At 40.8% G+C, this 115,343-nt stretch carries 101 protein-coding genes, 1 tRNA gene, 2 pseudogenes and 1 other annotated feature (1 of these 105 running past the window's edge); of the genes and pseudogenes, 34 read left to right on the top strand and 70 right to left on the bottom strand.

What is annotated here, in order from left to right:
• Window positions 1–466, bottom strand: the 5' portion of a protein-coding gene (gene dnaQ, locus P20311_RS15475; RefSeq protein ID WP_008114597.1) for a DNA polymerase III subunit epsilon. The gene continues 248 nt to the left of window position 1, outside the view; the window shows 466 of its 714 coding nt (coding positions 1–466); it begins with the start codon at window positions 464–466; its stop codon lies off the left edge, out of view.
• Between the two features lie 68 nt (window positions 467–534).
• On the opposite strand from dnaQ, the gene rnhA reads away from it, so the two are divergent.
• On the top strand, window positions 535–999 hold the full coding sequence (gene rnhA / locus P20311_RS15470) for a ribonuclease HI (RefSeq protein ID WP_008114594.1): 465 nt from the start codon (window positions 535–537) through the stop codon (window positions 997–999).
• A 14-nt stretch (window positions 1,000–1,013) separates the two neighbouring features.
• On the opposite strand, the gene P20311_RS15465 is transcribed toward rnhA, so the two are convergent.
• Entirely contained in the window at window positions 1,014–1,775 is a 762-nt protein-coding gene (locus P20311_RS15465; protein WP_008114592.1) for a class I SAM-dependent methyltransferase, read from the bottom strand.
• Between the two features lie 53 nt (window positions 1,776–1,828).
• Here P20311_RS15465 and gloB point away from each other — a divergent pair, with 53 nt between their 5' ends.
• The gene (gene gloB, locus P20311_RS15460) at window positions 1,829–2,602 is read left to right on the top strand and encodes a hydroxyacylglutathione hydrolase (protein ID WP_008114590.1); all 774 of its coding nucleotides are present in this window, start codon (window positions 1,829–1,831) and stop codon (window positions 2,600–2,602) included.
• A gap of 189 nt (window positions 2,603–2,791) precedes the next feature.
• Complete coding sequence (locus P20311_RS15455; RefSeq protein ID WP_008114588.1) at window positions 2,792–4,369, top strand: LysM peptidoglycan-binding domain-containing protein; 1,578 nt, start codon at window positions 2,792–2,794, stop codon at window positions 4,367–4,369.
• 68 nt (window positions 4,370–4,437) lie between these two features.
• On the opposite strand, the pseudogene P20311_RS15450 reads toward P20311_RS15455, so the two are convergent.
• A pseudogene (locus P20311_RS15450) lies at window positions 4,438–5,808 on the bottom strand (Gfo/Idh/MocA family protein).
• Between the two features lie 161 nt (window positions 5,809–5,969).
• On the opposite strand from P20311_RS15450, the gene P20311_RS15445 reads away from it, so the two are divergent.
• Complete coding sequence (locus P20311_RS15445; protein WP_008114581.1) at window positions 5,970–7,580, top strand: M28 family metallopeptidase; 1,611 nt, start codon at window positions 5,970–5,972, stop codon at window positions 7,578–7,580.
• A gap of 66 nt (window positions 7,581–7,646) precedes the next feature.
• Here the strand turns inward: P20311_RS15445 and P20311_RS15440 are convergent, their stop codons facing one another.
• The 24 genes from P20311_RS15440 to P20311_RS15325 form a co-directional block, all read right to left on the bottom strand.
• Window positions 7,647–7,862: an EF-hand domain-containing protein gene (locus tag P20311_RS15440; protein WP_008114579.1), complete on the bottom strand. Its 216-nt coding sequence runs from the start codon at window positions 7,860–7,862 to the stop codon at window positions 7,647–7,649.
• Between the two features lie 69 nt (window positions 7,863–7,931).
• Window positions 7,932–8,144, bottom strand: a complete 213-nt coding sequence (locus P20311_RS15435) for a calmodulin (protein ID WP_008114577.1) — start codon at window positions 8,142–8,144, stop codon at window positions 7,932–7,934.
• A gap of 155 nt (window positions 8,145–8,299) precedes the next feature.
• On the bottom strand, window positions 8,300–8,512 hold the full coding sequence (locus P20311_RS15430) for a calmodulin (RefSeq protein WP_008114574.1): 213 nt from the start codon (window positions 8,510–8,512) through the stop codon (window positions 8,300–8,302).
• Between the two features lie 537 nt (window positions 8,513–9,049).
• Window positions 9,050–9,265: a TIGR02450 family Trp-rich protein gene (locus P20311_RS15425; protein WP_008114572.1), complete on the bottom strand. Its 216-nt coding sequence runs from the start codon at window positions 9,263–9,265 to the stop codon at window positions 9,050–9,052.
• 57 nt (window positions 9,266–9,322) lie between these two features.
• Window positions 9,323–9,676: a cupredoxin domain-containing protein gene (locus P20311_RS15420; RefSeq protein WP_008114570.1), complete on the bottom strand. Its 354-nt coding sequence runs from the start codon at window positions 9,674–9,676 to the stop codon at window positions 9,323–9,325.
• 21 nt (window positions 9,677–9,697) lie between these two features.
• Window positions 9,698–11,938: a heavy metal translocating P-type ATPase gene (locus P20311_RS15415; protein ID WP_008114569.1), complete on the bottom strand. Its 2,241-nt coding sequence runs from the start codon at window positions 11,936–11,938 to the stop codon at window positions 9,698–9,700.
• Entirely contained in the window at window positions 11,935–12,372 is a 438-nt protein-coding gene (locus P20311_RS15410) for a MerR family transcriptional regulator (protein ID WP_008114568.1), read from the bottom strand. Before P20311_RS15410 ends, P20311_RS15415 begins: the two co-directional genes overlap by 4 nt.
• Before the next feature lie 151 nt (window positions 12,373–12,523).
• A complete protein-coding gene (locus P20311_RS15405; protein ID WP_008114567.1) occupies window positions 12,524–13,021 on the bottom strand; it encodes a DUF2059 domain-containing protein in 498 nt (165 codons plus the stop codon).
• Window positions 13,022–13,152: 131 nt separating this feature from the next.
• Window positions 13,153–13,485 carry a Na+/H+ antiporter subunit G gene (locus tag P20311_RS15400; protein ID WP_008114566.1) on the bottom strand — a complete coding sequence of 111 codons (333 nt, stop codon included), beginning with the start codon at window positions 13,483–13,485 and terminating at the stop codon, window positions 13,153–13,155.
• A gap of 9 nt (window positions 13,486–13,494) precedes the next feature.
• Window positions 13,495–13,764, bottom strand: a complete 270-nt coding sequence (locus P20311_RS15395) for a K+/H+ antiporter subunit F (RefSeq protein ID WP_008114565.1) — start codon at window positions 13,762–13,764, stop codon at window positions 13,495–13,497.
• The gene (locus P20311_RS15390) at window positions 13,758–14,294 is read right to left on the bottom strand and encodes a Na+/H+ antiporter subunit E (RefSeq protein WP_008114564.1); all 537 of its coding nucleotides are present in this window, start codon (window positions 14,292–14,294) and stop codon (window positions 13,758–13,760) included. Before P20311_RS15390 ends, P20311_RS15395 begins: the two co-directional genes overlap by 7 nt.
• Window positions 14,294–15,811, bottom strand: coding sequence for a monovalent cation/H+ antiporter subunit D (locus P20311_RS15385; protein WP_008114562.1), 1,518 nt, complete (start codon window positions 15,809–15,811; stop codon window positions 14,294–14,296). The genes P20311_RS15390 and P20311_RS15385 overlap by 1 nt, the downstream gene beginning before the upstream one ends.
• The gene (locus P20311_RS15380) at window positions 15,808–16,155 is read right to left on the bottom strand and encodes a Na+/H+ antiporter subunit C (protein WP_008114561.1); all 348 of its coding nucleotides are present in this window, start codon (window positions 16,153–16,155) and stop codon (window positions 15,808–15,810) included. Before P20311_RS15380 ends, P20311_RS15385 begins: the two co-directional genes overlap by 4 nt.
• A complete protein-coding gene (locus P20311_RS15375) occupies window positions 16,155–18,947 on the bottom strand; it encodes a monovalent cation/H+ antiporter subunit A (protein ID WP_008114559.1) in 2,793 nt (930 codons plus the stop codon). Before P20311_RS15375 ends, P20311_RS15380 begins: the two co-directional genes overlap by 1 nt.
• Before the next feature lie 254 nt (window positions 18,948–19,201).
• Window positions 19,202–20,341 (bottom strand): hypothetical protein, encoded by a 1,140-nt coding sequence (locus tag P20311_RS15370; protein ID WP_008114556.1) that lies wholly within the window; start codon window positions 20,339–20,341, stop codon window positions 19,202–19,204.
• A complete protein-coding gene (gene nlpI, locus P20311_RS15365) occupies window positions 20,325–21,197 on the bottom strand; it encodes a lipoprotein NlpI (RefSeq protein WP_008114554.1) in 873 nt (290 codons plus the stop codon). The genes P20311_RS15370 and nlpI overlap by 17 nt, the downstream gene beginning before the upstream one ends.
• A 182-nt stretch (window positions 21,198–21,379) precedes the next feature.
• Window positions 21,380–23,506 (bottom strand): polyribonucleotide nucleotidyltransferase, encoded by a 2,127-nt coding sequence (gene pnp, locus P20311_RS15360; protein ID WP_008114552.1) that lies wholly within the window; start codon window positions 23,504–23,506, stop codon window positions 21,380–21,382.
• A gap of 343 nt (window positions 23,507–23,849) precedes the next feature.
• Window positions 23,850–24,119, bottom strand: a complete 270-nt coding sequence (rpsO, locus tag P20311_RS15355) for a 30S ribosomal protein S15 (protein WP_006793376.1) — start codon at window positions 24,117–24,119, stop codon at window positions 23,850–23,852.
• Between the two features lie 109 nt (window positions 24,120–24,228).
• On the bottom strand, window positions 24,229–25,173 hold the full coding sequence (gene truB / locus P20311_RS15350; RefSeq protein ID WP_008114547.1) for a tRNA pseudouridine(55) synthase TruB: 945 nt from the start codon (window positions 25,171–25,173) through the stop codon (window positions 24,229–24,231).
• Window positions 25,173–25,580, bottom strand: coding sequence for a 30S ribosome-binding factor RbfA (gene rbfA, locus P20311_RS15345; protein WP_008114546.1), 408 nt, complete (start codon window positions 25,578–25,580; stop codon window positions 25,173–25,175). The genes truB and rbfA overlap by 1 nt, the downstream gene beginning before the upstream one ends.
• 157 nt (window positions 25,581–25,737) lie before the next feature.
• Window positions 25,738–28,395 carry a translation initiation factor IF-2 gene (gene infB, locus P20311_RS15340; protein ID WP_008114545.1) on the bottom strand — a complete coding sequence of 886 codons (2,658 nt, stop codon included), beginning with the start codon at window positions 28,393–28,395 and terminating at the stop codon, window positions 25,738–25,740.
• Window positions 28,396–28,420: 25 nt separating this feature from the next.
• Window positions 28,421–29,920 carry a transcription termination factor NusA gene (nusA, locus tag P20311_RS15335; protein ID WP_008114544.1) on the bottom strand — a complete coding sequence of 500 codons (1,500 nt, stop codon included), beginning with the start codon at window positions 29,918–29,920 and terminating at the stop codon, window positions 28,421–28,423.
• A gap of 38 nt (window positions 29,921–29,958) precedes the next feature.
• Complete coding sequence (gene rimP / locus P20311_RS15330) at window positions 29,959–30,414, bottom strand: ribosome maturation factor RimP (RefSeq protein ID WP_008114543.1); 456 nt, start codon at window positions 30,412–30,414, stop codon at window positions 29,959–29,961.
• Between the two features lie 280 nt (window positions 30,415–30,694).
• A tRNA-Met gene (locus P20311_RS15325) sits at window positions 30,695–30,771 on the bottom strand.
• Between the two features lie 225 nt (window positions 30,772–30,996).
• Between P20311_RS15325 and P20311_RS15320 the strand changes: the two genes are divergently transcribed.
• The gene (locus P20311_RS15320; protein ID WP_008114539.1) at window positions 30,997–32,550 is read left to right on the top strand and encodes a cryptochrome/photolyase family protein; all 1,554 of its coding nucleotides are present in this window, start codon (window positions 30,997–30,999) and stop codon (window positions 32,548–32,550) included.
• 57 nt (window positions 32,551–32,607) lie between these two features.
• On the opposite strand, the gene P20311_RS15315 is transcribed toward P20311_RS15320, so the two are convergent.
• Window positions 32,608–33,054: an Hsp20 family protein gene (locus P20311_RS15315; RefSeq protein ID WP_008114537.1), complete on the bottom strand. Its 447-nt coding sequence runs from the start codon at window positions 33,052–33,054 to the stop codon at window positions 32,608–32,610.
• Between the two features lie 290 nt (window positions 33,055–33,344).
• Between P20311_RS15315 and P20311_RS15310 the strand changes: the two genes are divergently transcribed.
• Window positions 33,345–33,608, top strand: coding sequence for a GrxA family glutaredoxin (locus tag P20311_RS15310; RefSeq protein WP_008114535.1), 264 nt, complete (start codon window positions 33,345–33,347; stop codon window positions 33,606–33,608).
• A 160-nt stretch (window positions 33,609–33,768) separates the two neighbouring features.
• Window positions 33,769–35,610: a DEAD/DEAH box helicase gene (locus P20311_RS15305; RefSeq protein ID WP_008114534.1), complete on the top strand. Its 1,842-nt coding sequence runs from the start codon at window positions 33,769–33,771 to the stop codon at window positions 35,608–35,610.
• 311 nt (window positions 35,611–35,921) lie between these two features.
• On the opposite strand, the pseudogene P20311_RS15300 reads toward P20311_RS15305, so the two are convergent.
• The 5 genes and pseudogenes from P20311_RS15300 to P20311_RS15275 all read right to left on the bottom strand — a co-directional run bounded on the left by P20311_RS15300 (window position 35,922) and on the right by P20311_RS15275 (window position 42,955).
• Window positions 35,922–37,480, bottom strand: a pseudogene (locus tag P20311_RS15300) (AbgT family transporter).
• A gap of 143 nt (window positions 37,481–37,623) precedes the next feature.
• Complete coding sequence (locus tag P20311_RS15290) at window positions 37,624–37,899, bottom strand: YfcL family protein (RefSeq protein WP_008114527.1); 276 nt, start codon at window positions 37,897–37,899, stop codon at window positions 37,624–37,626.
• A 3-nt stretch (window positions 37,900–37,902) separates the two neighbouring features.
• Window positions 37,903–39,045 carry an ATP-NAD kinase family protein gene (locus P20311_RS15285; RefSeq protein WP_008114526.1) on the bottom strand — a complete coding sequence of 381 codons (1,143 nt, stop codon included), beginning with the start codon at window positions 39,043–39,045 and terminating at the stop codon, window positions 37,903–37,905.
• Window positions 39,035–39,589: an elongation factor P hydroxylase gene (locus P20311_RS15280; protein ID WP_008114523.1), complete on the bottom strand. Its 555-nt coding sequence runs from the start codon at window positions 39,587–39,589 to the stop codon at window positions 39,035–39,037. The genes P20311_RS15285 and P20311_RS15280 overlap by 11 nt, the downstream gene beginning before the upstream one ends.
• Before the next feature lie 180 nt (window positions 39,590–39,769).
• A complete protein-coding gene (locus tag P20311_RS15275) occupies window positions 39,770–42,955 on the bottom strand; it encodes an HD domain-containing phosphohydrolase (protein ID WP_008114522.1) in 3,186 nt (1,061 codons plus the stop codon).
• A 196-nt stretch (window positions 42,956–43,151) separates the two neighbouring features.
• Between P20311_RS15275 and P20311_RS15270 the strand changes: the two genes are divergently transcribed.
• The gene (locus P20311_RS15270; protein WP_008114521.1) at window positions 43,152–43,850 is read left to right on the top strand and encodes a 2'-5' RNA ligase family protein; all 699 of its coding nucleotides are present in this window, start codon (window positions 43,152–43,154) and stop codon (window positions 43,848–43,850) included.
• 54 nt (window positions 43,851–43,904) lie between these two features.
• On the opposite strand, the gene P20311_RS15265 is transcribed toward P20311_RS15270, so the two are convergent.
• The 3 genes from P20311_RS15265 to prmB all read right to left on the bottom strand — a co-directional run bounded on the left by P20311_RS15265 (window position 43,905) and on the right by prmB (window position 46,542).
• Window positions 43,905–44,291: a DUF4112 domain-containing protein gene (locus P20311_RS15265; RefSeq protein WP_036985267.1), complete on the bottom strand. Its 387-nt coding sequence runs from the start codon at window positions 44,289–44,291 to the stop codon at window positions 43,905–43,907.
• Between the two features lie 126 nt (window positions 44,292–44,417).
• The gene (aroC, locus tag P20311_RS15260; RefSeq protein ID WP_008114519.1) at window positions 44,418–45,515 is read right to left on the bottom strand and encodes a chorismate synthase; all 1,098 of its coding nucleotides are present in this window, start codon (window positions 45,513–45,515) and stop codon (window positions 44,418–44,420) included.
• Window positions 45,516–45,606: 91 nt separating this feature from the next.
• Window positions 45,607–46,542: a 50S ribosomal protein L3 N(5)-glutamine methyltransferase gene (gene prmB, locus P20311_RS15255; RefSeq protein ID WP_008114518.1), complete on the bottom strand. Its 936-nt coding sequence runs from the start codon at window positions 46,540–46,542 to the stop codon at window positions 45,607–45,609.
• Between the two features lie 297 nt (window positions 46,543–46,839).
• Between prmB and smrB the strand changes: the two genes are divergently transcribed.
• Window positions 46,840–47,397 carry an endonuclease SmrB gene (gene smrB / locus P20311_RS15250; protein ID WP_008114517.1) on the top strand — a complete coding sequence of 186 codons (558 nt, stop codon included), beginning with the start codon at window positions 46,840–46,842 and terminating at the stop codon, window positions 47,395–47,397.
• A 17-nt stretch (window positions 47,398–47,414) separates the two neighbouring features.
• Window positions 47,415–48,338: an AEC family transporter gene (locus P20311_RS15245; protein ID WP_008114516.1), complete on the top strand. Its 924-nt coding sequence runs from the start codon at window positions 47,415–47,417 to the stop codon at window positions 48,336–48,338.
• A gap of 54 nt (window positions 48,339–48,392) precedes the next feature.
• Here the strand turns inward: P20311_RS15245 and sixA are convergent, their stop codons facing one another.
• The gene (gene sixA / locus P20311_RS15240; protein ID WP_008466677.1) at window positions 48,393–48,869 is read right to left on the bottom strand and encodes a phosphohistidine phosphatase SixA; all 477 of its coding nucleotides are present in this window, start codon (window positions 48,867–48,869) and stop codon (window positions 48,393–48,395) included.
• A gap of 184 nt (window positions 48,870–49,053) precedes the next feature.
• Here sixA and P20311_RS15235 point away from each other — a divergent pair, with 184 nt between their 5' ends.
• On the top strand, window positions 49,054–51,777 hold the full coding sequence (locus P20311_RS15235) for an insulinase family protein (protein ID WP_008114513.1): 2,724 nt from the start codon (window positions 49,054–49,056) through the stop codon (window positions 51,775–51,777).
• 51 nt (window positions 51,778–51,828) lie between these two features.
• Window positions 51,829–54,069 (top strand): EAL domain-containing protein, encoded by a 2,241-nt coding sequence (locus tag P20311_RS15230; protein ID WP_008114510.1) that lies wholly within the window; start codon window positions 51,829–51,831, stop codon window positions 54,067–54,069.
• Between the two features lie 334 nt (window positions 54,070–54,403).
• On the opposite strand, the gene yeiP is transcribed toward P20311_RS15230, so the two are convergent.
• Window positions 54,404–54,976: an elongation factor P-like protein YeiP gene (yeiP, locus tag P20311_RS15220; RefSeq protein ID WP_008114504.1), complete on the bottom strand. Its 573-nt coding sequence runs from the start codon at window positions 54,974–54,976 to the stop codon at window positions 54,404–54,406.
• A 194-nt stretch (window positions 54,977–55,170) separates the two neighbouring features.
• On the opposite strand from yeiP, the gene P20311_RS15215 reads away from it, so the two are divergent.
• A complete protein-coding gene (locus P20311_RS15215) occupies window positions 55,171–55,557 on the top strand; it encodes an MmcQ/YjbR family DNA-binding protein (protein WP_008114503.1) in 387 nt (128 codons plus the stop codon).
• A gap of 59 nt (window positions 55,558–55,616) precedes the next feature.
• Here the strand turns inward: P20311_RS15215 and fadJ are convergent, their stop codons facing one another.
• Together fadJ and fadI are read right to left on the bottom strand one after the other, a co-directional pair.
• Window positions 55,617–57,740, bottom strand: coding sequence for a fatty acid oxidation complex subunit alpha FadJ (gene fadJ, locus P20311_RS15210; RefSeq protein ID WP_008114502.1), 2,124 nt, complete (start codon window positions 57,738–57,740; stop codon window positions 55,617–55,619).
• On the bottom strand, window positions 57,740–59,050 hold the full coding sequence (gene fadI, locus P20311_RS15205; RefSeq protein WP_008114501.1) for an acetyl-CoA C-acyltransferase FadI: 1,311 nt from the start codon (window positions 59,048–59,050) through the stop codon (window positions 57,740–57,742). The genes fadJ and fadI overlap by 1 nt, the downstream gene beginning before the upstream one ends.
• A 329-nt stretch (window positions 59,051–59,379) precedes the next feature.
• Between fadI and P20311_RS15200 the strand changes: the two genes are divergently transcribed.
• From P20311_RS15200 to P20311_RS15165, 8 genes are read left to right on the top strand one after another with little or no spacing between them, the layout of a single operon-like run.
• Window positions 59,380–60,336 carry a MoxR family ATPase gene (locus P20311_RS15200; protein WP_008114500.1) on the top strand — a complete coding sequence of 319 codons (957 nt, stop codon included), beginning with the start codon at window positions 59,380–59,382 and terminating at the stop codon, window positions 60,334–60,336.
• 3 nt (window positions 60,337–60,339) lie between these two features.
• On the top strand, window positions 60,340–61,284 hold the full coding sequence (locus tag P20311_RS15195) for a DUF58 domain-containing protein (RefSeq protein WP_008114499.1): 945 nt from the start codon (window positions 60,340–60,342) through the stop codon (window positions 61,282–61,284).
• A 3-nt stretch (window positions 61,285–61,287) separates the two neighbouring features.
• Complete coding sequence (locus P20311_RS15190) at window positions 61,288–61,722, top strand: DUF4381 domain-containing protein (protein ID WP_008114498.1); 435 nt, start codon at window positions 61,288–61,290, stop codon at window positions 61,720–61,722.
• Window positions 61,715–62,698: a VWA domain-containing protein gene (locus P20311_RS15185; protein ID WP_008114497.1), complete on the top strand. Its 984-nt coding sequence runs from the start codon at window positions 61,715–61,717 to the stop codon at window positions 62,696–62,698. Before P20311_RS15190 ends, P20311_RS15185 begins: the two co-directional genes overlap by 8 nt.
• Window positions 62,698–64,608, top strand: a complete 1,911-nt coding sequence (locus P20311_RS15180; protein WP_008114496.1) for a VWA domain-containing protein — start codon at window positions 62,698–62,700, stop codon at window positions 64,606–64,608. Before P20311_RS15185 ends, P20311_RS15180 begins: the two co-directional genes overlap by 1 nt.
• Entirely contained in the window at window positions 64,602–66,245 is a 1,644-nt protein-coding gene (locus tag P20311_RS15175) for a BatD family protein (RefSeq protein WP_008114495.1), read from the top strand. The genes P20311_RS15180 and P20311_RS15175 overlap by 7 nt, the downstream gene beginning before the upstream one ends.
• 53 nt (window positions 66,246–66,298) lie before the next feature.
• Window positions 66,299–66,856, top strand: coding sequence for a sigma-70 family RNA polymerase sigma factor (locus P20311_RS15170; RefSeq protein ID WP_008114493.1), 558 nt, complete (start codon window positions 66,299–66,301; stop codon window positions 66,854–66,856).
• Window positions 66,856–67,608, top strand: coding sequence for a DUF3379 family protein (locus P20311_RS15165; protein WP_008114491.1), 753 nt, complete (start codon window positions 66,856–66,858; stop codon window positions 67,606–67,608). Before P20311_RS15170 ends, P20311_RS15165 begins: the two co-directional genes overlap by 1 nt.
• 75 nt (window positions 67,609–67,683) lie before the next feature.
• Here the strand turns inward: P20311_RS15165 and P20311_RS15160 are convergent, their stop codons facing one another.
• Both P20311_RS15160 and P20311_RS15155 read right to left on the bottom strand, forming a co-directional pair.
• Window positions 67,684–68,874 carry an amino acid aminotransferase gene (locus P20311_RS15160; RefSeq protein WP_008114487.1) on the bottom strand — a complete coding sequence of 397 codons (1,191 nt, stop codon included), beginning with the start codon at window positions 68,872–68,874 and terminating at the stop codon, window positions 67,684–67,686.
• Between the two features lie 78 nt (window positions 68,875–68,952).
• Complete coding sequence (locus P20311_RS15155) at window positions 68,953–69,612, bottom strand: GAF domain-containing protein (RefSeq protein ID WP_008114486.1); 660 nt, start codon at window positions 69,610–69,612, stop codon at window positions 68,953–68,955.
• A 235-nt stretch (window positions 69,613–69,847) separates the two neighbouring features.
• Here P20311_RS15155 and P20311_RS15150 point away from each other — a divergent pair, with 235 nt between their 5' ends.
• Complete coding sequence (locus tag P20311_RS15150; protein ID WP_008114484.1) at window positions 69,848–70,177, top strand: translation initiation factor; 330 nt, start codon at window positions 69,848–69,850, stop codon at window positions 70,175–70,177.
• A 15-nt stretch (window positions 70,178–70,192) separates the two neighbouring features.
• Here P20311_RS15150 and P20311_RS15145 read toward each other — a convergent pair whose 3' ends face one another.
• Window positions 70,193–73,087, bottom strand: coding sequence for an EAL domain-containing protein (locus P20311_RS15145; protein WP_008114481.1), 2,895 nt, complete (start codon window positions 73,085–73,087; stop codon window positions 70,193–70,195).
• 304 nt (window positions 73,088–73,391) lie between these two features.
• Window positions 73,392–73,507: a sequence feature (Phe leader region), on the top strand.
• A 44-nt stretch (window positions 73,508–73,551) separates the two neighbouring features.
• On the opposite strand from P20311_RS15145, the gene P20311_RS15140 reads away from it, so the two are divergent.
• The gene (locus P20311_RS15140; RefSeq protein WP_008114478.1) at window positions 73,552–74,709 is read left to right on the top strand and encodes a chorismate mutase; all 1,158 of its coding nucleotides are present in this window, start codon (window positions 73,552–73,554) and stop codon (window positions 74,707–74,709) included.
• Window positions 74,710–74,751: 42 nt separating this feature from the next.
• Here the strand turns inward: P20311_RS15140 and tyrA are convergent, their stop codons facing one another.
• The 7 genes from tyrA to ffh form a co-directional block, all read right to left on the bottom strand.
• Window positions 74,752–75,885: a bifunctional chorismate mutase/prephenate dehydrogenase gene (gene tyrA / locus P20311_RS15135; protein ID WP_008114476.1), complete on the bottom strand. Its 1,134-nt coding sequence runs from the start codon at window positions 75,883–75,885 to the stop codon at window positions 74,752–74,754.
• Window positions 75,886–76,208: 323 nt separating this feature from the next.
• Window positions 76,209–77,078, bottom strand: coding sequence for an MYG1 family protein (locus P20311_RS15130; RefSeq protein WP_008114475.1), 870 nt, complete (start codon window positions 77,076–77,078; stop codon window positions 76,209–76,211).
• A 192-nt stretch (window positions 77,079–77,270) separates the two neighbouring features.
• Window positions 77,271–77,630 (bottom strand): 50S ribosomal protein L19, encoded by a 360-nt coding sequence (rplS, locus tag P20311_RS15125; RefSeq protein ID WP_008114473.1) that lies wholly within the window; start codon window positions 77,628–77,630, stop codon window positions 77,271–77,273.
• A 33-nt stretch (window positions 77,631–77,663) separates the two neighbouring features.
• Window positions 77,664–78,431 carry a tRNA (guanosine(37)-N1)-methyltransferase TrmD gene (gene trmD / locus P20311_RS15120; protein ID WP_008114471.1) on the bottom strand — a complete coding sequence of 256 codons (768 nt, stop codon included), beginning with the start codon at window positions 78,429–78,431 and terminating at the stop codon, window positions 77,664–77,666.
• Window positions 78,431–78,967, bottom strand: coding sequence for a ribosome maturation factor RimM (gene rimM / locus P20311_RS15115; protein WP_008114470.1), 537 nt, complete (start codon window positions 78,965–78,967; stop codon window positions 78,431–78,433). Before rimM ends, trmD begins: the two co-directional genes overlap by 1 nt.
• Window positions 78,968–78,984: 17 nt before the next feature.
• Window positions 78,985–79,233: a 30S ribosomal protein S16 gene (gene rpsP / locus P20311_RS15110; protein ID WP_008114468.1), complete on the bottom strand. Its 249-nt coding sequence runs from the start codon at window positions 79,231–79,233 to the stop codon at window positions 78,985–78,987.
• A 260-nt stretch (window positions 79,234–79,493) separates the two neighbouring features.
• On the bottom strand, window positions 79,494–80,873 hold the full coding sequence (gene ffh, locus P20311_RS15105) for a signal recognition particle protein (protein WP_008114466.1): 1,380 nt from the start codon (window positions 80,871–80,873) through the stop codon (window positions 79,494–79,496).
• Window positions 80,874–81,096: 223 nt separating this feature from the next.
• Here ffh and P20311_RS15100 point away from each other — a divergent pair, with 223 nt between their 5' ends.
• Both P20311_RS15100 and P20311_RS15095 read left to right on the top strand, forming a co-directional pair.
• Window positions 81,097–81,903 (top strand): inner membrane protein YpjD, encoded by an 807-nt coding sequence (locus tag P20311_RS15100; protein WP_008114464.1) that lies wholly within the window; start codon window positions 81,097–81,099, stop codon window positions 81,901–81,903.
• A gap of 61 nt (window positions 81,904–81,964) precedes the next feature.
• Entirely contained in the window at window positions 81,965–83,233 is a 1,269-nt protein-coding gene (locus P20311_RS15095) for an HlyC/CorC family transporter (RefSeq protein WP_013464491.1), read from the top strand.
• A gap of 56 nt (window positions 83,234–83,289) precedes the next feature.
• Here the strand turns inward: P20311_RS15095 and P20311_RS15090 are convergent, their stop codons facing one another.
• A complete protein-coding gene (locus tag P20311_RS15090; RefSeq protein WP_008114460.1) occupies window positions 83,290–83,898 on the bottom strand; it encodes a hypothetical protein in 609 nt (202 codons plus the stop codon).
• A 437-nt stretch (window positions 83,899–84,335) separates the two neighbouring features.
• The gene (gshA, locus tag P20311_RS15085; protein ID WP_008114456.1) at window positions 84,336–85,913 is read right to left on the bottom strand and encodes a glutamate--cysteine ligase; all 1,578 of its coding nucleotides are present in this window, start codon (window positions 85,911–85,913) and stop codon (window positions 84,336–84,338) included.
• Between the two features lie 427 nt (window positions 85,914–86,340).
• On the opposite strand from gshA, the gene P20311_RS15080 reads away from it, so the two are divergent.
• A complete protein-coding gene (locus tag P20311_RS15080; RefSeq protein WP_008114454.1) occupies window positions 86,341–87,888 on the top strand; it encodes a PAS domain-containing methyl-accepting chemotaxis protein in 1,548 nt (515 codons plus the stop codon).
• 57 nt (window positions 87,889–87,945) lie between these two features.
• On the opposite strand, the gene clpB is transcribed toward P20311_RS15080, so the two are convergent.
• The 3 genes from clpB to rluD all read right to left on the bottom strand — a co-directional run bounded on the left by clpB (window position 87,946) and on the right by rluD (window position 92,330).
• Window positions 87,946–90,522, bottom strand: a complete 2,577-nt coding sequence (clpB, locus tag P20311_RS15075) for an ATP-dependent chaperone ClpB (protein WP_008114452.1) — start codon at window positions 90,520–90,522, stop codon at window positions 87,946–87,948.
• A gap of 96 nt (window positions 90,523–90,618) precedes the next feature.
• On the bottom strand, window positions 90,619–91,350 hold the full coding sequence (gene pgeF, locus P20311_RS15070) for a peptidoglycan editing factor PgeF (RefSeq protein ID WP_008114450.1): 732 nt from the start codon (window positions 91,348–91,350) through the stop codon (window positions 90,619–90,621).
• Window positions 91,351–91,352: 2 nt separating this feature from the next.
• Complete coding sequence (rluD, locus tag P20311_RS15065) at window positions 91,353–92,330, bottom strand: 23S rRNA pseudouridine(1911/1915/1917) synthase RluD (protein WP_008114448.1); 978 nt, start codon at window positions 92,328–92,330, stop codon at window positions 91,353–91,355.
• 141 nt (window positions 92,331–92,471) lie between these two features.
• Here rluD and P20311_RS15060 point away from each other — a divergent pair, with 141 nt between their 5' ends.
• Window positions 92,472–93,236 (top strand): outer membrane protein assembly factor BamD, encoded by a 765-nt coding sequence (locus P20311_RS15060; protein ID WP_008114446.1) that lies wholly within the window; start codon window positions 92,472–92,474, stop codon window positions 93,234–93,236.
• Window positions 93,237–93,296: 60 nt separating this feature from the next.
• Here P20311_RS15060 and P20311_RS15055 read toward each other — a convergent pair whose 3' ends face one another.
• Entirely contained in the window at window positions 93,297–93,635 is a 339-nt protein-coding gene (locus P20311_RS15055; RefSeq protein ID WP_008114445.1) for a P-II family nitrogen regulator, read from the bottom strand.
• 156 nt (window positions 93,636–93,791) lie between these two features.
• Here P20311_RS15055 and P20311_RS15050 point away from each other — a divergent pair, with 156 nt between their 5' ends.
• Window positions 93,792–94,334, top strand: a complete 543-nt coding sequence (locus P20311_RS15050; RefSeq protein WP_036985266.1) for a GspH/FimT family pseudopilin — start codon at window positions 93,792–93,794, stop codon at window positions 94,332–94,334.
• Window positions 94,335–94,403: 69 nt separating this feature from the next.
• Entirely contained in the window at window positions 94,404–94,937 is a 534-nt protein-coding gene (locus P20311_RS15045; protein WP_008114442.1) for a GspH/FimT family protein, read from the top strand.
• Between the two features lie 9 nt (window positions 94,938–94,946).
• On the opposite strand, the gene P20311_RS15040 is transcribed toward P20311_RS15045, so the two are convergent.
• The 11 genes from P20311_RS15040 to murJ form a co-directional block, all read right to left on the bottom strand.
• Complete coding sequence (locus tag P20311_RS15040; RefSeq protein WP_008114440.1) at window positions 94,947–95,366, bottom strand: type IV pilin protein; 420 nt, start codon at window positions 95,364–95,366, stop codon at window positions 94,947–94,949.
• A gap of 9 nt (window positions 95,367–95,375) precedes the next feature.
• Window positions 95,376–98,483, bottom strand: a complete 3,108-nt coding sequence (locus P20311_RS15035; protein WP_008114438.1) for a PilC/PilY family type IV pilus protein — start codon at window positions 98,481–98,483, stop codon at window positions 95,376–95,378.
• Between the two features lies 1 nt (window position 98,484).
• On the bottom strand, window positions 98,485–98,970 hold the full coding sequence (locus tag P20311_RS15030; protein ID WP_008114436.1) for a hypothetical protein: 486 nt from the start codon (window positions 98,968–98,970) through the stop codon (window positions 98,485–98,487).
• Window positions 98,958–99,953, bottom strand: coding sequence for a PilW family protein (locus P20311_RS15025; RefSeq protein WP_008114434.1), 996 nt, complete (start codon window positions 99,951–99,953; stop codon window positions 98,958–98,960). Before P20311_RS15025 ends, P20311_RS15030 begins: the two co-directional genes overlap by 13 nt.
• Window position 99,954: 1 nt before the next feature.
• On the bottom strand, window positions 99,955–100,515 hold the full coding sequence (gene pilV / locus P20311_RS15020; RefSeq protein WP_008114431.1) for a type IV pilus modification protein PilV: 561 nt from the start codon (window positions 100,513–100,515) through the stop codon (window positions 99,955–99,957).
• Between the two features lie 444 nt (window positions 100,516–100,959).
• Window positions 100,960–101,889, bottom strand: coding sequence for a 4-hydroxy-3-methylbut-2-enyl diphosphate reductase (ispH, locus tag P20311_RS15015; protein WP_008114427.1), 930 nt, complete (start codon window positions 101,887–101,889; stop codon window positions 100,960–100,962).
• Window positions 101,889–102,329 carry an FKBP-type peptidyl-prolyl cis-trans isomerase gene (fkpB, locus tag P20311_RS15010; RefSeq protein WP_008114425.1) on the bottom strand — a complete coding sequence of 147 codons (441 nt, stop codon included), beginning with the start codon at window positions 102,327–102,329 and terminating at the stop codon, window positions 101,889–101,891. Before fkpB ends, ispH begins: the two co-directional genes overlap by 1 nt.
• A complete protein-coding gene (gene lspA, locus P20311_RS15005) occupies window positions 102,326–102,826 on the bottom strand; it encodes a signal peptidase II (protein ID WP_008114424.1) in 501 nt (166 codons plus the stop codon). The genes fkpB and lspA overlap by 4 nt, the downstream gene beginning before the upstream one ends.
• Window positions 102,827–102,838: 12 nt before the next feature.
• Complete coding sequence (ileS, locus tag P20311_RS15000; RefSeq protein ID WP_036932842.1) at window positions 102,839–105,667, bottom strand: isoleucine--tRNA ligase; 2,829 nt, start codon at window positions 105,665–105,667, stop codon at window positions 102,839–102,841.
• Window positions 105,668–105,696: 29 nt separating this feature from the next.
• Window positions 105,697–106,623, bottom strand: a complete 927-nt coding sequence (gene ribF / locus P20311_RS14995) for a bifunctional riboflavin kinase/FAD synthetase (RefSeq protein WP_008114422.1) — start codon at window positions 106,621–106,623, stop codon at window positions 105,697–105,699.
• A 74-nt stretch (window positions 106,624–106,697) separates the two neighbouring features.
• Window positions 106,698–108,236: a murein biosynthesis integral membrane protein MurJ gene (murJ, locus tag P20311_RS14990; protein ID WP_036932848.1), complete on the bottom strand. Its 1,539-nt coding sequence runs from the start codon at window positions 108,234–108,236 to the stop codon at window positions 106,698–106,700.
• A 295-nt stretch (window positions 108,237–108,531) separates the two neighbouring features.
• Between murJ and rpsT the strand changes: the two genes are divergently transcribed.
• Complete coding sequence (gene rpsT, locus P20311_RS14985) at window positions 108,532–108,792, top strand: 30S ribosomal protein S20 (protein WP_008114420.1); 261 nt, start codon at window positions 108,532–108,534, stop codon at window positions 108,790–108,792.
• Window positions 108,793–108,859: 67 nt separating this feature from the next.
• On the opposite strand, the gene P20311_RS14980 is transcribed toward rpsT, so the two are convergent.
• Window positions 108,860–109,243, bottom strand: coding sequence for a response regulator (locus P20311_RS14980; protein ID WP_008114419.1), 384 nt, complete (start codon window positions 109,241–109,243; stop codon window positions 108,860–108,862).
• Between the two features lie 101 nt (window positions 109,244–109,344).
• Between P20311_RS14980 and P20311_RS14975 the strand changes: the two genes are divergently transcribed.
• The 3 genes from P20311_RS14975 to smrA all read left to right on the top strand — a co-directional run bounded on the left by P20311_RS14975 (window position 109,345) and on the right by smrA (window position 110,835).
• Window positions 109,345–109,770: a hypothetical protein gene (locus P20311_RS14975; protein WP_008114418.1), complete on the top strand. Its 426-nt coding sequence runs from the start codon at window positions 109,345–109,347 to the stop codon at window positions 109,768–109,770.
• A gap of 106 nt (window positions 109,771–109,876) precedes the next feature.
• A complete protein-coding gene (locus tag P20311_RS14970) occupies window positions 109,877–110,122 on the top strand; it encodes a hypothetical protein (RefSeq protein WP_008114416.1) in 246 nt (81 codons plus the stop codon).
• A 131-nt stretch (window positions 110,123–110,253) separates the two neighbouring features.
• Complete coding sequence (smrA, locus tag P20311_RS14965) at window positions 110,254–110,835, top strand: DNA endonuclease SmrA (RefSeq protein WP_036932839.1); 582 nt, start codon at window positions 110,254–110,256, stop codon at window positions 110,833–110,835.
• Between the two features lie 236 nt (window positions 110,836–111,071).
• On the opposite strand, the gene P20311_RS14955 is transcribed toward smrA, so the two are convergent.
• A complete protein-coding gene (locus P20311_RS14955; protein WP_008114410.1) occupies window positions 111,072–111,992 on the bottom strand; it encodes a glyoxylate/hydroxypyruvate reductase A in 921 nt (306 codons plus the stop codon).
• A gap of 159 nt (window positions 111,993–112,151) precedes the next feature.
• On the opposite strand from P20311_RS14955, the gene P20311_RS14950 reads away from it, so the two are divergent.
• On the top strand, window positions 112,152–113,882 hold the full coding sequence (locus P20311_RS14950; protein WP_008114408.1) for a lysophospholipid acyltransferase family protein: 1,731 nt from the start codon (window positions 112,152–112,154) through the stop codon (window positions 113,880–113,882).
• A gap of 67 nt (window positions 113,883–113,949) precedes the next feature.
• On the opposite strand, the gene dapE is transcribed toward P20311_RS14950, so the two are convergent.
• Window positions 113,950–115,140, bottom strand: coding sequence for a succinyl-diaminopimelate desuccinylase (dapE, locus tag P20311_RS14945; protein WP_008114406.1), 1,191 nt, complete (start codon window positions 115,138–115,140; stop codon window positions 113,950–113,952).
• Between the last annotated feature and the right edge of the window lie 203 nt (window positions 115,141–115,343).

The raw sequence follows: 115,343 nt of genomic DNA, 5'->3' as shown, positions 1-115,343 counted from the left end.
CGTGTAACGTCCGCTTAGTGTTATCAACATCGTAGCGGCGACAAAGTGCATCTAGGTTGTTCTTTTGCCCTGGATGCAAGTCACGCGCCATTTTAAGGGTATCAAGCACGCCACAAAAACTATGGGTGTTTTGATAGCCTTGGTTTAATAACGCAAATTCATTATCCATATGGCCAATATCGAACGGCGCATTATGAATAACTAACTCAGCCCCTTTAATATAGTCAAAAAACTCTTGAGCAATATCACGATAAAGCGGTTTATCGCGTAAAAATTCATTAGTAATACCGTGAACATCGATTGCTTCTTCTTCAATGCTGCGCTGCGGATTAATGTAAACGTGAAAATTATTGCCGGTTAACCGACGATTCATAAGCTCCACACAGCCGATCTCAATGATACGGTGCCCTTGTTTAGGGTCGATGCCGGTGGTTTCTGTATCTAAAACTATTTGTCTGCGTGCCATATCGAATTAAGCCTGACTCTGGTATCTTTCTATAATCACTTTATTGTACATAATATCAAGGTAAAACAGTGCAAAAAACCGTAGAGATTTACACCGATGGTTCGTGTTTAGGTAATCCAGGCCCCGGTGGTTATGGTATTTTTATGATTTATGAAGCCCATGAAAAAAAATTAAGCCAAGGCTACAAGCTTACAACCAACAACCGTATGGAAATGCTGGCAGCCATTGTGGCGCTGGAATCCCTTAACCGTTCTTGCCCTGTAACCCTAACTACCGATAGCCAATATGTTAAGCAGGGTATTGAGTCATGGATCACCAATTGGAAAAAACGCGGTTGGCAAACCTCGGCCAAAAAGCCGGTTAAGAATGTCGATTTATGGAAACGTCTCGACAAAGCCTGTGCCGAGCACGACGTTACCTGGAAATGGGTAAAAGGCCACAGTGGCCATAAATATAACGAAATTGTTGACGACCTTGCTCGTGATGCAGCCAGCGGCAGCGACTTACTCGATGATGAAGGTTATCAACCGTAACCAATAGGTTCTAATTACTTTTTGTTTTGCTGATAATGCTGTTTTGAGGTCTGCCTAAGCCCTACCCCTTTTATTGGCGCAAATTGTGGACGAGCATGCCACTTAGGTTTTATTGGCGTAAGTGGCGCAACACGCTTTCGAGCCACCAGCAAATACACACTGCCCATAGGTTTTAAATATTGCTTGGTAAAGCTGCGCCAAAATGCAAACCGCGATAAGCGATTACCCCGTGCCAACGACGAATATATAAAACGCTCATCGGCCACAATTTCAAATCCAAGTAAATTTAGCCAATCTTTAACTCGTGCCGGGGTGAAAAAGCGCCCTGTCCACGGTAATTTTTGACGGCTAAATGGCAACAATTGCGCTAACCCACAAAAGCTAAACGGATTAAAACCCGTAATGGCAATATAACCGCCTGGAATAAGGGTTCGATGCGCCTCACGTAATATATGATGCGGATCTGAGTGATACTCTAAACAATGGCTCATAATACAGGCATCTATACTGTGCTCATAAAAAGGCAGTTCGTCTATATCGGCCACTACTCCAGTGTATGGGCCAGGCTCTGCAACGCATACTTGATGCTTAATAGAGCTTTTGCTGGTATCGAGTTCAGCACTTAAGTTACCCAATTTAAGCATATGATAGCCAAACATACGCGGTAACCACGGCGATAATTTGCGTTCTATATCACAACGTAAATAATCACCATGCGGAAACTGCTGCCATGACAACGGTTTGGGGCCTTCTTGAAAACTAAGGGCTGGTTTCATTATATAAGCTCGTTATAATATTAATTAAATACCACTTTATAGAGCAACGATACATGGTGCAAGTCAAAGCAATTAAAGCCTTTTCTGATAACTACATTTGGTGCTTAACCACCGAGCAGAATAACCAAGCGTGGGTGATTGACCCAGGACAATCAGCGCCAGTTTTAGAGCATTTAGCACAGCATAACTTAACCCTTGGCGGTATTTTAATTACCCATCATCATTATGATCATACCGATGGTGTAGCTCAATTAGTAAAGCAGTACCCAAACATTGCAGTTTATGGCCCTAGTAATAGCCCATTTGAGGGAATAACAACGCCTTTAAATGAAGGTGACACAATTAGCGTATTAAGTATTCCATTTGAGATTATAGCAACACCAGGGCACACTCTAGACCATATTTGCTATATTAATGATGAACTGGCCTTTACTGGCGACACCCTGTTTAGTGGCGGTTGTGGGCGCTTATTTGAAGGCAGTCCAGAGCAAATGTGGCACTCATTTAATAAGTTGCGTGCGCTGCCAAGTGATTGCAAAGTATATTGCACCCACGAGTACACCCAAGCAAACTTGGCCTTTGCAAAAGCGGTTGAGCCACGAAACCCTGAATTACTCGCTTACAGCGAGCAAGTAGAAAAGTTGCGTAAAGACGATGAAATAAGCTTGCCAAGCACCATAGGCCAAGAGCTGAAAATAAACCCATTTATGCGTAGCAATTTACCCAATATTACAGAGTCATTACCAAAAGAATATTGTTTAGTTACAAAAAACAATGAACCTTGGGAAAACTTTGCTAGTCTGAGAAAGTTCAAAGACAATTTTTAAATTAAGGTCTGTTCGACCTTTTAAGGCTAAACAGGCTCTAGCAACAACAATAATAAAACGATTAGTTAATAAACAATAAGTTAACATTTTCTAATCATATTTGTTTGGAACTTTTAACGCTCATAAGTGGCAATGTTTACTCATTATGGGTAGTATTCGCCGAGTTTTTTACCCTATGTATTGGTATTTATGAATAAATCTCCTCTTTTATTGGTCTTAGCGATGACGCTAAGCGGTTGTCAAACACTGACAACGTTAAACACAGATTCACAAGATCAAGCCCAAAACCAGCTTGAAGGCGCTAGCCCAAATGATATTAGCACTGCATTAATGATGAATGCGCAATATCAACAAGTAAACGACATCGAAGAAGAAGCCCCCGTGTTTGACGATGTTTGGGAGCGTATTCGTTACCAATTATCTATAGATATTCCACAAAACCGCCCTGTGGTCGCTGAACGAAATTATTATGCACGTCATCAGGCTTACCTAGATCGTATTTCTAAACGTGCTGAGCCGTATTTACATTTTATTGTTGAAGAAATTGAAAAGCGTGAAATGCCTATCGAAATTGCACTTTTACCCATTGTAGAAAGTGCGTTCGACCCTTATGGCTATTCGCACCGAACTGCATCGGGTATTTGGCAATTTATGCCTGCAACTGGTGAGCGTTTCGATTTAAAACAAAACTGGTGGTATGACGGTCGTCGCGATATTGTTCAATCTACTCGCGCAGCGCTTGATTATCTTTCGTACTTGCACAAAACCCTTGAAGGTGATTGGCTAAACGCAATTGCCGCCTATAACTCAGGTGAAGGCCGCTTGCTGCGAGCGATTAAAAAGAATCGTAAAAAGCATTTACCTACCGATTTTTGGTCGCTAGATTTGCCTCGTGAAACCACCGCCTACGTGCCTAAATTATTGGCCTTGGCTGATTTGCTCAAACGTGCAGATGATTTTAATGTGTCGTGGAAGCCTATTATTAACGCGCAAGTGGTTGAAGTGGTTAATATTGAGTCACAAATAGATTTAGCATTGGCTGCGGATATGGCCGACATGACCCTCACCGAGCTATATCGATTAAACCCAGGATTTAACCGCTGGGCAACCGATCCTGATGGCCCACACTTTTTATTACTTCCTACCGATAAAGTAGAGCAATTCACTGAAAAGCTCACCGCCACAGCGGTTAAAAACCGTCTTCGCTGGCAGCAATATAAGGTAAAACGTGGCGATAGCTTGTCGGTGATTGCAGATAAATTTACCACTAGTATCAGCGCGATTAAGTCATTAAATAAGCTTAACTCAAACGTAATTCGTGTGGGTCAACAAATTTTAGTACCACTCACTGATGGTAAAATTAACAGTGAACATTTGCCTCAGCAAGTACGTGCGGCCGCTAATAAAAGTTTACGCACTAAACTTTCTCATACAGTAAAAAGTGGCGATACCCTTTGGGATATTAGCCGCGAATACGATGTAACTATGAGTGAATTAGCTAAGTGGAATAAGCTGAAGAAAAATGCAGTACTGCGCTTAAATCAAAAGTTGGTTGTTTATAAGTCAGCGAACCAGCCTAAAGAATCGGCGAATAACACTAATCGTACTATTACCTACAAAGTACGCCGAGGTGATTCTTTAGCGCGTATTGCGTCTAAGTTTAATTTAACAGTGAGCGATATTATTAAATGGAATAACCTTGCTGGGCAAAAATACTTACAGCCAGGACAAAAGCTTAAATTAAAAGTAGATGTAAGAAGTAGCTGATCCCTATTGTAATAAGCTGTTAAATAAAAAAGAGCGCATGCGCTCTTTTTTTGTGCCTGCTATAAACCTTAGCTTACAATGCCTAAAGGCTGTGCTGTTTGCCATGCACCGCGAGTAAAGTCGGGAATATCAATTGAGCGGCTACGCTCACTCACAGACAGTGCTGATAACGGTGAAATAACCGACCATGCTGCGCCATCGTAAACGTCCTGATCCAGCGGCTCGCCATTTCTTAGGCAATAAATCATTCGCCAAAACATTAAAAAATCCATGCCACCGTGGCCGCCATTACGCTGCGCTTCTTCACCCATTTTAATCCATAGGGGATGGTCGTACTGCTCATACCATGCGCTCATATCATAATCCCATTCATGAAAACTTGTTGATCCGCCATTTTCAAGTGCAATACGATTAGGGAAACCGGCAAACACACCATTCGTGCCTTGGATTAAGTTATGTCGAGAGTATGGCCGAGGGGTTGTTGTATCGTGCTGTACCATAATACTGCGCCCCTTGAGAGTTTTAATCAGTGTCGTGTTCATATCACCGGCAATATAATTAAGCTGATTACGGGAATGATCCGCTGCAAATTCGCGTTGTGCATACGCGCTTCTACCCAGCGAAGGAGAGCTCATTGAGGTTAAAAAATCAAACCTATCGCCACGATTTATATTCATATATTGCGATACCGGCCCTAATCCATGCGTAGGATATAAGTTACCATCACGTTTTGCATGCCATTGCGTTCGCCATGAGCCTGTTTTGTGCTCAAGCTCTTTCATTTGCCAACGAAGCTCATGAATATAGGCCGCTTCGCCATGTAACAGCTCCCCAAATACACCTTGGCGCACCATGTTTAATACCATTAACTCGTCGCGACCGTAATTCACATTTTCCATCATCATGCAATTTTTTTGAGTACGTTCGGCGGTATCTACAATCTGCCACATTTCGTCAACAGTCAGTGCCAGGGGCACTTCAACAAAAGCATGTTTTGCGCTGTTCATAGTATCGATAGCCATAGGTGCATGCCATGCCCAAGGAGTAGAAATAATGACTATATCTATGTCTTGTCGTTCAAGCATTTGTTGATAGGCGTGCTCACTGCCAGTATATAACGCCGGCTTAGCTACCCCTTTATCAACTAAATAATTAGCAGCTCGCTCTAGCACCTCAGTGTGCGTGTCACAAATAGCGACTATTTGCGTACCTTCTATATGACTCATACGCTTTACATGTCCATAACCGCGCTGACCCACACCAATAAAGCCCACTCTAACCACATCCATTTTGGGCGCGACTAAACCAATAACGCTGCGCCCTTGCTATTTTGGTGCGCTTGCATTAGCACTGCGACTTGATGCACAACCACTCACTACACCTGCAGCTGCGGCAACACTGGCTGCTTTTAAAAAGTCTCGACGATTAAATTGCTTCATTGCTTTATCCCTTTTGTTATTGTTTTAACTTACCTAAAGGCGATGAACGGGTAAATAGGTGAAGAGGTAAGCGACATAAAAATAAGGTTAAAAGAGATAAAAATTCGCATTTACCGGTTACTTGGGGTTATAGTCGAAAAAAATTATTATTTTAAGTAGTTATGTCTTATATAAAAATCACTGCACTTTTTTTAGCTATTGCACTAACGGGTTGCTCTGAGCCTACAACGCCAGCTTCATCTCTTGAAAACACCCCTGGTGTTAGTTTAAATAATCTTAAACAGCATATTAAAACCTTAGCGTCAGATGACTTTGAAGGACGCGGCCCGCTTACCTTAGGTGAAGTTAAAACCGTTGGCTATTTAAGTGAGCAATACCAAGCAATGGGGTTGTCTGGCGCGTATCAAGGGAAGTATTTACAGCCAGTTAAAATGGCCATGCTAACTGCAGATCAAAACATGCAATTAACTATGGGGAAGCTTAGCTTTATTGCAGGTAAAGACTTCACCGCCCGTACAAAGCAGTTACAGCCGATTATTGATGTCCGCAATAGCGATATTGTATTTGTTGGTTATGGGATTAACGCGCCAGAATATAACTGGAACGACTATGCCAATGTTGATGTAACCGATAAAACCGTTATTGTGCTGGTGAACGATCCGGGCTTTGCCACCCAAGACGATACACTATTTACAGGTAATGCCATGACCTACTATGGCCGCTGGACTTATAAATATGAAGAAGCCGCGCGCCAAGGTGCAAAAGCGGTATTTATTGTTCATGAAACAGCCCCAGCCGCATACCCTTGGGGCGTGGTTGAAAGCTCAAACACGGGCACCAAGTATAGCTTGATGGACAACAACCTTAATGCATCTGAACTGCCGGTTATGGGCTGGTTAACACTTAATGCGGCTGAACAAGTATTCGCATCGGCAAACTTAAATTATCAACAATTAAAGCAACACGCATTAAGTCAGCAATTTCAAGCCAAAGAATTGAACTTAAAGGCGAACCTTGCATTTAAAAATGAAGTGTCACACGCTAAATCACATAATGTGATTGCACAAATTACAGGCAGTGAAACCCCTGACGAATACGTTATTATTAGTGCTCATTGGGATCATTTTGGTACTAAACAAACCGACAACGGGCCTAAAATTTATAATGGCGCGGTCGATAATGCTTCGGGCACCGCAGCAACGCTTGAAATAGCTCGCATTATGAGCAAAATGCATCAGCAAAAGCCGTTTAAGCGCTCAATCCTGTTTGCTAACTTTACTGCCGAAGAAACAGGTCTAATTGGCTCAGAAGAATTTGCCAATGGGAATATAATTGCCACCAAAAAAATGGTCGGATTATTAAATATCGATGGTATGAACGTACTCGATGAAACCGATTATATTTTGCAATATGGTAGCAACCTATCCGAAATGGAGTATTACTTAGCAAACGTGGCTAAAGCACAAGGACGCGTGGTAAAAATGGATCCTCGCCCACAAAATGGATTGTTTTTTAGATCAGATCATTTTTCACTCGCTAAACAAGGCGTGCCAAGTTTACTGTTTATGAGCTTAGGCGATACCGACCCTGACTACATCAGTCATAAATACCATAAGGAAGCCGACGACTATTCAGATACATGGTCATTAGCTGGTGCAAAACAGGATATCGAGCTGGTTATAGATATAGCTAGTCAACTTGCCAATAATCGCGATTGGCCTAAGTGGATAAATGAATCTGACTTTAAAGCCAAACGTTTAGAAGATAAGTAAATAAAAAAGCAGCCGAGAAATTATTCGGCTGCTTTTATCTGTATCGTTAAAGATTGTGCATGTTTGTTACTGAACTTTAGCAAATTCTTGCTTAGATAATTCACCATTACCGTCAGTATCTAAGTCATCAAATAATTTAGCTAATTGTGAATTAGCTTGTACTTCAGACTGGCTGATCACGCCATCACCATCTGTATCGAATGAATCAAAATCAACCGCAGCAAAAGCGGCAGAAGACGAAGCAAGTGCAATTAAAGCAAGCGTTTTAGTAAATGTTTTCATAATAAATCCTTAGCTTAATAAAAAAGTGGGTAAGAAATCCTTTTCAAAGATCCTTAGGGAATTATAAAGTTAGTATGCTGAAAATTCGTCTTTAGAAAGTTCACCATTGCCATCACCATCCAGCTCTGCAAACTGCTCCATAAGTTCGGCTGCAACCGATGCTTCCGCTTGGCTAATTGTGCCACTGCCATCTACATCAAGGGTTTCAAAGTCTGTGCTGGCAAATACTGCAGATGAAGAAGCAAGTGCCATAAGTACAAGAGTCGACTGTAATTTTTTCATAATATTAATCCTTCAAAGTATGCAATGTTTGGGTATAAATTAATTGACTCAACGCTATAACCGTACGTCCTAGCAATTCTCTTTCATAGGCTCCCTTGCCTATTTAGGTTGTCTTTGGCAACTCAGAATAAGTAATAGCGTTGAGTATTGGCCTTTTAAGCCTTAGAAAATTCTGCTTTAGAAAGCTCGCCGTTTTTATCCGTATCAAGCTCTGTAAACTTGCTCATAAGTGAGGCATCTACTGATGCTTCAGCTTGGCTTATTGCGCCATTACCATCTACATCCAGTGTGTCAAAATCTGTTGCAGCAAACGCCGCAGATGAAGAAGCAATAGCCATTAATACCAGTGTTGATTTAAATGTTGTCATAACGTAATTCCTTCATTGGGTTGTAAAGTTAAGCGTTAAGCTTAAGCACTTTTTGCTAAATACAGCTTAGGTATAACAACTTCAATGCCATGTTTATTTTTTAATTTATAAACAACAAGTTAAAAATAAAAATGTGATTTTTACTTAAAAACGCCTCGCATTTTGTTGCTCTTTTGCAACAGCTACTTTTAACTAAAAAGATACCCTTTAAAATTCAATAAGTTAAATAATCTAAAAAAGACACATCTATCATTAATAAAGCACAAAACAACCAGACTGAGCCGCTACAGGGATAAATCGCAACTGAACAAATTAAAAACGCGTAATTAAACAGGTTAAGTTAAATAGGTAACAAATTGAAAATAAACAACTTAAATGAATTTTTAGAAACATATAAATTTATTTTTTAACGGGGAAGGAAAAAATAAGGATTTGTCGCCGTATGGCGAATAAAGACTAAAAACAGGGAATAAACTGCGCGCGGGATACTAATTTGATATCACTCATGCCCATTTATTTGGGCATGAGTATAAGGGGTCACTTCCAGCCTTGACGCCATCTTTGTTCATCTTTTAAATCGCGCCACTGAATAGGATATTGATTTTTTGACATCACCGCCTCAGTGATACATTCAATCACATTACCGTCTTCATCAAATTCGACCTCAACAATAATAAAGTGCTTTTCTTTATTAATGGCTGGAATGGCAGTCCACTTGCTATTGAGCAGTTTTTTAGGATTTAATTTATTCATACTACACCTTTTATATTTTCTGCTTGAGCATACGCATCAGAGACACGTTTAGTTTTATCACGAAACCAATAACTTACCTTTATACATTTGCATTTGGCAATGAAAGGCATATTCGCCGGCATCAAGCGCAGGTATCTCAATAGGTGCATTTTCACCCATGCTTAGCGTTTCACTGAGTTCAAGGGTGGGGAAAATCACTGTTTCAGCGCAAGGAGAACTGTCTTGTCGATTAAAGCTCAGAGTCAGAGGCGTATTCGCTGCCACCTTAATATACGCTGGTGAATACACGCCGTTACTCACCGTAATGGTTATTTGATTGCTATCACTGTTTACTTTATTTGGCTCATACCACCAAAACCAATAAATAATAGCGACAATAAGTAAAACGCCTAATAAATTAATTAATAACATAATGAAGACCCCCAAAGAAAATTACGATTTACTCGGTTTAAAATAACGTAATCGGTTGGCATTAGTAACCACCGTTAGCGATGACAAAGCCATTGCCGCCCCTGCTACGACTGGGTTTAGTAGTAAACCAAAAAACGGATACAACAGCCCTGCAGCAACCGGAATACCTGCAATGTTATAAATAAACGCACCAAACAAATTTTGCTTTATATTAGTTATGGTTGCACCACTTACAGCTATCGCATCTGCAAGGCCATGAAGCGAGCCTCGCATCAGCGTTATATCCGCACTTTCAATAGCTACATCTGTACCAGTGCCAATCGCAAATCCAACATCGGCTTGTGCCAACGCTGGCGCATCATTTATACCATCGCCAGTCATGCCCACAATTTCACCTTGAGATTGGCGCTTAGTCACTTCACCGGCTTTATCATCTGGCATTACTTGCGCTATAAAGTCTGTAATACCGACTTTGCTGGCAACGGCTTTAGCGGTCGCTTGGTTATCGCCTGTCAGCATAACCACATGAATACCATTATTTTGTAAGCGTTTAATAGCTTCAGCTGAGTCTTCTTTTATTGGGTCAGCAACTGCGATTATGGCATGTAATTGATTGCCAATAGCAAAGTACATCGGCGTTTTAGCAGCGTTAGCAAGCTGCTCGGCTTGAGGTATTGCCTCTGCAATATCTATATTGTGGCTTTTCATCAGTGCCTGATTGCCAAACAATAGGCTTTGCTCATTAATGGTACCGGTCACACCTTGCCCAGTGATAGCATTAAAACCACTGACTTTTTCAAGGGTGATATTTTGGTTTTTAGCATAATTAACAATAGCTTCGGCTAATGGATGCTCAGAACTACTTTCAAGACTAGCTGCTAACTTTAGCACCTCGGTACTGTCGCTTTGGTTGAACGTAACCACATCGGTCACGGTTGGCTTACCAGCGGTTATAGTGCCTGTTTTATCTAAGATCATGGTGGTGATTTTAGCTGTTGTTTGTAGCGCTTCACCGTTACGAATAAGTATACCCGACTGAGCAGCTTTACCTATGCCTACCATAATTGACATCGGTGTAGCTAAGCCAAGTGCACACGGGCAAGCAATAATTAAAACTGTGGTTATTGCAACAACCGCATAAGCAATACTCGGCTGTGGGCCAAAGTTAAGCCATGCTAAACCTGCTAGCACCGCAATAATCATCACTGTAGGTACAAATATACCTGAAATAACATCGGCTAAGCGCCCAATTGAAGGCTTAGAGTTTTGTGCACGTTTAACCATATTAATAATGTTCGCTAAGGTGGTTTCACTGCCAATATGGGTTGCTTTAAACAACAAAGTACCACTTTTATTTATACTACCAGCAACAACCTTATCGCCCTCACCTTTATTAACTGGCATAGGTTCACCCGTGAGCATTGATTCATCTAGTGTACTACTGCCTTCGATGACATCTCCATCGACTGAAATTTTCTCACCAGGGCGCACACGAACCACATCGCCTTTTACAACTTGGCTTATAGCGATATCTTGCTCTTGGTTATCACGGATCACTCGTGCAGTTTTAGGTTGTAAACCAATTAAGCGTTTAATCGCCTCAGAGGTGCGCCCTCGTGCCTTTACTTCAAAAGCTAAGCCAAGACTAATTAAGCCTATGATCATCGCTGAGGCTTCAAAATAAACGTGTCTAGCCACCTCAGGTAATATACTTGGCATGATCACCACCACCATTGAATATAGCCAGGCTGTACCCGTACCAAGCGCAATCAAAGTATCCATATTCGCTGTATGATTTTTAAATGACTGCCACGCGCCAGTATAAAACTGCTTACCCGACACAGCCATTACCACCAACGTCATCACTCCAACAATAAACCAGCCAATGCGCTGAGTTTGGGTGGTGACACTCATATCAAAAATTAAACCATAAAGCATTAATGGCGCACCCAAACCTAATGCCAATACCATATTGCGCATGAGCTTTTTGTAGTGCGCGTTATCAGCTTCGGCTTTTTCATCTAGGGCGTCTTGCTGAGAGTCACTATTCATAGGTTTAGCTTGATAGCCTATTTCGGCGACAGCCTGCATTAGCTGCTTAGCCTTTGCACAACCTTCTACTTGCACAGTTCGATCGGCAAAGTTCATTTCAACGCGCTGTGCACCCTTTACATTTTTCAGCGCTTTCTCTATTTTAGCTACGCAACTACCGCAATTTGCGCCTTCAATCATAAAGTTTTGCGTGGTGGATTCATTACTCATAACGCTTCCTTAGTATTTTTAACTTCAGAGATCGGATCAACAAAGGTCTCTATTAAGCTACATATATCGGCACTTACAGCCCCATCAGGCGATTTATCCCACTGTTTAACCGCCGCTTGCATTCGCGTGCGTAATTTAAGTGTTTCTTGAAAGTGCTGCTCTGTTTCCTCTAGTCGCTTTGCTATTAATTGTCGTGTTAGCGGACAAGGACACTGCCCTTGCTCTGACTGTGCAATAATTTGTTGAATATCTTTTATTGAAAAACCAAGTTGACGGGCACTAATAATAAACTTTAAACGTTGCTGATCCGCTGCGGTATACACTTGATAACCATTGTGCTGACTACGAATAGGATTAAGCAGTTTTATTCGCGTGTAATGGCGCACCGTGTCTTGGGTTACACCCAGTGTTTTAGCTAATTGCTTTACGTACATCATTAAACCTCTGGTTATTTAATGACAACATAATAAACCTATGTGTGACACATAGGTCAACAATTAATTAAACACACGACTGGGGTGGGGGAAGAAAGTAAAGATAAGCGCAGCCACCATAGAATGACTGCTAAATTTGAGGGTTACTTGCTTAGTTTACTTCGCTTCGCGATTGTTTAAGTGCTTCACCAAGCTCACCAGCAATAGCTTGAATTTCAGGCATTGCGTCTTGCACTAAAGCCTGCGACATTTGCATTGATTCTTGCATTACCTGTGGCATTTTTTTTAAAATGGCCTGCCCTGATTCAGTCTTATAAAAAGCCAGCATGTCGCTAATTTCTTGTTCAGTAAACTGTTTATCGTAGAGGTTAATCATCATCGGCTGCATTTTTTGCCAGCTCATTTTTGTTTTTAATACCTCGGTCATATCAGCATAATACTTGTCGAAAATTGCTTTCTCATCTGGCTTTACGCCCATTTGCACCGACATATTTTGCATCATGCCCTCAACTTGCGCATACATAGAGTCAACCATGGCGTCCATGTTCATCACCTCTACCAGCTCGTCAATTTTTTGCTGTTTGGCAGTTTGCGCTGCATATAAGTTAGTTGAAAAAATTAAAAGTGAAAGCAGTATTACCTTACCCATATTAATATCCTTTTGTATTTGAATTAGCGTCATACTTACATGTTCAACAAGTGTTGTAAATGGGGACAACCAAAAAACAAAAAAGCCGAATAACACACGTTTATTCGGCTTTTAATCGTTTGTGCTCAAAGCTAATCTTTTTCGATATTATCGAGTCCTTTTGTTCCCTCTTTGGCTTTAAGCTTATGATGAATTGCGGTTTTAATCAGCATGTAGCCACTGATAGGTGCAGTAATTAACAAAAATATAGTGATTAAAATTTCTTTTACGCTTAAGCCACTGACTGAATTGGCAAAAAATACCATGGCAGCGGTAAGTATACTCGCCATACCTAAAGTCGTCGCTTTCGTTGGCCCATGTAAACGCATGAAAAAATCAGGCAATTTGATTAAGCCAATTGAGCCAATTAAAATAAATAACCCGCCTAACAGCAGTAATATTGATACGATCCATTCACTTATCATTTTAATACCTTACTCAATTATGTCGCCACGAAGTAAATACTTACATACTGCTACCGTACTTATAAACCCAAGCATGGCAATAAGTAAGGCTGCTTCAAAGTACAACCCCGTACCCATACTAATACTGTATAAAATAATCAGTGCAATCACGTTAATGTACATAGTATCTAGCGCTAAAATACGATCTGGAACAGATGGGCCAATAATAAGTCGCCATAGATTAAGTAATAACGACAATCCAACCATTGAAAAAACAATCAGTAATACTGTATCTAACATTGAAATATCTCCTTTAGGGGAGCTTCATAACGTGCCTTAATTTGTTTAATAAGCGCTTGCTCATCACCTAAATCTAACACGTGAATTAATAAATAACGCTGTATCGGTTCATCGTCTTCATTAAGCGATTTAATCAGCGGGTAAACCTCGGCACTTACCGTACCCGGCGTTAAAGACACACAGCTGGCTAAAATAGTAATTGGCATTTCATGCATTAAATCTATAGGCACTTTAACAAAGCCTGGACGCAGATTTTTTGAAGGGCCTAGAATTAATAATGCTACTTGCAAATTAGCCACAATAATATCGTAAAGTACGATCAGTAACTGCTTAAATGCCAGCCCAGGCTTTAGTATCAGCGGTTGCGGATCTCTAAATGACATACTAAATAACGGTATTAACAATGCTAATATCGCTCCTAATATAATATGCCCTACCGACACACTGTTATTTAATAATAGCCATACTATAAATAAAAACAGACTACGAAACGGCGTAGGTAACCAACGAAAACGAGCTTGTAAGCGCATTACATACCTCCCTTAAGTACCGCATTAATACCACCACTAATATCGTGAAGCTGTGTTGCCGCCTCGAGGGCGTACTGTGTTGCCACGTCACCAAAAATAACCAGTAGTATTGAACTTGCCAATAAACCAACTAACACGGTCACTTGTAGCGGGTGGGCATTGGCAGCATCGCTAGCATCACCTGTTTTGTCTTTACGTTCCCAAAACAAACTAGTACCCGCACGTGATATAGCCACAATTAGCGCTAAGCTCATAATTAAGTAAACAGGCCAAAATACCAGTGCTTGTTCGCTATTTAATGTGGTTTTTAAAATCCAAATTTTGCCAACAAAGCCCGAGAAAGGTGGCATCCCAATAACGGTTAAACCGGCAATAATAAAACACGCCCCTAATAAAAATGGTTGTTTTACTGCACGACCTCCAACTAATCGATCACCAGCTTTACCTCGTTGTGTTGCAATTAAATCAGCAAGTAAAAATAGCGCCGCAGTCACTAACGTTGAATGCACTAAATAGTAAAGCAATGCAGCGGTGGCATTTATGTTTTGTAGTGCCACTAATGCCACCAACGTCCCTACAGAAACCAGTACTAAATTAGCGGTAAGCTTACGCAAATCTTGTGCGGCTAACACCCCTATTGCACCAATCACTATAGTGGCAATAGCCAGCGCCCATAACCAAGACTGCGCCATATGCTCAAGTTCGCCAGCTTGTTCACCAAAAATAACAGTGTATACACGTAAGGTTGCGTAAACGCCTACTTTGGTCATAATCGCAAATAATGCAGCAACCACAGGTGTCGCACTTGAATAGGCGTTTGGTAACCATAAATGCAATGGTAATAACGCACTTTTAAGTGCAAATACAACGAGTAATAGTAACCCGCCTGCTTTTGCTAAATAAACATCATCACCGGTTAGCAGTGGTACTTTATTAGCCATATCAGCAATATTTAAAGTGCCTAATACTCCGTATAAAATACCTAAACCAATTAAAAACACGCTTGAACCAACTAAATTTAAAATAACATAATGCAGCGCTGCGCGCGTTTTGGGCTTGCCGCCACCGTGCATTAATAGCGCATAAGAGGCAATTAATAACACTTCAAAAAATACAAAGACGTTAAATAAATCGCCTGTTAAAAATGCACCATTTACCCCTAATATCAAAAAATGGATTAAAGGATGGAAAAAGCTACCTTGTTCATCATCACCAGCACAGCCATATAAAGCCACGCCAACACCCAAAAAGGCGGTTAAGGTAACTAACAAGGTCGAGAGCATATCTGCAACCAGGACAATACCAAATGGTGCAGACCAGTTACCTATTGCATAAACAATAATACCGTTATCTTTAACCTGAACCAGCAGTAATACCGTGACTGCAAAGGTTAAAATAGCCATTAAACTAGACGTTAATCGACGTGCAAATAAGCTTTTGCCACACGGTGGAAGCAACAAAATAATTGCTGCTAACATTGGCAGTAAAATAGGCAAAGATGCTAAATGCTGAATCATTTTCTCTCCTTGCGTTTACTTCTGGTTAGGCTGCCATCAACGTGATCGTTACCTAAATCTGCTCGGCCACGAATAGATAAAATAACCACAAACGCAGTCATAGCAAAGCCAATTACAATGGCTGTTAACACTAAGGCTTGTGGCAGCGGATCGGCATAATCAGCGCCCGTTCCTAGTACCACGGCTTTATTAATTGTTAAGCGCCCTGATGAGAATAAAAACAAATTAACCGCGTAAGAAATCATTGTCAGCCCCAATACCACAGGGAATGTTCGCGCTCTTAATAATAAGAACACGCCACAGGTGACTAGCACGCCAACGCAAGATGCGTATAACAGTTCCATTAAATATTTACCTCTTCTTTCTCTGCGTTCGCTGTCATATTACCTAAGCTCGCAAGGATCATCAGCGTAGCGCCAACAACGGTTAAGTACACGCCCAAATCAAATACAATGGCGCTGGCAAGCTCTGTTTTACCAACAAACGGAATATCAAAGTAATCAAACCAGGTAGTTAAAAATGGCTTGTCAAAGAACCAACTTCCCACACCTGTAAACATGGCGATAGCAATGCCTGATGCAATAATTTTGCGATAGTTAACATCAAAGCGTTCATTTATCCACGCAGTACCATGTGCCATATATTGTAAAATAAAGGCTATAGAGGTTACGAGACCAGCTATAAACCCACCACCAGGTAAGTTGTGACCACGTAAGAATATATAAGCTGACACTAATAACGCTAATGGCAGTAAGCTTTGTGAAATACAAGCCAATAAAATAGGATGACGATCTTTAGACCATGGACGCCCTTCACTATCGCTTGCAGGCATATAAAGTGGAATTCTTGATAGCAGTTTAAATATACCCAGTGCAGCAATACCTAACACGGTAATTTCACCTAAGGTGTCAAAGCCCCTAAAATCAACCAAAATAACGTTAACCACGTTAGTACCACCACCGCCTATTTTGGCGTTAGCAATAAAGAACTCAGAAATTGAATCAAGCGGTCGAGTCAGTAAAGCGTAACAAATACTAGCAATAATCACCCCTACGGTAGAGGAGATAACCACATCACGTAAAATGCGCAACGAGCTAGATTCTCTCGGCGTGCTTTGTGGTAAGAAAAACAGTGCCAACATTAATAGTATAATAGTGGCTACTTCAACTGTAAGTTGCGTTAAAGCCAAGTCAGGCGCTGAAAAACGGGTAAACGCCACCGACACCATTAAACCCACAATCGACAGCATTAATAACGACACCATTCGAATTCGATGCCAAATAACGGTAGCAATTGCGCCTATTATGAGTAGCCCTGCACCAATTGCGTTTTGAATGTCAACCGGAGTATTAGGCACACTGCCAGCTAGCTGTTTCATTTCAAATAATGGCCAACCAGAGGCAAGTAATACAACACCTAACATAATAAATACATAGCGTTGTAATGAGCCATTTTCTGTTGATTGGATTTTGTTTTGACACCAATTAACCACTACCGCTAAAAAACGCTCGAAGATTTTTTTAGCATTAAAAGGAGGTAACGACGCCTGGAACTGGAACAAGTACTTACGATTAACGTAAATAAATAAACCACCAATCACCGCCATACCACTCATAAGTAGAGGTAAGTTGAAACCATGCCAAATCGTCAACTTGTACTCCGGCATTGCTTGACCCAGTACGGCCAGTGATGCAGCCGACAAGATACCGTCGACGGCAAAGTGCGGGAAAATACCCACTAAAATACATAGCACCACTAAAATTTCGATAGGCACACGCATATAACGCGGCGCCTCATGAGGGGTACGCGGTAAATCAATTGGCTCACCATTAAAGAACACGTCATGAATAAAGCGTGATGAGTACGCCACCGACAACGCGCCCGCAACAGTCGCTAGCACCGGAATTAACCAAGACATAGAGCCAAGCACCTGCTGATGCAGTGTCTCAGCAAAGAACATTTCTTTTGATAAGAAACCATTTAATAACGGTACACCGGCCATAGCGGCAGCAGCGACCATCGCCAGGGTGGCTGTATACGGTAAGTAGCGCCACATGCCATTGAGTTTGCGCATATCACGGGTACCGGTTTCATGGTCAATAATACCGGTTGCCATAAATAACGACGCTTTAAACGTCGCATGGTTAATAATATGAAAAATAGCGGCAACGGTTGCAAGCTGTGTATCTAGACCAAGTAATAACGTAATTAAGCCCAAATGACTAATCGTTGAATAGGCTAATAAGCCTTTTAAATCATGTTTGAATAACGCGATATAAGCGCCAAATAATAACGTGGTTAAACCGGTCAAACCGACCAATAAAAACCAGGTATCGGTACCCGCCAATGCGGGATAAAAACGCGCAAGTAAAAAGATACCCGCTTTTACCATAGTCGCAGAGTGTAAATACGCACTAACCGGCGTAGGTGCAGCCATGGCGTGCGGTAACCAAAAATGAAACGGGAATTGTGCAGATTTAGTAAAAGCACCTAGTAAAACTAATACCAATGCCAATTCATATAAGTCGTGAGATTGAATAATCGCTTTACTGGCTAAAATGGTGTCTAAATCGTAACTGCCAACAATGTCGCCTAACAACATTAAACCACCCAGTAAAGCTAAACCACCGGCACCTGTTACCGCCAGTGCCATACGCGCCCCCTTGCGCGCCTCTGATTTATGCCACCAGTAACTGATCAGCAAGAACGAGCTAATACTGGTTAGCTCCCAAAATACCCATAACTGAATCACATTGTTTGACATAACAATGCCCAGCATGGCGGTCATAAATAACATTAAGTAACTAAATAGCTTTGGCAGTGAATCGTTTTGACTTAGGTAATAACGGGCATACAAAATAACCAGCAGCCCTATTCCTAAAATCATAAATAAAAACAGTAAACTCAAACCATCTAAGCGTAAGGAAATATCCAGCCCTAAAGCAGGTATCCACTGCGCGCTAAAACGAATGGTTTCTCCCGCGAGAACCGCAGGCGCATGATAAAGTGTAATTGCAAGCGCGGCTAATGGCGCAATAGCCGTTAGGCTCGTTGCCTGATTTCGAGAAAGTTTGCCGGTGCATGCAGAAATAACACTGCCTAATAAGGATAACAGGGGTATCCAGAGCAAAGTCATAATGAAGGGCCTTTTTGAATCATAAAGTTTATCAATTCGCTACTTGTTATTATTAAATACCAAAGTGACTTGGGTATACGTTTTATGTCTGTTTTTTAACAACATTAATACGTACAGTTATACTGATAAACGCAGTTTTTGTCTATAGAAAGCGCCACTAGCGGGATAATAATCAAACAAAAATGCCTATAAATTAATGAACTGAGGCAAAACAAGCTCAGCTTTTGAACAGTTTACAGCCGAGTATTTAATCACTAAAAGCGAATAAATAAATGAGCATTGAGTGCTATGTGGGTTTGCCACAACATGCGGTATTGCGCAGATAGCCCTAACTGCTGATATTGCATAATCGACCACTTTGCGCTGGGCTTATAGGCTGTACCACCTTGTTGGCAACTCTGGCTTTTGTGCCACCCTTTGGGAGCATCTGACTTTTTTGCAATAAATAAGTTGGGGGCAACCAACCCCTCAAGCTGACATAGCCACGCTTGCTTTTTTACCGGTAAAACATATTCATCTTCAAAGCCATTAAAGTGCATTAATTCATGTAAAAACACCGCGTAGCTAGCCTGTGAATTAATATGCATTAAACCATTTTTTACATTCGCAGTACCTTGTTTGGGCATCATAACTGCAAAATCAAACTCCGCGGGAAGCTGCTTTTTAAGCGATGATTGCTGCCAATCGCACTTAGCACGTTTGGATTCAGTACTATTACAGCTAATTGCATTACCCACATAAACTGGTTTTGAAAAACAAAAGGTATTGGGGCTAGGCTCTGGGTTTTCTAAGTACGCGTTACGAAATTGATTGAGCCTGTATAATCCATCACGGTGATCGCTCAGCATTAACACATTAAATGTACACTGCTTTTGTATCGCAATTTGCTCGCTTGCAACCAAAAACCCTAACTTATTCATAAATGATTTACTTAACGTTTCTATGGGTGCTTGTTGCTGTAATTGCAGGTGATAAAAGGTATCGCCTTTAGGAAGCTTATTTTGATTTTTTAATAGCGCTAAATCCTGCCAGCGTTTTTGAGAGAATAACAAGTCGGCGAGCTTTGCTTGTTGTGCAAGTGTTATTTTATCTAAGCTTGCTTGCCAGAATAGCTTAGCCGTTTCAGTTTGATTATTGCTTAATAATGACAACCCATAGCCATATTGAGCATGTGCTATTTTATTGCGGGCTAAGGTTGCTAAGGCTGTGGTAGGTAATTGCAAAATGTGGTTTGCAAAGTAACGAGGAAATTGCCAGTAACTGTCAATTACATTGGCTTTGGCATGTAATACTTGCCAAAAGCCAATGCTATTTTGTTTATTACTCGAGCTGCTAATAAAGCTAGTGCACAGTAATAAAACGCTTAATTTAAAAAAGTTAGCCAGCGCTTTCACTGGCCATCAACTCAAGCTCTAAACGTGCGTACTTATATTCAATAAATTCATGCACATTCGTGGCCAACGCCAACCTAAAGTAGTCAGTCGCAATACCCAGCTCACCTGCGGCTTGGTGCTGTTTAGCTAAGTAAAAATAAGCCTCACATAAACGCTGAGCATATTCTTGTTGTGAGCTGACACCATCGGCTATGCCTGAAAAAAAGGCTTGTTCACTCATATCACCCACATACAAAGCAATAAGCTGATACGCCCATTCATTTTCATCAAGAGCTGCTGAATTGGCTTTTAACGCAGCAAGTGCCGCAGTTTTATCTTGTGCCGCTTGGGCTAAATAAAGCCACAACACACGATAAGGGTCGTTAGGAGAGCGCTCCAAGAATGTTTTAAAGTCATCTTTTGCAAGCGTCGCTCTATCACCATAGTACAAGGCAATACCACGATTTAAATACGCATATTCATGCTCTTGGTCTAGCTCAATGGCTGAGTCAAAGTACTCGTATGCTTTTTCGTATTGCTGCATCAAAGTATGCTGAATACCTAAAAAGTTATAAACTTCAGCCAAATCGGGCTTGAGCTTAACCGCTCGATTAAAATCAATTCGCGATAAAGTCGTCATACCTAAGCTATCAAACAGTACTCCACGGTCATAATAGAGCTTTGCTTGTTGCTCTGTACTCAAGTCTGCTCTGTTTAATAGCTCTGAAAAACGTGCAATGGCAATTTCATTTCTAAAATCTGATGCAAGCGGTGCAGTAAATGGCACATTAATAATTGCAGTGGGTTTAGTAGTAGCCTGACAAGCGCTTAAAGACAAAATAGCAAAAGATGCCAAGGCTAAATGTTTAAGTCTCATTAAAATCCTTAATACCGAGGTAAGTAGCAAATAGATAAGACATAAGCTGTCTTGTAAGGTTCATTCCTGTTATGTGTTGAGTATGATGAACACAATTAATTGCTAACATTAAAGCATAAAAAAAGGGGCTAAACAGCCCCTTTTTATACTATCCAGTAATTATCTGGATGAAAGATTAGCAATTACGCGTCTTTAGACTCGTCAGCTGCAGGTGCTGCTGATTCCATTGCTTCTTTAATACTTAGACGTACACGGCCTTGACGGTCTACTTCTAGTACTTTAACTTTAACTTCTTGACCTTCACTAAGGTGATCAGCAACGTTGTTAACACGCTCAGTGCTAATTTGTGAGATATGCACTAGGCCATCTTTACCAGGAAGAATGTTTACAAACGCACCGAAATCAACGATACGTACCACTTTACCTTCGTAGATAGTACCTACTTCAAGCTCAGCAGTTAATTGCTCAATACGGCTAATTGCATTTGCTGCACTTTCACCGTCTGTGGCAGCAATCTTGATTGTGCCATCATCACCGATTTCAATCGTAGTGCCAGTTTCTTCAGTAAGCTGACGGATAGTCGCGCCACCTTTACCGATAACTTCAGCGATTTTCTTCTGTGGGATTTGCATCGTGTAAATACGCGGAGCAAACATAGACAGTTCTTCAGAAGGTGCAGAAATCGCTTCGTCCATCACACCTAGGATGTGTAAACGTGCAGCTTTCGCTTGTTTAAGCGCGATTTGCATGATTTCTTGTGTGATACCTTCAATTTTGATATCCATTTGTAGAGCAGTGATACCGTTAGTTGTACCCGCTACTTTAAAGTCCATGTCACCTAAGTGATCTTCATCACCTAAGATATCTGAAAGAACAACAAAGTTTTCTTCTTCTTTAACTAAGCCCATCGCGATACCCGCAACAGAGGCTTTAATTGGAACACCCGCGTTCATAAGCGCTAGAGACGTACCACAAACCGATGCCATTGAAGATGAACCATTTGATTCAGTAATTTCAGATACAACACGGATTGAATATGGGAACTCAGTCAATGTTGGCATTACTGCTTGGATACCACGCTTAGCTAGGTTACCGTGGCCGATTTCACGACGCTTAGGAGAACCAACAAAACCCGTTTCACCTACACAGAATGGAGGGAAGTTGTAGTTAAGCATAAAGTGGTTTTTGTGCGTGCCAGTTAAATCGTCGATTAACTGTGAATCACGTTCTGTACCAAGTGTTGCTGTTACTAATGCTTGTGTTTCACCACGTGTGAAGATTGCAGAGCCGTGAGTACGTGGAAGTACACCCGTCATTACATCTAGAGCACGGATCATATCTGGTTCACGACCATCGATACGTTTTTCGCCAGCAGCGATACGGCCACGAACGATTTTCTTCTCAAGTGAACCGAATACTTTACCTACTTCTTGCTTATCAAGCGTTTCGCCTTCAGCAAGTTCGCTTGTTAGTGCTTCAACAACCGCATCTTTTGCAGCAGTTAATGCTTCTTTACGCGCTACTTTATCAGTAATACGGTAAGCTTCGCCTACTTTATCAGCAGCAAGAGTTGCTACTTTCTCTTCTAATGCAACGTTTTTCTCAGGTGCAGTCCAATCCCAAGTAGGCTTGCCTGCTTCTGCTTTAAATTCGTTAATTGCATTGATGATAGACTGTGATTGCTCATGGCCGTATACAACCGCGCCTAGCATTACGTCTTCAGCAAGTACGTCTGCTTCTGATTCAACCATAAGTACTGCGTTATCAGTACCAGCAACAACTAAGTCAAGTTGGCTCTCTTCAAGCTCTTTTAGTGTCGGGTTAAGTACGTATTCACCGTTAATGTAACCAACACGTGATGCACCAATTGGACCGCTGAACGGGATACCAGAGATAGCAAGTGCTGCTGATGTACCAATCATCGCAACCATATCAGGTTGGATTTCAGGGTTTACAGAAACAACAGTCGCGATAACTTGTACTTCGTTTACGAAACCATTTGGGAAAAGTGGACGAATTGGACGGTCAATAAGACGTGCAATAAGTGTTTCGCCATCGTTAGGACGACCTTCACGCTTAAGGAAACCACCTGGGATACGACCAGCAGCGTACATACGCTCTTGGTAGTTAACTGTTAGCGGGAAGAAATCTTGACCTGGTTGAGCTTCACGCTTACCAACAACCGTTACTAGTACTGACGTATCGCCAATGCTTGCTAGTACTGCGCCGTCAGCTTGACGAGCGATAGCACCTGTTTCTAGTGTCACTGTGTGTTGACCTAGTTGAAATTCTTTTATAATTGCTTGCACTTAAAATATTCCTTAAATGTATTTTTAGTATTAATTAAGTTTTCATCAAAGTACCAATTACAGTACATAATTGTATTCAGTTGGAAATCAATTAAGTACTACAATTGGCAATGATGTAAATAACCGTAAATAAACCTTTTTATCTACGCGCCATAGTATATAACAAAGTCAGGTAAAATTGCGAGCTTAGTCCAGAGATAAACGCGTTGCTAAATTATGTACTTTGCTGTTACTTACAATGTGGCTTTTAGCTGATATTTCAAGGGGATTAATCGATGTGGGTATGGGGAAATTTAGACACAAAAAAAGGAGCTAAAAAGCTCCCCTTTTGATAATCAAGTTCTTAGCGACGTAGGCCAAGCTCTTTGATTAACGCAGTGTAACGCGAGATATCTTTACCTTTAAGGTAATCAAGCAGTTTACGGCGAGTGCTTACTTTACGAAGCAGACCACGACGTGAGTGGAAGTCATGCTTGTGATCAGCAAAGTGACCTTGAAGCTTGTTGATATCAAAAGTAAGTAATGCTACTTGTACTTCAGGTGAACCAGTGTCGCCTTCAGCGCGTGCGAATTTAGCAATGATATCGATTTTTTCTTGATTGCTTAGTGACATAATAACTCCAAAAGTTAAATTTAATAGGTGCTTTAGCCGATCACTAATTCAGCCAAAACGATTAAGCGGGCGTATTCTACCAATTATCAGCATAACTACAAGTTAAACTTTACTCTGGTTGTTGATTAGACAAGCCGCGCTTTGATTTTAAATGGCCATCAGGATTACGTTCGCCCGTACCAATAAATATTCCGTCAGCCAGTACCTTTATTGCACCTTCAGGCAGGGCTTTACCCAACACCACAGCTTGACCATGGCTAAATGCCATTCCCTGCTCTTTAGTAATTTCCACAACGGGTAAATCAACTAACGCGGTATCCATTGGCAATAATAGTTCGTCAAGGTAAGTGGAAGGCGCAACGTCTTGTTCTTTCGCTTGATTTAATAACGTTTCTAACTGCTCAAGTGTGACCATTTTATCTGCGGGGTAATGCCCTACAGCACTACGATGCAGCATAATCACATGCGCGCCGCAGCCAAGGTTTTCACCTAAGTCATCAACGATAGTACGAATATATGTGCCTTTAGATACATGGGCAGTCATTTGTATTTCGTTAGCTTGCTCATCAAACTCATCAAGCGTTAAGCTAAATACGTTAATTTTTCGACATTTGCGAGGAACTTCAATGCCTTCACGCGCATATTTATATAAAGGCTTGCCTTCATATTTAAGCGCTGAATACATTGATGGATATTGGTCTGACTCACCTAAAAACTTAGCAATTTCTTCGCTTAGTAATTGGGAAGTGACATTCACATCGCGAGTTTCGACCACTTCGCCATCAGAGTCTGATGTGGTCGTACGTTCACCTAGCTTAGCTCGAACAACATAGGTTTTATCTGTATCGAGTAAAAACTGGGTAAACTTAGTCGCTTCACCAAAACAAATTGGCAGCATGCCGGTCGCTAGCGGATCAAGCGCACCTGTGTGCCCCGCTTTTTGCGCAAAATAAATACCTTTAGCCTGCTGTAATGCCTTGTTTGATGAAATGCCTTCTGGTTTGTTTAACAACAAAATACCATCAACTGGACGGCCTTTACTGCGTCTTGCCATTAGTCTTTAGTGCCTTCTTCGCTGTCATTTTCATCATCAACATGCTTAGCGTTATCTTCACGAATGATAGAGTCCACTAAGTTAGAGATACGCATCCCTTCCATTAATGAGTTATCAACCACAAATTTAAGCTCTGGCATAATACGTGCGCGAATACGTTTACCTAGTAACGAACGGATATAGCCCGTTGCTTCGTTCAGTACTTTTGCACTTTGTTTTGCTGCATTTTCGTCTTCAGTGTTAAAGACGGTGATAAAAACTTTGGCATAAGATAAATCGCGCGATACTTCTACCGCAGACACTGTCACCATGCCTAAGCGCGGATCTTTAATTTCGCGTTGTAGAATCACAGCAATTTCTTTTTGAATTTGCTGAGCAACACGATCAGTGCGAGAAAATTCTCTCATTTCACTTCCCTAAAATTATAACTTATTGAAAAACAATAATAAGTTAACTAAATAATGGATACACAAATGGGGGCTGAGCCCCCATTTAAAATCTTAGCATAGGTTATGTTGGGCTATCGAGGTACAACCTTGAATGTCCAACACCACCTAATAACAATTAAAGAGTACGTTGTACTTCAACTGTTTCAAATACTTCGATTTGGTCACCAACGCGAACGTCATTGTAGTTCTTAACGCCGATACCACATTCCATGCCGTTACGAACATCTTGTACGTCATCTTTAAAGCGACGTAATGACTCAAGTTCGCCTTCGTAAATAACCACGTTATCACGAAGTACACGAATTGGTGCGCTACGCTTGATAGTACCTTCAGTAACCATACAACCAGCAATTGCGCCAATTTTTGGAGACTTAAATACATCACGCACTTCAGCAAGACCAATGATCTCTTGTTTAAACTCAGGAGCAAGCATACCAGACATGGCTTGCTTAACTTCTTCGATAAGCGCATAAATAACGCTGTAGTAACGAAGGTCTAAGTTTTCAGAGTCAATCACTTTTCGCGCTGATGCATCGGCACGAACGTTAAAGCCAACTACAATTGCGTTAGACGCTGCAGCAAGGGTTGCATCAGTTTCTGTGATACCACCTACACCAGAACCAACAATCTTCACTTTTACTTCGTCAGTAGAAAGTTTAGTTAGTGAGTCTGAAATTGCTTCGATTGAACCTTGAACGTCTGCTTTAAGTACCACGTTAACTTCAGATACATCGCCTTCAGTCATGTTAGTAAACATGTTTTCAAGCTTCGCTTTTTGCTGACGCGCTAATTTAACATCGCGGAATTTACCTTGACGGTAAAGTGCAACTTCACGTGCTTTACGCTCGTCTTTAACTACTGTCGCTTCATCACCCGCTGCTGGAATACCAGAAAGACCTAAAATCTCAACAGGAATAGAAGGACCCGCAGATTTAATGTCTTTACCGTTTTCATCGCGCATTGCACGAACACGGCCATACTCAAGACCACATAATACAATGTCACCTTGGTTAAGCGTACCTGATTGAACAAGGATAGACGCTACTGGTCCACGGCCTTTATCAAGACGTGATTCAATAACAACACCCGCAGCCATACCTTCGGTTGGTGCATTTAGTTCTAACAGCTCAGATTGCATTAATACAGCTTCTAAAAGATCATCAATACCAAGACCTGTTTTAGCTGAGATGTGAACGTATTGCGTATCACCGCCCCAATCTTCTGGAATAACGTCTAGCTGAGCTAGTTCGTTTTTAACGCGGTCTGGATCTGCGCCTTCTTTATCCATTTTGTTAACAGCAATGATTAAAGGAACGCCAGCTGCACGAGCATGCTGTACCGCTTCTTTAGTTTGTGGCATTACACCATCATCGGCTGCAACCACTAGGATTACGATATCAGTCGCTTTAGCACCACGAGCACGCATAGATGTAAATGCGGCGTGACCCGGAGTATCTAGGAAAGTGATCATGTTGCCGTTAGTTTCAACGTGGTATGCACCAATGTGCTGTGTAATACCACCGGCTTCGCCTGAAGCAACTTTAGCTGAACGAATATAATCAAGCGTTGATGTTTTACCGTGGTCAACGTGACCCATTACAGTTACTACTGGCGCACGTGGCTCAGATTTACCATCTTCATGACGGTCATTTAGTACTGTTTGCTCTAATTCGTTTTCTTTAACGATGATAACTTTATGGCCCATTTCTTCTGCTACAAGTTGTGCAGTTTCTTGGTCAATAACTTGGTTAATCGTAACCATGTCACCCATTTTCATCATTGTTTTTACAACTTCAGCGCCTTTAACTGCCATTCGTGATGCAAGCTCAGCAACTGTAATTGTTTCACTAATACGCACTTCGTTTTTAACATCAGCCGTTGGTTTTTGGAAACCGTGCTGTAATGACGCTGGCGCTTTTAGCTTACCTTTTTTACCTTTAGACGCTGCAAATTTATCTTTTGCTGGCGCTTTTTTCTTTTTCTTCGCACGGCGTGAGCCTTGCTCTTCGCGAGCATCAGCTACATCTTCTGCTTCACGTGCGTAAGTTGAAGTCGTAAGGTGGTGATCCGCGGTTTCTTCGCGTTTCTTACGTTCTTCTTCTTCTTTCTTCCAGCGTGCTGAATTCTCTTCAGCTAGCTTTCTTGCCTCTTCTGCTTGACGTTTCGCTTCTTCTTCAGCTTTCTTCAATGCGGCCTCTTCTGCTTCTTTTTGCAGACGCTCAGCTTCGATGCGATCTTTCTCAGACTTAGCACTTTGCTCAGGGGTCATCTGCTGTTGTTTCGCTTTACGCTCTGCATCTGCTTTGCGTTTAGCTTCTTCTTTGGCTTTACGATCAGCGTCTTCTTTCGCTTTACGTTCTGCCTCTTGTTTCGCTTTCAATTCTGCGGCTTCTTGTGCAGCTTTTTGCTGCTCTTCAAGACGCGCTTTTTCTTCAGCGGCTAGACGTTGCTGTTCTTGTTCTTGCTCAACAGCACTCTTTTTCACGTAAGTGCGGGTTTTGCGAACTTCAACTTGCACTGCCTTTGCTTTACCCGTAGAGCCAGTCACACTTAATGTGCTTTTGCTCTTACGTTGCAATGTCATGCGTGCTGGACCTTCAGACCCAGTACCGCCATGTTGCTTGCTTAGGTGATCAAGTAACGTTGCTTTTTCAGCTTCTGTTACATTCTCACCTGCTTGTTTGGTAATACCGGCTTGTGAAAACTGCTGTAGTAATTTATCAACAGTTGTACCTATATCACCGGCTAGTTTTTCAACATTTACTTCTGCCATAGTCTCTAATACCTCCGTTAATAAATTACTCGTCTGCAAACCAACAAATATTACGTGCAGCCATAATTAGCTCGCCCGCTTTCTCTGAAGATAGCTCTGTAATATCTACAAGCTCATCAATGCCTTGCTCAGCTAAGTCTTCAAGTGTTACTACACCCTTGCTTGCCATAACAAATGCTAAATGACGCTCTAAGCCTTCAAGCGCAAGTAAGTCTTCAGCAGGCTCAGCGCCTTCTAAGCTTTCTTCCGTTTTAAGGGCTTTCGTTGTTAATGCATCTTTTGCACGTGAACGTAATACGTCCACTGTTTCTTCATCTAAGCCGTCGATTTCTAAAAACTCAGAAGCAGGTACATAAGCAACTTCTTCAAGTGTTGAGAAACCTTCGTTGATAAGTAATGACGCAAACTCGTCATCAATATCTAAGTTTTCAGTAAATAAGTTAATTAACTTATCTGACTCAGCTTCGTTCTTAGCGCGCATTTCATCAACGGTCATTACGTTTAATTCCCAGCCAGTTAACTGGCTTGCTAAACGTACGTTTTGACCATTACGACCAATAGCTTGTGCTAAGTTATCAGCTTCAACAGCAATATCCATTGAGTGAGTGTCTTCATCCATTACGATTGAAGCCACTTCTGCTGGTGCCATTGCGTTAATAACAAACTGCGCTGGGTTGTCATCGTAAAGAACGATATCAACACGCTCGCCGCCAAGTTCTGACGATACAGCTTGAACACGTGCGCCACGCATACCAACACACGCACCTACAGGGTCTATACGCTTATCATTAGACTTAACTGCGATTTTAGCGCGTGAACCTGGATCGCGAGCTGCGGCACGTAGTTCAATCATTTCTTCGCCAATTTCTGGCACCTCAATGCGGAATAATTCCATCAGCATTTCTGGTTTAGAACGGGTTACAAATAACTGTGCACCACGTGCTTCTGGTTTAACTTCATATAGAAGACCACGAATACGATCGCCTGGACGGAAGTTTTCACGTGGCAGCATGTCGTCACGGTAAATAACCGCTTCTGCGTTGTTACCTAAATCAAGAACGATTGCATCACGCGTTGCTTTTTTAACAACACCTGTTACTAGCTCGCCTTGCTGATCTTTGTACGCTTCAACCACTAAGGCACGCTCTGCTTCACGTACTTTTTGTACGATTACTTGCTTAGCCATTTGTGTTGTTATGCGGTCAAATTTAATTGATTCAATCTGCTCTTCTACGTAGTCGCCCATTTTCAAGTCTGGTTCTTCAACTTGAGCAGCTTCTAACGTGATTTCGCTGTATGGATTCTCTAAAGAACCATCTTCTAATACAGCAGCAATTTGCCAGCGGCGGAATGTATCGTAATCGCCAGTTTTACGGTCAATTGCAACACGTACATCAATTTCACCATCATGCTTTTTCTTTGTCGCTGTCGCTAATGCGAACTCTAGAGCTTCAAAAATCTTTTCTTTTGGAACCGCTTTCTCATTGGAAACGGCTTCAGCAACCAATAATATCTCTTTTGCCATGGGTAATGCCTCGCTTGCCCTATTCCTTCGCACTCGAATTAAAACTTTGCGATTATGTTCGCACGTTCAATGTTACTAAGCATGATTAAATGCTCTGCACCATCGCTAGATAGTGTGATCATATCGCTGCTAACTGCTATTAAGTCGCCTTTAAAATTACGGCGACCGTCTTGTGGAAGCTTAGTACGCACGCGTACTTCCTCTCCTTGCGCCTGCTCGTAGTGATCTTGTTTGAATAATGGACGATCAACACCAGGAGACGACACTTCCAAATCATATTCGTTTGTAATCGGGTCTTCGACGTCTAAAATCGCACTAATTTGACGACTTGCATCGGCGCAGTTGTCAACTGAAATTCCATCCTCATGAGCAATGTATACTCTTAAGGTAGAATGGCGACCCGCTTGTACAAACTCAAGACCATGTAATTCAAAGCCTAGCATTTCTACCGCAGGCGTTAACATGGTTACTAAATCTTGTTCAAGTTTTGTCACGAAAATCCTCCATACAAACAAAAAAAGGGCTTATAGCCCTAAAATACTGAGTTTAAATTTTGATTTAATCGATAAACATTAAATCAAACGGTGCAGATACAACAACGCCCCGAACCAAGCGGGGCGTCACACCAAAAAACGCAAAAACTGTGTGGCCTAGGGCCAAGCTTGGTTGCGAGTCAGTACCCTGACCAAATTAAACTTCATTAGCTTAAACGCAAAACGCGCATTACTTAGAATGCGCGATATAAAGTAGTAAGTTTAAACCTACTATTAAGATTGGTTGCGGGAGCCGGATTTGAACCAACGACCTTCGGGTTATGAGCCCGACGAGCTACCAGACTGCTCCATCCCGCGCCAATAGATAAAAAGTTAATAACTTAATATCGCTGTTAGTAAATTTTATAACCTACTAAACAATGGCCGCTATTATAAGGATGTGCCACTAAATTAGCAACCATAATAAGTAATAAGTTGATAAAAAAAGCAATGCTGTTTATTGCTTTGCTCTATGATTAAAACGACATGTAGAAATCGATCGCTTTTTCAAATACAGCGTATAAAAATAAATTTTGGCTAATTATGAAAAAATACAACACTCTAAAATTGATTTTAGGTGATCAGCTCAACCCTGCTCATTCGTGGTTTAAAGACAAATCAGACGACACCGTATTTGTAATTGCTGAGCTTATGCAAGAAGCACAGTATGTTAAACACCATGTGCAAAAAATATCAGCCTTTTTTAAATGCATGGAAAACTTCGCTAATGCACTAGAAGATGCTGGCTTCAATGTATTACATCTCACGCTAGATGACACCAAAGACGATGATGACTTACCCGCTCTTTTAACGCGTTTAGCCAAGCAGCATGAATGTACCTCTTTAGAATATCAATACCCAGATGAGTACCGTTTAAAAACACAACTTCACGAATTCGCGACTAATAGTGAGTTAACGGTGAATGCCTGTGACAGCGAGCACTTTTTATTGGCATTTAACGACATAGACAAACGCTTTAAAAAAGATAAACACGTCACCATGGAGCATTTTTATCGGGCAATGCGTAAGCAGTTCGATATTTTAATGGAGGATGACAAACCTCACGGCGGTCAATGGAACTTTGATGCAAATAACCGTAATAAGTTCTCAAAAAACGACTTAGCCGATATCCCCAAACCAAAATTATTTAAAAATGATGTTAGCGCCATTATTGAACGTTTAGATAAACATAAAATAAATTACTTTGGACAAATAGAAACTCAGTTAAGCTGGCCAACAACCCGTAAACAAGCTATCAGTGCGCTTGATCATTTTTGTGCGCATTTACTGCCTCGATTTGGTCAGTTTCAAGATGCAATGACAGATCAATGTCCTGATAAAGATACCTTTTATCACAGCCGGTTATCGTTTGCGTTAAATGCCAAAATTTTACCCCCTCGCTATGTTATCGACCGTGTTGTTAAAGAGTTCCACCAACGCCAAGATGAAATATCGATTTCTCAGGTTGAAGGCTTTATTCGCCAAGTACTGGGTTGGCGCGAATATGTGCGTGGCGTGTATTGGAAAAACATGCCCGATTACGCCAACAAAAACCAGCTTAATGCAACTCGTGTACTGCCGAGTTATTTTTGGAATGGTAAAACAAAAATGAATTGCTTAAGCCACTCATTAACACAAAGCTTAGACAGCGCGTATGCCCATCATATTCAGCGCTTAATGGTAATAGGCAATTTTTGTTTATTAACCGCCATTAATCCTGATGAAGTGGATGAATGGTATTTAGGTGTTTATATCGATGCAATTGAATGGGTAGAAATGCCTAACGCCCGAGGGATGAGCCAATTTGCTGACGATGGCATCATTGCCACTAAACCTTATGCGGCCAGCGGCAACTATATAAATAAAATGAGTGACTACTGCAAAAGCTGCCAATACAAAGTGAAAGAAAAAGTGGGTAAAGATGCATGTCCGCTAAACAGCCTTTACTGGCAGTTTATGCACAAACACCGAGAGCGACTTGAGAAAAACCCACGAATAGGCATGGTTTATCGTAATTGGGATAAACAAGATGAATCATTACGCCAACAAACTTTAGATCAAGCCCAGCACTACATTAAACATATTGAAACTCTATAAACGCAAAAAGCCGCCAAATGGCGGCTTTTCACAGGGAAAATACGTGTGCTAGCTTAGCTATTTGCTTTCTAGCATATTGCCTGAGCCAATTTCAATTTTACGTGGTTTAAGCGCTTCTGGGATTTCGCGTTCAAGGTCGATGCTTAATAAGCCATTGGCTAAATCTGCGCCAAGTACTTTAACGTGGTCGCCTAACTGGAACTTACGCTCAAAGTTACGCTCGGCAATCCCTTGATGAATAAATTTACGCTCATCATTTTGCTCTTTACCTGCTTTAGTGCCTGATACAACCAAAGTGTTGTTTTCAGATTGTAAGGTTAACTCGTCTTCACTAAATCCAGCAACTGCCATAGTGATACGGTATTTGTCTTTATCAAGTGCTTCGATGTTGTATGGAGGAAAACTTGGCTGCTTGTCAGTTCGTGCAGCGGCATCCATTAATGATGCTAAATGATCGAAACCAATGAATGAACGGTATAGAGGTGATAAATCTACTGTACGCATAATAATATCCTCATATTTAAGCGATATTTTGCTGATACTTTTCGTTTGAACAAGTAACGGCAAAGTTTAATAAATAATATAATTTTCAAATAGTTCTGTTTAGATGAAGACCCATCAGGCGTCTTCAAATAACTATTTATGGGCGGACAATTTTATTTCAAGATTTTTTTATAAAATATTTTTTATTTTTATTTAATCCCTAAAAAAAGCGAACGCAATAATCGCTTTTTTGCACTGTAATAAATAATGAAATTAGTTACACTAGGGTTAATTAATTTGAGGAGAGCGTTATGTTAACAGTAATTTTTGGCCGTGAAGGCTGCCCTTTTTGTGTTCGCGCTAAAGATGTTGCAGAGCAACTTGCTAATGACCGCGATGATTTTAAATACCGCTACATCGACATCATCAAAGAAGGTATCAGTAAAGAAGATTTAGAAAAGTCTGCAGGCAAGCCATGCCCGACTGTGCCACAAATTTTTGTAGACCAAACACACATTGGTGGTTTTACAGAATTTGAAGCCTACGCCAAAGAAAACCTAGGCCTTTACCAGTAATTTTGTAGGTATATTGTTAACCAGCTCAATTAACGCACAATTGAGGCTGGTTAAATTTCGACCAACATCAAACACATATAAATTAGTTGTAATTTATACAAGCATTTGCCTCGCATTTCCTATACAATGCGCGCCTCTTTAAATTCGTTGAGGCGTATTAATGTCAGAACCAGTCACGTTTGAATCTCTAAATCTTTCTCCTGCAATTTTAAAGGCAGTTGAAGAGTTGGGTTACAAGACACCATCTGAAATCCAAGCTCAATGTATACCGTTATTGCTAGAAAGAAAGGACGTACTGGGACTAGCACAAACGGGTACAGGTAAAACAGCAGCATTTGCACTGCCATTACTAAATAATATTGACCCGTCTGTGAAACAGCCACAGATCCTTGTACTCACACCTACCCGTGAGCTTGCGATCCAAGTAGCTGAGGCATTTGAACAATATGCAAAACACACTCGTGGTGTTGAAGTATTGGCACTTTATGGTGGCCAGAGCTACAGCATCCAGTTGAGCGCACTTCGTCGTGGCGCGCAAATTATCGTTGCTACACCGGGTCGCTTAATCGATCACATAAACCGTGGCACTATCAAGTTTGATGCTCTTCAAGCACTTGTACTTGATGAAGCCGATGAAATGCTACGTATGGGCTTTATCGATGATGTTGAAAGCATCATGGAAAAAACGCCGCGTGAAAAGCAAACATGTCTTTTCTCTGCGACTATGCCTAAGCAAATTCAAAACATCAGCAGCAAATATATGAATAACCCTGAACAGGTTCATATTTCTGCGCGCAACTCGACTGTATCATCAGTTGAGCAAGTGTTTTGGAATGCCCATGTTCATAAAAATAAAGCGATTGTTCGTTTCTTAGAAGCTGAACAATATGAAGGTGCTATTGTTTTCGTACGTACGCGTAACGACACAGTGCAACTTGCTGAGTTATTAGAGCGCGAAGGTTTCTCTGCGGCGCCACTTAACGGTGACATGAACCAGCAAGCGCGTGAGCGCACGGTTGATCGTTTAAAAAGCGGCATGCTAAACGTTGTTATTGCAACAGACGTAGCGGCACGTGGTCTTGATGTAGACCGTTTAAGCTTAGTTATCAACTACGACATTCCACAAGATTCTGAAGCCTACGTTCACCGTATCGGCCGTACAGGTCGTGCTGGTCGTACTGGTAAAGCGATTCTTTTCGTTAAGCATAACGAGCGTTATTTACTTAAAAATATCATTCGTCATACTAAATCTGAAATCGCACAAGTTGAATTACCTACAGCTAAAGTTGTTGAAGAAAAACGTATCAATGCCTTACAAGAAAAGCTTACGCTTGCTCTTGAAAACAAAGATATTACTTTCTTCAATGAAGTGGCTGCCAGCATGGCACAAAAACTTGAGCTTGCTCCTGAAGACTTAGCGGGTGCGTTACTGTGTTTAGCACAGCAACAATCACCAATTAAAGTTGAAGAAGTTAAGATTCAACCGCGTGAGCGTAACGAACGTAATGATCGTAATCCTCGTAGCAATGACCGTGGAGACCGTGGTCGTCGTAACGAACGCCCTGAACGTGGCGGTGAGCGCGCTGAGCGTAAACCTCGCGAGCGTAACAGTCGTGATGCAGGCCCTATGGATACATACCGTATCGAAGTAGGTCGTGAGCATGGTGTTCAGGTTAAGAACATTGTTGGCGCAATCGCTAACGAAGCAGACATTTCAAGCAAGTTTATTGGTGACATTCGTCTTCACGACAGTCACAGTACGGTACAATTGCCGCAAAATATGCCTAAAGATGTACTTGATCACTTCCAAAAAGTGTTTATTTGTAAACGCCCAATGGGTATGACATTAACACAAGATCAAGGTCCTTCTGAGCCACGCGGCGAGCGTTCTGAACGCCCTGCTGGTGACAAGAAGCGTAGCTTTAACAAAGAAGGCCAACGCCCTGATAAGCGTAGCGGTCCTCGTAAAGAACGTCGCCCAGTTAGCTTCACCGCTAAGTAAGCAACGATTCTTTAGTAAAAAAACCTTGCCACGAAAGTGCCAAGGTTTTTTTGTGCCTGGAATTCAGGTATCAGGTATCAGATTAGCTTAATCTTCGTAACGCACAGCCAACTTTTATCAGCTTTAAAGTGCAGTGTACCTACACCTCTTTGTAAATAATTTACTTAGCCCGCTCCCCACAACTCGTACCTCGAAGCCCGTACCCACTAGCCTTTGATATCTCAAGCTTCTTTGTAGAATAGTTCACTTAACACAAAAAAGCCCCACCAGTTCATGGTAGGGCTTTTACTTTGTTATAGCGAATATATTTGTTAAGGCGCTACTGCTGGGTACACGTAGCTGGCATCAAGTCCTAATGGGATACCGAGTGCCCAGTAGCCTAGCAAAAAGATACTCCAGCCAATCATAAAGGCGATTGAATACGGTAGCATCATCGCGATAAGCGTACCTATGCCTGTGCCTTTAACGTATTTTTGACAGTACACCACCACCAGCGGGAAGTATGGCATTAGCGGGGTGATAATATTAGAGCTAGAATCTCCCACACGGTACGCTGCTTGCGTTAAGTCTGGCGAAATACCGAGCTGCATTAGCATAGGTACAAATACCGGACCTAATAGTGCCCACTTAGCCGAGCTTGAACCAACAAACAAGTTTACAAAACCAGTTAGGAAAATAATCCCTACCACCGTTACAGAGCTCGGTAACTCCATTGCTTTTAATACCTGAGCCCCTTCAATTGCCAGTAAGGCACCTAGGTTTGATTTACTAAATGCAGCAATAAATAATGAACAAAAGAATGCCATAACAATGTAATACGCCATACCATTCATGGCCTTGCTCATCGCATCTATCATGTCTTTAGAGCTTTTAAAGGTGCCTACGGTAAAACCATATACTGCGCCTGGGATCCAAAATAACAAAAATATCAGTGGCACTATTGATTGCATTAGTGGTGAACTAAAGTTTGTTAACGAGCCATCGCTGCTGCGCATCGCTGAATCAGCTGGTGCAGATACATAGGCTAATAATGCAATACCTGCAATCATTACGGTACTGGCAATAAGAAATGCACGTTTTTCGTCACTACGAGCATCTTCAAATGCTGGTAGGTCTTGAGTTTCACCATCTACTGGTGAATTTTTTAAACGTGGTTCAATAATTTTATCGGTGATATACCAACCTAGCATCACAATAAATAAGCTTGATGCTGAAGCAAAGCCCCAGTTATTAAGCGGGTTAATGCTCATTGTTGGATTAATAATTTGTGCTGCACTTTGGGTAAAGCTTTGCAGTAATGGGTCAATCCCAGATGGGATAAAGTTAGCGCCAAAGCCACCACTTACCCCGGCAAATGCGGCTGCAATACCGGCAAGCGGATGACGACCAGCTGCAAAAAATATTACCCCAGCAAGAGGAATAACTAGCACATATCCTGCATCGGTAGCCGTATGGCTCACAATAGCCACTAAAATAATTGAGGGTGTTAGTAATTTTTTAGGCGTTACTTTGAGCATTAATTTAAGGCCGGTATTAATAAAGCCCGAATGCTCTGCAACGCCCACACCCAGCATAGCAACCAGTACGACACCCAGTGGCGCAAAACCGGTGAATGTTTTTACCATAGAAGATAAAAAAGTAGCCAACGAATCGCTGGCAAGCATGTCATTGATGATAATGGCTTCGCCAGTACAGGGTCTATTGCATCAAACGTGACGCTTGAAAACCACCAAGACAAAAACCAAATTAATAACATGGCAAACAAAAAGATAATTGCTGGATCAGGAAGCTTATTACCTACCCGCTCAACAAAATTTAAAAATCGCGCAACTATGCCCGTTGGCATTGTCGCATCATTATTGTTATTCATTTCACTTGTTCCCTAGAATTTAGACTACGCTACTTTAGCGTATCTAAGGAATGAGGTAAATTTTAACTGAATAAACAAGTTCTTTTTTAGGCACAAAAAAACGCGGCTCAGTGGCCGCGCTATTATTAATGAATAAAAAAAGCTTATGCGAGTGCTTTTACTTCATCCCATATTCTTACTACGAGTGCTTTATCGTCTTCATTAAGTTCGCCGTTGCGATAAGCTTTTACTAAGCTTTTTTCAACCGTGTCGTTTAGTTCTGCAACGTCTAGATTTAATTCTTCAACTTGTGCATAACCTACGGCTAAATCAAAGTGGCCGCGTAAATAACCGCCGGCAAATAACTCGTCATCGGTGGCTTTTATCACTAAATCATCAAAATATTGCTGCGCAGCATCTATGTAATTTACTAAACTCATGTGTTACTTCTCCTCTGGGTGCAGCCCATCTTGATGACCTACTGCATACATAATATGGTCGTTAAACCCACTGGTTACACGGATATAACCGCTTAATTCATCATCTAATTTGCTATCACCGGTATCACAAATCAGCGGTCGGCCATTTAAAGCCTGTAATTTTGTTTTTGTAGCCACAACAATAATATTATCGCGGCCTATCGCTTTAATTAACGCAGGACTGAGTTGTTGATTGCCTCGACCAAAAATATGCCCTTGGCCGCCAATTAGAGTGATCACTAACTTTGTTTCACGTTCTTTGGTAAGTTCAAGAAGTTGCTGGGCTGTTAGGTCTTGGCCTACTAAAGCTTGATCTTTAACTAAATCAACACCGAGCAGCGTATTCTCAAGCCCCATTTCTTCCATCACCGCGCCAACGGTAGAGCCACTACCCATGACATAGAGGGTATCGGCATCCATTTCACTGACCACATAAGCGGCAATATCAGCAAGTACCAATTCATCGGTTTCTTTACCGCCATTTTTAACCGCTTGTACATAGCGCACTTCACTGGGTACTTGCATTTCGCCATAACGTTTTGCTTTTACTGTTCCTTGGCGAAAGGCGACTTCATCAATGTCCATGACATCGGCATCGCTTAGCGTTACCAACTCACCTTTAACTAACATTTCAACTACGCGGCCTGCAGCTTTTGGCGTTATGGCATATACTCCAGAGTGAATTTTACACCCTGCAGGAATGCCCAACACAGGTACAGAGTCTTCGACCGCATGGCAAATATTACGTGCAGTGCCATCACCACCAGCAAATAAAATTAAATCTACACCTTGCTGCTGTAATAAACGTGCTGCCGCTTCAGTATCGTCACTGGTTGTGGGTGAGCTACTTTGATAAACCACTTGGGTATTAAAGCCGAGTGATTTTGCTGTTTGCTCCCCCATTTCATCATTAACAGTATAAATAGTAATATTTGACTGATGAGGTACAAGCACTTCAAGTGCAGCTTTAGTGCGGCTATTTGATTTAGGCTCAGCGCCTAATGCAATGGCTTTAGCGGCGGTGTCTTCGCCGTCACTGCCTTTTAACGCCACGCTACCGCCCAATCCTGCAACCGGGTTTACAATCAGCCCTAACTTAAACTGCATCTTTTAGCTCCTCGGGAGAATGCCATGAAAACTGCGCAGCATTTAAAGGCCACGTTGTGTTATAAAATTTACACAGTGCTTTTAGTAACCTTGTAGTACGTGGGTTAAATCCGTCTTGCAGCAGCTGTAATAACTTTGCATGTACACGCGATTGAAACGCAAATCGACAGGTTTGTTCACCATTTAAATTATCTACCGATACGTTAAAATCAAACCCCGCGGCCACACTGAGCGCCCACTCTATTGCTTGGGGTTTTACCTCTACAGATTCAAACTCTGCTTGCTGTGAAGCATCGCGCCCGTCGGGGCAATACCAATAACCATAATCTTCAACTAAGCGGCGCTGAGAACCTGCCACTAACCAATGGGCTATTTCGTGCAGCGCACTGGCGTAAAAACCATGGGCAAATACAATTTGATGATAAGGCGTTGTATCATTTGCGGGAATGTAGATAGGCTCGTGCTCACCTTTTACCAAACGCGTATTATAGCTTTGGAAAAAAGTGTGTTCGAAAATAGAAATTAAATCCGCTATTTGATGCATAAATATTTCGTATACTCGTTTGAACCCGATGCTTTATAGCCATATAAAACTAATATAAAGCGCACTAAAAACGAGGCGAATTGTACGTACTTTTCTGCACAAAGTAAAAAGCTAGCGATTTAAAGAGATGTTCACATAAATCTCTTTAAGTTTACACACGCTAAGTCATGCTCATTGTTGTTATGACAAGTATTGAGAGATATCTACCTCATCTATTTGTTCAGCACTGAGGTAGCGTTTAGCGTAATCAAGATAAATACCTGAACTTAAAAACAGTTCAAACACGGCTTTATCAACATGATGATCGGCCACCATTTTGGCTAATATACTCATCGACTCGCTGAGTGTTTTTGCCTTTTTATAGGGCCTGTCGGCCGCCGTTAGGGCTTCAAAAATATCAGCTAGCACCAATACTCGTTCTGGTATTGATAAGTCATCCGCATTGAGTTTACGCGGATAGCCTGTGCCGATTAATGTTTCGTGATGGGTAGAGGCATAACGCGGTACGCGCTCAAGTTCTTTAGGGAACGGCAGTGTATCGAGCATACGTATCGTACTTATCATGTGCTCATTAATTTTAAACCTATCCTCTTTAGTAAGAGTGCCTCTTGAAACTGTTAAATTATAAAGCTCCCCTAGGTTATATTTATATTTACATGGGGCAATTTTAATCCCTAAACGCTCATCATATTCAATCGGCTTATCATGAGGAATTAAGTGCCAAGGTTTATCGCTGAGTAGCTTTTCAGTAGCAGGCAGCGTGTCACTCGTTTGTGCATAGCGATACATTTCGACAGGTGAAAGCCCTAGCTTATCGTCAAAGTGCCGCACCCAAGTAACATTGCTTAGCAAGGTTAAACGCTCAAGCGAGGCTGCTGTGATTTTTTCGCCGCCAATATTACACTGTGCAATAAAGGCAAAATCGTCCAACAACTGTTGATGTTTAGCCGCCAACTGCTTAGCTAGCTCACTCTGATTTTTTGGGGTTTGTTGCAATGACTTGTAGTAATCAAGCTCGGCATCTCGCCAAAGGACTTCAAACCGTGTTCTTACTTCATGAATACGATTATAAATCACTTCCAACTTAGTGCCTTTATCGACAATGTGCTCTGGAGTAGTTATTTTACCGCAATCATGTAACCAAGCAGCTAAGCTAAACTCTTCAATCTCCTCATCACTTTTAAATTTAAACGTTTGAAAGGCAGGTAACTCTGATTCTGAAGCGGCTTTAGCAAGCTTAATACCGAGCTCAGGAACACGTTCGCAGTGTCCCGCAGTGTAGGGAGACTTATCATCAATTGCTTGAGCTATAAGCTCAACAAACGAAGCCATGAGTGCTTTTTGGCTTTCTTCGTGTTGTTGTATCGACTTGCTCATTTCGACCATAGAGCTGGCTAAAGTATTAATTTCTTTAATATGACTTTTTAAGGTTGAGACTTGCTTAAACTGACGATTTTTAATTTTATTGTTTTCACCCACCAGCGTTTTAATAGGACCGACAATGGGGGATGCAAAAAACCACGACACTGGTAACATCATAATTAAGCAGGCAACCGTAATTATTATTGAAAGCTTTATTTTTTCTCTTGTGGAGCTCAATACATCTTCTTTAGAAACCATAATGGCTAAATAGCCCGTACTAGCTAGCGCTAAATAATCAGATAGTGGCTTAATAAAAACATACTGTTCTTTACCATCAATGTTCACTAACTGTAGCTTAGAGAAGTTACTATCATCATCCAATAAAGTGATTAATTGCTCATCAGGAACAGTGCCCACAACTTTTGATTTTTTCTCTGGATTAGTATTAAGCCATTTATCACTAAGTTGTTGTTTAAATTGCATAGGCAGTTGCGTGGCTGCATAGTCAAACAAGGCTTTTAATTGAGCGTCTTGGTTATGAAATAATAAGTGATAGTCATTTGAAAAAAGCGCGGCACTGTCTTCATCAAGCGGATTGTACTGGATCCCCTCAATAAAAAATTGTTGTTGGATATATTGTAATACCGCCTTGCTGTCTATTCCCGCATAGGTATCACCATTGGCTACATGCGTTAACAACGTTTTTGTATTGGGAACCTCTACTAAGTTAATTTCTGGAAATTGCGCTTGCAATGTTTTTACAATTGACCAGCCCTCACCCACTGCAACTGACTTACCAGCAAGTTGCTGTATGTGGGTGATTGGTGGGTTGTTTTGTTGATTAACGATACTCAAAGGCAAATTTACCATGGGTGTACTAAGCATACCTAAGGTATTATTCGTTGTGGTATTAACTACAGGATGAAGTACATCTATCTGATTATTTTTAAATAAATTAAGTAATTCTTGCCAACTAAGTCCATTAACATAATTTATCTTAATACCCAGTAGCTGCACAATCGCATTGATATATTCAATACTGTAGCCATTGGGCGTACCACTAACACTAAAGTCCATAGGGGCCCAATTTGTTTCGTTTGATACTGTAATAGTCGGGTATTGTGCAATTACTTTTTGCTGTTGCTCGCTTAGCGTTAATTGTTTCAAGCTTTTGTTTTTATCAACCTTATCTTTCTGATTTGAAGCAACAATCTCTCCTTCTCGATTATATATAAATAACCGCGCAGAACTATGCATGCCCAACTGCTGCTGTTGTGTTAATAAATAATTAGAAATATTATCGACCATAACTCCAAGAGCTAACACATGGTCTTTGCCTTTGGTTTTAATCGAGTAGGTTTGGCCTGAAGTTTGTAAATGCGAGAATAAGTAAGGTTTAGTTTTATTCACCTGCTCTGAATTTGCTTGTTTAAACCACGTTTGCTCTCGAGGATCAAAAAACGTCGGTTTATTGGTTTGTTTTCTTAAGTTAAAATCAGCATCAAAGTAGTACCTGTGTTCTACCCTTTGCCCTTTTTCGGTTTTAATATGGATCACAACCCACCGGTCATTATCAACCGTATTTAAACGCTCTCTGACTATTTTACCACTCTCAAGATTGATAATTTCATAAAAGTCTCCGTTGCTATAGCCCATAGAAAATGCGTAAAACAAAGGGTTTAATTCCATTATTTCGCTCAATACATTACGCAGCTCTGTTTTGTCTGAAAAGTTATTACCTACTAGTGAAGTATTTTTAACCATCATATTTAAAGTATTTTCAGATTTTTCATTGATGCGTGATAGGTAATCAGCAACAGATTGCGTGGTCATATTGAAATGCAGCAGGTTAGACTCTAGTGCCATTTTTTCGCTGAAGTAATACTGTAAACTAGTGGCTATAATGGCGGTAATAGACGTTGCCAATACAAATACCGCCACAACCGTTAAACGAATAGAAAAGCGCACTGTTCTTTTTAACTTATTTAACGCTTTAAATATCATTGAACTTTCCTTGAAGCACTTTTAAGAGCAATAAATACAGAGAGTTGAATACTGCTAAAAACAATATTCATAATCCGTATGGAGCTAAAGTAATATTAGTCACAAAATCAAAAATATAAAACTTTATGCACTTATTTACTGATCACTTAATTGCGCTTACCATATGCCAACCAAAAACCTAAATTGACTCACTCTTATGGTTAAACAACACAGCTCTTTTTCGTGGCTATTTATCTCTTTTACTTTTTTAACACTCTTGGCTACTTCTGCCAGCAGTTATGCAAAAAGCATAAGTATTAACGTATTTGCTATTCCTTCTAAGCCTATTGTTGAGCTAGTCGCTAACACCAGCGATAAATTAGCTACGCACCAAATTACTACGTTTTACCAACAAGGGTTACCCGTGCACGCCACCTTGTATTTAACGGATTACCCACTTGAAGCACAAAACGAAATTAAGCAAATGGTAGAGCGTATTGCCAAAGAACATCAGTCGTTTGAGATAAAAGCCAATGGATTTAGTGTGTCACCAAGTAATTGGGCATTTATAAATTTAGAAAAATCATATCAATTACAACGATTGGCAGATGAGGTTACCCTTAAGCTTGAGCCGCTTCGCGATCATCAAGCACCAGTGCCTAGTTGGGTAAAGCATTACCCTAATAAACTTGTGGCTTTTGAACGTTATGGCAGCCCTAATGTATTTCAAAATTTTCAGCCGCATTTAACCCTACTTGCAAATGAGAAAAATCCTGCATTAGCGTTAGTACAAAAAGCGCTGCACGCTGAGCCGCCGCAGGCACAAGGTGAAATAATTGGGATTGGAATTGGAGTGTCTGATCAGTTTGGTCAACAAAAAGAAATACTCGCTAAGTACTTTTTTGATGCCAAATAAATAGTTAATAACAGGGCTAATTACACACTTTATTAACTTAAATGGTTTATGGGTTTATGGGTTTGTGGTTAGCTTATCTGTTAAATGTTTTTTAAGTATGCGGGTGTTACGCGTATTTGCTTTAAACATGGCATCAAAAATATCTCCAAAAAATGGAATGAGCCCGCCAACAAAATCAATCAACATATTTATAATAATACGGCTTTTTACTCGCTTGCTAACACCTAAGCGCTGCGCTTCAATTAGTACATAGCCAGACAAAATAAGCCCTGCTAAATCACCTATCACAGGTAACAGCCCAATCAGCGACTCTACACCAAATTTTAATTTAGTAAACGGAATACCAATACTGCTATCAGTAAAGCGGCTAAACTCTTCGAGTCGTTTTATGGTGGCTTTATATTCAGTTTGTGAGATGGAAGCTTGATTGTTTTTTTGCATACTAACAGCTCTCTTATTTTTAGGTGCGCTGAGCACATTTAAATTATTGAGCGGCAATAAAGATGTATAGCCTGTATATACTAAACGCACTATTGCCCGTTTAGTATAGTTTTAAACGTAAGGCGCTTAAATAGCGCCTTTAATTGGCCCATGTTCGTGGTTTACATGTGGGTTTTGACCGCGTTGACGAAGTAAATGATCCATTAAAGTAATAGCCATCATTGCCTCAGCAATCGGAATAGCACGAATGCCTACACAAGGATCATGACGACCTTTGGTGATCATTTCAACCGCTTCATTTTCGGTGTTAATACTATTACCGGGAATAGTAATACTCGATGTCGGTTTAAGCGCAATTGATGCGATTATATCTTGCCCCGTTGAAATTCCTGCAAGCACGCCACCGGCATGATTTGAGGTAAACCCATCAGGGGTTAACTCGTCGCGGTGCTCTGAGCCTTTTTGCTCGACTACATCAAAGCCATCGCCAATTTCAACGCCTTTAACAGCATTAATACTCATTAATGAATGTGCAAGTTCGGCATCTAGCCTATCAAATACTGGCTCACCTAAGCCAACTGGTACATTTTTAGCCACTACTTTTACTTTGGCACCCACTGAGTCGCCTTGCTTTTTTAGCTCGCGCATATATTCATCAAGTGCTTCAAGCTTACTTGTATCTGGGAAGAAAAATAAATTGTTTTCCACTTCGTCCCAATCGTAGTTTTCGGCTTTTATTGGCCCTAATTGACTCAAGCATGCTTTAACTTCAATACCATGAAACTGCTTTAAATACTTTTTAGCAATGGCGCCTGCCGCAACCCGAATAGCGGTTTCACGCGCAGATGAGCGGCCACCACCACGGTAATCGCGTAGGCCGTACTTGTGCCAGTAGGTATAGTCACCGTGACCTGGACGAAATACGTCTTTAATTTTGCCATAATCTTGTGAGCGTTGATCAGTATTTTCAATTAATAAACCAATACTGGTACCGGTGGTTTTACCTTCAAAAACGCCCGCTAAAATTTTAATTTGATCGCTCTCACGGCGCTGCGTGGTATAGCGACTTTGTCCAGGCTTTCGACGATCTAAATCGTGTTGTATGTCGGCCTCTGTTATCTCAAGGCCTGCGGGCGTGCCATCCACTACGCCGCCTAATGCAACGCCGTGGCTTTCGCCAAAGGTGGACACTTTAAATAACTGCCCTATGCTATTACCTGCCATTAACTTTCCTCATTCCTAATGACTTATAGCCGAGAATTAACTCGGCTATTGTTTTGCCCAGCCATTTGGGATGAATGGCTAGTATTAATTATTACTGTGCAAAGTAGGCATCTAGTTGTTGCTTGCTAATAACAAACACACCTAATCCGCCTTGTTCAAACTCAATCCATTCAAATGGTGCGCCTGGATACAGTGCATCCATATGTACCATAGAGTTACCTACTTCGACAAATAACAAACCGTTATCTGTTAGATGCTCACTAGCTTGATCTAAAATAGTACGTGTTACATCAAGGCCATCGTGACCCGATGCTAACCCAAGTTCTGGCTCGTGGTGGAACTCACGTGGTAGATCAGCCATATCTTCAGCATCAACATACGGTGGGTTTGCTACGATTAAGTCGTATTTTTGCCCAGACACACCACTGAATACGTCAGACTGGATCGGTAATACACGGTCACTTAGTTGATAGTCAGTGATATTGATATCAGCCACTTCAAGCGCTTCATAGGATATATCAACCGCATCTACTTGCGCATTTTCGAATGCTTGTGCCAATGCAATCGCAATACAACCCGATCCCGTACATAAATCTAAAATACGCCCTACTGACTCTGGCTGCTCTAGCCAAGGTGTAAAACGATTATTAATAAGCTCAGCAAAAGGCGAGCGAGGAATTAATACACGTTCGTCCACATAAAATGGCATATTGGCAAACCATGCAATATTGGTCAGGTATGGAACTGGGGTAAAATCGTTAATCCGCTCGGCAATTAAGCCTGCTAAACGGTTTTTTTCAGTGCTGGTTAAACGGGCATGCATCAGCTCTTTAGGTGCATCAATTGGCAAGCTAAGTGCTGGTAATAACAAACTTACCGCTTCATCCCATGCGTTATCGGTGCCATGACCAAAGAAAATACCGCTACTTGCAAATTGACTTGTCGTCCAACGAAGCCAATCGTGTAAGGTTGAAAGTTCTGCAACAGCTTCATCCAGGGTTGCTTCTTCTATTAGTAATTCACTCATCAGTATTATCTGCCTGCTACTTTCAAAAAATTAACTCAATCGGGGCACACTATGGGCCCCATGATTGCCCTATTGTATACCCAAGCCACCTCTAGGTGCGAGTGACAGTTAGAATTAAAAGTAATTTAAACAAGGCATTGATTGCAAGTGTAATAGTCACTCTGTTGTTCAAATCAATAACGCAGTATAAATCGCTTTTAAACTAACCTTATTGGCGCCGTACTATGCACCTCAAAGCTGCTTGGGTATCACACCTTTTTACTCGATTTTTACCACTTTTTTGTTTAGACTGCCGCTATGAAAAAAGATCCACACTCAAACAATCTAATTAGCCCTGATGACATTGACTTGTTTCGTCAAAGTATCAGCGGTGCGCGCGTGTTCAAACAAGACACTCACCGTTTTAGTAATAAACCTAAAGTGTCACAAGCGAAGCAATTTGCCCAGCAAAAAAAGCAACAACAATCAGAATTTTTCTTTTCTGATGAATATGTGCCCGATATAGACACTAACGGTACTGTTAATTATGTGCAACAGGGTCAGGATCGTTTTTTAGCGAAACAACTACGCCGAGGGGATTTTATACCTGATTTAACCCTCGATCTGCATGGCTTAAATAAAGAAGTAGCCAAAGATGAACTCGCAGGGCTTATTCATGAGTGTAAAAAAAAGCATTACTACTGCGCCTGTGTTGTACACGGAATTGGCGGCCATATCCTCAGGCATAAAGTGCCGCAATATTTAGTGCAGCACCCCGACGTTATTGCTATGCATCAAGCACCACTTGAATATGGCGGTAAAGGTGCAGTACTCATATTAATTAACTTACCGCAAAGTGATGAGTTTAGACGCTAATCAATAAGAGCCCTTTAGTGCATATATTTTCGATTATATTCCCGCTGATTTTTATTGTGCTATGTGGCTATATTGCTAGTCGCAGTGGCTTTTTAGAGCGCATCCACATAGCGGGGTTAAGCAAGTTTACTTTTTATATTAGTGTGCCGAGCTTTTTATTTTTAAATATGGCCAAAGCAGACTTACAAACCAGTGTCAGCTTAAATGGTTTTTTAAGTTTTTACATTCCCGTTATTTTAATTTACTTTCTTGCCCTGGTTATTGACCGCTATATTCTCTCTAAACACCCTCAATACGAGCGTCACAGTGTGTTTGCCCTTGGCAGTAGTTATTCAAACACTGTATTAGTGGGCTTGCCGATTATTATTGCCGCATTAGGCGAGCAAATGATGGGCATTATTTTTATGATCATTACCTTTCATAGCGCGTTATTGTTCACCCTTACTTTTTTAATTAGTGCAAACAGCGCCAGTCATGTGTTTTCCTGGTCAGCATTTGCCAAGAATATGCTACTCAATCCAGTGGTGTTAAGTATTAGCACTGGTTTATTGGTTAATTTGGCAGGGGTTACTTTATTTGCTGATTTAACTAATGGCTTAGCACTTTTAGCTAAACCTGCAATTGCCTGTGCGTTATTTGTTTTGGGCGCCAACTTAGCCTTTTATAAAGTTAGCGATAACTGGCAAGCAGCAGCTATTGCCAGCCTATTAAAATTAGTCATATTACCTGCCTTGGTGTTATTGCTAGGCACACACGTATTTGCACTTAATGAGTCACTGTTAAAAGTACTGGTACTATTAAGTGCATCGCCATTAGGCGTTAATGCCTATTTAATTGCATGCCAAATTAAGCAACATCAAGATACCCTAGCCAGTGCAGTGGTTTTATCTACAGTATTAAGTGTGCTGAGTTTTAGTGTATGGTTAACCATTTTACTTTAGATATATGCCTAACCACGTTTTATTGTCAGGCTTTAAGCTGGGGAGATTCGTAGTTTATACGGTTACATTAGCTGGCGCATCTATAGTGATGTAATCACTTTTATGGCTCACTTCATTGTAACTAATTTGGGCAACAGCACCAGTATTAAAAATTGGCATATTACCCGGGCACAGTTGGTCAACCAAATAGCTCACTATGGGCATATGGGCAACTACAAGCCAGGTATCGCATTCGGGGTGAAGCGCAATTAGCGTTTCTAAATAATCTGCGGCAACCTGGGGGTTCCCATCAGGAATAAAATCGTGACAGGTTTCTTCAAATAAAAAGTGATTACTTTTTTTAACAGCCTCGGCCGTTTGCTGCGCTCTAACATAGGGACTAACTAACAAGCCACTGGGAGCGTGCATTTTTTGCAACCATAAACCCATCTTTTCAGCTTGTTGCTGACCCACAGAAGTCAAATTTCTACTGACATCATCAGCCTGCATAGGTATTGCTTCACCATGACGCATTATCAAGATTGTTTTCATAAAAAATCAACCAATTAAAGAATATAAAACAGTAGCCAATTTGCTCGAATTTCCGCTATATTAATAACTCAAACCTATTTATTTTCTTAAAATAGTTCTTTCATGATGTTCAGGTAAATAGCGTCGCATTCCTGAAGTTATCATCTGTTGTTAACAATTATACGTTTAGTTTCAGGAGCATCATTTGAAAATCAGCACTAATGATAACAGAGCTTACCGCACACTAACACTGGACAATGGTCTAAAAGTGCTTTTAGTGCACGATCAGGACTCAGTAAAAGCGGCAGCCTCCATGGCTGTAAACGCCGGCCACTTTGACGATCCTCTTGATAGGCAAGGCTTAGCGCACTTTTTAGAGCACATGCTGTTTTTAGGCACCGATCTGTATCCTGAATCAGGCAGCTTTAATAATTTTGTCTCTCAATCTGGTGGTAACACCAATGCTTGGACTGGCACGGAGCATACTTGCTACTTTTTTGATATTAATAACAATCATATTGAATCGGCGTTAGCGCAATTTAGCCGTTTTTTTATAGCGCCCACATTAAACCCCGCAGAAACCGAAAAAGAACGAAATGCTATTGAAGCTGAGTTTAAATTAAAGATTAAAGATGATGGCCGACGTATCTATCAAGTGCATAAAGAAACGGTCAACCCTGCACACCCATTTGCTAAGTTCTCCGTAGGCAACTTACAAACATTAGCTGATAGAAAACGCTGTATTAGTGATGAATTACGTGACTTTTTTAATCAGCATTACCAAGCTCAATGGATGACTTTAGTGATTTGTGCCAATGAATCATTAGATACACTTGAGGCATGGGCAACTCAGTATTTTTGCCAAATTAAAGGCAAAAAAGGTAAGTTAAAGCCACCTATAGAAGCGCCGCTTTATCGCAGCCAAGATTTAGGTAAGTTGCTTCATATAGAGCCACACAAACACGTACAAAAGCTAATTATTAGCTTTGCCATGCCAAACATAGACGATTTTTACCGTCATAAAACAGTTAGTTTTATTGCCCATTTACTAGGATATGAAGGGCAAGGCTCGCTATATTCGGTACTTAAAGAACAAGGTTGGATCAATGCTCTGTCTGCCGGAGGTGGCATCAACGGTAGTAACTTTAAAGATTTTAATATTAGTATGGCGCTGACCGATGAAGGCATTGAATACTACGAAGACATTATTGAAATGGTATTTGAATACATTTGCTTAATAAATAACAACATCAGCAAATTGCCTCGCCTGTATCAAGATAAACAAAAGCTGCTGCAAATCGCATTTGATAACCAAGAAAAATCTCGACTGATTGACTGGGTCAGTAATTTAAGTATTAACATGCAACATTACGATGAAGTTAATTACTTACAGGGCGACTATTTAATGGAAGGCTTTAAAGCCACCACCCATGAAATGGCGATGCAATGGTTAACCCCTCACAATATGCGTTTAGTGCTGATTCATCCGGGTGTAGAGCCTGAACATACAGCTGCTTGGTATAACACACCGTATAAAATTGAAAAACTGTCACTACATTGGCTCGAAGCGCTGGCACAAATTAGTCAGCCACAAGGTGAAATGTTATTACCTACCGCAAATCCTTATTTAGCTAAAGATGTTGTTTTATATCCAATAGAGTCGCAGCAAGCTCATCCAACGTTGCTGGTAAAAGAAGCTGGCTTTGACTTTTGGTTTAAACAAGATGCCACCTTCAGAGTGGCCAAAGGGCATTTTTATTTAGCCATGGACTCTGACTTTGCAGTTAAAGATGTAAAACATATGGCATTAACTCGATTGTTTTCTGATTTGTTTATGGATAGTGTTGGCGAGCAATTTTATCCAGCGGAGCTCGCGGGCTTAAGTTATCACTTGACCTCTCACCAAGGCGGCTTAACTTTACATACTGCGGGGCTATCTTCAAGCCAACTTGAGCTGGTTGATCAACTAATTGATGCACTATTTAACGTAAAAATTTGTGCTAAACGCTTTGCTGAATATAAAAAGCAACTAGTAAGGCATTGGCGCAATAGCAACCAAAACAAACCAGTTAGTGAGCTCTTTAGTATATTAGGCGCTAAGATAATGCCGTGGAACCCACAGCCTGACGAGTTAGCAAATGCACTTAAAGATACCTGTTTTCATCAGTTTAATGAGTTTAGACAGGCGTTTTTTAATGCGCTTCATGTTGAATCTTTTTTACATGGCAATTGGCAGCAAAATGAGGCGCTTGAGTTTCAGAAAAAGGTGGCACTGCACCTTAAAAAGTCAGCGGTCATAGAAGATTTAAAGCGCCCACTTTTTGAAATTACCAAAGTGACTCGTTACGAATTAGAACTCGCTTGTAGCGATAATGCTATGGTGATTTACTACCAAGCATTAAGCGATGATGTTGATGAAAAAGTAAAAATGATGGCGCTTAATCATTTAATTAATCAAGATTACTTCAATGAGCTAAGAACCACACAACAACTGGGCTATTTAGTTGGTGCCGGTTATGCGCCCTTTAATACCCGTGCCGGAATTGCTTTTTATATTCAGTCACCTAAATTTGAACCTAGCACGTTACTGCACAGGCATAACGTGTTTATCAGTCAGTATTTATCAACCATTGATGAACTAACAGAGCAAGTCTGGCAGCAACAAAAACATGGGTTAACAACGCATATTGCCGAAAAAGACAAAAACTTGCGTTTACGTTCACAACGTTTATGGCTTGCTATTGGCAATGGCGATCATCAGTTTCATATGCAGCAACGCCTGCTGGATTCTTTAAACGCGTTAACGCTTGAAGATTTAAAAATCTATGCAGCTGAAATTTTCAATGTAGATCGCCCAAGATATGAGCTTTTAAGCGCCAAAACTGCGAATCAATCGGAGAATCTACCACTTTATTCGCATTCTCTTTGACTCTTGCTCGCGCTTGATTTAGATTGTCTTTTGTAAATAAGAAGTAAGACAATGAACAAAATAAAAATAATAAAATACATTCTATTGTTGGCCGCTTTGGCCACAGCCTACTCTGCTAGTGCATTCGAGTCATCGTTTAGCTTGAACTTAAATGCGCTAGTCGTTAGCGTGTGCGCAATAATGTCATTACTGTTAATTTATTTGTTAACGGTTATTCACTCACTAAAACGCTCACACTCTCAATTACAGCTGTCTGAAAAACGTTTAAAAAGTACCGTAGAAGGCAGTGGTGACACGCTATGGGACTGGAATATAAAAACCGGAAAAGTTATTCGTATTAACGACAAGTACGTAATGAATAGTAGCAATCTAGTAGAATTTCCACCGAATAAAAGCCTAATACACCCTCGTGATTTAACTCATGTAGACTACCTATTAAAAAAACACTTTGCTGAAGAGAGTACTTTTTTCGAAGCTACTTATCGTATTAAAGATAGTTTTGGTAAATGGCATTGGGTACTCGACCGTGGCAAAATAATTGAAAAAGACGCGAACCTTAGCCCACTGCGAATGACTGGCACGGTAAGAGATATTTCGCAGTTAAAATCAACCGAAGAACGACTGAACCTATTTGCAAAATGCGTTGAGTCACTCACTGATGCACTGGCTATATATGATAAAGACTTTAAGCTTGTTGATATTAATCCCAGCTTTTTAACTTTGTTTGGCGGTGTACGTGAGCAATACCTTAAAAAAGAATTTCATTTAGCCGGTTATGACAAAAGCTACATAGAAACCATAAAAGACACCGTTCGAAAGCACGAGCATATTCAAGAAGAAGTAAAGCTGCGCAATAGCGATCATGCTTTACTACCATTTGAAATCTCGATAGATGAAATTAAAAACGCGCAAAATCAAATTACCAATTATGTCGTAGTATATTCTGACTTAACAGAGCGTAAAAAAACCGAGTCTGAGCTCAATAATTTATCTAATCGAGATCGCACCACCAGCTTACCTAACCGTAATTTGTTTTTTTCTGACTTACAAAAACTAGCCAAGCAGCATTCTCACCATGCCTTGTTAGTATTTGATTTAGATAACTTTAAAAAGATAAATGACTCATTGGGTCATCAGTTAGGTGATAGCTTGCTAGCAAAACTTGCTATGCGTTTAAATAAGCTCACCCGTGAAAATGATGTATTTTATCGCCTTGGTGGTGATGAGTTTGCGCTTGTTATGTCTAACACCAACGATATTCACACTATTACCCGCATGGCTAAACAATTTTTAGCGGCAATAGCCACACCATTTAAAATGGCAGGTCATGAACTTGCTATCACCTCAAGTGTAGGAATTGTACTGTTTCCAGAAGATGGTAATACCCCCGAAATACTATTAAAGAACGCCGATACCGCCATGTATCATGCGAAAAAGAAAGGCAATAGCTACCTGTTCTTTAATGACACCATGAATCGCCAAGCAGTAAAACGACTGCAAATAGAAAACCTAATGCGCTTTGGTTTAAAAGAAGATCACTTTGAGGTGTATTACCAACCTAAAATGAATATTCGTACTGGTAAGCTTGCCGGAATGGAAGCGTTGGTGCGCTTTATTACCCCTAAAAAAGGCATTATTAGCCCCGGTGTATTTATTCCAATCGCCGAAGAAACAGGGCAAATTATTGAAATTGGTGAAGTGGTTTTAAACAAAGCTTGTCGTGATGTAAAGCAATGGCTAGACGCTGGATTATTTAACGCTCGTGTAGCGGTAAATTTATCGGCCAAACAATTTAGCCTACCCGATTTAACCTCTCGCATTGATGTGATTTTACAAAAAAATGAACTGCCCTCTTACTTTTTAGAGCTTGAGATCACCGAAGGTACGGTAATGGACGACCCACAAGAAGCGATTGCTATTATGCGCTCTTTAAGTGCCCGTGGCATTCATTTAGCCATGGATGACTTTGGTACTGGGTATTCATCGCTGGCGTATTTAAAGCAGTTTCCACTGAATACACTTAAGGTAGATAAAGCCTTTATTGATGATATGAAAACAGAACGTGGCCGCAATATGGTGGACTCTATCGTCACAATTGCACATAACCTTGATTTGCACGTAGTTGCAGAAGGTGTAGAGCAAGCATCGCAAATAAGCATACTTGAAGAACTAAACTGTGAAACACTGCAGGGTTATTACTACTCTAAGCCACTGTCAAAAGATGAATTTACTGCGTTTTTAAAACAACAACAGAGCCAATCAAAACTAAGTTTAATTAGAGCGACGAGTTAAGCACGCCATAAGCACGTTTTTACGCCGATATTACGTATCAAGGCACGTCGATAATGCAGATTAAATAAACACCAAGCCGCAGGCCCCAGCAGTCCCCCCAAAAATAGCCAGCGCTTAACGGGCATACCCTTTTTAATGGTTTCAATATACATAAGTATGATAAACACACCACTGAGTAAAATAAATAACACCGTAGCCACCAAACTGCTTAAAAATTAAGGCGCGTATAATAGCGTCAAACTGGCGAAAATTAAAGCAACACATTCTTTGCCCGTTACTCAGACACAAAAAAGCCGAGCAACTAACATGCTCGGCTCTCAATTCTCATTACAGCTTACTTGTCAGCACGACCCATAAACTTGTGCTCAGCGGTATTTATACGGATGCGATCACCGGTTGAAATATGCTCTGGCACTTGAATCGTTAAGCCCGTTGATAAGCGTGCAGGCTTTGATCGAGCACTAGCGGAAGCCCCCTTAATTGAAGGGTCAGTTTCTTCAACAACAAGTTCAACACTTGAAGGAAGATCAAGCCCTACCGGCGCGCCATCAATCACAATAACATGCACACCTTGGGTTTCTTCATTAACAAACGGAATTTCTTCCGCTATGGCGTCTTTAGCCAAGTTGTAAGGCGTGTAATCTTCATTATCCATAAAGACATACTCATCGCCATCAATGTACGACAGCATCGCTTCACGACGGGTTAAATCAGCAAGGTTAAGCATATCGCTGTCTTTAAATGTTTCGTCAACTTTACTACCCGTTACTACATCGTATAAACGCATACGGTATAAACTACCACCAGCACGACCTTGTGGTACTGAGCGTACGATATCTTTTACTACTAATACACGGCCATTAAAATCAATAGCCGTCCCTTTTTTAACATCACTTGCCTTTGGCATGGGTGAATTCCTATTGTTTTTTTGATTGCGAGAAACATACCACGAAACGGATATTGTTCAACAATAAAGTGATACCATTACCCTCTTGCAATCGTATTAACTTAGAAATCTGTAATTTAGACCGAAACACGTGTTATCTAGTAGCAAAAAGCTGCTATGGTTAAGTTATCGATTATGACCTCAAGGAATGGCTCATGAACCAACAAACTGTACATACGTATTTAATGAACAAACCGTTAGTTAAACTAACGCAACCTTTTGCTAAAGATGTTGATGTATATAAAGTAAACCATAAGATGTTCGCCACCCTTGCACTAAGCAATGAGGGTGAAACCGATGAAAATGGCGAACCGATCTGGTGGCTAAACTTAAAGTGCGATCCTGATGAAGCGCAGTCATTACGTGATATTTTCCCTTCAGTGATTCCAGGCTATCACATGAATAAACGCCTTTGGAATACCGTGATTTTAGATGGCTCAGTGCCACAAGGTGAAATTGAGCGAATGATTGATAATTCATTTAATTTGGTGGTCGACAACATGCCAGATAAAGACAAACAGGCTATTGCCGATTTGCTATAACACTTACAGCAGACATAAAAAAGCCGCTAATGCGGCTTTTTTACTTTAAAATTAAATAATTAGTCTTGTTGTTCTGCTTTACTATAAAACTTATCGCCTTTATCAGCCATTTCAAGCAAAGTCTCGCAGGGTGCAAAAATGGCATTGCTGTTAGCCAGTGTAGACATATCAGAGCTTATCTTACTCGCACCTAATTTGTCCATGTAGCTAAACGGGCCACCTAAGAACGGTGGGAAACCAATACCAAAAATAGCACCAATATCACCATCTCGTGGACTTGCGATAATGCCATCATCTAAACAACGAGCCGCTTCGTTAAGCATTTGTGAAACACAGCGCTTTGCAATCTCGTTTTTATTTAACCGTGGTGCAGGGGTAACACCCAGTAGTTCGTATACTGATTCATCAACCTTCTTGCCTTTCTTATCGTATTCATAAAAACCGCGCCCTGTTTTACGACCAAGACGTTTTGAATCAATCATACGTGAGAAAGCATCGGGACCTTTAAAACGCTCACCGAGTTCTTTTTCAAGAATTGGCGCAATTTTAGATCCAATATCAATACCCACTTCGTCCAGCAGTGCCAACGGTCCAACAGGAAAACCAAATTCGACTAAGGCCGCGTCTATTTTTTCAATCGGCTCACCAGCAAGCATTAAGTTAGCCGCTTCATTAAGGTATGGCGCTAAAATACGGTTTACATAAAAACCAGCCATATCTTTTACTACAATTGGCGTTTTACCTTGCTTACGTGCAAAGTTAACTACACGAGCAATGGTTTCTTGTGACGTGCCTTCGTGAGGAATGATCTCTACCAGTGGCATTTTCTCTACTGGCGAGAAATAATGTAAACCAATTACATTTTCAGGGCGTTCTGCTTTTGCTGCAATTTGAGAAATAGGTAATGACGAAGTATTACTTGCAAAAATAGTATTCGCTTGGCATTGCTGCTCAACATCAGCAACCATACCTTGCTTAAGCTCTAAATCTTCAAATACCGCTTCTATCACTAAATCTATGTATTTAAAGCCGCTGTAATCCGTGGTGCCAGTAATGCGGTTCATGGTTAACTGCATATCGGCTTTTGACATAATGCGGCGCTTAAGGCGTTTATCTAAGATTTTGTATGTGTAGTTCATGGCATTACTTATGCCCTGCTCTGCCACATCTTTAATACGTACCGGCAATTTAGCCTTAACCGCACTTACATGGGCAATACCGGCGCCCATTAATCCGCCACCTAACACAGCAGTTTTACTAATCGCAGGAGCGTCATCATTGCGCCATTCTTTTTTCATTTCAGTGGTTGCAAAGAAAATACCGCGAAGTGCTTTAGACTCATCACTCATTACTAACGTAGCAAAGCCTTCGGCTTCGGTTTTATACGCTTTCATTTCATCAAGCTCTACGCTTGCACGAACCGCTTTAATAATCGCAAGCGGCGCTGGGTAGTGACCACCTGTTTTTTTAAGTACGTTTTCTTTAGCTTTTTTAAAGATAAAGTTACGACCAAACGGGTTTGATTCTAATAGCTTACTGATCTTATCAAGTTTAGGCTCTTTAGCTTGTGGCTTTTTCTTCGCAGCAAACTCTTTGGCCACTTTTAGCAGTACGCTTTGTGGAACACAATCATCCAATACACCGGCTTTTTTAGCTTGTTTTGGACGAATTTGCTTACCAGTTAGCATCCACTCAAGGGCTTTTTGAATACCCACGATTTTAGTTAAGCGTTGTGTACCACCACCGCCAGGCAATAAACCTAGTTGTACTTCTGGTAAACCAATTTTAGTTAAATCGCTATCTGTACCAACGCGATAATCACAGGCTAAAGCAAACTCTAAACCACCACCTAAAGCAGCGCCGTGAATAGCACTAACCGTGGTATACGGTAGTTTTTTCATATCAAAAAATGCTTGATGGCATAATTCGCTGATAGCTAATGCATCTTCGCGTTTTTCAACGCTGTCTAGCATTTTTACATCGGCACCGGCAATGAAGTTATCACTTTTGCCACTAATAAATACCATACCTTTCACTGCATGCTCTTTAGCTTGTGCTAATAATGCTTTTAAATCATCAGCAAAGCTGTCACGCAGGGTATTCATTTTTTCACCCGGCACATCAATGGTTACCACGGCTATTTTGTTATCATCAACCGTTAAATTAAATACTGAATCTGTCATTACGCACTCTCCAATACAAAGGCTGCACCTAAACCACCCGCAGCACAGGCAGTCGTTAACGCTAAACCACCGCCACGACGCTTAAGCTCGTATAAGCTTTGTGTAATTAAACGCGCGCCGGTTGCCGCAAATGGGTGACCATAAGCGAGTGAACCGCCGTTAACGTTAAACTTATCCATGTTAATTTCACCTATGGCTTTGTTACGCCCTAAGTGCTCTTGTGCAAATTTATCTGAAGCAAACATTTTCATATTCGCTAAGGTTTGCGATGCAAACGCTTCATGCATTTCTATAAGGTCTAAATCAGCTAACGTAATACCTGCTCTATCAAGCGCAATAGGCGTTGAGTGGGCAGGCCCCATTAGCATGTCTTTTTCTACGCCTATGGCTGAAAACGCAAAACTGCGTACGTAGCCTAATATTTCGTAACCCAATGCTTTTGCTTTGCTTTCGCTCATCATTAACACTGCAGCTGCGCCATCGGTTAATGGAGTTGCATTAGCGGCAGTCACAGAGCCGTGCTGACGGTCAAATACCGGTTTAAGCTTAGCGTAGCCTTCAACCGTTGAGTTTTTACGAATATTGTTATCTTCTTCAATAAAGCTTTTATAAGGCGGTAAGTGCGCCGTCATTACTTCATCTTTTAACTTGCCATCGGCCCAAGCTTGAGTTGCTAATGAGTGAGAACGATGTGCTAAAGCATCTTGATCTTCACGGCTAATATTATGGGTTTTAGCCATTTGCTCAGCTGTTTGTCCCATTGATAAACCCGTTGAGTACTCAGCAACCGCTGGCGGTACTGGTAATAAATCTTTTAAACGTAGTTTTGAGAATATTTTTAAACGCTGACCAAGCGTACGGGCTTTGTTTAAATCAACTAAACTGCCGGCTAATTTTTTACTTACACCAATTGGCAATACAGACGATGAATCAGCACCACCAGCAATACCTACACTTACAGAACCTGCCATAATTGATTCGGCAACATTTGCAATTGCTTGAAAGCTCGTTGCACACGCACGTGACACTGAATATGCGTCAACGCCCACTGGCATACCTGTACCTAATACAATTTCACGTGCAATATTTGGCGCTTCAGGCATTTGTACTACTTGACCAAAAACCAGTTGATCGATTTCTGACTTGTCGAAATTTAATCGCTCAAGCATTTCATTAACAACTAACTTACCCATATCCAATGCTGGTACATGGTGAAACGCAGTTGCTTGCTTAGCAAAAGGAGTACGTAGGCCGCTTACAATGGCAATACGGTCGCCTTTTGGTGTTTTAAGTATGTTTTGCTCAGACATTTATTATTCTCTCCCGCTGACAGGTCAGACCTGTATTTTTTCCTCGATTCTAAACAACCCGTGTGATAAAGCCAATAGATAAACGTAAATTAATCATAAAGCGCCATTGTAAATCACTACATACATTGTGTAAGGGTAATACAATAGGCTTTTTTAGCAGGTTTTACAAAGTTTTGTGTTAGGCTAAAAAGCGTTAAAAAATAACGAACTATTTTCAAAAAATCAGTCTAACTCTTGAGTTATCCACTTATAAACCTTATAACTAGCTCAGTATTTGTTACCTAACCACTTTAGGTATTATTTAAGCTGACGAGGACAGTCCACTTATTATGGCAGCTAACGCATTTTCAAACTTAAAAACGTATTTAGACACCCAAATTATTGGCCAGCCAGCGCTCACTCAAGCACTCTTAATTGCTATATTAGCCGATGGTCATTTACTTGTTGAAGGCCCTCCGGGGCTTGCAAAAACGCGAGCGGTTAATGCTTTAGCAAAAGGTATTGAAGGCTCGTTTCAGCGTGTTCAGTTTACCCCAGACTTATTACCTGCCGATGTAACCGGCACTGATATTTATCGTCAACAAACCAGTGAGTTTGTGTTTGAAAAAGGCCCTTTATTTCATAACCTCATTTTAGCGGATGAAATAAACCGAGCACCAGCAAAAGTACAGTCAGCTTTATTAGAAGCAATGGCCGAGCGCCAAGTTACTGTGGGCAAAAATACGTATCCACTTAGTGACCTGTTTTTAGTTATGGCAACGCAAAACCCGCTAGAGCAAGAAGGGACCTACCCACTGCCAGAAGCGCAATTAGACCGTTTTTTATTACATTTAAGTATTAATTATCCGGGTGCAGAGCACGAGCTTGATATTTTACGCCTAACTCGTGGTGAAGCACTTAATGATGAAGCCCCAGTGCTTGAGCAAATTTCGCAAGCAGAGTTGTTTGCTGCTCGAAAAGCGATTTTAGGTCTATATTTAGCTGAACCACTAGAGCAGTACTTAGTTCAGTTGATTATTGCCACCCGAGAAGGCGCCAACTTAGATGAACAACTTGGCCGTTGGATTGAATACGGCGCCAGCCCACGTGCCACCATTGCTTTGGATAAATGTGCTCGCGCTCATGCGTGGTTAAGTGGTCGTGATTTTGTATCGCCTGACGATATTCAAGCTGTGGTACATAATGTATTACGTCATCGTATTATTTTAAGTTACGAAGCACAGGCCGATGGTGTTACAAAAGATCAGGTTATTAGCCGTATTGTTGAACTAGTTGCTGTACCTTAAGTTATGCAAACACACTTTGATTCTCAGGCATGGCTTAAATTAAGTCATAGCCACGGTGTTAATTTATCGCTCAAAGAGCTGATGTATTATAAAGCAAAAGCGCAACTGCTTGAGCTGGCACCTAACGTTAGAATAAAAAATACCTTAGCGGGGCAATATCTGGCGCCGCATAAAGGCCGTGGCATGGAGTTTGCCGAAGTGCGCCATTACCAACACGGTGATGACATACGCTCTATTGATTGGCGGGTCACGGCTCGTACCGGTGAAACTCACACCAAGCTTTTTCAAGAAGAAAAAGAACGCCCGGTATTTGTGTTTACTGACTTTTCAAATTCAATGTTATTTGGCTCACAATTATTATTAAAGTCGGTGCAAGCTGCACATATTAGCGCCTTGGTTGCATGGTCTGCTTGCCAACGTGGCGATAGAATTGGCGGTATTGTGTTTAATCAGCACTCGCATTTAGAGCTTAAACCTAGCGCCCGTGAAAAAGCGGTGTTAAAGCTGTGTCATAATTTGTGCGACGCTCATCAGCAGGCACTTGAAAATATTGATAAACCCGCCAGCAATAACTTTAGTGATAACCTTAAGCGTTTAAACCACTTAGCTAAACCCGGTAGTTTGGTTTATATCGTATCCGATTTTAACGCCTTAGATGACGCCAGCTTTAAACAACTCGAATTACTTGCGCGGCACTGTGAATTAATAGGTTGCCATATTAGCGATCCCTTCGAGCATAAGTTACCGGCTTTCCAACAAGCGGTTACTGTAAGTGCTAATAATCAGCAGTTTGCCCTGCCCTTGATGGATAGCAGCTTTAGAGAACGATTTGCCAAAAATGCCGAGCACGCATTTAGCGCGCGTATTAATCGTTTAACAAAATCTGGGCTTAACCTATTATCATTCGATGCAGCCACTGCGCTGGAACTGCAATTAGTGAGAAGATAAATCATGCAAACCTCTCCACTTGATGGCCTTCACGATATTATTGCTCCCACTCACGTTGACTGGTGGCCGTTAGCCCCTGCTTGGTGGGTGGTTATTAGCATTGCACTGTGCTTAGTGTGTGGCTTAATTATAATTATGTACAAAAACTATCAATTTAAAAAAGCAAAACGTAATGCGATTAAGTTAGCTAATCAACAACAATCAGCGCAGCAATTACATATTATTTTAAAGCGGCTAGTGATCACCTATTACGATCCGCGCTTAGCGGCGCAATCCACCGCCAACTGGTGTAAAACCCTGAGTCAACTTGGTGCAATTGGTTTTAGTGAAGATGAAATTGCAAGCCTATATAGCACAGCACAAACACCACCGGCACTCAGTGATAAGTTTCGCCAAGCTATTAAACAATTTAAGCTAAAGGAGCCACTGCATGTTTGAATTTAGCTGGCCATGGCTGTTTTTATTACTGCCGCTTCCTTTAACGTTACTGCTATTAAAACCCGCAGCAAGTAATGCAACGACACGTTTACGCATCCCAAGTTTTGCATCGCATAATTTAAATAATCAACATGTAGAGTCCAGTGCACGTAAGTTAAACACTCTTGAATGGTTGCTATGGGCATTATTAGTAACAGCATCGGCTAACCCTACTTGGTTAGATGAGCCTATATCGCTGCCTAATGAAGGTCGCGACATTATGCTCGCTGTGGATTTATCCGGCTCAATGACAGAACAAGACATGGCTTATAATGGCCAATATGTTGACCGTTTAACTATGGTTAAAGCAGTGCTTAGCGATTTTATAGAGCAGCGTCAAGGCGACAGACTTGGGCTAATATTGTTTGGTGATACAGCGTTTTTGCAAACACCTCTCACCCGTGATGTAAAAACCGTCAGCAAAATGCTTACTGAAGCACAAATAGGTTTAGTAGGACGTGCCACGGCTATTGGTGACGCTTTAGGCTTATCGGTTAAACGCTTTGCTAGTAAAAAAGAAAGTAATCGTATTGTGGTGTTACTAACAGATGGACAAAACACCGCAGGAAACCTTGACCCCGAAGATGCCCTATTACTAGCTCGTGAAGAAGGCATAAAAGTGTACACCATCGGAGTCGGCTCAGATAACCCTCGTGGTTTTAGTTTATTTAATATGGGCTCTGGGGGCAGCAATTTAGATGAGAGTTTACTGAAAAATATTGCCGAACAAACAGGGGGTCTGTACTTTAGAGCCAAAGATGTCGCTGGGTTGCAACAAATTTATGCAGAGCTTGATAAACTCGAGCCAATTAGTGCCGATGAACAAACCTTTCGCCCACAAACAGCCTTGTTTTATTACCCGTTATTACTGGCCATTCTATTGATCAGTGTTACCGCATTGATAAAAACAGTGCGTGCAATGAAGGAGCCAAGCTAATGGATTTTGAGTTTATTCGCCCCGCTATTTTATGGCTGTTACTCCCTACCCTAGGGTTGTTTTTTATTGCCATGCTTAAAAAGAAAAAAACCCAATCAGCGCCACTTATTGCACCACATTTGGCACAATTTGTTATGAGTGAAGCAAACAATCAGGCTCGTCAGCCGCTGTGGCTAGTTGCGTTATTTTGCAGTTTAGCCATTATATTTAGTGCAGGCCCGAGTTTTGAAGAAAAACAAGTCCCTGTATTTCAAAGTAAAAGTGCGCGCGTTATTGTCATGGATATGTCGTACTCTATGTATAGCACCGATATTGCTCCTAATCGATTAATGCAATCTCGCTTTAAAGCCCTCGATATGATTGAGTTATTTAAAGAAGGTGATACTGCATTAGTAGCCTACGCAGGCACTGCCTATACCATTTCACCACTGACCAATGATGCAACCACCCTTGCTAATCTTATTCCTAGTTTGAGCCCTGAAATTATGCCTGATAAAGGCTCCAACGTGCTGGCAGGTTTAGACATGGCGCAAGAGCTGCTCACTCAAGCAGGCTACCTAGATGGTGATATTATTTTGATCACCGATGGTATTGAACAACAACAGCAAAGTGATATAAGTGGCTTTACTAACAGTAGCCAGTATCGACTTAATATTTACGGTATTGGCACTGAGCAAGGTGCACCAATAAAGTTACCTGAAGGCGGATTTTTAAAAGATAATTACGGCCAAATTGTAGTGCCTACACTCAATGGTTCTTTACTCAAAGGACTAGCAAAAAATAGTGGCGGCCAATACGCTAATTATCAGCCAAGTAATAGCGATATTGCCATTTTTTCACCGCAAGCAAACAGTGAAATACTAAAAAGTGAAAAACCAAATTTAGCCTTGTGGCGAATCGATGCTGGCATTTATGGCTTGCTTATTTTGCTGCCCTTAGCTCTATACTTATTTAGGCGCTCTGCGTTTATTGGTGCGGTGCTATTGCTAAGCTTTTTACCTCAGCAAAATGCCCATGCAGTAGAGTTACCAACGCTATTTAAAAATACCGATCAACGTGCATTAGAAGCTTACAACAACCAAGAGTACCAACAAGCAGCGCAAGCGAAGTCCAACGCTCTCAAAGGCGCTGCACTTTATCAGCAAGGTCAGTTTGAAGGCGCTCTGAACGAATTTAGTCAAGATAAATCAGCTACTGGTTATTACAATTACGGTAATGCACTGGCTAAAGCCGGACAATTGGAGGCTGCTATAAACGCTTACAAACAAGCGCAATCATTGCAGTCTGATTTTACCCAAGCAGCCAATAACCAAGCGTTAGTTGAGCAGTTACTTAAGCAACAGCAAGATCAAGATCAAGATCAAGAAAACCAACAAGGTAATGATTCGCAAAATCAAGATGATCAAAGTCAAGATGATGCAGATAAATCAAAACAAGATCAGCAAAAAAATGGCGATAAAAATAACGCAGATAAAAGCGAAGATAACAGTCAAAACAGTGAAGAGCAGCAATCGGGTGAGCCCTCGGAGCAATCAAAAGATCAACAAAGCCAATCTGGCGAGCAGTCAGATGAACAAAATCAGCCTGACATGCAAGCTCAATCACAAAACCAACAAAACGAGAACAAAGACGACGATAGTAAGCCTCAGCAAGACGAGCAACAGAGTCAACCCAATCAAATGAATGAGCAACCGCCATCAGATGAGCAGAAGCAGCAAGCACAACAACAAGCTATGCAAGCACAGGCGGCCGACCTCACTAATGAAGAAAAAGAGAAAGCACAACAACTAAATCAGTTACTAAGAAAAGTGCCCGACGATCCAGCTATTTTATTAAGAAACAAAATGCAATTAGAAGCCCAAAAAAGACAATATCAACGCCGTCCAACAGGAGTAGAAAAATCATGGTAATGCGATTATTTTGCTGTTTATTGCTATTAACTGCCATGCCATTAATGGCCGCCACTTCATTAGAGGCAAGCGTTGATAAAAACCCGGTACTGGCGGGTGAGTTTTTTATGCTCAATATTAGCATTGATGATTCAATCAAAGGGCAACAACCCGATACTTCAGCGCTGTTAAAAGATTTTGTCGTCGGCCCTATGAGCTTAAGTAGCCGTACCAACATTATTAATGGCAGCATTAAAAAACAAACATCGTGGTCTGTTAAGTTAATGACTCGCAAAGCCGGCGAATACACAATTCCTTCTTTTATTGTTGCAGGGCTCAGCTCTAAACCAATTAGCTTATCGGTTAAAGAGCGTAGCGGCGATACAGATAAAAATGATGATATATTTTTAAAAACCTCGCTTACAAATAACAGCTTATTTGTGCAAGAGGCTGGCGTTTACACCATTAAACTTTACTTAGCTAAAGAGCTACTTGATGGCAGCTTAAGCACACCAAGCATGGAAGATGCTCAACTCACCCAACTAGGTAAGCAAAGTGAAGATTATGAACTGGTTAACGGTAAACGTTACTTAGTGATCACCCGTAATTATTTAATTCAGCCGCAAAAAAGTGGCGCATACACCATTGAAGCACCTGTTTTTCAAGGGCGTGTTCAGCAAAACTATCGTCAATTAGAAGTGTCAGCACTTGGCGATGAACAACAGATTGAAATCAAACCTATCCCTGAGAATTATCAAGGGGATTGGTTACCCAGTGAATTAGTGAGTTTAACCGAGCAATGGCAACCAGACGATAACACCGTTGAAGCCGGCACGCCGATCACACGCACTATTATGCTTACCGCCTTAGGGGTAACTAAAGAGCAATTGCCCGAAATTGATATGCCTACTATTGATGGTATTCGCAGCTATCCGGATGAAAAAGAAACCAACAATGCAGTACGCGATGGTCGAGTGGTATCACAGCAAAGCGCCTCATTTGCGCTACTACCACAAACACCAGGCACTTATACATTGCCTGAAATTACCCTGCCTTGGTATAACACCAAAATGAACCGAATTAGTTACGCAACTTTACCAGAACGCACAATTACGGTAACACCAAGTACCACAGCGCCAGCAAACTCACTAAATACACCCGTTGAAAGTACTTTAAACAACACGGATGCAGAGCCAACGCAGCAAGCGCTCAGCGTGCAACGCCACACTAGTACGCCTCTATGGCTTATTATTGTAGCCGTATTAGGTTACATATTATGGATTGTGACCCTGGTTCTTTACTTTATGAAACGCTCAGCTAAAGAAGTGCAACAAACGACGCAAGCAAATCATAGAGGCAATCAGCAAGCAGATTTAAAAACACTGCAAATACTTGCTAAAAGCCATGATAATAAAGCATTTTACGATGCACTTAATCTATACGCGCTAACTCGAACAGATAAAAAGGTAGGAGCTCTCACCCATTTCTGCGCTATGATAAACAGCTCAGAATTAACCGCGCAGGTAAATAATTTACAAGCACAGTTGTACGGTAACCAATCGGCTAGCACTGATTTAGAAGCGATTGTTAGTTTATTAAAAAAACATCAATCGCACACAGCTAAGTCATCATCTGCGTTAAAAGAGCTATATTCTTAATAAGAATCTTAGTTACTTTTTTGGCCTATAATAATTTTAATTAAAAAGTGCTTATGTTTGGAAATAAAAAATCGAATGATCGGGTCTTAATTAATATGGCTGAAAAACAACAACGCTATGAAGCCTTGGTTCATGTTTATCATAAGGAACTCTATCGCTTTGCTTACTGGTTATGTAACGATCCGACTATTGCTGATGACTTAGTGCAAGAAACCTTTTTGCGTGCATGGCGCTCGCTTGATTCGTTACTCGACCAAAAAGCAGCTAAGCCATGGTTGCTGACCATTTTAAGGCGTGAGAATGCCAGACGCTTTGAGCGCAAGCAATTTGATTACAGTGATGTAGATAACGACACATTGGTGGATCAAACCAGCCATAGTTTAGATACAGCAATGGAGCAAACCGTTATTCAGCGACAAATTTCTTTATTGGCTGATGAATACAAAGAGCCGCTGTTGCTACAGGTGGTTATGGGCTGCACTGGAGATGAAATTGCAGACATACTTAACTTAAATAAAAATACGGTTATGACGCGTTTATTTCGAGCAAAAAATCAACTTAAAGAGGCATTAAGCCGTGATGATGATCAACTTAAAGGAGCATCAAAATAATGGATGAACTTGAGTTTCGTCGCCGCACAATTGCGCAGCCAAACGAGCTAGACAAAGAACTTCAGGAATTTGCGAACAGCAGTGCCGACAGGCAACAATTTTTAAATGAAAGCAAAGCATTCGATAAACAGCTCGACGACGCGCTTGATATTCCTGTGCCTGAGAATCTTGCCGAACGGATTATCTTAAACACCTCGTTAAAAGAAAAAGCCAGAACAGATGAACTTGAGCAAAAAGGTAACGTGATTAATGCACGTTTTTGGTTTAAGTTTGACCGCGTGCATTTGGCATTAGCTGCTTCGTTTGTAATTGCAGTCAGTGCCTTTATGTTTAGCGCAGAGCAAAATATTAATCATGCGGCTGGCGAGCATGCGCTAGCCCATGTTTATCATGAAGTTTACGCGTTAAATAAAACTCAACCAATTAGCATCCAAACTGTCAACGAAAAGCTCGCTTTACTTGGTGGTCAACTTACTGATTTACCTGGCAAAGTGACTTACGTTAATTTTTGTGATTTTCAAGGTGAAAAAGGCATTCATTTAGTGTTTGAATCTGACTTTGGACCTATGACCGTGTTTATTGTCCCTAGCGAAAATAAAGTATTTGAAATAGGCTCGGGTGATTTTAGTGACTCTCGTTATGCTGGCCATATAAGTCGGGGCAAACAAGCTGATACCGTGCTAATTGCAAGCCTTGGCTCACCGGTCGATATGTACAATGAACGTATTGCAGGCGCTATTCGCTGGCTTTAAGCTGTTTGTAAACAATAAAAAACCGCAACGAGTGTGCGGTTTTTTTATTGCTAATAAGCTAAAGCTTATTATTGGTTACTTACATACATCAGCAACGGCGTTAGCAAAGTAATCGATGTTTGCTTGGCTAATACCCGCTACGTTTACACGGCTAGAGCCGACAATGTAAATACCGTATTCTTTTTGAAGGCGCTCAATTTGCTCTTTATTAATACCTAAGAAAGAGAACATACCGTGTTGGCGGTCAATAAACGAGAAGTCTTGCGCAATATCTTTCGCTGCCAAACTGTCTTTAATTAAACTACGTAAGCCATTAATACGGTTACGCATTTCATCAAGCTCACTGTGCCATAACTGCGTTAGCTCTGTGCTGCTTAAAATAGTGTTTACAATATCTGCACCGTGCGCTGGCGGCATAGAATAAATGCTACGTACCACACTCAGTAATACTGAATTTGAAATATCAGCTGTTGCGCTGTCTTTGGCAATAATTGAACAAGCACCAATACGCTCACGGTATAAACCAAAGTTTTTAGAGCATGAAGAACAAATAATTAACTCTTCAACCGCATTGGCTAAAATACGCAGGCCATTTGCATCTTCTTCTAAAGAAGAACCGAAACCTTGGTATGCAATATCAATTAATGGTGTAAAGCCCACATCTTTTGCAAGTTCTGCAATGGTGTTCCATTGTGTTTCGTTTAAATCCATACCACTTGGGTTATGACAACATGCATGTAGCAGCACTACATCGCCTTTAGGCACCAGTGTTAAGGTTTCGACCATTTCATCAAACAATAGATCTTTGTTTTCGTAATCGTAATATGGGTATTCTTTTACCGTTAAGCCTGCAGCTTCAAATAAGCTAATGTGGTTTGCCCACGTTGGATTAGTTACCCATACAGTGGCGCCTGGATTACAACGTACAATGAATTCTGCAGCAACACGAAGTGCACCAGTACCGCCAGGAGCTTGTGCTGTGCGTACGCGATTAGCTAATAATGCTGGGTGTTCACCTAGTAGAAGATTTTCCATTTGTTGACAGTAATCTAAATTACCAGCAAGACCAATGTAAGATTTGCTCATTTCATTTTCTAAACGAAATGCTTCTGCTTTTTTTACTGACTTTAATACCGGGGTATTCCCCTGCTCGTCTTTATATACACCAACCCCTAAGTCAATCTTATTTGGGTTAGTATCTTGCTTATAGGCCGCCATAAGGCCAAGAATAGGGTCTGTTGGTAATGGTTTTAATACTGAGAACATTGACTATCTCTTCGTTATTTAGGGGTTAGCTGTTGCGCTAAGCTTAACATAAAAACTCACTAGATTGACTAGTGTTATTTACACTAAAAAGTGAGGAATTTTAATGCAGCACGCAATTAATAACGCGAGCGTCGCTTTATCAAAAAAATCAGTATTGAAGGCTTCACCATCAACAATACCTACACACTGCTGATGTGCATTAAATAACGGTAAACAGGCTTCTGCTTTTACCTTCGGATCGCAGGTATAATACTCACCGCCTGCTGCTATATATTGTTCAACATTATTAATTACGCGTCCTTTACCGATAAGCGCTACTTGAACGTTATTACTGCCCATTGCAAATTCATCGGTCAGCGGAAACAAAGGACGACTCGGGGCACCAAAATAAGCCAGCTTTAATAGCTGCTCACCTTCATTGGTGACGGTATTTTGATAAATGCCGTACCAATCAAGCTGCGTATTTTCAATAACGTAGTCAACAATCAACTGAAGTTGCGCCAGCTTTTCAGTTGTTTGCGTACTTTGGCTAACATAATCGCTTAGTTTAAATGGCTCATCCTGTAGGTAACCAAATAAGCTGCATGCCCCTCCTTCACCTAGCTCAGGAATTTGATACTCCCAACGCACCGCTGGTGCAGCATTATTATTTAGATATTGCTCGAGCTTTTCTAGCTCAGCGTGAATTAACTGTTGCTCAATATTAAGCTGAGCGTGCTCTAAGTAAGAATTAAGCATTTGGACGTCCATACATCTATAATGCCGAAATAGTAGCATGGATATTTTTATAGTGCTAGCCAATTTAAAATGGTTTTTAAAAATACTTATGTGCATTTTTAATAAACCTAATGAGGTCAATATTGTTAAGCTTATAACTTTATAAAAGTGAATCGAGGCGTAAAAATTACGTCTTTGCGTCGCAAATTTGTTATTATTTACCGCATTATTATATTCAATCTTAAGTAGGTTAATTATGAGTGATAGTCACTTAGTGTATTCAACAGCAACGGGGCGAATTGACCAGCCAAAGCCAGAAAAAGAACTGGATGTAAAACTATTTAAAGATGGTTCTATTCGCATAGAGCGTCAAACCAAAGGCCGAAAAGGCAAAGGTGTAATGCTGGTTGTTGGTCTTGATCCACAACAGCATGATTTGAAAAAGTTAGCTAAAACAATAAAAAGTAAGATGGGCCAAGGCGGCGCAGTAAAAGAAGGGGTTATCGAAGTACAAGGTGATGACCGCGACAAACTAAAAGCTATTTTAGAAGGGTTAAAATTTAAAGTAAAAATTGCGGGTGGTTAACCCGCAACTTTTTACTTATTCAATAATTTTTAGCGCAGCTAGTTGATCAAATAATGCGGGGATATCATCTTCAGCCACTGGCTTACTAAAATAATACCCTTGCACAATAAAACAATTATTGTTTTGTAAAAACTCAACTTGCTCGATTGTTTCAACCCCTTCAGCAACCACATCAAGCTTCAGCTTTTGTGCCATAGCGATAATGGCCGCAGTGATCTCCATGTCGTTGTCATCCTCAGGGATATCTTTGACAAACGAGCGATCAATTTTAAGAATATCGACGGGGAAACGCTTAAGGTAACTCAGCGAAGAGTAACCCGTACCAAAATCATCAATAGAAATTGAGATACCCAATTTTTTAAGTTGATGTAACTGTTCAATAGCCGCCTCAACGTTACCCATCAGCATGCTCTCGGTTAGTTCAAGATGCAGACTTTTTGCGTTAATTTGTGTCTCTATAATTATCTTTTTCAGCATAGGTACTAAGCTTGCGTCTTTAAACTGTCTTGCTGACAGGTTAATCGACATATTACTTGCTCTATCTTGTTGCTCTAGTCGCTTAGTAAACTCACAGGCTTGTTGTAGCACCCATTGACCAAGCTCCACAATTAAACCGGTTGCCTCGGCTATGGGAATAAACTTAGTCGGAGGAATAAACCCTTGTGTAGGATGGAACCAACGAAGCAATGCTTCATATCCCACCACGCTGTTATCGCGACAATCAACCTGTGACTGGTAATGCAGCGTGAGTTGCTTTTCTTTAATCGCATGGCGCAACTCATTTTCAAGGAATAATCGTTCATTAGCTGCCGCATTAAGATCTTGGCTATAAAAGTGGAAAGTATTACGCCCTTTGGCTTTTGCTTCATACATAGCTAAATCGGCATGCTTTAATAACTGATCTTCTTCTAGGCTATCAAATGGCGCTAAGGTAATACCAATACTTGCACTAACAATCACTTCATTGCTGCCAAGTTTTATTGGCTGATTTAACGTTTTTTGTATTGTATCAGCGACTTCAGATGCTTCTTCTTGGTGCTCAATACCACTAAGTAGAACAGCAAACTCATCCCCCCCTAAACGGGCTATGGTATCTTCCGCACGTAAACGCTGTTTTAAGCGTGTTGCCACTTCAACCAATAGCTGATCGCCCGCATCATGGCCTAAAGTGTCATTAATACGTTTAAATTCATCAAGGTCAAAATAAAATAAAGCAAACGAGTAACGCCCTCTTTCAGCAAGCGCCATGGATTTTCTAAGTTGCATCCTAAAGAATGTACGATTAGCAAGTCCGGTTAATGTGTCGAAGTAAGCGAGCTGTTCCATTTTTCGTTGGCTTTCTTTCACAAACGAAATATCTTGCGCTGATGCCACGTAACTGGTGATTTTACCACCGTCTTCTCGAATTGGTGACACACTTAGCGATACCCATAATGGCGGCTTATTTTGCGCTTCAATAAGCGTATCTCCTCGCCAATAATTACGGTTGCGTAAATCAAGATCAATATCTTCAACCAACATGGTCATTTCATTAGCAATAATTGTCAGTAATGGCTGGCGCAAGAAGTCATTTTCGGCAAAGTCTGTCATCTCCAACATTTTTGGATTCACATATTCAATGACAAAATTTTCATCGGTGATCACCACCCCCGTCCCCGAGAACGCAACCGCTTTAGACAAACGGTTTGCTGCTTTTTCTGCGATTTCTTTTTCTATTATACGCTGATTTAAGCCATCAATGAGTTTACGAATTTCAATGGTCATGTCTTTGAATGAACCATTAAGCGTACCAATTTCATCTTTATTTTCTTTTGGAAAATCAATTTCTAACTGGCCTTTACCAAAATTAGTAACTGCATAAACCAATGAATGTAAGCGTCTTAATACTAATTGGTAGAGTGCTTGGTGTAATAATAAAGCAACTAAAATGGCATACAGAATAAATAAGCCAAAAAACTTAAGCTTTAAATCTTTAAGTGCCGATAACGTTGAAGAGCGCTTTTTATAAACACCTACATACCAGTTTACACCTGCCACCTTATGAATGTTGATAATGTAATCTTCATCATTTAATGAAAACGAATCGGCATATTCTGGCAATTGAATTTGCCCTGCGTTATCAATAACGCGCTTTAGTTCAGGGGAAATAAAATCTTCTGGTAGTAGCTTTTTACCTGCCTCACCGTATTTTGTATAACTATCAGAGCCTAAATTTGGGTGCGCTAATAATTGCCCTTGCTCATCAAATACGACAAGGTGCTTTTCTTTTCCACCCACGGGTAATTGCGATACTAAGGAATCGAGTGAAATATCACTCCCCGTGACACCTAAAAATTCATCATCTTTATAAATAGGAACAATTAAACTCACTACCCATTTATTCCATACATTATCGTAGTAAACCCGCGACCAAAGCGGATCACGCTGTGGGTTAGTTAACGATTTGGCATAATTAAAGCTCTCACTTTGGTTGAATGTGTAATTTCCGGGCACATTAAGCGCCCAATTAGGTGGTGCAACACGAATAAAGTTATCTTTAGTTATAAGATAAAAATTATAAAAGTCTTGGATTAACGTCGGAGAAATAACTTTCCAAAGCGATTCTGAGTCAGCAATTAGCTGTTTATAAAAGGGAGAATATGCAGTTTGATGGATAAACGCGGCAGATAGGCCATCTGCTGATGCACTGCGCACTGAGCCATCATTGGTCAGCTGCATTGTGGGTGTATTATTATTTTTAAATGACAGCTGCCCTTCAAATAACTGCTCGCTAACAACAATATTAGCTTGCTCTGCTATTTTAACTTTGGTCGCTATCAAGTTGTTAAATTGTTTTATTAATAATTCATTTGATTGCTTTAATACCTCATGCTCTTCAAAGACAAGCTGTTTTTCTTCTGACTTGAGCATTAATGCAGCCGCGCAAATGCCTGCCACTAAACAGATGCCAGAGATCAACAATGATAACTTTACACTGAGTGAGTTTATGCCAAATCGAGATGGAGGGCGTCGATACACAAAAAGCCAACCTTATTTATAATTATTATTTTTGCAAGTAATAGAAATATACCAGAACTTAAATCAGAATTATAAATTATTTATGAAGTTTTCTAAAAACAACGTGTTTTGTCTATATATCGGGTAAAAAGCCGATTTCCTGTAAGTGCTTGTTGACATTGGGGGTTACACTTCATACATTAAGGGTATGAATATAAATTACTCACACACCTTTTTTTCTTTTTTTAGCTTCTTTATGTAGAAGAGGCTTCCCTGTTTGTGAGATAAAATCAACCGAATAGTAAAGCCTCCCAACTGGGAGGCTTTTTTGTTTTCACTGCATAATCAGTGACATGTTTTGGAATGAGGAAAACCAAATGAGCAACGATGTACTCGATACTCTCAGGCACGACATAAATGAAATCGACAACGATTTACTTGTCTTGCTAGCAAAACGACGCCGTATTAGTCATGGTGTCGTTGAATATAAAATAGCAAATAATAAACCCATTCGTGATGAAGCCCGTGAACTGGCTTTACTCGAAAAACTCATAGGCTATGGCAAATCGTTAGGACTTGACGCCTACTACGTTAACAACGTTTTCCAAACGATATTAGAAGACTCTGTGTTGCATCAACAAGCCATGCTACAAAAGAATTTAAATCCCGATGCACTGAGCGAAACTCATCGCGTAACGTATTTAGGCGGTCAAGGCTCTTATAGTCAGCTTGCATGTCATAAATATTTTAGCCGTCGCCCGGGTAAATTAGTTGAAATTGGTTGTACCTCATTTGAGGAAATCACCGGAAAAGTAGAAAAAGGTCAAGCCGACTTTGGCTTACTGCCTATTGAAAATACGAGTTCGGGTAGTATTAATGAAGTATTTGATTTACTGCAGCATGCACAAGTCTCTATTGTCGGTGAAGTTACTCATAGCGTTGATCATTGCTTATTAGCAACCCCAGGCACCGAGCTAAGCCAATTAACCAAGGTATTTGCACACCCACAACCCTTTGCCCAATGTAGCCGCTTTTTACAAGGGCTTGGTGAACTTCAGCATGAAACCTGTGACTCGACCTCAAGCGCACTCAAGTCTGCTATGGAAACGCCAAATAGTGCCGCTATTGGCTCAGCGCAAGCAGGGAAAAATGTAGGCCTTGAAGTGATTAAGGCCAATCTTGCCAACCAAAAAGAAAATCACAGCCGCTTCATTGTCGTTGCCCGCAAACCACTGCAAGTATCGACACAAATTCCGACTAAAACCAGCTTAATTATGTCAACCAAGCAACAAGCTGGTTCACTTGCCGATGCGTTAATGATTTTTAAACAGCATAATATTAATTTAGTGAAACTAGAATCTCGACCTACGCCTGGTAACCCATGGGAAGAAGTGTTTTATGTGGACTTGGAGGCTAACTTAATCGATAACCAAGTTAAGCATGCATTAGAAGAGCTTAAACAGCACACTCAATACGTGCGCGTTCTCGGTTGCTACCAAAGCGAGTCTTTGCAAGCTGTTAGCGTAGAAAGCTAACCAAAAAAAGGGCCTATCGGCCCTTTTTTGTTTTCAGTAATTTTAATCGAGTACTTTCGCGTCATTCGCTTTATTTAATAAACTGCGGCTTTGGGTTAAAAAGTGCGCCGTTGAATCTGAAAAATAAGACTTTGCATCAGCAAAAGCATCAATTAATGCGGGCTTATCCCCTGCTTTTAGCTTTTCAAGCGTCTCTGAAAACAGCGACTGATACTGCGCTAATAAACTTTCTACATTATCAAATTGCGCTAACATAATATCAGTGTATAACTCTGGCGATTGCGCAAATAAACGCCCAACCATCATCAACTCTAATTGATAAATAGGTGATGAACAACTTCTTAACTCGGCGAGTGTGTGCCCCTGTTTTGCTAAAAACTGACCGTACACAAAGGTAGTTAAGTGGCGCATAACCTGGATAATTTGCATTGCTTCGTCATGCTTTTTGGCATCAAGTTCAACCAACTGACAACCCCATATTTGTAGCTGCTTTAGTAACCCTTGCGCCACTTCATGACTGCGCCCTTCGCACACCACCACGGTTTGTTTCACCCAATGAGAAATATCAGGCCCAAACATTGGGTGTAAACCAACAACTGGCCCACTATGTACTTTTTTAAGCACCGTTAATGGGGCTTGTTTAACTGATGTAATATCAACCAGCAAACAATCATCATCCAGTTTCGGTAGTGCATTAACAACGGTTTCAAGGGCATTTATTGGTACACTGATCATCACCAGTTTTGCACCTTTTAGGATATCTGCTGCCTGCAATTGCTGCGCTTTATCTAAAATTTTGACTTCGTAACCCGAACGCTGAAATTGTTTTGCAAATAACTGCCCCATTGCTCCCTTACCACCAACGATAACAATTGGCGATAATTGTGGATCGGCGCACGCTAATTTGGCTTGTTGATTTTGATAAGCTTCACGCATCATGCGTCTGAGAATGTCTTCAACTAAATCAGGGTTTACACCTTGATTAATAGCCTCTTGGCGTCGTGCGGCTAATAAATCAGCTTCTCTATCGGGTGCATGTAATGGCGCGCCCGTTTGTTGTTTTATTGCGCCAATTTGCTGAGTAATGCCATTGCGTTTTGCCAGTAAGGCAACCAGTTGCGCATCGCATTCATCTATACCTGTTCTTAGCTGCGCTAAATCACTTATCTCTGCCACGTTCTCATTCCATCCAAAAAAGCAAAATCGTAAATTAATAATTACAAAAAAGTAAACTAATCAATACGATAAATACTAACAGGATACGTTAGGGGTTAAAAGGCAAATTCTTGAAAAGATCGCTATCTGTCTATCAACTACGACCAAGATGGGGTAAGGCTGTCTGTAAGATGAACTCTGAATAGTAAATCTATCTCAAGCTGCTATTTTCAACGCTAACTGCATTGCATTTACTTGCAATAGTCTAGGTTCAGGTAAAGTAGGGAATATTAAAAGTGGCTAAAAGCCACTTTTAATATATAACCGGCACGCGGTTAAAGGGACTAGTATTCTAATGCCATAGCCGCAAGCGACATAACGCTCTCAAATGATTCTGCACCGGCGATAAATAAGCCATTGTGACAAAACATAGCGTCATCTATACCAGTTACCGCTTGAAATTCATCATCCGATAACCCTGCCCATGGTGCAGGTAATGACTTTCTGTCTTCAAAAGAGCCTAACTCTGCAGGTACCGTTTGCACTATCCACTTGCCAGAATGAGATGGGTAAACAACAAATAATGCCTCTTCAGATAAACTATGTACGGTTTTTTTCCACGGCGTATAACGCTCCAACACGATTAATCGAGGATCGTCAGCTTGTTTAATTGCTTGAGCAACAATCTTTTTAGCATTTAAACCACCACGCGCTGAGGCCACAAAACGAATCAGCAAAGTGTGTGCAAACTCGACTGCTTGATCAAAAGCAGTATCAAAATTACTTTCCTCTTCCCATGTTGGGTTAAACATAGAAATTGTTTGGCTTAAGCTAATGCCTGTAGCAACCCCTTCCACATGACCACAATCAATGGCATCAATAGTTGATACAAGCCCTGCATCCACCGCATTAGCCACATCTTGGTTATCATCACATATTGCTAAACCATACTTTTTCCACACCAAGCCAAATGATGAAAAAGGAATCCCATTTTCGCGAGCACCGGCACCTCCGCGCTGATGGTGATCAAATCGGTCAGTTTGTGGGTCATATTGACCGCCAACATCAATAACCACATCGGCGTCATTAATAATCGCATTATCGCGTGTGCGGATCAGGGTAAAAGAAGGGAAAATAATTTTAAGCGCAGCGATACTAAAAACATCATCTGCATGAAAATTGCCGTTGTGTGTAACTATCGTTTTATCATTCATTTTTGTACATCATTTTTTGCAAGAAGTGAGAAGATATTGTGCTTTGAAGTGAACCACACTTTAACGCATGCAGGTTAAGGTGTGTATTGGTTTTTGAATGTAGCGATATAAAAACCGCAATAGCATTAAAACCAAAACGGGTTGCAACCCAAAGGTTGCAACCCGTTTTTTTGCGTTGATAAACAGCGCGTATTAGTTAAGTTTTTCTCTAATACGTGCAGATTTACCAGAACGCTCACGTAGATAGTAAAGCTTAGCACGACGAACCGCACCGCGACGCTTAACTGTTACGCTATCAATAAGAGGGCTGTGCGTTTGGAATACACGCTCAACACCTTCACCGTTCGAGATTTTACGAACTGTGAATGCTGAGTGAAGACCACGATTACGCTTAGCGATTACAACACCTTCAAAGGCCTGTAGACGCTCTTTAGCACCTTCTTTTACTTTTACCTGTACAACTACTGTATCACCAGCGCCGAATGCAGGTACGTCTGTTTTAAGCTGCTCTTCTTCAAGCGCTTTAATAATATTTTGGTTTACTTTTGCCATTATGTTTCTCACTTTCCTAGGTGTAACTGTCTTCTAGCCACAAGCTTTTTGGTACTCTTGCTGAAATTTCGCGAGTAATACCGCTTGCTCCTCAGTCAGAGCTAGGTTATGCAACAAGTCAGGACGGCGAAGCCAAGTTCTACCTAATGACTGCATAAGCCGCCATTTCGCTATCTCTTGGTGGTTTCCGCTGAGTAATACAGCAGGCACCTGTTTGTCGTCCAATGTTTCTGGCCGTGTATAGTGAGGACAATCTAGCAAGCCATCCGAAAATGAATCTTGCTCTGCTGACTGGTTGTGTCCTAACACCCCTGGCACTAATCGCGCTACTGCGTCAATTAATGTCATGGCAGGTAATTCACCCCCACTCAAAATAAAATCACCAATTGACCATTCTTCGTCAACGTACGATTCTATTATTCTCTCGTCTATACCTTCATAGCGACCGGCAATTAAAATCAGTTTTTCAGAGTTTGCGAGTTCGCTTGCCCCTTGCTGATCTAATTTGCGCCCTTGTGGCGACATATAAATTACTTTTGCACCATCACCTGCAGCCTGTTTGGCTTCAAGAATGGCTTGTTTAAGTGGTTCAACCATCATTAACATGCCTGGTCCGCCCCCGTAAGGACGATCATCTACGGTTCTATGCTTATCAGTTGCATAGTCACGTGGATTCCAGCAGTTAAAGTCGATTAAACCATTTTTAACAGCGCGACCGGTTACACCTTGCGTTGTAATTGCATCAAACATATCAGGGAAAAGGCTGATAACCCCTACCCACAACGAACTTGTTTGACTCATTAAAAGCTTGGATCCCAATCTACAGTAATTTCTTTCGCATCGTATTTAACTTCTTGAATAACTGAATCAGTTAAAAAAGGAATTAAACGTTCTGCTTGGCCAAATGCATCTTTACTGTTTGCTTTCACAACCAGTACGTCATTTGAGCCTGTCTCCATAAGGTCATCAACAATGCCTAAGTTATAACCTTTATCAGTTACAACCGACATGCCAATGAGATCTCGCCAATAGAATTCACCTTGCGGTAATTCTGGTAGCTGCGCTGAATCCACAGAAATTTCAACATTGGTATAAGCCATTGCTTGGTCTCTGTCGTTTACTTGCGCAAACTTAGCGATAAAGCCTTTGTTGTGGCGACGCCAGTCGACCACTTCTAAGGATTGCCATTTACCTTGCTGCCCTATCAACCACGGGCTGAAATCGAAGATCCCTTGGGGATCATCAGTAAATGAATGCACCTTAAGCCAGCCCTTTATACCATAAGGGGCGCCGAGCTTTCCTACGACAATTATTGATGAGGTGTTCTCTTGACTCATGGTTACACTTACGCCTATTAAGCCGCTTTACGAGCGTCTTTAACTAATTTAGCTACACGATCTGAAAGACCTGCGCCTTGACCTAACCAGTGCTCAACACGTGGTAAATCTAAACGAAGTTTTTCTTCTTGACCTGAAGCGATTGGGTTAAAGAAACCTACTTTCTCGATGAAGCGACCGTCACGCGAGAAACGGCTATCCGCAACCACAATTTGATAGAAAGGGCGTTTTTTAGCGCCACCACGTTGCAAACGAATAGTTACCATACCGTCCTCTAAATAGATTGACTGTTTTCATTAATAAGATTTACTCCCCAGTATGGGGAGCCGGTGAATTGTACGAGTTTTTAGCAACAATGCAAGTAAGAAGTGATGCAAAAAGCCAGTTTAGTAGATTAAACCGTGATCCAAGAAGAAAAAGCATGTGAACAAGCTATTCTGTGCATAGTTTATTCAACAATAAAGAGGCGTTTTGCCTCTTTATTGATTACTTTTATCTGATATCGGAGATAATAAAAGTTAAATGATTAAAATTTCGGGCCACCGCCACCCATCATTCCCGGTGGTAACATTCCTTTCATGCCACGCATCATTTTTTGCATGCCACCTTTACCTTTCATCTTTTTCATCATTTTTTGCATTTGGGTAAACTGCTTAAGTAGCTTATTGATCTCTTGTACTTGCGTACCCGAGCCTGCTGCGATGCGCTTTTTACGCGAACCTTTAATGATCTCTGGGCGTGCACGTTCTTTTTTGGTCATAGAGCTGATAATCGCTTCCATTTGAATAAAGGTTTTATCACCCATTTGGCCTTTTACCGCATCTGGGATGTTTTGCATGCCAGGCAATTTATCAAGCATCGACATCATGCCACCCATGTTTTTCATTTGCTTTAATTGATCAGCAAAATCATCCAGGGTAAAGCCATCACCTTTAAATACTTTTTGCGCTACTTTTGCCGCTTGTTCTTTGTCTACTTTCATCTCGACTTCTTCGATTAATGAAAGTACATCACCCATGCCTAAAATACGTGAAGCAATACGGTCTGGGTGGAAAGGCTCAAGTGCATCGGTACGCTCACCAACACCCATAAACTTAATTGGCTTACCGGTAATATGACGAATAGATAACGCAGCACCACCTCGGGCATCACCATCTGTTTTAGTCAGTATCACACCGGTCAGCGGTAAGGCTTCGTCAAATGCTTTTGCAGTATTTGCCGCATCTTGACCTGTCATTGCATCAACAACGAATAGCGTTTCAATTGGATTGATTGCATGATGTAAGGCTTTAATTTCATCCATCATGTCGCTATCAACATGCAAACGGCCGGCAGTATCGACTAATACAACATCAATAAATTTCTTTTTCGCATGAGAAATTGCAGCAGTGGCAATATCCACTGGTTTTTGCGAAATATCACTTGGGAAAAATTCTACATCAACTTCTGTTGCTAAGGTTTCTAATTGCTTAATTGCCGCTGGACGATACACATCGGCACTCACCACTAGCACAGACTTTTTCTTGCGCTCTTTTAAAAACTTAGCCAGCTTACCCACACTGGTGGTTTTACCCGCACCTTGAAGACCCGCCATCATCACAACAGCTGGCGGTTGCGCGTTAAGGCTTAGCTCTTCGTTAGCTTCACCCATGGCTTTTTCAAGTTCTTCACGAACAATTTTTATAAATACTTGGCCAGGGCTTAAGCTTTTAGTAACTTCAATACCCACTGCGCGTTCTTTAACTTGTTTTACAAACTCGCGAACAACAGGCAACGCCACATCGGCTTCTAAAAATGCCATTCGCACTTCACGAAGTGTATCTTTAATGTTGTCTTCAGTTAGGCGGCCACGGCCACTAATATTTTTTAGGGTTTTACCTAATCGTTCTTGGAGGTTCTCAAACATGTAACGGTTCCGAAAAGACGTTGAAATCAACTCTATTAATAAGGTCGATGTTATTAAAATTCAATTAGAAATAGTATACCGTAAATGGTGGTATACAATACAGTGCTGAAATGCTGCTTATTGAGTTTCTTTTTACAGGGTCTATGCATTTGCTTTGCTATAAAATACAATGGCTACATAACGAACACGAATTATCTGACTTCAATTAAGTGGCCAAAGCAAAATGCTGATTATTAGTTTAACTATTATTGCCAGTTTATTTTATGTGTTAGCAACGTCTCACGTGCTTTCGCGATTGTTTCATCATCAGGGGCCGAGCCAAAAAGTTACTATAATACTTAGTACTGTCGCTATTTTGGCGCACATGCTGCTATTAGTAAATTCGGTATTTAGAGCTGATGGACAAGATTTAAGTATTGTCAATGTGGCATTACTGACTTGCTGGATTATTGTGCTGTGTGTTACCACTGTTTCTTTAAAGTTTCCCGCAACCTTGCTACTACCTGTTGTTTATGGCTTTGCTGCACTGCTAACAATTTCTAGCCTATTTATCCCTCATCATGTTTTATTACAAAGTATAAATGTAGAGCTGGCACTGGTTGCACATATATCACTGTCGTTATTGGCCTACTGTATTTTAATTATTGCCACTTTGTATGGCGTGCAGTTTTACTTTATTGATAAACGCTTAAAGCGAAAAGACTTAGCGATAGTTCACAGTCACTTACCGCCACTCATGGTGGTAGAACGCCAACTTTACCAGTTATTAAACTTAGGTACCGTATTATTAAGTGTGGCGCTCATTACCGGATTTGTATTTCTAGATGGCATGTTTGCCAAAGAGTATATTCACAAAACAATCTTATCTCTAGTTGCTTGGGCCATTTTTGCTACGATTGCAGTTGGCCATGTAAAACGTGGTTGGCGAGGCAAAGTAGTGGTAGTGAGTATAATGATTGCCGCATTTACACTCACACTTGCTTATTTTGGTAGCCGTTTTATACAAGAAGTGGTCCTAAATAAGTTTTAACTTGACTCTGAAAGCTCACTCTAGCTTAATACGCATTGGTTTATAAAAAAAGGATCCATCGTTGGACGACATATCGACAAGTACCCTGTTTATCATATTAGGTTTATTGGTGCTTTTTTCTGCTTACTTCTCCGGGTCAGAAACCGGAATCATGTCAATCAACCGTATTCGTTTGCGACACCTCGCTAAAGAGAACCATCGTGCTGCGAAACGCGTTAGTAAATTACTGAGTCGACCAGATAGGTTGATAGGTCTGATCCTAATTGGTAATAACCTGGTTAATATTGCTGCAGCGCAGGTAGCCACCATAATAGGTATTCGCTTATATGGCGATTTAGGTATTGCCATAGCAACGGGTGCATTAACACTAGTTGTGCTAATTTTTGCTGAGGTAACGCCAAAAACACTGGCCGCTCTCTATCCTGAGCGAGTCGCTTTTCCTAGCTCTGTGATACTTAAAGGCTTGTTAAAAATACTCTTCCCATTTGTGGTAGTTGTTAACTGGATGACCAACGGCATATTACGCTTATTTGGCATTAGTGCTGCACAAATAGATGAGCACAGCATGAGTAAAGAAGAATTAAAAACCGTGCTAAATGAATCAGGTGCACTGATCCCGGCACGCCACCAAAGTATGCTGACCTCAATTTTAGATTTAGAGCAGGTTACCGTTGAAGATATTATGATACCCCGCAATGAGATTGTGGCGATTGATATCAACGATGACTGGAAAATAATTAGTAAACAGCTAACTCATGCTCAACATACTCGCGTGCTCTTATACCGCGATAACATTGATGATGCAGTGGGCTTTATTCACTCTCGTGATGCATTACGTCTTCTTACTAAAGAGCAATTCGACAAACCTTCGCTCCTTCGAGCTGTACGCGAGATATACTTTATTCCTGAGGGAACGTCGCTTAATACTCAACTGCTGAAGTTTCAGTTGTCGAAAGAACGAATTGGCATCGTTGTTGATGAATATGGCGATATCCAAGGCTTAGTCACCTTAGAAGATATTCTTGAAGAGGTTGTGGGCGATTTCACCACTACTCAAACTCGTACACCGAGTGAAGAAGTAACCACACAAAATGATGGCTCTTATATTGTTGATGGTGGTGCTAACGTACGCGACTTAAATAAAGAAATGGGTTGGGAATTCCCATTAGATGGCCCTAAAACGCTAAGTGGCCTCATTGTTGAATACTTAGAAGACATCCCTGATGCTAACTTAAGCATTCGTATTGCAGGTTATCCGGTTGAGGTACTTGAAGTGAAAGAAAACATGATTAAACAAGTTAAAATTCAGCCCAATAAACGTAAAAAATAACCCAATAAAAAAGGAGCCAAATGGCTCCTTTTTTAATTAATCTGGGCTTAGATTAGTTAAAAGAATAAACGCTCTAACCAACCTTTGTCTAAATCATCTTCACAGCGTCTTAGCTGCGCTCCATAACGGCTCGCACGGTGTTTTACTTTATTGGCAACGCTCATTAACCATTTTTTCTTACGATAAGTGCCTCGCTTATAACCGCCCCACCCTTCGTGATAATTTAAATACTGTGCGTAAGCATCCCATTTAGAAACACCATTAACCTTATGGGTTTTATAAACAAACCACGCCATAAAATCGATCGCATCTTCAAATTCATCTCTATCAGCACCACTATTACCTGTTTCACGAATGTAATCAGACCAAGTTGGCGTTTTAGCTTGAGAATAACCATAAGCATCGCTTGCACGGCCAGTTGGAATTATCCATAAAAAGTATTCCATAGGCGGCGCAGCATCATGACGAAAAGAGCTTTCTTGATACATCATGCTCATTAACACATGCTTGGGAGAACCCCACTTATCTTGGGCGTCTTTAGCATCAAAATACCAGTCAGATTTCTCTTCAAAGATTTTACAAATATCTTCGGGTTGCTTGGGTGGCGCAGTGGCACAACCCGCTAAAGTAAGTACTAGAGATAAAGTAATAATATTTTTTTTCATTTTTTTAAGATCTCACTGAACTTTTTAAAAAAGTGTGGGTCTGAATCTATGAATGCAGCAGTACAGCATTGTTTCATCCCTAAAGAATATTTACGCAGCTATTATGAGCTGCGTTTTTTTTGCCTACTACTTACCAGGGTCGGTTGACCTTTCAAGGTTGAATTTGCAGCAGTTTGTTTGGTATTTAGGCAAGGCAAAGCCTATGTGGTGTGGTTATTCCCCATAAATAGGCGATAACGCAGCATCAATGCCAAACAGGTGCTGCCCTTCGGGTTCTGCCTAGGAGCGATTTACTCTTTGTTGCTCGGTTTTTACTTATTCTTACATGGATGTAAGCCAGTAGAATAACGCAGGAGCAGTTATCGAGCCCACTAGGTTACAAACCTCGCGCCGCGATTAAACCGCTCCTAGTTTGAACAAATTGTAATCCGCAAAGGTCAACAGACCCTGAAATACGTATCTAAAAACGCAGTAAATGATTGATTATCGGCTTGCTCAATTGCTTTTTGAGCCTGGTAAGACTCTGCCGCTTGTTGCGCTAACCACGACTTTGAGAATTCAGTATAACTGGCTGTCTCATGGCTTTGTTTGTACTTTTGAGCAAGTGAAAGTGCGTAGTGCCCATTATCTAGCCCTGATGCTTTTAACTGCTCAACATAACGCCCTGAATAAGTTAATGTCGGATTATGCACCCACATTGCCATGCGCTTAATAGTGTTTGAGTAATAGTCAACACCGTATGCGTTATCCATCCACTTCGCAACGTCAACGAGCTGGTTAAATATTTCATCGCCCCATGACTCAAGACTGCGCGGCTCATTATTAAAATTAAGCATCAGGCCTTTTTCTCGGCCTTGGTTCACCACTGTATCAAGGTTTTCAGTGCTACGTGCTTGCTCTTGCCAATTCATAGGCGCTGAGTCTTTTAATAAACAATAGGTTAAAAATACATCTAAAAAGTGTATTTGCTCTAAATCAATGCCAACCTCACTAAATGGGTTAACATCCAATGCACGAATTTCAATATATTCTATACCCGCTCTTAGTAGTGCATCGGTGGGTGTTTCACCATTTTTAGCATTACGCTTAGGGCGGATTGGCGAGTAAAACTCGTTCTCTATTTGTAGAATATTTTTATTTAGTTGCTTTGGCTCGGCACTCGTATAGTCGTCAATACTGCCATAAATATCTGAAGGCGTATTTATGGCCTTTTTCAACCCTGCAACATACTCATCTAATGAGTTATACATTACACGTAGTGATGACTGAGCACTGTTGGTATAGCCTAGATTACCTAATCGTAGCGCAGTGCCCACTTCTAAATATAAAGTACCTTTGCCTAGCTTTTTAAACGGTAAGTCGCTTTTACGCCCTTGCAAGAATGAACTACACAATGCAGGTGACGCACCAAACATATAGCTAATTAACCACAACTCGCGTTTAAAATTGCGAATTAATGCTAAGTACCCATCAGATATAAAATCTTCAAGTTTTGCGTTGCTTTGCTTTAATGAGTGTAGTGACTGCCATAACGTTTCAGGAAAAGAAATATTAAAGTGCACGCCGGCAATCGCTTGCATCATACTACCGTAACGGTTCTTTAAACCTTCACGATATAAGGTTTTCATTTTACCAACGTTAGAATCGCCAAATTGAGCTAAGACAATATCGTCTTGATGATTTATAAAACACGGCATACTAATTGGCCACAGCAGTTCATCGTCCATATGTTCTAGGGTGAACTTTTGTAGATCTTTCAGCTGTTGTAACGTTTGCGTTGATGACTCGCTAACCGGTGTAATAAACTCAAGTAAGGACTCAGAAAAGTCAGTCGTGATATGTCCGTTGGTAAGCGCACAGCCTACGCCTTCGGGGTGAGCTTGCTTAGAAATAGAACCATTGGGTTTAATTCTTAGTGATTCTCTCTCAATACCGCGCATAATACCTTTAATAGCATGCTGATTATCTGCATTAGATAACGCGTTGAGCGTGTTCTTTAAATTATAAGTTGCCAAAAAAAAGTTTCCTCGAGCCAAGTGGCTTAATCATAAGGTTATGGGGTCTAATTACCTTTACTCAAGATTAAATGAAGAAAAAACTACATGAATTTATTAGATATAGTTTTTAATGAATTTTAAACACGCTTTGTTTCACGCTATAAAAGATAATCTTGCCATTGCCACCAGCAATATACAATTTCTTTTACATATTATTTGCCACAATCCTCTACTGCCCCCAACGCATGATTTCCCCAATACGAAAGAGTGAATCCCTTGCTAAAAGTTTGTCATAATTAAAAAATTCAATTACCCTTAAAATTGATAAAGATCATAAAAATATCAAAAAAAATGCCTTACTACTGCTATTTAAAACTTATCACTAACGTACGTTAGTTTTAGTAATTACAATAGCCATCCTAATAAAGAATGATAAAGAGTTACTATGCGTCGTAATCAAAGCTTAATAGATGAAGAGGTCACCTTTGAAGAGCACCAAGAGTTGGTTTCAACGACCGATCTTCGGGGTGTTATTACCTATGCCAATCATGAATTTTGCAGTATTGCTGGCTATGAAATGGATGAACTCATCAATAAAAACCACAATATAGTTCGCCACCCTGATATGCCTAAAGCGGCATTTAAAGAAATGTGGGACACCTTAAAGCAAGGCCATTCGTGGCGAGGTGCTGTAAAGAATTTATGTAAAGACGGCCGTTACTATTGGGTCGATGCATTTGTAACACCTATTTTCGAACATGGCCAATTGATTGGTTATCAGTCTGTGCGTGTAAAACTCTCGCAACGCGCAAAACGTAGAGCGCAGAAACTGTATGCCAAAATTAACGCTAATAAGTCACTATTTAGCTGGCGTGAGCGCACCTCACTCAGACAGGGCTTGAGCGTAGCCGGTGTTTTAGTTTGGTTAGCCAGTGTCGCTATTTGGGGTTCTATGGCGATTGCAGCAGTTAACCTGATAGTGTGTATAATCATTTTAGCATTAAATTATGATGAGCTAATAGCGACACCTGGTACCCTAAAACAGCAAAAAATCGAGGCGGATTCAGTATCTCGTTATGTATTTAGTGGCTCACACCCTCACAGTATTAGTGATTACCGAGAGCAAATGCTTTGCGCCAAGTTAAAAACGGTACTAGGGCGTGTTAAAGACTCAACCTTGAGTTTTAATACTATTGCCCAAGGCTTAGATCAGCAATCGACGCTAACCGAGCAAGGAATTTCTTCTCAGGGAACTCAGCTTGAGCAAATAGCCACTGCGATGTCACAAATGAGCACCACGATTGGTGAAATTTCTAATAATACCAATAATACCGCAGATAAAGTGGGGATCACCTATCAAAGCTGCTCTGATATAAAAAATCATATTGCCGATAACAGCAAGATGGTATCTGATTTAGCAGTACAAGTTGAGCAAGCGGCAACCACAGCCACAGGACTTGCCTCTGAGGCCGATAAAATTGGTCAGGTAATGAGTGAAATAGAAGGCATTGCAGAACAAACCAATTTGTTAGCACTTAACGCAGCAATTGAAGCTGCCCGAGCTGGTGAGCATGGTCGAGGTTTTGCGGTGGTCGCTGATGAAGTACGCGCACTGTCTTCACGTACTCAAAACGCCACAGCTCAAATTCACAGCTCAATTAAAGAGATTCAAGATACTTTGTTTAGCTGGTCTAAAATCATGCAGAGCACAAAACAACAAGCCGATGACTGTGTTAACACCACAGGGCAAACACAACAAGAGCTGGATAGTATTTTCATTCAAATTAGTGAAATTTCACAACTTGCTACCGATATTTCAGCCGCCGCAGAGCAACAACAGGTGGTAAGTAGAGATATTGGCAGCAATGTTGAAAAAATTAAAGGTTTGGGGGATGACAATTTACAACTCAGTTATAGCGTAGCGCATGGCGCTGCTGAATTGGTGGAAGGCTCACGAAAAGTAAATGATTTACTGCTTACCTTTAAAGTTTAACAATAAGATTTAAAATCAAACAAGCCGCTGTTAACAGCGGCTTGTTTATTTGTGTAATTAACGACTAGTAAATACTAAGCCTTCTGCATTCGCATCAATAACAATGATAGAACCGGGTTGAAAATCATTATTAAGCAGCTTCTGTGCTAATGGGTTTTCAATGGTCTGTTGTATAGCGCGCTTAAGTGGGCGAGCGCCATAAACAGGATCAAAGCCACTGGCTGCAATTCGCTCAAGCGCAGCATCAGTCAATTCCAGTAAATAACCCATCTCTGTTAATCGTTCACGCAGCTTACTTAACTGAATATCAGCAATTTCTTTAATATGACTATGTGCCAACGGATGGAACACTACTGTTTCATCAATACGGTTAATAAATTCAGGCCTAAACTCGTTATGCAGCACACCCATCACTTTATTTTTCAGCTCATCGTAGTCATTATTGCCCGCTTGCTCTTGGATAATATCTGAGCCAAGGTTTGAGGTCATAATAATTACGCTGTTTTTAAAGTCGACAGTACGGCCTTGTCCATCTGTTAAGCGTCCATCATCAAGAACTTGTAATAAAATATTAAACACATCTGGGTGCGCCTTTTCTATTTCATCCAACAAAATAACCGAGTACGGCTTCCGACGAACAGCTTCCGTTAAGTAGCCACCTTCTTCGTAACCTACATAACCGGGAGGCGCACCGACTAAACGCGCAACTGAGTGTTTTTCCATAAACTCAGACATATCAATGCGTACCATGGCACTTTCGGTGTCAAACATATAGCCAGCCAACGCTTTTGTTAACTCTGTTTTACCCACCCCTGTTGGCCCTAAGAATAAAAATGAGCCAATAGGACGATTCGGATCAGCAAGTCCTGCACGCGAACGACGGATGGCATTAGCCACCGCAACTACCGCTTCATCTTGCCCTATCACTTTATTGTGCAATTGCTCTTCCATTTGCAATAGTTTTTCACGTTCACCTTGAAGCATACGTGCCACCGGAATGCCGGTCCAACGTGATAGGATTTCGGCAATTTCGTCTTCGCCCACTTGGTTTTTAAGTAAGCTCATTTCTTGCATTTCGGCTTGCGATGCTAAATCAAGCTTACGCTCAAGCTCGGGAATACGGCCATATTGCAGCTCTGACATACGCTGTAAATCGCTTGCTCTGCGTGCCACTTCTAAATCAAGTCGTGCCTGTTCAAGCTCTGCTTTAATGACTTGCGTACCTTGCAAAGAGGCTTTTTCAGCATTCCATACTTCATCAAGCTCACGGTATTGCACTTCAAGCTCAGTGATCAGCTCAACCATTTCTGCACGGCGCTTTTGACTGGCCTCGTCTTTTTCTTTAGCCAAGGCGTTATCTTCAATTTTTAACTGAATGATACGACGCTCTAGCTTATCTAAGGCTTCAGGTTTTGAATCAATTTGCAGCCGAATAGATGAGCCCGCTTCATCAATTAAATCAATTGCTTTATCAGGCAATTGGCGATCACTAATATAGCGATGTGATAACTGTGCTGCAGCAACAATTGCCGGATCGGTGATCTCCACTGAATGGTGCAATTCGTAGCGCTCTTTTAGGCCACGTAATATAGCAATAGTGTCTTCAACCGATGGCTCTTCAATTAATACTTTTTGAAAACGACGCTCAAGCGCAGCATCTTTTTCAATGTATTTACGGTATTCATCCAGCGTTGTAGCCCCTACACAATGGAGTTCACCGCGTGCTAGTGCAGGCTTTAACATATTACCCGCATCCATGGCGCCATCACTTTTGCCAGCACCAACAATGGTATGAATTTCATCAATAAACAAAATTACTTGGCCTTCTTCTTTGGCCAACTCATTGAGTACTGATTTTAAACGCTCTTCAAACTCACCGCGGTATTTGGCTCCCGCAACTAATGCACCCAAATCAAGTGAGAGTACGCGTTTATTTTTTAAGCCCTCTGGAACTTCACCATTAATAATACGTTGTGCAAGCCCTTCGGCAATTGCGGTTTTACCCACCCCAGGCTCACCAATTAACACAGGGTTATTTTTGGTGCGACGTTGTAATACTTGGATGGTGCGACGAATTTCATCATCACGGCCAATTACAGGGTCAAGCTTACCTTGCTCTGCCCGCTCAGTTAGATCAATAGTATACTTTTCAAGTGCTTGACGAGTTTCTTCAGCATTAGGGTCATCAACTTTTTGACCACCGCGAATTGCCTCTATAGCAGTTTCAACTTTGTTAGCGGTGATATTAAGTGCTTTAAATACACTGCCAAGCGGTCCTTTATCCTCGCATGCAACTAATACAAACAGTTCGCTTGAGATATATTTATCTTTGCGTTTTTGGGCGTACTTATCACATAAATTAATAAGTGAAACCATGTTGTTTGACAATTGTACATCGCCACCAACACCCTCCACTTTAAATAATTTTTCTATCTCTTGAGAGAGTTTGGTATTGAGCTCGTCAACGCTAATGCCCATTTGTGCAAACAAAGCACGCACACTTGAGCCGCTTTGCTTTAATAAAGCATACATAAGGTGAACGGGTTCAATAAATTGATGATCGCGACCTAGCGCTAATGATTGCGCATCTGAAAGCGCAGACTGAAATTTACTTGTAAATCTATCTAAACGCATGAGGGTTTACCTATAAAAAAACGAATTACTTAATAAATGGGTATGTTAGCGGGTTTGTTCAAGGTATTGAGGGAAAAATAATCACTTAATGGTTATTTACTTGCGCCAGATCAAACTTACCATACGACCGGTTTGGCCATCTCGTCGATAAGAAAAAAACTGATTATCTTGAGAAAAAGTACAGTATTCACCACCACTAATATTCACAACACCCCGTTGGTTTAGCAAAATACGCGCTATATGATAAATATCAGCTAAATATTTATCGTTATTTTGAGGTTTAAACGCGTCGTGCAAAGCAGGATTATTGGCTGTAAATATTGCAACAACCTCTTGGCCGACTTCAAATCGATTAGCCCCTATTGCAGGACCTAACCAAGCATGTAAGTTCGTTGGTGCATGTTTAAAATAGCTAACTGTATTACTAATGATTCCTTGCGCTAACCCTCGCCAACCGGCGTGAATGGCAGCCACTTCTTGGCCATCGCTTGAGGTAAGTAAAATAGGTAAACAGTCAGCGGTCATTATAGCTAAAGGTTGATTGCTTAACTGCGTATAAAGCGCATCCCCCGTCAGAGTTTGTTTAGCGTCAAACCCTTCATCCACTCTAATTACGTCGGCGCTATGAACCTGATTTAACCAAACAGCCGGGTTAGGTAAGTGGGTATTTACATGCGCTCGATTGGTTAATACATCTTGGCGGTTATCACCTACATGCAATCCTAAATTCAAGCTATCAAATGGTGGCTTTGATACGCCTCCATCCCGTGTAGTACTCAATGTGTCTACACCCTGAATAGATTGCCATGTAGCTGATAAGCCAGACATAATTAACTAGCTATGTCTGGATTTGCTTTTGTATCTTCGCGCAATGCTTGAGTCATCTGAACCATATCATCAGGGATAGGTGCTTGCCAGGTCATCATTTCACCGGTAATTGGATGAGCAATGCTTAATTTAACGGCATGCAGCGCTTGACGCTTAAAGCTACGCAGTAACTCAAACAGCTCAGGCGTTGCCCCTTTTGGTGGACGAGGACGGCCGCCATAAGATTGATCGCCAATTAAGGGATGATTTAAGTACGCCATATGCACGCGAATTTGGTGCGTACGTCCGGTTTCAAGGCGTAAACGCAAACGAGTATGAGCACGGAACTTTTCTGCTACACGGTAATGCGTAATCGCAGGTTTACCCATTTCATGAACAGCCATGTGCGTACGCTGAGTTGGATGACGGCCAATCGCTTTTTCAACCATACCACCGGCAGTCATAGTACCATTACATAACGCTTCATATTCACGTGTGAAATTTTCGCGCTTTTGTAAGGCTTTAACCAAATGAGTTTGAGCTTGAATGGTTTTAGCTACAACCATTAAGCCGGTTGTGTCTTTATCAAGACGATGCACTATACCCGCTCGTGGTACGTTAATAATTTCTGGGAAGTGATGAAGTAATGCATTTAACACAGTACCGTCAGGGTTACCTGCACCAGGATGAACCACTAATCCCATTGGTTTATTGATCACTAAAATATCATCGTCTTCATAAACGATGTTTAATTTGATATCTTGTGCTTCGTATTCACGAGGTGCTTCTATTGTTGTTTCAACAGCTACAACTTCACCACCGAGTAATTTTTCACGCGGGGTGTTGAAAATTTCGCCGTCAACGGTGATTTTATCATCTAAAATCCACGTTTTTATCCGTGATCGTGAATAATCAGGGAACAATTGTGCTAATACTTGGTCTAGACGTTTACCACCTAAGTCTGTTGGGACCTCGGCTTGGAGAGATATTTGCTCTGACATTAGTAACTTTACCCAATTTACCAGTGCAAGCTTTGCTTGACTGGGTTAGAATCGCTTTTAATAAAAGCATAACATAATACGCATAGTTTACTCGGTTTTACCCACTTGGCCTAGCCGAAGACATCGAAGGTAACAAATAAAATGATAAATAAAATAGGGAAACGTGCATTCGCCATTGTTTTTTCAGTTTCAGTGCTTAGTTTAGGGGCTTGTTCGTCTGCGCCTGACCAAGAAGACATTCAACGAGTACCAAACAGATCAGCACAAGCACTATACGAAGATGCAAAACAAACGCTTGATTCTGGTTTATACGCACGTGCAATTGAACTGTTAGCGGCAATTGATTCTCGCTACCCGTTTGGCCCGTTTTCAAAGCAAGTACAGATGGATTTAGTGTACGCACATTACCAATCAGGTAATACAGAGCAGGCACTTGCTACCATTGACCGTTTTATTCGCTTAAACCCAAATCACAAAGATTTAGATTACATGTACTACATGCGTGGCTTGGTTAATATTAAAGCGGATAAAAATGCTTTCCAAGAGTACTTTGGTGTAGATAGAGCAGACAGAGACGCTAAACGTACCCGTGTAGCCTATACCGACCTATCAACCTTAGTTAAACGTTTTCCACAAAGTGATTATGCGCCAGAAGCAAAACGTCGTTTAGTTTGGCTATTAAATCGCATGGCACGTTATGAGCTAAAAGTTGCGACTTACTATTATGAACGTGAAGCTTATTTAGCAGCCGCGAATCGCGGTAAGTTTGTGGTAGAGCATTACTCACAAAGTAGCTACTTGGATGCGGCATTAGCCATGATGGAAAAAAGCTACGATAAGCTTGGATTAACTGAATTAAGTGAGAATGCAGCGCAAACGCGTAAATTCAATAGCAGAAATAAATAATACTAAAAAGGCGCTACTTTCAAATAAAAGTAGCGCCTTTTTTTTTACTCAAGACTACGATTATATCGCGTCTTCATCCTCTTCTGCGGTACGAATACGCACAACACGCTCTACCTCAGTAACAAATATTTTACCATCACCTATTTTGCCTGTTTGTGCGGTTTTAACAATCACATCAATAGCGCGTTCCACATCTTCATCACCAAGCACAATATCTAGCTTTACCTTAGGTAAAAAATCAACCATGTACTCTGCGCCACGGTATAGCTCGGTGTGGCCTTTTTGACGTCCAAACCCTTTTACTTCACTTACTGTCATACCCGTAATGCCAACATCAGATAGTGCTTCGCGCACGTCATCAAGCTTAAACGGTTTAATGATTGCTTCTATTTTTTTCATATTAGTTACTTTTGAAAGCCTCAGTTGCCTCGATTTTAGACAATCATGAGGTTCATAGCAAACAAAGTGATTGAATAGCACAGGTGAAAAATAATCATGGTATGATTATCCTCATAAATAATGCTTAGCTTAAAACAACTAATTTTTGAGATTCATATGAAAACTAAACACCGTGGATTTACCTTATTAGAATTAATGGTCACCGTGGCCATTGTTGGCATTATTGCCACTATTGCTTTGTGGAACAGTGGCGATATGCTGGAAGAAAACCGTGGGGAAAACTTTTTATTGGAACTAAAGCGCAATATTAGTTATGCACGTTCACAAGCAGCCAGTACTGACGAAATAGTCATTGTATGTGCAGCCTCAAAAACAAAAGTAAAAAACAATGACGATACTCTTACATGCGCGGATGGATGGGATGTTGATAAAATAGTAATCACCTTCATCGATGCAAATAATGATGGTCAATATGATAAGGCAACAGATAGCCTTATTAGAGTAATGGAAGAAATTAGTCCCAATGATCGTATTTCATTTGCAGATAACAGTATACGATTTAATTCCAGCGGGCGTATTACCACAACGCCAGGCAATTTCATTTTTTGCCCTAATAATGGCACTGAAAATAATAAGGCTTTAACGCTATCACTATCGGGAACCGCCTTTTATGTTGGCGACACCAAAAGCAGTTGTTAATCGCTATTTTGTAGTTTGCTAATTATTGTCTAAACTTTAATCATGGACGGATAAAGCAAGGCTTCAGGGATGAGGTTAAACACAGGTTATCACCCACATAGTGGCTTTACACTAATTGAGCTCATGGTAGCAATTGTGGTTTTTGTGATCGTAGCGCAAATTTCACTCTGGTTTTTTGCCGACTTTTTAGCGAAAAACCGAGCTGACAATCAAATCTCTTTACTACACCGAAATATTAATTTTGCACGCCTTTACGCTATAGAGCATGACAGCTACGTAACACTGTGCGCTTTAAAAGATAAACAGTGCTCAGAGGGTGAGTGGCACACGGGTGTGTCTCTTTTTATTGATAATGATAGGTCAATATCACTTGATGATGATGAACTGTTAATTAGTACTTTTGAGTATACTCATAACGCCGATACGTTAGAGTATCCTCGTACAGCCATTACTTTTAGGCCTGATGGCTCGTTAAATGGATTTCAGAACGGCACTTTCGTATATTGCCCAAATAGTGATAAAGCAAACCTTGAGGGGCTTGCTTTATCTATTAGTCAAACTGGTCGAATACGAATAAAATCTACCAACAAATGCCAACAATAAGCGCTGTGCCTATCGACCCCAGCAATAGTTAATGTCGGTATTGCCTTTACTACCTGTTGCTCCTTTTAAGCCTACGTCATTAATCGTTAATGACGTACAATCAGCATCGCCTTTTACAGCGCCTGAAATCGGCTTAGCGGTAACTGTAAATGCATTATTATCAACCACTTTAATTGTTAGTTCAAAACTACCATTTTCAGTTTTGTTATTTATCCCTAAGTCATCAAACGAGGCTGTATAAGCACGGTTATCAACAAAATACTGTTCTTGCTTGTTTGCCGCATCTAAAAGCGCTGCTGCGGCTTCTGCACGTGATGCCCTTTTTACATACTCACTGTAATTAGGCACTGCAATAGCTGCGATGATGCCAACAATGGCCACGGCTATCATTAATTCAATTAAGGTAAATCCTTGTTGTTTTTTATTCATTAATAATCCCTAGTTACCCTCGTCATTTTCTTCACGCTTATAAATATAAGTCTGCTGTGTTTTAAAACCAAAACCAACAGATTTATCGTTTACCAACTGTATTTTTTTATCGACAATTTTTAAGCCTGGCCCCGTTATTTCTAGCGGCTTTAACGGGTTCGCTGTTTCACTGCCACTGATACCTGGACCAATCAAGTAGAACTGACTTTTTACATTTTCATTGGTATTGTCATCACACTTACCGTCGCCATTGCCATCAGCACAGCTACCACCAAAATAAAGCTGAGGCGTATCAGGCATCTCGTAACTTGTTTTAAATTTTAAGTTATCATACACCTTAGTGCCGTAATGTAAGTGAAACGCATAGAGCGAGCCGCCACCAGCACCTAATGAACATTGATTACTCGAAGCTCCTGTAGAACCAGGTGTAAACGAAGTGAAATAAGCCACACCGCCAACAACAGTTGCCGCTGCGAGTGATTTTTCGCCGCCGCTTAGTTTATATCGCCATCCTTTAAAATTATTAGATAGCTGGGCTTCTAATGCGTTAAAATCGCCCACATTATCTAATGCTTTGCCAAATAAGTCTTCGTTCATTAACATTAAATTATTCGGCACAATTGCAGCGGGTGCATTATTTTTGAATGATTTAGTGATGGTATTCTCATCCCTAATCATAAATAACTGATCAGCACTGTTACTCTTTAAAGGATTTGAGCGATTACCACTACCAATAAGTACCGCATCATAGGGTGTATCTAACCGTGAAGTCACTCCCTTACTTATAGTCACCTTACTAAACACGGTTCTTGCCACTACCGGCTTATAAAAGAAACGCCTGTCGGTATCAGCACCTAACTCAGCGAGTTTGTAATGACTAAATGCATTAGTGCTGATTCCAGGCATATCGATACGCCACACCCCGCCACCAGTATCGGCAGCATAAATTCTGTCAATATAACCATCATAATCTGAATCGAGTAAACTAACGTCAGCAGCAATACTGTGCTTGCCTTTAAAAGCATTATCACTTCTAAGTGACCATACTTTCTCGCCGGTTTTAGCTTTTACAATATAAACATCGCGACCCATTGTATCGGCATCTCGAGTATTGTCTTTACTGGTATCGTAGCCTGCGCCAAATACCAGTAAAGGCTCATCACCCCATGCTTTAATGTAAGCTATTTGTGGTTTAGACCATGTTTGCCCTAATTCCTCAAAACCTTTATCGCCACCTTTAATTGGACTCTTCCACAGTTTTTTAGGGGTATCTGGATTAGAAATATCAAAAGCATAATAATTACGACCACCACGGCGCATACCGGCTATAGCCCACACTTCATCTCCGCTGCTGGCATTGATAATGCCATCATTTAGGCCTTCACTATTTAAACTTTTATTGTTGAAATAAACACTAATAGGTCCGTCCATGCCATATTCTTTGCCTTTTTCCTTTGAACGCAAAGGGTTAAGAATTGAGTACAGCGCGGAGGGGATAAATGCCCAACTTTCTTCTACCTTATTATTTTTGCTATCGTCTTTGAACATATGCAAAAACCCTGCATTTGTCCCTATTAGAATGCGTACATCATTATTACCATAATCGATAGCCAACGGTTTAGAATGTAACGGATCGCCAAATATGTCGTTGCGTTTGTCCTGTGAAGAGCCATCGCCATCTTCATCGTCAACATCAATACCACGAGCCCAATTTATTGTGCTTTCAAGCTGAACATCACTAACAAGCAAATCATCTACTGATGGCTTATTCTTTTGCTTATTAACAATGTTGAAGACTTCACTTATCGTATCGTAATCAAAATTAATTAGCTGTCCTGATGGACCATCAGAAAATAATTTTCGCTCTTTGCTGCTGCTAGCAAGCGCGGCATTCACGCCCCCTTGTTTTACAGCATTACCATCTGGTGCACTATCAGCATCTGGCCAAAAGGTATGCGCGTTTTTATCGATTAGACCGTTGCTATCAAGTGCTTTTACGCCTTTGGTATCGACTATTTTATTACCTGATACTTCTAGCTTTTTCAAGTTACCTTGCCAACGAGTACCAATTTCGGGATAAAACATTGTGAAGTAAATTGCGTTTTTACTGCGTGTTTGGTCAACGTTATTACTGGCAAACGACGGTGAAGTAAATGAGCTGTTTTCTTCTCGTATTTGTGAAATTGTTTGATTTAACGCCTTAGAAAGTTCATCGGCTGTATCAGCATGAAGGTACTTACCTCCACCCACTCTGGCTGTCATATCGAGGAGATCTTTACCACCTTGACTCATGCCCGTACCAAAACCAATGGTATATACTCTCGCGGTATCAACTATGTCTGGCGTTTCAGAGAACAAATCAACTTGCGTTTGTTTGGTACCGTGTAAAATTTTTGCTAGGGCAACTAAGTAACTATTTTTGTACTCACCTGACTCAAAAGGAATAGCATCAATAAAAATTGAGTTATGTAGCTTTTTTATATTACTGTTTCTGTCGCTATCGTTACTTGGGTCGCCGTCAGTCATTAAGATCACATTAATCGAGTTATCACAACGCAGCAATTCTTTGTTGCCTTTGTCATCTTTTCGAAATGGTGATTTGTAGTACTTGTTGTTATCTACTGCTTTGTCACGATCCTGAATACCGTCTGCGAAGTCTATTTTTTGGCCTGTCATGTAGAGATAGGCTTCCCATAATGTTTCCGTAATTGGTGTCGCACCATCAGCGGGCAAATCATCAACTGCTTTTAATATTTTTGTATTGTTACTGTGAATACGCGACAACACATAGCCGCCATCACTGCCTGCAAATCGCATCAAACCAAAATCAACATCCTTGTTACTGTTAACTAAATTCTTCACTGCATTTTGGGCAACATTTAAGCGATTATCATCACACAATATCCATCGTCTATTGTAGTTGTCATAACCACAATCATTACCAGTCAAAGTAGAAAAAGCCATACTGCCGGAAGTATCAAACACAATCAAAACACGTGCATTTTCATCTGTTTGAACATTATGGTTAACGTATAACTCTATATCTTCGGCTACTGCAGGTGCGCTCGCAACTAAGCCAAGTAATACAGGTAACATATTCTTTAATTTAAATTTCATCTTAAATACCTTTACTTATACTAGCCATCTCTTGAGCGACACCGGTTACTATAGTGATTTGGTGTTTACTTTTAGAGCCATAGTCTATGGTTGTTGATACCTGAACCATATTGCAGGAAATCCCCGTCGTAAAATTAAAGCGTCTAGGACACTTTAAATCAAGCATGCCGTTATTTAAGTTAACCATATTGCTTGTCATATCATTACGGTTTGCAATTTCGATACCGCTATCTGTGACTTCATCGGGGGTCAAAAAGAACTGATTAGCAGCCCCTTTACTTACCTCATCAGCAATGATCCGCTGTACTTCACCAATTAATTGATTTTCAGCGACTTCACGTTCCTGTGCGGCATTAGTGATCTTAATATCAATACTACTGCTGCTCATTAAGGTTACCGCAATCCCCGTCACAGCTATCACCATAATAAGTGCCGTAATAAGCACAACACCCTGTTGCTTACTCCTCGTAGGGCTTAAATGCGCCATAAATTCGATCCTGCATTGTTTAAACGTATTGTTGTAGTAAAAACAGTACGTCTGAAATTGTCTGAAAACGTTAAAGTTCGGCTGTTAGCATCTTCACCAAGAATATAGGTTTGGTTTTTTATAGAAATCCCAGGATCTGGCTGTAATGCTCTGATCAATAAAAAAACTTGAACGGTTAAAACACCTTTTTGATTTTCCCACTGTGCAATACTCATATCATCAATGCTTCTGTATGTATCTACACGGCTATCACTAGTGGTATCTAAACCAAACACAAAGCGCATATTCTCGACGCCTTCCATAATGGTTTCCGTTGTCATCGAATCTCCGACTAAGCGTTTTCGCATTAATGCAGGAACCGTAATGCTTTTATTGTTTACTGTATAAGTTTGCTCTGAAATATAGTAACTATGATGGCTATACGGCCAAATACTGGCATTAAGATTCACAGTAGCCGGGTCAATAACACCGCGAACAAAACGGGCGCTTTCTTGCTCAGCAATAAAATAGTTTTCATCACTTTGGGTTTGATTGGCACCCGCTTCTACCTGTAGTTGACGACCTTGCAAAAACTTTACTTGTAAAATGTCAGTTCCTGCTAGCGGATTATTAATACAGCTAAGCTCACTTGAATCTACTGCTACTTTGGCAAATAGACCTTTAAAGTTGCTGCTACTCGCTAAATTAGGGAAGCTACCATTGTTATCACCTTCAGAGCAATCACCTGTTGGGCTTGCTAATGTGGTGGTATTTATAGCGGTAAATGAATCATCATAAAAAGTCCCCCAAAAACCAACTTGTTCAATATCTCGTTGCATAATGTTAATGGCTAAGCGACCTGATTCTTGTAACTCGCCTATGGTCATAGTGTCTTTGGTGGTCACTTTCATGCCAATATAAGTAAACATCACACCACCGAGGATCAAGCCACCAATAAAAAGTGAAATCATCATTTCAACTAGGGTAAATCCGGCTTGCTTCATTTTAACTCCTGACATAAACATAACTGTTTAACACCACCAAACGGCGTTTTTTATCTGCTACGCCACAGCTAATATTTCCAGTAGCCTCACTCGCTTTAAATTCTTGGCGCCCCTGCCAGGTTACAATTACTTCAACATTAAATGCATTACCTGCAGCACTGGCAACAGCTGTAGGGTTAATACATACCGAGGCATCATCTAATGAGCCTGTATTTTCGCGAGCACGAATAGCACGCTTCCACTGCTCAATATCTAAGGCAGCAATTTGTGCATTAGTGCAAGAGTTTGTAAAACACGTATTTGATGAGTTCTTGCCAGTATCACTATTAAAGTCAACATCATAAAGAGTCGCTAGTTGCGGTGTGTCATTAGCGCGTATTCGTTGAATAATATCATTGCCAAGTGCCACGGCTGCTGCACGTTGCATTGAGTCAAAGCTCGCTTGCTTTGCTTTAGCTTGTAAGGCAACTGCTCCTAATAAACCAAAACTGAGAATAATAAAGGCGATGAGCACTTCTATAAGTGTAAAGCCTTTTGAAAATTTAATCTGGTGTGCAAACATAAGGTAGCCAAAAAATGTTGATTGGTGCAATTGTATACATTTACGAAACATATTCAATATACAACCGCTCGCACAATGAAATAGTTGGCTATTACGATAATCAGCGTTTAAGTACTGTATTTTGGGATACTTGGCTGTTTTTCCATCTGTAAAATATTTTGAAAAACAGTAAAAAGCGTTTAAGCCTCAAAGAGATAAAAATAAGTAAGGATGGAATCCGGTTATAGACTTGTTTAATGAAATAGTGAATGGCGCTTTTATTTAGTTCAAAGCCATAAACCAAACAGAAGCACATATTGAAATGGAAGTGGTTTATTTTATTGCTATTTTTAGGAATATTAAAAATAACAAAAAAATATTAAAAAAATGATTAAAAAGGCTGAATGAAAGTAATCCACTGCATGTCAGTTACTAATTCATTCAGCTTTTTCATCATTTAAAAAATTAACGCAGCTCTACTGGTACAGCAAAAACGATGTTTTCTTCTTCACCTGGATTCTCGATTACTTGCTTGCCACCTAGCTCTTTTAAGCGAGTAATCACTTGCTGAACTAATACCTCAGGAGCTGAGGCGCCGGCAGTCACACCTACACTATTGATGCGATCAAACCATGATGCTTCAACATTACTAGCATCATCAATTAAATAGGCTTGCGTACCCATTTTATCAGCAAGTTCCCGTAAACGATTAGAGTTGGAACTATTTTTAGCACCCACAACCAATAACACATCCACTTTATCAGCTAAATCACGAACCGCATCTTGACGGTTTTGCGTTGCATAACAAATATCGTCTTTACGTGGGCCATCAATTGCAGGAAATTTACTACGTAAAGCATCAATCACATCGGCAGTATCATCTACAGATAGAGTTGTTTGGCTGCAGTAAAAAAGATTATCCGCATTTTTTACATCAAGCTTTAATACATCATCAACCGTTTCAACAAGGTAAATACCACCTTGCTCGTTATCGTATTGACCCATGGTACCCTCAACCTCAGGGTGTCCGTGGTGGCCAATTAAGATGCATTCAATACCTTTTTTACTAGCACGCGTTACTTCCATATGCACCTTAGTCACTAACGGACAGGTTGCATCAAATACTTTTAACTCTCTGCGTTTAGCCTCTGAGCGAACAGCCTGAGATACACCATGAGCGCTGAAAATAACAATGCTATCATCAGGAACCTGATCTAGTTCTTCAACAAACACGGCACCGCGATTTTTTAAACCATCAACCACATAACGGTTATGCACCACTTCGTGTCGCACATAGATTGGTTTTTCAAAAATATCTAAAGCGCGCTCAACAATACTGATTGCGCGGTCAACACCAGCGCAAAAGCCTCGTGGATTAGCTAATAATATTTCCATTAACCCTGCACCTCAATAATATCAACTTCAAACGTTAAACGCTGACCCGCTAATGGGTGGTTAAAATCGATAGTAACTGACTCACCTTGCACTTCACGCACCAAACCAGGAAGCTCAGTACCATCAGGTTGAGTAAAAGCAATAATCGCACCTACTTTAGCCGGTGTTTCTGCACCAAACTTACTACGATCTACATAATAAATATTATCTGGGTTTGGTTGACCAAAAGCATCTTCCGGCTCAAGTTCAAATGTTTTGCTTTCACCCGCCGTTAAGCCAAGTAAACATTTTTCAAAGTTAGCGGTTAAGCTGCCATCACCCATAGTCAGTTTTGCTGGCTTGTTATGCACTTTTGTTGAATCAGCGGCAGAGCCATCTTCCAGTTTAATAGAAAAATGAAAAATAACGTTTGAGTTTTCACCAATTACAGCTTGGCTCATGCTTTATGCTCCTTTGGTTCTTCGCCTGTAAAGGCGTCAAATAGTAATAATGCAGCGCCAATACAAATAGCACAGTCAGCAATATTAAATACGGGAAAATGTGAGTCTTCGTAAAACACATGTAAAAAGTCAATCACGTAGCCATAAGCAACACGGTCGTATAAGTTACCAATAGCACCTGCTAGCACTAACGAATATGCACCGCACAATACTTTATTAGACGCAGGAAGGCGTTTTAACCACCATACCAACAAACAACTAATCGCGATTGCTATTGCACTTAAAAACCAACGCTGCCAGCCACCCGCTTCGCTTAAAAAGCTATAGGCTGCACCGTAGTTATGGACATAAGTGATGCTAAAAACAGGCAATAAATTAATTGACTCACCATAAGCCATGGTGTTTACAACCAGTGTTTTACTGGCAAAGTCTATTACAAGCAGTAATAGACTCAACCAAAGCCACACTAAACCACTTTTTTGGGTTAGTTTGCTCACTAAAAACAACTCCTAAGCGAATTGACGCTTTTCACCTTCACCGTCAACGTTACTTACACAACGACCACAAATTTCAGGATGAGCAGGCTCAACACCTACATCTTCACTGTAATGCCAACAACGCTCACACTTTTTAGCATCTGTTGCTGATACGCTAATGTATAAACCTTCAATTTCAGTTGCTTGTGAGTCCACTGGCTGGCTATCCACCTCAGTAACATTTACAGCTGAAGTTAGTAAAACAAAGCGCAGTTCATCGCCCAATGCCGCCAGCTTAGCTGCAAGTTTTTTGCTTGCAAACAAGTTAACCGTTGCTTGTAATGTAGCGCCAATCACTTCTTCTTTACGCGCAGCTTCTAGCAGACGGTTCACTTCGTCACGCACATTTAAAATAGCTTGCCAGTCTTCATTGCTAAACTTGGTCGTTGTTGGTGCTTGTAAGCCCTCATACCAAGTTGAAGTAAATACATAATCACTGCGCTCACCTGGAAGTGCTTCCCAAATTTCTTGTGCTGTAAAGCTCATGATTGGTGCCATCCAACGCGTCATTGCTTCAGCAATGTGGTATAGCGCGGTTTGACAAGAACGGCGTGCATGGCTGTCGCTTTTTGCCGTGTACTGACGATCTTTTATAACGTCTAAGTAGAATGAACCTAACTCACCAGTACAGAAGTTCATTAGCTTTTGCGTCACTAATAGCATTTGATAGCTGTCGTACGCCGCTAAAATATCATCTTGTAACTGTGCAGCACGCCCTACAATCCACTTATCAAGCTCAACCATATCATCCACAGCAACTTGATCTGTTTTTGGATCAAAACCACTAAGGTTAGCAAGTAAGTAACGGCTGGTGTTACGAATACGGCGGTAGCGATCTGCTGAACGTTTGAATATTTCATCTGATACCGTCATTTCTGCCGTGTAATCAGTTGATGCTACCCATAAACGTAAAATATCAGCGCCTAGTTTATTCATCACATTTTGTGGTGAAATAACATTGCCTAATGACTTAGACATTTTGCGGCCGTTTTCATCAACCGTAAAGCCATGCGTAAGCACTTGCTTGTAAGGTGCATGACCATTAATTGCCACTGAGGTCATCATTGATGACATAAACCAGCCACGGTGTTGATCTGAACCTTCTAGGTATAAATCAGCAGGACCGGTTAAATCTTCACGCGCATCAACAACACAGGCATGCGTTACACCTGAGTCAAACCACACGTCCAGTGTGTCTTGCACTTTCATGTATTGTTGTGCGTCTTCTTCACCTAGTAAAGTAGCTGGCTCTAAGTCATACCATGCTTGAATACCTGACTTTTCAACAAGCGCTGCTGCTTGTTCAATCAGCTCTTGAGTATTTGGGTGTAATGCACCCGTGTCTTTATCAACAAACAACGCAATAGGTACACCCCAAGTACGTTGACGTGAAATACACCAATCAGGGCGGCCTTCAACCATGTTGGCAATACGGCTTTCGCCCCATTCAGGTAACCACTGAGTATTTTTAATTTCAGCCAGTGAGTCTTGGCGCAAGTTAGCCTGATCCATGCTAACAAACCATTGTGGTGTGGCACGGAAAATAATAGGCGTTTTATGACGCCAACAATGTGGATAGCTGTGAGTTAATGCATGGTGATGCATTAGGGCATTATTTTCTTTTAATACCTCAATTACACTCGCATTGGCTTTAAACACATGTTGACCGGCAAATAATTCAGTATCAGGTAAGTAAACACCGTTTGCGCCAACAGGGTTAGCTACTTCAAGGTTGTACTCAAGACCAGCCACGAAATCTTCTTGACCATGACCTGGTGCAGTATGCACGATGCCCGTACCTGAATCAGTTGTTACGTGCTCTGCAACAATAACAGGAACATTAAAGTCATAAAAAGGGTGTGCTACGGTTAAGTTTTCAAGTGCTGCGCCTTTAACATAGCCAAGGATATGGAAATGGTTAAAGCCAAAACGATCCATCGCATCTTTAACCAGCTCAGAGCCAATAATAAGACGTTGCTGAACGCCTTCATCTTCTACTTGTACTAGCGCGTATTCTAAATCAGCATGCACAGCTACCGCACGGTTCGCAGGTAAAGTCCATGGTGTCGTAGTCCAAATAACGGTTCCTACGCTACCAGTTCCTGTATGGCCAGCCGCTAAATCAAATGCGTTAACTACCGCATCTTGATCTGTAAAAGTAAAACGCACATCAATAGCTGGAGACTGTTTATCTTGGTATTCAACTTCTGCCTCAGCTAATGCTGAGCCACAATCTGTACACCAATGCACAGGCTTAGCGCCTTTATGAAGGTGACCATTTTTTATAATGCGGCCCAATACACGAATGGCATTAGCTTCAAAGTCGAAGTTCATGGTTAGGTAAGGTTTATCCCAATCACCAAAAACGCCTAAACGTTTAAAGTCTACTTTTTGGCCTTCCACTTGCTTTTTAGCATAAGCACGACATTTCTCACGAAACTCTGCCGCAGTTACCTTAACACCGGGTTTACCGACTTTTTTCTCAACCATTAACTCGATTGGTAAACCATGACAGTCCCAACCTGGTACGTATGGCGCATCAAAGTCTGATAAGGTTTTAGACTTAACAATAATATCTTTTAGTATTTTATTTACTGAGTGGCCTAAATGGATATCGCCGTTTGCATACGGAGGGCCGTCATGCAAAATGAAAGTTTTTTTACCTTTCTTCGCGCTGCGAATTTGACCGTATAGGTCGTCTTCATACCATGCTTTAAGCATTTTTGGTTCACGTTGTGCCAAATTGCCACGCATTGGAAACATTGTTTCCGGTAAATTCAAAGTATGTTTGTAGTCGCTCATTAATCCTACTTTCCGTTTCTATCGGCTACCTAATTTAAACCAAAACACTGCTTAGCGGCGGCAACATCGGTTGCTATTTGTGCCGTCAGTTGTGTTAATGTCTCGAATTTTTTCTCATTGCGGAGTTTTTCAACTAGCTCCACATGCATAAATTGTCCATAAATATCTTGTGCAAAATCAAAAAGATGAACTTCTAATAAGGCACGAGTTCCATTAAACGTGGGTTTGTTTCCAATGTTAGCCACCCCAAAAACTTGCTTTCCTGCGAACATCACTTGAACCGCAAATACACCATTGACCGGACAAACTTGACGTTTTAGCGCAATATTTGCCGTTCTAAAACCCAGTTCGCGGCCTTTCTTCCAGCCATGAATAACACGTCCAGATATTGCATAATTATGCCCAAGCATAACTTTTGCACTAACTAGGTCACCTTCAGCAAGCGCTTCTCGTATCAAGGTGCTGCTTACTCTAGCATTTAATTGCCTAAAGCTGGCAGTGCTTTTAACACTCATTCCCGCTTGGGTGCCCATAGTTGCCAATAGACTAAAGTTACCTTGGCGCTGTTTACCAAACCTAAAATCATCACCAACCGTTAATGCTTTAACGCCCAGCTTTTTAATTAAAATATCGCTAACAAACTGCTCGGCATGCATGTTTGCAAAAGCCTGATTAAAGCTAATACAAATAACGCGTTCAATTCCTAAGTTACTCAATAGGCGTAGTTTATCACGCAGTCGAGTCAGCCTAGCCGGAGCGTTATTTTTTGCAAAAAACTCTTGTGGCTGAGGCTCAAATAACATTACGGTGCTGGGTAAATTATTTTCTTTTGCATCAGCTAAAAGCCCTTTTAATACGGCAGCATGACCCAAATGAACACCATCAAAATTACCAATGGTCAGCACACAACCAAAGTGTTGTGGGCGTATATTGTGTATACCTCTAATTAACTCCATGCCACCTAATGCCTTTTTCAGCGAGCGATAAAATGCGACCTTAAGCCGCAGAGTGTCCGATTATAATCTTTTTTTTAATTTGATTCAGTAATTGCTACACTTTTTATCGTATTTAGTCTAACACCCATCAAAAACAACATAAAAAAGTAACTAACCATCGCAATAATTAATAACACAACCAATAACATAACTTGTTCGCTAAAGTGCCAACTAACCCAGTCATATTGTCTACTGGTAAACCAAACCAATGCACCCATCGTTATACTTGCCAACAAGCACTTCAAAGTGAAGTAGCCACTCATGCTGGAAAACTGATAAACATTCTCTTTTTTTAGTTGTCGGTAAAGTAAATAAGCATTACAGCTGGCTGACATTGAGGTTGCCAGTGCCAAGCCTAAATAGCCAATAAATGGCGCTAACATAATGTTAAACACCATATTTAGTACCAAAGTAATAATACCAATGCGTACCGGTGTTTTAGTATCTTGGCGAGAATAAAACCCTGGCGCGAGCACTTTAATTAACATAAAGCTGACTAATCCCACTGAGTAAGCAACAACCCCCAAGCTCACCGCCTTAACATGATCAATACCCGCTTCTTTGAAAGCGCCATGATCAAACAGCACGGTAATAATAAGTGGGCTTATAATCATCAACCCTATCATTGCTGGAAGCCCTAAAAAAATCACAAACCTCACTCCCCAATCTAGGGTATGTTGAAAGTCGCTACTTTTTTTACTGCTGTGTAATTTTGACAGCGCAGGTAAAATAACCGTCGCAATACCAATGCCAAATAAACCAAGTGGGAATTCAATCAGTCTATCTGAGTAATACAGCCAAGCGATAGAGCCTGTCATCAATAATGAAGCTATTACCGTATCGAGTAATAAGTTAATTTGACTAATTGATACACCAAATAAGGCTGGGAGCATTAACTTGCGTACTTTTTTCACATTTTCATCTTGCCAACCCCAGCGCGGGCGCGCTAGCATTTTTGCTTTATACAAAAACGGCAATTGAAATAATAGCTGTACCACGCCTCCTAAAAACACGCCAAAAGCTAACGCATAAGCGCCTACAGAAAACTGATCATGTAATAAAATGGCACAACTAATAATAGATACATTGAGTAAAACCGGGGTAAAAGCCGCCACGGCAAAACGATTATAAACGTTCATCACAGCGCCACTGAGCGCCACAAGGCTTACAAAAAACAAATAAGGAAAAGTCAGTTTTAATAGCGAACTGGCAAGCTCAAACTTTTCTGCGTCAGGCCCCCCTTGCCACCAATCAATAAACCAACCAGTGCCGAATAAAGCAGCAATAACAGGTGACGCTATCACACCAAAGAGCGTCACTATCAGTAAAATAGTGCCTAACGTGCCGGCGGCTTGGGCTACAAATATCCTGACCTTCTCATCGCCCTGCTGCTGTTTAATTTCACTTAATACCGGTACAAATGCTTGCGCAAAAGCCCCTTCGGCAAATAAACGACGTAAAAAATTAGGAATACGGTTAGCAAATAAAAATACATCGGCTGCAGCGCCCGCGCCCAACAAGTTAGCCACGACGGCATCTCGTACTAGCCCTAAAATACGCGAGATCATTGTCATTGCACTTACAATCATCCCAGAACGAAACAAACCTTTTGACACTATGAATCCATATTAAAAATCAGCAATTAAGTTAATTATGCCATAGTCTTTTTTATAAATCGCTTTAAAGCACTAGGCTGGAACCCCTTGCTTTGTTACAATAGCGCTATTAACTGCTAAAGCGGCAAATTGATGTTCGTTATAAGGAGCAGTTTTTCTTGGATTGTTAAAATTAAATTGACATTCATGATAAAAACAGGCATATTCCACGGCCTTTAATTTAAGCTTTATTTAAGATTGTTAGGAGCAAACCTTGGCTAACATCAAGTCTGCAAAAAAACGCGCTATCACAAGCGAAAAAAACCGTCAGCACAACGCAAGCCGTCGTTCAATGATGCGTACTTACTTCAAAAAAGTAATCGTAGCTATTGAAGCTGGCGATAAAGAAGCTGCACAGCAAGCTTTTTCTGTTGCTACACCTATCCTAGACCGTTACGCAACTAAGGGTCTAATCCACAAAAACAAAGCTGCTCGTCATAAGAGCCGTTTAGCTGCTAAAATTAAAGCGCTATAATTTGTTTTTGCAAGATTAAAAAAACCGGCTTTTGCCGGTTTTTTTTTGCCCAAAATAAATGCGCCTATTAAACGTTATCAAGCTCTGGGTAAAACTTTTTCAACATCGCCGCAATTTTCTTTGGAGAAAATGGCTTAACTACAAATCCTTTAGCCCCTCTATCTATCGCATCCTTCACATTTTCAACGCCTGAATGAGCCGACACCATCACCACGTTTGTCTCTGGTGATAACTCATTAATTTGCGCAATAAGCTCTTTACCGTCGCCATCAGGTAGTTCTATATCTAAAAATATAATATTAAAATTGGCTGCACGACACTCGCTAATGCACTGCGCGGCCGTTGACGCCTCTTTTACATTCTCTATCCCTAAATGCATCAGGGTTTGACTCAAAAAGCTACGCACCGTACTAACATCATCAACTATTAAAATAGATAGCTGCGTATTCATATATAATCCTTATAGGCTAAAGCCATGTCTGCAAAATTGGTGATTTGCTTAAAATACAAATATTTACTTTATTATAGAGAGCTAAGCTAAAAAGGCCAGATTTGCTTTATGTCGAAAACCACAAAAAAGAGTCGCCGCAAAAAAATAAAACGATTACTGTTAAACCTACACCCACTAATAAGCTTGCAAACCTTGCCCCACAATTAAAGCCGCAATCAAAGAACACTAAGCGTGGTATCAAGCTGACCCTGTTTTTTATTTTCACGATATTATTACTTATACTTGTTTTAGTGCCAAAGCCAAGCTTACTTACTTATAAAAAATCATCTATGGTGAGCCAAAGTGTGTATTGGCCTGGGTTGTTTTCAAGCGAACCAAAACTACTGGACTCAACCCTCCACCCGCGACTGGATAAGGAGCATAGAACCCTTTACCTATGTATTGATTTACAGCAACCGCAGAGCTGCCAAAAATATCGAATTATTGCTGAGGAAGGAATATTTCCAGTATTGCTTACTTACTTTTAACATTAAAAAAACTAATCTGAAAATTTAAAATTACTTGGTTGAAAGCTGTGCAAAAGATCAACATAATGGCGCTCCTTTTTTCAACAACTGAACTATTGAAACGACCATGCTAAACGAGCTAGATTGGCTTTTAAATACATTACTACTTGCACTAGGTTTAGGTGCATTCTTTATTAACCAACTGACACTGCTTCGCGTTGCTGCGATTAGTGCTTGTGGTTTGTTATTCCTATCATTTAGCTTAGATCTTATGTCGTCGAGTATTATTTCAAATATGAGTTTAGTTTTGATCAACACATTTTACTTGTTCAAAGTTTATACATTTGGGCAATTTACTGTATCTCAACACTAATTACTTCCCCTTAGAATATTTTATAGCCCAGTTTTTCTGGGCTTTTTTTATCCCACAGCTTTAAAAATCTTGGGTCTTAGTTTGAACTAAGTTAAAATTAATCTCGTATTAGCCTATTTTGAGATAAGCCCATGCCGTTGTCAGATTTCGATTTATTCTTATCCTCTATGGAAGATGTTACCCCTATCAGTCACGACACCGTGACATTGCCACCTAAAAGCCATAAAGCAGCTATCGCTCAACAAGAAAAAAATAAAGCTGCACAATCAAATTTAAACAGTGAACAATTTAATCCGTTAGATGAACCACTTGAATTGCTCGACCCACTCGCCATATTAAGCTTTAAACGAGATGGCGTGCAAAGCCCGGTTTTTAAAAATGTAAGATTAGCTAAATATCAGCTCGATGCGACGTTAGATTTACACGGGCAACTTCTAAAAAATGCCTATGCTTCGTTGCAGGCCTTTATTAAAGATTGCCACAATCGCAATATAAGAATGGTTCTTGTTCGTCATGGAATAGGCATTAAAAATAAAGCCAAACCGGGTATTTTAAAAAGTTACGTAAATCAGTGGCTGCAAACAATTCCTTGTGTTTTAGCATTTCATACTGCACTCAGGCAACATGGAGGAAGTGGTGCAACGTATGTTTTATTGAAGAAAAGTGATGATAAAAAGCATCAAAACAGAGAAATTCACAGCAAGCGCAGTTAAACCTTGCTGTGCTAATAAGGGTTAGTTAAGCATCAGGGCTGCCGCATTAGCTTGATTAAACCACGCAGATATTCCTAATATAATGATGGATACAACCACAATGCTGATTTTTGCGCCCCCTTGACTGGGTTTCATAATTCATCCTATTTATTATTTTTGTTAGAACGGCTTTTAACAATAATAAAAATTACAAATGTTAACAAGCTGTTTCTGTTAAAAATTAAACAAATTGTTCATTAATAACCCTGAATTTTGTTAATACTATTATGTAATGGCTGTTTCGCTTGTAAGCGTAGGATGTTGCCTGCTATTTGTTCAATAACACTATCTAGATCTGACAGCGCAGCACAGTGCGGCGTTAAAGTAATATTTGGGTGCTGCCAATAAGGGTGTTCGCTTGGTAGTGGCTCACTGGCAAATACATCAAGCGTTGCTGCTCGTAAACGTGCGTTGTTGAGCACATCGAGCAAATCAGCTTCAACAACATGCTCACCTCGGGCCACATTAATTAGCACGGCGTGCTCAGGAAGTTGCTTAAGCAACTGTTGATTAATAATACCTTTAGTATTGCTAGTAAGTGGCAATAGGCAAATTAAATAATCGGTTTGCTCAAGCATCTGTGTTAAGCCGTCATCGCCATGGTAGTGTGTTGCTATCGTTGATATTTTAGGGCTTCGGCTCCAAGCACTAACTTTAAAACCATTATTAGCCAACCTGTAGGCACAAGCTTGGCCTAATTCGCCAAACCCTAAAATACTGACTTGATTGTGCTTATACGCTCTTTTGGGCTTCCATTCACTTTGCTGTTGTTTTAAAAAATATTCTTTTAATCGCAATTTTTGCGCTAATACATGAGTAAGTACATATTCAGCCATGTCGTTGGCTAACTGTTTATCGACAATGCGCACTACTTCAACATGTGCAGGTAGTAAACTTAAATCGATACTATCAACCCCAGCACCAAACGATGACACCGCTTTCAAATTTATCAACTTTAGCCATAAAGACGCGGGCGCATTCCAAGCCAGTACAAATTCTACACTTGCAAAATCTTGGCAATCATCAAGCTGCTCAATTTGAATATTGGGCAATTGCGATTGCATTTTTGCAATTAATTTTGTGTTATCTCGACCGGTAATCGCGACTAAAACTGACATGATGATTCCTTAAAAAGTAACCGTAAATAATAGTACTGGTATGGTTTAATTCAATAGTAAGTAAACGGTTTTAAAAAGTCACACAACTGACCGCGTATTGTCATATGCGCACTCTAAGCTAAACATATTGGCCTTAGCCTAGTATAAAAAGAGGTGCGTATGATCAGTGTAGATAAAGTAATAGCAACCAATTTACCACAGTTAACTAACTCATTTAAAATAAAAAAACTGGTAAAAAAAAGTCTTAGCTACTTATTACATGAACAAGAATTTACAAACTTTGCAACTGCCTATCCCCACCTTCAAGGAATAGAATTTGTAGAGCAAGTACTTGATGAACTTGACTTTGAAACTCGTTATAAAGCTAAGCAAATAGAAAATATTCCCAGTGAAGGAAAAATTGTCATTATTGCAAACCACCCTATCGGCTCCTTAGATGCGCTTGCATTAATTAATGTGTTATCAACGGTAAGAGCCGATTTAAAAGTGGTGGCTAACCGTATGTTAATGACCGTTGACGCCATGCATTCGTTATTACTACCCGTTGATAACCTATCAGGGCAAAGTAAAAAACAAGAGCTGAGTAATATCCACCAGCACTTAAAAAATGAAGGAGCGTTACTTATTTTCCCTGCCGGTGAAGTTTCTCGACTTCGTCCTACGGGTATAAAAGACTGCAAATGGAACAGTGGCTTTTTACGCATTGCTAAAAAGGCTAACAGCCCTATTTTGCCTATCTATATTAAAGCCAGAAATAGTCCGCTGTTTTACGGCGCATCAATGCTTTATAAACCACTGGCTAGCTTATTACTGGTAAAAGAAATGTTTAAGCAACGTCAAAAATCACTCGAGTTTGAAATTGGCGCTTCCATTGCTCCTGAGTCTTATTTAATCCCAGACTTAAAAGACAAAGAAGTGGTTGAGCTAATCCGTAAGCAACTATATCGTTTAACCACAAAAAAAACGCTACCATTAAAAACTCATGCTCCGATCGCCTCTCCTGAATGTAAAAAAGAATTAAAAAAAGCCATAGAATGCTGCGAACATTTAGGTAAAACCAGTGATGGCATGGTGATTTATTTGTACCAATATCAAGGAAGCTCTCCCTTATTTCGTGAACTGGGCCGCTTACGAGAAATCGCTTTTCGGGCTGTAGGTGAAGGTAGTGGAAACCGCCGAGACATAGATAAATACGATATGCACTATCAGCACTTAGTATTGTGGGATGAACATGCACTAGAGTTGGTGGGTGCTTACCGATTAGCTTGTGCACAGGATGTGATTGAACAACACTCACAAAGTGGGCTTTATACCGATAGCCTATTTAATTATACCCAAGATATGACTCCTTATTTTAAACAAGGCATAGAGCTAGGCCGAAGCTTTGTACAACCTAAATATTGGGGCAGAAAAAGTCTCGACTACTTATGGTATGGTATTGGCGCTTTTATAAATCGCTACCCTCAATACCGTTACTTATTTGGTGCGGTGAGTGTGTCAAACGCACTACCTGAGCAGGCAAAGTCTTTATTAGTGCATTATTATCAGCACTATTATGGCTGTGAAAAATCACTCGCAACGCCTAACAATGCTTTTCGTCACACAACTGATCAGCAAACTCAGTGCACTAACTTGTTCGAGGGTAATAATATAAAAGAAGATTTTGTAGAGCTTAAACACATACTCGCTAACATGGGCACGCATGTACCCACACTATTTAAACAATATACAGAGCTATGCGAACCAAATGGCGTTAAATTTTTAAGCTTTAGTATTGATCCACAATTCAATAATTGTATTGATGGCCTAGTATTGGTTGATCTTGAAAAAGTAAAACCAAGCAAAGCAAAACGCTACTTGGGTACTGATAAATCAGCATCAGCAAGTTAAAGCGTTAACCCTTAATCGAATAACTATTAAAGCGGCATTAAGCGGCGCTTTAATAGTTATTAATACTTCAAGGCTGAGTAAAAATACCATCGAGTAATTGCGTATAAATCTTTTCTATTTCTAACAAGTCGCAAATCGGTACATGTTCATTAACCTGATGAATACTATGGTTTCGTACCCCACACTCTATGACTTGTGTTGTTTGCTGTGCAAAAAATCGTCCGTCCGACGTCCCACCACTGGTGCTTAATAAAGGATAATTCCCCGTCACTTTAAAAATTGCCTGCTCTAACTGAGCGAGTAAGCAACTCTCAATCTTATGGCTTGTATAATAGGGTTCACATGGACGCTCCCACTGTATAACCAAATGCTCGCTGAAATCCTTCAGTGCAGCAAACACACGTTGCTTAACATGTTTACTTTTATACCCATGGCTATAGCGAATATTAAAAGTAATATCACACTGAGCTGGCACGAGGTTATCTAACACATTATCAATATTAATACCGGTGACTTGCAGCGTTGTTTTTGAACTAAGTTCATCTAAAGGCCAGTCTATTTGTGTGAGCCTGTTAACCACTTCAGCACTGATGTGCGCAGCATTAATGGTATTCTCAGGATAGGCTACATGCCCAGCCTTTCCTTGAATAGCTAATCGCGCAGATAAGGCTCCACGTCGACCATTTTTTATAGTGTCACCTACCTGCAGGTGGCTGGTTGGCTCACCAACAATACAGCCATCAAGCACAACGCCCTGTTGTGCTAATCGCTTGGCAATCAACACAGAGCCATGCTCCGCCTCACCTTCTTCATCTGAGGTGATCAGCCAAAATAATGTTCCCTGCTTTTGCTGCGCGCTGTTTATTAGCGTCTGCGTTGCGCTAAGCATGGCGGCAATGCCTCCTTTCATATCGGCGGCACCACGCCCATAAATCGCATCGTTAATTATGTGTCCATCAAAGGGATCGGCTAACCAGCCACCTTGCCCTGCGGGTACCACATCAATATGCCCAGAAAATGCCACCACAGGGCCTGCCCCAAAAGTTATTTTTGCAATTAAGTTTGTCACATTATTAGAACTAAATTGCTCTGTACTAAAGCCTAACTCAGTAAGATGGTTCGCAAGCCACTCAATGCCACCAGCTGAGTTAGGAGTAATCGATTTAAATCGGATCAGAGTTTTTAAGTGACTCACTGTTTTTAACTGTGCAATAGTTAAGTACGGCGCTTGTGCTTTTGTATTGATAGCTTTTGTCATAATAAACACACCTCGTTTTAGCAGTGTATTTATTACAACGACTTTTTATGACCGCATTATGAATTTACTTGCTAACGTGCGCCCTCTTCTATTAATGTTTCTCGTGTAACCTGCACTATGTGCTTATCTTCTTTGGTTAACTTGGTTTTTTTCCAAGAACCACGCATAAACCATGCAAATGCTATTAATGCGATGGTTATGTT

Source organism: Pseudoalteromonas sp. BSi20311 (assembly GCF_000239875.1).
Lineage (GTDB): Bacteria > Pseudomonadota > Gammaproteobacteria > Enterobacterales > Alteromonadaceae > Pseudoalteromonas.
Note: the sequence above shows the minus strand (reverse complement) of the source record. Positions and strands in the feature narration are given on the sequence as shown.

Coding starts and splice junctions, on each gene's coding strand:
- P20311_RS15465 (WP_008114592.1), bottom strand. CDS start 1,775: ATGAAACCAGCCCTTAGTTTTCAAGAAGGCCCCAAACCGTTGTCATGG.
- gloB (WP_008114590.1), top strand. CDS start 1,829: ATGGTGCAAGTCAAAGCAATTAAAGCCTTTTCTGATAACTACATTTGG.
- P20311_RS15455 (WP_008114588.1), top strand. CDS start 2,792: ATGAATAAATCTCCTCTTTTATTGGTCTTAGCGATGACGCTAAGCGGT.
- P20311_RS15445 (WP_008114581.1), top strand. CDS start 5,970: ATGTCTTATATAAAAATCACTGCACTTTTTTTAGCTATTGCACTAACG.
- P20311_RS15440 (WP_008114579.1), bottom strand. CDS start 7,862: ATGAAAACATTTACTAAAACGCTTGCTTTAATTGCACTTGCTTCGTCT.
- P20311_RS15435 (WP_008114577.1), bottom strand. CDS start 8,144: ATGAAAAAATTACAGTCGACTCTTGTACTTATGGCACTTGCTTCTTCA.
- P20311_RS15430 (WP_008114574.1), bottom strand. CDS start 8,512: ATGACAACATTTAAATCAACACTGGTATTAATGGCTATTGCTTCTTCA.
- P20311_RS15425 (WP_008114572.1), bottom strand. CDS start 9,265: ATGAATAAATTAAATCCTAAAAAACTGCTCAATAGCAAGTGGACTGCC.
- P20311_RS15420 (WP_008114570.1), bottom strand. CDS start 9,676: ATGTTATTAATTAATTTATTAGGCGTTTTACTTATTGTCGCTATTATT.
- P20311_RS15415 (WP_008114569.1), bottom strand. CDS start 11,938: ATGAGTAATGAATCCACCACGCAAAACTTTATGATTGAAGGCGCAAAT.
- P20311_RS15410 (WP_008114568.1), bottom strand. CDS start 12,372: ATGTACGTAAAGCAATTAGCTAAAACACTGGGTGTAACCCAAGACACG.
- P20311_RS15405 (WP_008114567.1), bottom strand. CDS start 13,021: ATGGGTAAGGTAATACTGCTTTCACTTTTAATTTTTTCAACTAACTTA.
- P20311_RS15400 (WP_008114566.1), bottom strand. CDS start 13,485: ATGATAAGTGAATGGATCGTATCAATATTACTGCTGTTAGGCGGGTTA.
- P20311_RS15395 (WP_008114565.1), bottom strand. CDS start 13,764: ATGTTAGATACAGTATTACTGATTGTTTTTTCAATGGTTGGATTGTCG.
- P20311_RS15390 (WP_008114564.1), bottom strand. CDS start 14,294: ATGCGCTTACAAGCTCGTTTTCGTTGGTTACCTACGCCGTTTCGTAGT.
- P20311_RS15385 (WP_008114562.1), bottom strand. CDS start 15,811: ATGATTCAGCATTTAGCATCTTTGCCTATTTTACTGCCAATGTTAGCA.
- P20311_RS15380 (WP_008114561.1), bottom strand. CDS start 16,155: ATGGAACTGTTATACGCATCTTGCGTTGGCGTGCTAGTCACCTGTGGC.
- P20311_RS15375 (WP_008114559.1), bottom strand. CDS start 18,947: ATGACTTTGCTCTGGATACCCCTGTTATCCTTATTAGGCAGTGTTATT.
- nlpI (WP_008114554.1), bottom strand. CDS start 21,197: ATGAGACTTAAACATTTAGCCTTGGCATCTTTTGCTATTTTGTCTTTA.
- rpsO (WP_006793376.1), bottom strand. CDS start 24,119: ATGTCACTAAGCAATCAAGAAAAAATCGATATCATTGCTAAATTCGCA.
- truB (WP_008114547.1), bottom strand. CDS start 25,173: ATGGCAAGACGCAGTAAAGGCCGTCCAGTTGATGGTATTTTGTTGTTA.
- rbfA (WP_008114546.1), bottom strand. CDS start 25,580: ATGAGAGAATTTTCTCGCACTGATCGTGTTGCTCAGCAAATTCAAAAA.
- infB (WP_008114545.1), bottom strand. CDS start 28,395: ATGGCAGAAGTAAATGTTGAAAAACTAGCCGGTGATATAGGTACAACT.
- nusA (WP_008114544.1), bottom strand. CDS start 29,920: ATGGCAAAAGAGATATTATTGGTTGCTGAAGCCGTTTCCAATGAGAAA.
- P20311_RS15320 (WP_008114539.1), top strand. CDS start 30,997: ATGAAAAAATACAACACTCTAAAATTGATTTTAGGTGATCAGCTCAAC.
- P20311_RS15315 (WP_008114537.1), bottom strand. CDS start 33,054: ATGCGTACAGTAGATTTATCACCTCTATACCGTTCATTCATTGGTTTC.
- P20311_RS15310 (WP_008114535.1), top strand. CDS start 33,345: ATGTTAACAGTAATTTTTGGCCGTGAAGGCTGCCCTTTTTGTGTTCGC.
- P20311_RS15305 (WP_008114534.1), top strand. CDS start 33,769: ATGTCAGAACCAGTCACGTTTGAATCTCTAAATCTTTCTCCTGCAATT.
- P20311_RS15290 (WP_008114527.1), bottom strand. CDS start 37,899: ATGAGTTTAGTAAATTACATAGATGCTGCGCAGCAATATTTTGATGAT.
- P20311_RS15285 (WP_008114526.1), bottom strand. CDS start 39,045: ATGCAGTTTAAGTTAGGGCTGATTGTAAACCCGGTTGCAGGATTGGGC.
- P20311_RS15280 (WP_008114523.1), bottom strand. CDS start 39,589: ATGCATCAAATAGCGGATTTAATTTCTATTTTCGAACACACTTTTTTC.
- P20311_RS15275 (WP_008114522.1), bottom strand. CDS start 42,955: ATGATATTTAAAGCGTTAAATAAGTTAAAAAGAACAGTGCGCTTTTCT.
- P20311_RS15270 (WP_008114521.1), top strand. CDS start 43,152: ATGGTTAAACAACACAGCTCTTTTTCGTGGCTATTTATCTCTTTTACT.
- P20311_RS15265 (WP_036985267.1), bottom strand. CDS start 44,291: ATGCAAAAAAACAATCAAGCTTCCATCTCACAAACTGAATATAAAGCC.
- aroC (WP_008114519.1), bottom strand. CDS start 45,515: ATGGCAGGTAATAGCATAGGGCAGTTATTTAAAGTGTCCACCTTTGGC.
- prmB (WP_008114518.1), bottom strand. CDS start 46,542: ATGAGTGAATTACTAATAGAAGAAGCAACCCTGGATGAAGCTGTTGCA.
- smrB (WP_008114517.1), top strand. CDS start 46,840: ATGAAAAAAGATCCACACTCAAACAATCTAATTAGCCCTGATGACATT.
- sixA (WP_008466677.1), bottom strand. CDS start 48,869: ATGAAAACAATCTTGATAATGCGTCATGGTGAAGCAATACCTATGCAG.
- P20311_RS15230 (WP_008114510.1), top strand. CDS start 51,829: ATGAACAAAATAAAAATAATAAAATACATTCTATTGTTGGCCGCTTTG.
- yeiP (WP_008114504.1), bottom strand. CDS start 54,976: ATGCCAAAGGCAAGTGATGTTAAAAAAGGGACGGCTATTGATTTTAAT.
- P20311_RS15215 (WP_008114503.1), top strand. CDS start 55,171: ATGAACCAACAAACTGTACATACGTATTTAATGAACAAACCGTTAGTT.
- fadJ (WP_008114502.1), bottom strand. CDS start 57,740: ATGACAGATTCAGTATTTAATTTAACGGTTGATGATAACAAAATAGCC.
- fadI (WP_008114501.1), bottom strand. CDS start 59,050: ATGTCTGAGCAAAACATACTTAAAACACCAAAAGGCGACCGTATTGCC.
- P20311_RS15200 (WP_008114500.1), top strand. CDS start 59,380: ATGGCAGCTAACGCATTTTCAAACTTAAAAACGTATTTAGACACCCAA.
- P20311_RS15195 (WP_008114499.1), top strand. CDS start 60,340: ATGCAAACACACTTTGATTCTCAGGCATGGCTTAAATTAAGTCATAGC.
- P20311_RS15190 (WP_008114498.1), top strand. CDS start 61,288: ATGCAAACCTCTCCACTTGATGGCCTTCACGATATTATTGCTCCCACT.
- P20311_RS15185 (WP_008114497.1), top strand. CDS start 61,715: ATGTTTGAATTTAGCTGGCCATGGCTGTTTTTATTACTGCCGCTTCCT.
- P20311_RS15180 (WP_008114496.1), top strand. CDS start 62,698: ATGGATTTTGAGTTTATTCGCCCCGCTATTTTATGGCTGTTACTCCCT.
- P20311_RS15175 (WP_008114495.1), top strand. CDS start 64,602: ATGGTAATGCGATTATTTTGCTGTTTATTGCTATTAACTGCCATGCCA.
- P20311_RS15170 (WP_008114493.1), top strand. CDS start 66,299: ATGTTTGGAAATAAAAAATCGAATGATCGGGTCTTAATTAATATGGCT.
- P20311_RS15165 (WP_008114491.1), top strand. CDS start 66,856: ATGGATGAACTTGAGTTTCGTCGCCGCACAATTGCGCAGCCAAACGAG.
- P20311_RS15160 (WP_008114487.1), bottom strand. CDS start 68,874: ATGTTCTCAGTATTAAAACCATTACCAACAGACCCTATTCTTGGCCTT.
- P20311_RS15155 (WP_008114486.1), bottom strand. CDS start 69,612: ATGCTTAATTCTTACTTAGAGCACGCTCAGCTTAATATTGAGCAACAG.
- P20311_RS15150 (WP_008114484.1), top strand. CDS start 69,848: ATGAGTGATAGTCACTTAGTGTATTCAACAGCAACGGGGCGAATTGAC.
- P20311_RS15145 (WP_008114481.1), bottom strand. CDS start 73,087: ATGCTCAAGTCAGAAGAAAAACAGCTTGTCTTTGAAGAGCATGAGGTA.
- P20311_RS15140 (WP_008114478.1), top strand. CDS start 73,552: ATGAGCAACGATGTACTCGATACTCTCAGGCACGACATAAATGAAATC.
- P20311_RS15130 (WP_008114475.1), bottom strand. CDS start 77,078: ATGAATGATAAAACGATAGTTACACACAACGGCAATTTTCATGCAGAT.
- rplS (WP_008114473.1), bottom strand. CDS start 77,630: ATGGCAAAAGTAAACCAAAATATTATTAAAGCGCTTGAAGAAGAGCAG.
- trmD (WP_008114471.1), bottom strand. CDS start 78,431: ATGAGTCAAACAAGTTCGTTGTGGGTAGGGGTTATCAGCCTTTTCCCT.
- rimM (WP_008114470.1), bottom strand. CDS start 78,967: ATGAGTCAAGAGAACACCTCATCAATAATTGTCGTAGGAAAGCTCGGC.
- rpsP (WP_008114468.1), bottom strand. CDS start 79,233: ATGGTAACTATTCGTTTGCAACGTGGTGGCGCTAAAAAACGCCCTTTC.
- ffh (WP_008114466.1), bottom strand. CDS start 80,873: ATGTTTGAGAACCTCCAAGAACGATTAGGTAAAACCCTAAAAAATATT.
- P20311_RS15100 (WP_008114464.1), top strand. CDS start 81,097: ATGCTGATTATTAGTTTAACTATTATTGCCAGTTTATTTTATGTGTTA.
- P20311_RS15090 (WP_008114460.1), bottom strand. CDS start 83,898: ATGAAAAAAAATATTATTACTTTATCTCTAGTACTTACTTTAGCGGGT.
- P20311_RS15080 (WP_008114454.1), top strand. CDS start 86,341: ATGCGTCGTAATCAAAGCTTAATAGATGAAGAGGTCACCTTTGAAGAG.
- clpB (WP_008114452.1), bottom strand. CDS start 90,522: ATGCGTTTAGATAGATTTACAAGTAAATTTCAGTCTGCGCTTTCAGAT.
- pgeF (WP_008114450.1), bottom strand. CDS start 91,350: ATGTCTGGCTTATCAGCTACATGGCAATCTATTCAGGGTGTAGACACA.
- rluD (WP_008114448.1), bottom strand. CDS start 92,330: ATGTCAGAGCAAATATCTCTCCAAGCCGAGGTCCCAACAGACTTAGGT.
- P20311_RS15060 (WP_008114446.1), top strand. CDS start 92,472: ATGATAAATAAAATAGGGAAACGTGCATTCGCCATTGTTTTTTCAGTT.
- P20311_RS15055 (WP_008114445.1), bottom strand. CDS start 93,635: ATGAAAAAAATAGAAGCAATCATTAAACCGTTTAAGCTTGATGACGTG.
- P20311_RS15050 (WP_036985266.1), top strand. CDS start 93,792: ATGAAAACTAAACACCGTGGATTTACCTTATTAGAATTAATGGTCACC.
- P20311_RS15045 (WP_008114442.1), top strand. CDS start 94,404: ATGAGGTTAAACACAGGTTATCACCCACATAGTGGCTTTACACTAATT.
- P20311_RS15040 (WP_008114440.1), bottom strand. CDS start 95,366: ATGAATAAAAAACAACAAGGATTTACCTTAATTGAATTAATGATAGCC.
- P20311_RS15035 (WP_008114438.1), bottom strand. CDS start 98,483: ATGAAATTTAAATTAAAGAATATGTTACCTGTATTACTTGGCTTAGTT.
- P20311_RS15030 (WP_008114436.1), bottom strand. CDS start 98,970: ATGGCGCATTTAAGCCCTACGAGGAGTAAGCAACAGGGTGTTGTGCTT.
- P20311_RS15025 (WP_008114434.1), bottom strand. CDS start 99,953: ATGAAGCAAGCCGGATTTACCCTAGTTGAAATGATGATTTCACTTTTT.
- pilV (WP_008114431.1), bottom strand. CDS start 100,515: ATGTTTGCACACCAGATTAAATTTTCAAAAGGCTTTACACTTATAGAA.
- ispH (WP_008114427.1), bottom strand. CDS start 101,889: ATGGAAATATTATTAGCTAATCCACGAGGCTTTTGCGCTGGTGTTGAC.
- fkpB (WP_008114425.1), bottom strand. CDS start 102,329: ATGAGCCAAGCTGTAATTGGTGAAAACTCAAACGTTATTTTTCATTTT.
- ileS (WP_036932842.1), bottom strand. CDS start 105,667: ATGAGCGACTACAAACATACTTTGAATTTACCGGAAACAATGTTTCCA.
- ribF (WP_008114422.1), bottom strand. CDS start 106,623: ATGGAGTTAATTAGAGGTATACACAATATACGCCCACAACACTTTGGT.
- murJ (WP_036932848.1), bottom strand. CDS start 108,236: ATGACAATGATCTCGCGTATTTTAGGGCTAGTACGAGATGCCGTCGTG.
- P20311_RS14980 (WP_008114419.1), bottom strand. CDS start 109,243: ATGAATACGCAGCTATCTATTTTAATAGTTGATGATGTTAGTACGGTG.
- P20311_RS14970 (WP_008114416.1), top strand. CDS start 109,877: ATGCTAAACGAGCTAGATTGGCTTTTAAATACATTACTACTTGCACTA.
- smrA (WP_036932839.1), top strand. CDS start 110,254: ATGCCGTTGTCAGATTTCGATTTATTCTTATCCTCTATGGAAGATGTT.
- P20311_RS14955 (WP_008114410.1), bottom strand. CDS start 111,992: ATGTCAGTTTTAGTCGCGATTACCGGTCGAGATAACACAAAATTAATT.
- P20311_RS14950 (WP_008114408.1), top strand. CDS start 112,152: ATGATCAGTGTAGATAAAGTAATAGCAACCAATTTACCACAGTTAACT.
- dapE (WP_008114406.1), bottom strand. CDS start 115,140: ATGACAAAAGCTATCAATACAAAAGCACAAGCGCCGTACTTAACTATT.